At 71.6% G+C, this 106,198-nt stretch carries 88 protein-coding genes and 2 pseudogenes (1 of these 90 only partly in view); 37 read left to right on the top strand and 53 right to left on the bottom strand.

What is annotated here, in order from left to right:
- Positions 1-188 precede the first annotated feature (188 nt).
- Entirely contained in the window at positions 189-935 is a 747-nt protein-coding gene (locus AMK18_RS11730; RefSeq protein ID WP_026171254.1) for a SigE family RNA polymerase sigma factor, read from the bottom strand.
- A gap of 212 nt (positions 936-1,147) precedes the next feature.
- Between AMK18_RS11730 and afsQ1 the strand changes: the two genes are divergently transcribed.
- The 5 genes from afsQ1 (at position 1,148) to AMK18_RS11705 (ending at position 4,907) form a co-directional block, all read left to right on the top strand.
- Positions 1,148-1,825 carry a two-component system response regulator AfsQ1 gene (gene afsQ1, locus AMK18_RS11725; protein ID WP_026171255.1) on the top strand — a complete coding sequence of 226 codons (678 nt, stop codon included), beginning with the start codon at positions 1,148-1,150 and terminating at the stop codon, positions 1,823-1,825.
- Positions 1,822-3,363 (top strand): sensor histidine kinase, encoded by a 1,542-nt coding sequence (locus AMK18_RS11720; protein ID WP_073862729.1) that lies wholly within the window; start codon positions 1,822-1,824, stop codon positions 3,361-3,363. The genes afsQ1 and AMK18_RS11720 overlap by 4 nt, the downstream gene beginning before the upstream one ends.
- Positions 3,360-3,971, top strand: coding sequence for a hypothetical protein (locus AMK18_RS11715; protein ID WP_018101050.1), 612 nt, complete (start codon positions 3,360-3,362; stop codon positions 3,969-3,971). The genes AMK18_RS11720 and AMK18_RS11715 overlap by 4 nt, the downstream gene beginning before the upstream one ends.
- A gap of 90 nt (positions 3,972-4,061) precedes the next feature.
- Positions 4,062-4,613: a VanZ family protein gene (locus AMK18_RS11710; RefSeq protein ID WP_018101051.1), complete on the top strand. Its 552-nt coding sequence runs from the start codon at positions 4,062-4,064 to the stop codon at positions 4,611-4,613.
- A 90-nt stretch (positions 4,614-4,703) separates the two neighbouring features.
- Positions 4,704-4,907 (top strand): PspC domain-containing protein, encoded by a 204-nt coding sequence (locus AMK18_RS11705; protein WP_026171257.1) that lies wholly within the window; start codon positions 4,704-4,706, stop codon positions 4,905-4,907.
- 73 nt (positions 4,908-4,980) lie between these two features.
- On the opposite strand, the gene AMK18_RS11700 is transcribed toward AMK18_RS11705, so the two are convergent.
- Together AMK18_RS11700 and AMK18_RS11695 are read right to left on the bottom strand one after the other, a co-directional pair.
- A complete protein-coding gene (locus AMK18_RS11700) occupies positions 4,981-5,295 on the bottom strand; it encodes a hypothetical protein (RefSeq protein WP_018101053.1) in 315 nt (104 codons plus the stop codon).
- Between the two features lie 134 nt (positions 5,296-5,429).
- The gene (locus AMK18_RS11695) at positions 5,430-6,584 is read right to left on the bottom strand and encodes an adenosine deaminase (RefSeq protein WP_073862728.1); all 1,155 of its coding nucleotides are present in this window, start codon (positions 6,582-6,584) and stop codon (positions 5,430-5,432) included.
- Between the two features lie 222 nt (positions 6,585-6,806).
- On the opposite strand from AMK18_RS11695, the gene AMK18_RS11690 reads away from it, so the two are divergent.
- Positions 6,807-7,487 carry an alpha/beta hydrolase gene (locus AMK18_RS11690; RefSeq protein WP_018101055.1) on the top strand — a complete coding sequence of 227 codons (681 nt, stop codon included), beginning with the start codon at positions 6,807-6,809 and terminating at the stop codon, positions 7,485-7,487.
- Here the strand turns inward: AMK18_RS11690 and AMK18_RS35495 are convergent.
- Entirely contained in the window at positions 7,480-10,803 is a 3,324-nt protein-coding gene (locus tag AMK18_RS35495) for a hypothetical protein (RefSeq protein ID WP_274535277.1), read from the bottom strand. The two genes, AMK18_RS11690 and AMK18_RS35495, sit on opposite strands and share 8 nt — an antisense overlap.
- A gap of 531 nt (positions 10,804-11,334) precedes the next feature.
- Here AMK18_RS35495 and AMK18_RS11680 point away from each other — a divergent pair.
- Positions 11,335-11,517: a hypothetical protein gene (locus AMK18_RS11680; RefSeq protein WP_073862727.1), complete on the top strand. Its 183-nt coding sequence runs from the start codon at positions 11,335-11,337 to the stop codon at positions 11,515-11,517.
- A 139-nt stretch (positions 11,518-11,656) separates the two neighbouring features.
- On the opposite strand, the gene AMK18_RS11675 is transcribed toward AMK18_RS11680, so the two are convergent.
- The 6 genes from AMK18_RS11675 to AMK18_RS11650 form a co-directional block, all read right to left on the bottom strand.
- The gene (locus AMK18_RS11675) at positions 11,657-12,379 is read right to left on the bottom strand and encodes a type I-E CRISPR-associated protein Cas6/Cse3/CasE (protein ID WP_073862726.1); all 723 of its coding nucleotides are present in this window, start codon (positions 12,377-12,379) and stop codon (positions 11,657-11,659) included.
- Positions 12,376-13,227 (bottom strand): type I-E CRISPR-associated protein Cas5/CasD, encoded by an 852-nt coding sequence (gene cas5e / locus AMK18_RS11670; RefSeq protein ID WP_073862725.1) that lies wholly within the window; start codon positions 13,225-13,227, stop codon positions 12,376-12,378. The genes AMK18_RS11675 and cas5e overlap by 4 nt, the downstream gene beginning before the upstream one ends.
- On the bottom strand, positions 13,224-14,576 hold the full coding sequence (locus AMK18_RS11665; protein ID WP_073862724.1) for a type I-E CRISPR-associated protein Cas7/Cse4/CasC: 1,353 nt from the start codon (positions 14,574-14,576) through the stop codon (positions 13,224-13,226). Before AMK18_RS11665 ends, cas5e begins: the two co-directional genes overlap by 4 nt.
- Entirely contained in the window at positions 14,573-15,142 is a 570-nt protein-coding gene (gene casB / locus AMK18_RS11660; RefSeq protein ID WP_073862723.1) for a type I-E CRISPR-associated protein Cse2/CasB, read from the bottom strand. Before casB ends, AMK18_RS11665 begins: the two co-directional genes overlap by 4 nt.
- Positions 15,139-16,758, bottom strand: coding sequence for a type I-E CRISPR-associated protein Cse1/CasA (locus AMK18_RS11655; RefSeq protein WP_443333220.1), 1,620 nt, complete (start codon positions 16,756-16,758; stop codon positions 15,139-15,141). The genes casB and AMK18_RS11655 overlap by 4 nt, the downstream gene beginning before the upstream one ends.
- A gap of 283 nt (positions 16,759-17,041) precedes the next feature.
- Complete coding sequence (locus AMK18_RS11650) at positions 17,042-17,995, bottom strand: LysR family transcriptional regulator (protein WP_018101065.1); 954 nt, start codon at positions 17,993-17,995, stop codon at positions 17,042-17,044.
- Between the two features lie 63 nt (positions 17,996-18,058).
- On the opposite strand from AMK18_RS11650, the gene AMK18_RS11645 reads away from it, so the two are divergent.
- The 3 genes from AMK18_RS11645 to AMK18_RS11635 all read left to right on the top strand — a co-directional run bounded on the left by AMK18_RS11645 (position 18,059) and on the right by AMK18_RS11635 (position 21,280).
- Positions 18,059-19,357, top strand: coding sequence for an MFS transporter (locus tag AMK18_RS11645; protein ID WP_073862722.1), 1,299 nt, complete (start codon positions 18,059-18,061; stop codon positions 19,355-19,357).
- 130 nt (positions 19,358-19,487) lie between these two features.
- A complete protein-coding gene (locus AMK18_RS11640) occupies positions 19,488-20,171 on the top strand; it encodes a L,D-transpeptidase family protein (RefSeq protein WP_107422335.1) in 684 nt (227 codons plus the stop codon).
- 98 nt (positions 20,172-20,269) lie between these two features.
- A complete protein-coding gene (locus tag AMK18_RS11635) occupies positions 20,270-21,280 on the top strand; it encodes a sigma-70 family RNA polymerase sigma factor (protein ID WP_073862720.1) in 1,011 nt (336 codons plus the stop codon).
- 105 nt (positions 21,281-21,385) lie between these two features.
- Here the strand turns inward: AMK18_RS11635 and AMK18_RS35590 are convergent.
- Together AMK18_RS35590 and AMK18_RS11630 are read right to left on the bottom strand one after the other, a co-directional pair.
- Positions 21,386-21,547 (bottom strand): annotated as a pseudogene (locus AMK18_RS35590) (NF041680 family putative transposase); the annotation flags it as partial.
- 12 nt (positions 21,548-21,559) lie between these two features.
- Entirely contained in the window at positions 21,560-21,727 is a 168-nt protein-coding gene (locus tag AMK18_RS11630; RefSeq protein WP_198956980.1) for a hypothetical protein, read from the bottom strand.
- Positions 21,728-21,771: 44 nt separating this feature from the next.
- Between AMK18_RS11630 and AMK18_RS11625 the strand changes: the two are divergent.
- Positions 21,772-22,106, top strand: a pseudogene (locus tag AMK18_RS11625) (tyrosine-type recombinase/integrase); the annotation flags it as partial.
- 592 nt (positions 22,107-22,698) lie between these two features.
- Here the strand turns inward: AMK18_RS11625 and AMK18_RS11620 are convergent.
- The 15 genes from AMK18_RS11620 to AMK18_RS11550 form a co-directional block, all read right to left on the bottom strand.
- Positions 22,699-29,514, bottom strand: a complete 6,816-nt coding sequence (locus tag AMK18_RS11620; RefSeq protein WP_079199269.1) for a polymorphic toxin-type HINT domain-containing protein — start codon at positions 29,512-29,514, stop codon at positions 22,699-22,701.
- A gap of 91 nt (positions 29,515-29,605) precedes the next feature.
- On the bottom strand, positions 29,606-33,049 hold the full coding sequence (locus AMK18_RS11615) for a LamG-like jellyroll fold domain-containing protein (protein ID WP_241836544.1): 3,444 nt from the start codon (positions 33,047-33,049) through the stop codon (positions 29,606-29,608).
- A gap of 241 nt (positions 33,050-33,290) precedes the next feature.
- A complete protein-coding gene (locus AMK18_RS11610; RefSeq protein WP_241836543.1) occupies positions 33,291-34,841 on the bottom strand; it encodes an FG-GAP repeat protein in 1,551 nt (516 codons plus the stop codon).
- 536 nt (positions 34,842-35,377) lie between these two features.
- A complete protein-coding gene (locus tag AMK18_RS11605) occupies positions 35,378-35,668 on the bottom strand; it encodes an STAS domain-containing protein (RefSeq protein ID WP_073862719.1) in 291 nt (96 codons plus the stop codon).
- A gap of 44 nt (positions 35,669-35,712) precedes the next feature.
- Positions 35,713-36,990, bottom strand: a complete 1,278-nt coding sequence (locus AMK18_RS11600; protein ID WP_073862718.1) for a thymidine phosphorylase — start codon at positions 36,988-36,990, stop codon at positions 35,713-35,715.
- A gap of 118 nt (positions 36,991-37,108) precedes the next feature.
- Positions 37,109-37,510 (bottom strand): cytidine deaminase, encoded by a 402-nt coding sequence (locus AMK18_RS11595; protein WP_018101070.1) that lies wholly within the window; start codon positions 37,508-37,510, stop codon positions 37,109-37,111.
- Entirely contained in the window at positions 37,507-38,796 is a 1,290-nt protein-coding gene (locus AMK18_RS11590) for an ABC transporter permease (protein ID WP_018101071.1), read from the bottom strand. Before AMK18_RS11590 ends, AMK18_RS11595 begins: the two co-directional genes overlap by 4 nt.
- Positions 38,793-39,908, bottom strand: a complete 1,116-nt coding sequence (locus AMK18_RS11585) for an ABC transporter permease (RefSeq protein WP_018101072.1) — start codon at positions 39,906-39,908, stop codon at positions 38,793-38,795. Before AMK18_RS11585 ends, AMK18_RS11590 begins: the two co-directional genes overlap by 4 nt.
- On the bottom strand, positions 39,905-41,494 hold the full coding sequence (locus AMK18_RS11580) for an ABC transporter ATP-binding protein (protein ID WP_018101073.1): 1,590 nt from the start codon (positions 41,492-41,494) through the stop codon (positions 39,905-39,907). The genes AMK18_RS11585 and AMK18_RS11580 overlap by 4 nt, the downstream gene beginning before the upstream one ends.
- A gap of 251 nt (positions 41,495-41,745) precedes the next feature.
- On the bottom strand, positions 41,746-42,786 hold the full coding sequence (locus AMK18_RS11575; protein ID WP_018101074.1) for a BMP family lipoprotein: 1,041 nt from the start codon (positions 42,784-42,786) through the stop codon (positions 41,746-41,748).
- Between the two features lie 149 nt (positions 42,787-42,935).
- Positions 42,936-44,165, bottom strand: coding sequence for an amidohydrolase (locus tag AMK18_RS11570; RefSeq protein WP_018101075.1), 1,230 nt, complete (start codon positions 44,163-44,165; stop codon positions 42,936-42,938).
- 193 nt (positions 44,166-44,358) lie between these two features.
- Entirely contained in the window at positions 44,359-45,417 is a 1,059-nt protein-coding gene (locus AMK18_RS11565; RefSeq protein ID WP_018101076.1) for a hypothetical protein, read from the bottom strand.
- Positions 45,418-45,428: 11 nt separating this feature from the next.
- Positions 45,429-46,364 (bottom strand): N-acetylneuraminate synthase family protein, encoded by a 936-nt coding sequence (locus AMK18_RS11560; RefSeq protein ID WP_018101077.1) that lies wholly within the window; start codon positions 46,362-46,364, stop codon positions 45,429-45,431.
- Between the two features lie 11 nt (positions 46,365-46,375).
- Entirely contained in the window at positions 46,376-47,608 is a 1,233-nt protein-coding gene (locus AMK18_RS11555; protein WP_073862717.1) for an acylneuraminate cytidylyltransferase, read from the bottom strand.
- A 29-nt stretch (positions 47,609-47,637) separates the two neighbouring features.
- Positions 47,638-48,987 (bottom strand): DUF6716 putative glycosyltransferase, encoded by a 1,350-nt coding sequence (locus tag AMK18_RS11550; protein ID WP_026171260.1) that lies wholly within the window; start codon positions 48,985-48,987, stop codon positions 47,638-47,640.
- Positions 48,988-49,196: 209 nt separating this feature from the next.
- Here AMK18_RS11550 and AMK18_RS11545 point away from each other — a divergent pair, with 209 nt between their 5' ends.
- The 4 genes from AMK18_RS11545 to AMK18_RS11530 all read left to right on the top strand — a co-directional run bounded on the left by AMK18_RS11545 (position 49,197) and on the right by AMK18_RS11530 (position 55,016).
- Positions 49,197-50,174, top strand: coding sequence for a glycosyltransferase family 2 protein (locus tag AMK18_RS11545; protein ID WP_026171261.1), 978 nt, complete (start codon positions 49,197-49,199; stop codon positions 50,172-50,174).
- Positions 50,174-51,523 carry a polysialyltransferase family glycosyltransferase gene (locus AMK18_RS11540; protein WP_073862716.1) on the top strand — a complete coding sequence of 450 codons (1,350 nt, stop codon included), beginning with the start codon at positions 50,174-50,176 and terminating at the stop codon, positions 51,521-51,523. Before AMK18_RS11545 ends, AMK18_RS11540 begins: the two co-directional genes overlap by 1 nt.
- A 2-nt stretch (positions 51,524-51,525) precedes the next feature.
- Positions 51,526-54,009, top strand: coding sequence for a YfhO family protein (locus AMK18_RS11535; protein ID WP_073862715.1), 2,484 nt, complete (start codon positions 51,526-51,528; stop codon positions 54,007-54,009).
- A gap of 80 nt (positions 54,010-54,089) precedes the next feature.
- Positions 54,090-55,016: a class I SAM-dependent methyltransferase gene (locus AMK18_RS11530; RefSeq protein WP_073862714.1), complete on the top strand. Its 927-nt coding sequence runs from the start codon at positions 54,090-54,092 to the stop codon at positions 55,014-55,016.
- Between the two features lie 27 nt (positions 55,017-55,043).
- Here the strand turns inward: AMK18_RS11530 and leuE are convergent, their stop codons facing one another.
- Positions 55,044-55,712, bottom strand: coding sequence for a leucine efflux protein LeuE (gene leuE, locus AMK18_RS11525; protein WP_018101084.1), 669 nt, complete (start codon positions 55,710-55,712; stop codon positions 55,044-55,046).
- A gap of 60 nt (positions 55,713-55,772) precedes the next feature.
- Positions 55,773-56,384 (bottom strand): Uma2 family endonuclease, encoded by a 612-nt coding sequence (locus tag AMK18_RS11520; RefSeq protein WP_073862713.1) that lies wholly within the window; start codon positions 56,382-56,384, stop codon positions 55,773-55,775.
- A 222-nt stretch (positions 56,385-56,606) separates the two neighbouring features.
- Between AMK18_RS11520 and AMK18_RS11515 the strand changes: the two genes are divergently transcribed.
- Positions 56,607-57,518 (top strand): L,D-transpeptidase family protein, encoded by a 912-nt coding sequence (locus AMK18_RS11515; RefSeq protein WP_073862712.1) that lies wholly within the window; start codon positions 56,607-56,609, stop codon positions 57,516-57,518.
- 177 nt (positions 57,519-57,695) lie between these two features.
- Here AMK18_RS11515 and AMK18_RS11510 read toward each other — a convergent pair whose 3' ends face one another.
- Both AMK18_RS11510 and AMK18_RS11505 read right to left on the bottom strand, forming a co-directional pair.
- The gene (locus tag AMK18_RS11510) at positions 57,696-58,808 is read right to left on the bottom strand and encodes a hypothetical protein (protein ID WP_073862711.1); all 1,113 of its coding nucleotides are present in this window, start codon (positions 58,806-58,808) and stop codon (positions 57,696-57,698) included.
- Positions 58,808-59,632 carry an RNA polymerase sigma factor gene (locus AMK18_RS11505; protein WP_026171263.1) on the bottom strand — a complete coding sequence of 275 codons (825 nt, stop codon included), beginning with the start codon at positions 59,630-59,632 and terminating at the stop codon, positions 58,808-58,810. Before AMK18_RS11505 ends, AMK18_RS11510 begins: the two co-directional genes overlap by 1 nt.
- A 295-nt stretch (positions 59,633-59,927) precedes the next feature.
- On the opposite strand from AMK18_RS11505, the gene AMK18_RS11500 reads away from it, so the two are divergent.
- Positions 59,928-60,428 carry an NUDIX domain-containing protein gene (locus AMK18_RS11500; RefSeq protein ID WP_241836542.1) on the top strand — a complete coding sequence of 167 codons (501 nt, stop codon included), beginning with the start codon at positions 59,928-59,930 and terminating at the stop codon, positions 60,426-60,428.
- An 11-nt stretch (positions 60,429-60,439) separates the two neighbouring features.
- Here AMK18_RS11500 and AMK18_RS11495 read toward each other — a convergent pair whose 3' ends face one another.
- The 3 genes from AMK18_RS11495 to AMK18_RS11485 all read right to left on the bottom strand — a co-directional run bounded on the left by AMK18_RS11495 (position 60,440) and on the right by AMK18_RS11485 (position 63,701).
- The gene (locus tag AMK18_RS11495) at positions 60,440-61,012 is read right to left on the bottom strand and encodes a hypothetical protein (RefSeq protein WP_073862709.1); all 573 of its coding nucleotides are present in this window, start codon (positions 61,010-61,012) and stop codon (positions 60,440-60,442) included.
- Positions 61,013-61,151: 139 nt separating this feature from the next.
- Positions 61,152-61,919 (bottom strand): DUF4328 domain-containing protein, encoded by a 768-nt coding sequence (locus AMK18_RS11490; protein ID WP_241836541.1) that lies wholly within the window; start codon positions 61,917-61,919, stop codon positions 61,152-61,154.
- 186 nt (positions 61,920-62,105) lie between these two features.
- Complete coding sequence (locus AMK18_RS11485) at positions 62,106-63,701, bottom strand: beta-N-acetylhexosaminidase (RefSeq protein ID WP_073862708.1); 1,596 nt, start codon at positions 63,699-63,701, stop codon at positions 62,106-62,108.
- A gap of 355 nt (positions 63,702-64,056) precedes the next feature.
- On the opposite strand from AMK18_RS11485, the gene AMK18_RS11480 reads away from it, so the two are divergent.
- The 7 genes from AMK18_RS11480 to AMK18_RS11450 all read left to right on the top strand — a co-directional run bounded on the left by AMK18_RS11480 (position 64,057) and on the right by AMK18_RS11450 (position 69,761).
- Positions 64,057-64,566 (top strand): 2-oxo-4-hydroxy-4-carboxy-5-ureidoimidazoline decarboxylase, encoded by a 510-nt coding sequence (locus tag AMK18_RS11480; protein WP_018101092.1) that lies wholly within the window; start codon positions 64,057-64,059, stop codon positions 64,564-64,566.
- Between the two features lie 243 nt (positions 64,567-64,809).
- A complete protein-coding gene (gene sdhC, locus AMK18_RS11475) occupies positions 64,810-65,190 on the top strand; it encodes a succinate dehydrogenase, cytochrome b556 subunit (RefSeq protein WP_026171265.1) in 381 nt (126 codons plus the stop codon).
- A gap of 5 nt (positions 65,191-65,195) precedes the next feature.
- Positions 65,196-65,669: a succinate dehydrogenase hydrophobic membrane anchor subunit gene (locus AMK18_RS11470; RefSeq protein WP_018101094.1), complete on the top strand. Its 474-nt coding sequence runs from the start codon at positions 65,196-65,198 to the stop codon at positions 65,667-65,669.
- A gap of 30 nt (positions 65,670-65,699) precedes the next feature.
- On the top strand, positions 65,700-67,454 hold the full coding sequence (sdhA, locus tag AMK18_RS11465; protein WP_073862707.1) for a succinate dehydrogenase flavoprotein subunit: 1,755 nt from the start codon (positions 65,700-65,702) through the stop codon (positions 67,452-67,454).
- Positions 67,454-68,230: a succinate dehydrogenase iron-sulfur subunit gene (locus tag AMK18_RS11460; protein WP_018101096.1), complete on the top strand. Its 777-nt coding sequence runs from the start codon at positions 67,454-67,456 to the stop codon at positions 68,228-68,230. Before sdhA ends, AMK18_RS11460 begins: the two co-directional genes overlap by 1 nt.
- Before the next feature lie 153 nt (positions 68,231-68,383).
- Positions 68,384-68,974, top strand: a complete 591-nt coding sequence (locus tag AMK18_RS11455) for a hypothetical protein (RefSeq protein WP_073862706.1) — start codon at positions 68,384-68,386, stop codon at positions 68,972-68,974.
- A gap of 13 nt (positions 68,975-68,987) precedes the next feature.
- Complete coding sequence (locus AMK18_RS11450) at positions 68,988-69,761, top strand: hypothetical protein (RefSeq protein ID WP_073862705.1); 774 nt, start codon at positions 68,988-68,990, stop codon at positions 69,759-69,761.
- Between the two features lies 1 nt (position 69,762).
- Here AMK18_RS11450 and AMK18_RS11445 read toward each other — a convergent pair whose 3' ends face one another.
- On the bottom strand, positions 69,763-70,272 hold the full coding sequence (locus AMK18_RS11445; protein ID WP_073862704.1) for a MarR family winged helix-turn-helix transcriptional regulator: 510 nt from the start codon (positions 70,270-70,272) through the stop codon (positions 69,763-69,765).
- Between the two features lie 147 nt (positions 70,273-70,419).
- Here AMK18_RS11445 and AMK18_RS11440 point away from each other — a divergent pair, with 147 nt between their 5' ends.
- A complete protein-coding gene (locus tag AMK18_RS11440) occupies positions 70,420-71,691 on the top strand; it encodes an MFS transporter (RefSeq protein ID WP_073862703.1) in 1,272 nt (423 codons plus the stop codon).
- A gap of 28 nt (positions 71,692-71,719) precedes the next feature.
- Positions 71,720-72,445, top strand: a complete 726-nt coding sequence (locus AMK18_RS11435; protein WP_073862702.1) for a TetR/AcrR family transcriptional regulator — start codon at positions 71,720-71,722, stop codon at positions 72,443-72,445.
- Between the two features lie 25 nt (positions 72,446-72,470).
- On the opposite strand, the gene AMK18_RS11430 is transcribed toward AMK18_RS11435, so the two are convergent.
- The 3 genes from AMK18_RS11430 to AMK18_RS34870 form a co-directional block, all read right to left on the bottom strand.
- A complete protein-coding gene (locus AMK18_RS11430; RefSeq protein ID WP_026171266.1) occupies positions 72,471-74,024 on the bottom strand; it encodes an ABC transporter substrate-binding protein in 1,554 nt (517 codons plus the stop codon).
- 220 nt (positions 74,025-74,244) lie between these two features.
- Positions 74,245-75,525 carry a metallophosphoesterase gene (locus tag AMK18_RS11425; RefSeq protein WP_073862701.1) on the bottom strand — a complete coding sequence of 427 codons (1,281 nt, stop codon included), beginning with the start codon at positions 75,523-75,525 and terminating at the stop codon, positions 74,245-74,247.
- 65 nt (positions 75,526-75,590) lie between these two features.
- Complete coding sequence (locus AMK18_RS34870) at positions 75,591-75,836, bottom strand: SCO4848 family membrane protein (RefSeq protein ID WP_018101105.1); 246 nt, start codon at positions 75,834-75,836, stop codon at positions 75,591-75,593.
- A gap of 121 nt (positions 75,837-75,957) precedes the next feature.
- Between AMK18_RS34870 and AMK18_RS11415 the strand changes: the two genes are divergently transcribed.
- Entirely contained in the window at positions 75,958-77,223 is a 1,266-nt protein-coding gene (locus AMK18_RS11415; protein WP_026171267.1) for a D-alanyl-D-alanine carboxypeptidase family protein, read from the top strand.
- Here AMK18_RS11415 and AMK18_RS11410 read toward each other — a convergent pair.
- The gene (locus AMK18_RS11410) at positions 77,171-78,139 is read right to left on the bottom strand and encodes a YihY/virulence factor BrkB family protein (RefSeq protein WP_018101107.1); all 969 of its coding nucleotides are present in this window, start codon (positions 78,137-78,139) and stop codon (positions 77,171-77,173) included. The genes AMK18_RS11415 and AMK18_RS11410 overlap by 53 nt on opposite strands.
- Before the next feature lie 140 nt (positions 78,140-78,279).
- Here AMK18_RS11410 and AMK18_RS11405 point away from each other — a divergent pair, with 140 nt between their 5' ends.
- Entirely contained in the window at positions 78,280-79,620 is a 1,341-nt protein-coding gene (locus AMK18_RS11405) for an FAD-binding oxidoreductase (protein ID WP_073862700.1), read from the top strand.
- Positions 79,621-79,655: 35 nt separating this feature from the next.
- Positions 79,656-80,444, top strand: coding sequence for a decaprenylphospho-beta-D-erythro-pentofuranosid-2-ulose 2-reductase (locus tag AMK18_RS11400; RefSeq protein WP_018101109.1), 789 nt, complete (start codon positions 79,656-79,658; stop codon positions 80,442-80,444).
- Positions 80,445-80,449: 5 nt separating this feature from the next.
- On the opposite strand, the gene AMK18_RS11395 is transcribed toward AMK18_RS11400, so the two are convergent.
- Together AMK18_RS11395 and trpS are read right to left on the bottom strand one after the other, a co-directional pair.
- Positions 80,450-81,043, bottom strand: a complete 594-nt coding sequence (locus tag AMK18_RS11395; protein ID WP_018101110.1) for a 2'-5' RNA ligase family protein — start codon at positions 81,041-81,043, stop codon at positions 80,450-80,452.
- A gap of 106 nt (positions 81,044-81,149) precedes the next feature.
- Complete coding sequence (gene trpS, locus AMK18_RS11390) at positions 81,150-82,163, bottom strand: tryptophan--tRNA ligase (protein ID WP_026171268.1); 1,014 nt, start codon at positions 82,161-82,163, stop codon at positions 81,150-81,152.
- A gap of 179 nt (positions 82,164-82,342) precedes the next feature.
- On the opposite strand from trpS, the gene rocD reads away from it, so the two are divergent.
- Entirely contained in the window at positions 82,343-83,548 is a 1,206-nt protein-coding gene (gene rocD / locus AMK18_RS11385; protein WP_018101112.1) for an ornithine--oxo-acid transaminase, read from the top strand.
- 40 nt (positions 83,549-83,588) lie between these two features.
- Here the strand turns inward: rocD and pdxR are convergent, their stop codons facing one another.
- Positions 83,589-84,995, bottom strand: a complete 1,407-nt coding sequence (gene pdxR / locus AMK18_RS11380; RefSeq protein ID WP_073862699.1) for a MocR-like pyridoxine biosynthesis transcription factor PdxR — start codon at positions 84,993-84,995, stop codon at positions 83,589-83,591.
- A gap of 47 nt (positions 84,996-85,042) precedes the next feature.
- Between pdxR and AMK18_RS11375 the strand changes: the two genes are divergently transcribed.
- Both AMK18_RS11375 and AMK18_RS11370 read left to right on the top strand, forming a co-directional pair.
- A complete protein-coding gene (locus AMK18_RS11375; protein ID WP_018101114.1) occupies positions 85,043-85,552 on the top strand; it encodes a carboxymuconolactone decarboxylase family protein in 510 nt (169 codons plus the stop codon).
- 8 nt (positions 85,553-85,560) lie between these two features.
- A complete protein-coding gene (locus AMK18_RS11370; protein WP_073862698.1) occupies positions 85,561-86,283 on the top strand; it encodes an isocitrate lyase/PEP mutase family protein in 723 nt (240 codons plus the stop codon).
- A gap of 70 nt (positions 86,284-86,353) precedes the next feature.
- Here AMK18_RS11370 and AMK18_RS11365 read toward each other — a convergent pair whose 3' ends face one another.
- The 3 genes from AMK18_RS11365 to AMK18_RS11355 all read right to left on the bottom strand — a co-directional run bounded on the left by AMK18_RS11365 (position 86,354) and on the right by AMK18_RS11355 (position 89,049).
- Positions 86,354-87,343: a malate dehydrogenase gene (locus tag AMK18_RS11365; RefSeq protein WP_073862697.1), complete on the bottom strand. Its 990-nt coding sequence runs from the start codon at positions 87,341-87,343 to the stop codon at positions 86,354-86,356.
- A gap of 358 nt (positions 87,344-87,701) precedes the next feature.
- Positions 87,702-88,199 carry a DUF3017 domain-containing protein gene (locus AMK18_RS11360; RefSeq protein WP_202533738.1) on the bottom strand — a complete coding sequence of 166 codons (498 nt, stop codon included), beginning with the start codon at positions 88,197-88,199 and terminating at the stop codon, positions 87,702-87,704.
- Positions 88,180-89,049, bottom strand: a complete 870-nt coding sequence (locus AMK18_RS11355; protein ID WP_073862696.1) for a bifunctional methylenetetrahydrofolate dehydrogenase/methenyltetrahydrofolate cyclohydrolase — start codon at positions 89,047-89,049, stop codon at positions 88,180-88,182. The genes AMK18_RS11360 and AMK18_RS11355 overlap by 20 nt, the downstream gene beginning before the upstream one ends.
- Before the next feature lie 226 nt (positions 89,050-89,275).
- Between AMK18_RS11355 and AMK18_RS11350 the strand changes: the two genes are divergently transcribed.
- Positions 89,276-89,860, top strand: coding sequence for an RDD family protein (locus AMK18_RS11350; protein WP_073862695.1), 585 nt, complete (start codon positions 89,276-89,278; stop codon positions 89,858-89,860).
- 84 nt (positions 89,861-89,944) lie between these two features.
- On the opposite strand, the gene purH is transcribed toward AMK18_RS11350, so the two are convergent.
- Entirely contained in the window at positions 89,945-91,498 is a 1,554-nt protein-coding gene (purH, locus tag AMK18_RS11345) for a bifunctional phosphoribosylaminoimidazolecarboxamide formyltransferase/IMP cyclohydrolase (RefSeq protein WP_073862694.1), read from the bottom strand.
- Positions 91,485-92,141, bottom strand: a complete 657-nt coding sequence (purN, locus tag AMK18_RS11340) for a phosphoribosylglycinamide formyltransferase (RefSeq protein ID WP_018101121.1) — start codon at positions 92,139-92,141, stop codon at positions 91,485-91,487. The genes purH and purN overlap by 14 nt, the downstream gene beginning before the upstream one ends.
- A gap of 296 nt (positions 92,142-92,437) precedes the next feature.
- Between purN and AMK18_RS11335 the strand changes: the two genes are divergently transcribed.
- Positions 92,438-93,250: a hypothetical protein gene (locus AMK18_RS11335; protein WP_018101122.1), complete on the top strand. Its 813-nt coding sequence runs from the start codon at positions 92,438-92,440 to the stop codon at positions 93,248-93,250.
- On the opposite strand, the gene AMK18_RS11330 is transcribed toward AMK18_RS11335, so the two are convergent.
- Positions 93,240-94,796, bottom strand: coding sequence for a cell division protein PerM (locus tag AMK18_RS11330; protein ID WP_198957011.1), 1,557 nt, complete (start codon positions 94,794-94,796; stop codon positions 93,240-93,242). The two genes, AMK18_RS11335 and AMK18_RS11330, sit on opposite strands and share 11 nt — an antisense overlap.
- Positions 94,797-94,921: 125 nt before the next feature.
- Between AMK18_RS11330 and AMK18_RS11325 the strand changes: the two genes are divergently transcribed.
- Positions 94,922-96,169 carry a helix-turn-helix domain-containing protein gene (locus AMK18_RS11325; RefSeq protein ID WP_198956978.1) on the top strand — a complete coding sequence of 416 codons (1,248 nt, stop codon included), beginning with the start codon at positions 94,922-94,924 and terminating at the stop codon, positions 96,167-96,169.
- A gap of 104 nt (positions 96,170-96,273) precedes the next feature.
- Here AMK18_RS11325 and sucD read toward each other — a convergent pair whose 3' ends face one another.
- From sucD to AMK18_RS11300, 5 genes are all read right to left on the bottom strand, one after another.
- Entirely contained in the window at positions 96,274-97,158 is an 885-nt protein-coding gene (gene sucD / locus AMK18_RS11320; RefSeq protein WP_073862691.1) for a succinate--CoA ligase subunit alpha, read from the bottom strand.
- Between the two features lie 21 nt (positions 97,159-97,179).
- On the bottom strand, positions 97,180-98,361 hold the full coding sequence (gene sucC / locus AMK18_RS11315) for an ADP-forming succinate--CoA ligase subunit beta (RefSeq protein WP_073862690.1): 1,182 nt from the start codon (positions 98,359-98,361) through the stop codon (positions 97,180-97,182).
- Between the two features lie 189 nt (positions 98,362-98,550).
- Positions 98,551-99,756, bottom strand: a complete 1,206-nt coding sequence (locus tag AMK18_RS11310) for a vWA domain-containing protein (RefSeq protein ID WP_018101127.1) — start codon at positions 99,754-99,756, stop codon at positions 98,551-98,553.
- On the bottom strand, positions 99,753-102,113 hold the full coding sequence (locus tag AMK18_RS11305; protein WP_073862689.1) for a DUF5682 family protein: 2,361 nt from the start codon (positions 102,111-102,113) through the stop codon (positions 99,753-99,755). Before AMK18_RS11305 ends, AMK18_RS11310 begins: the two co-directional genes overlap by 4 nt.
- Complete coding sequence (locus tag AMK18_RS11300) at positions 102,110-103,222, bottom strand: ATP-binding protein (RefSeq protein WP_018101129.1); 1,113 nt, start codon at positions 103,220-103,222, stop codon at positions 102,110-102,112. Before AMK18_RS11300 ends, AMK18_RS11305 begins: the two co-directional genes overlap by 4 nt.
- Positions 103,223-103,350: 128 nt before the next feature.
- Here AMK18_RS11300 and AMK18_RS11295 point away from each other — a divergent pair, with 128 nt between their 5' ends.
- Positions 103,351-104,739 (top strand): SWIM zinc finger family protein, encoded by a 1,389-nt coding sequence (locus AMK18_RS11295; RefSeq protein WP_241836540.1) that lies wholly within the window; start codon positions 103,351-103,353, stop codon positions 104,737-104,739.
- 29 nt (positions 104,740-104,768) lie between these two features.
- Positions 104,769-106,198, top strand: partial view of a DUF5691 domain-containing protein gene (locus tag AMK18_RS11290; protein WP_073862687.1) — the 5' portion only. It continues 235 nt past the right edge of the window; only the first 1,430 of its 1,665 coding nucleotides appear in the window; it begins with the start codon at positions 104,769-104,771; its stop codon lies off the right edge, out of view.

Genomic DNA, 106,198 nt, shown 5'->3' with positions numbered 1-106,198 from the left:
GTCCGGGGGCAGCGCCCCCGAAACGCACCGCGGGGCCGGACAAGACCCCCCGGCCCGTCCGACCCCGCAGCTTCCCCGTGTCCCCGTTGTGCCCCGAGATACCCCCGTATCCCTCGGGCCCCCGTTACCTCCCCCGTAACAACACCACCGCGTCCCCCGGCGCGGCAGCGCCCCCGTTCCCCCAGCCTTCAGGCCACCAGCTCGCCGAAGGACTCCTCCTCGTCACGGCCGAAGCTGAGGACCTCGTCCTCGCGCAGCCGGCGGAGCGACCGCCAGATGCTCGACTTCACCGTGCCGACACTGATGTCGAGGATCGACGCGATCTCGGGGTCCGTACGACCCTCGTAGTACCGCAGGACGAGCATCGTGCGCTGCAGCTCGGGAAGGCGCGCCAGCGCCTGCCAGAGCACGGCGCGCAGCTCCGTACCGCGCATCGCGTCCGTGTCGCCCGCCGTCTCCGGCAGCTCCTCGGTCGGGTATTCGTTCAGCTTGCGCCTGCGCCAGGCACTGATGTGCAGATTGGTCATCGTGCGGCGCAGATAACCGCCGACAGCGGCCTTGTCGCTGATGCGGTCCCAGGCCCGGTACGTCGAGAAGAGGGCGCTCTGGAGCAGGTCCTCGGCCTCGAACCGGTCACCGGTCAGGTGGTAGGCGGTCGCGTACAGGGAGGCACGGCGCTCCCGGACGTAGGCCGTGAACGCCGCTTCGGCGTCCCCGGACCGTTCCGGTGCCTTCCGCTCCCCCGAGTCCTCCCCGTACGCGCTTCCCCCGTTGCCCCCCGTGTCAACCACCGTCATGAATGACGTGTGCTGACGCCCGGCGCCACGAACGCACCCCCGTCCGTTCACTGCGGCGCCGGACTTCTCGGTGCTCCGTCCGACATCGTGGAGACGCGTGACAACTGCGCTTGCGTTGATGCTGTGAGTTGCGTTCATCTCGCGCCCCCCATCGGTGGAGTCCGTCCGTTCCTTGTGCCAACGAGCTTGCCGGGGCAGTTTCATGGCGCTGTCCGCCGACTGTCACAGGGCTGTCACAGGGCCCGGCGACGGCACGAATCCGCGCTTCCGGATGCATGACGGACGTATGGGGCACGCATCAGGGGGGACCAACTGTCGAACTGGGGCGCCCCATGGGTCAGAATGACCAAGTGCCTTTCCTGTTGCTGATCGAGGACGACGACGCCATCCGCACGGCCCTCGAACTCTCGCTGTCACGCCAGGGCCACCGTGTGGCCACCGCGGCGACGGGAGAGGACGGCCTCAACCTGCTGCGCGAGCAGCGCCCCGACCTGGTCGTGCTGGATGTGATGCTGCCCGGGATCGACGGTTTCGAGGTGTGCCGTCGCATCCGCCGCACCGACCAGCTGCCGATCATCCTGCTGACCGCCCGCAGCGACGACATCGACGTCGTGGTGGGTCTGGAGTCCGGTGCCGACGACTACGTGGTGAAGCCCGTGCAGGGCCGGGTGCTCGACGCCCGCATCCGCGCGGTACTGCGCCGGGGCGAACGGGAGTCGACCGACTCCGCGACGTTCGGGAACGTGGTGATCGACCGCTCCGCCATGACCGTCACCAAGAACGGGGAGGATCTGCAGCTCACGCCGACCGAGCTGCGCCTCCTCCTCGAACTGAGCCGACGGCCCGGCCAGGCCCTGTCCCGGCAGCAGCTCCTGCGCCTGGTCTGGGAGCACGACTACCTGGGTGACTCCCGGCTGGTCGACGCCTGTGTCCAGCGGCTGCGCGCCAAGGTGGAGGACGTACCGTCCTCGCCGACCCTGATCCGTACGGTCCGGGGCGTGGGTTACCGGCTGGACTCGCCGCAGTGAGCACGGCTGTGCGGCGGGGCCTGCGCGCCGGGCTCCGCTGGACCAGCCTGCGCCTGCGGCTCGTCATCGTCTTCGGCCTGGTCGCGCTGACCGCCGCCGTGTCGGCCTCCGGCATCGCGTACTGGCTCAACCGCGAGGCCGTGCTGACGCGTACGCAGGACGCGGCGCTCGGGGACTTCCGCCAGGAGATGCAGACCCGGGCGGCCTCGCTGCCGCTGCGCCCCTCCAAGGAGGACCTGCAGACGGCCGCGGTGCAGATGGCGAGCAGCAGCCCCGGCTACAGCGTGCTCCTGATCGACGAGCGCGACCCGGGCAAGCCCATCGTCGGCAACAGCGACCTGGACACCTTCACCCGCGACAACGTCCCGCTGTCGTTGCAGGAGCAGGTGGACCGCAAGCAGCCGGTCAAGGCGGGCAACAAGTACGAGTACCACCTGTTCTGGCAGCGCACCTCGATACGCGGCACGCCGTATCTCGTCGCCGGTACGAAGATCATCGGCGGCGGGCCGACCGGCTACATGCTGAAGTCGCTCGACCAGGAGCGGCAGGACCTCAGCTCGCTCGCCTGGTCGCTCGGGATCGCCACGGCGCTCGCCCTGGTCGGCTCGGCGCTGCTCGCGCAGGCGGCGGCGACCACCGTGCTGCGGCCCGTGCAGCGGCTCGGGGACGCGGCCCGCAAGCTCGGCGAGGGCAAGCTCGACACCAGGCTCGTGGTGTCCGGCACCGATGAACTGGCCGACCTGTCACGCACGTTCAACCGGACCGCCAGCTCCCTGGAGAAGAAGGTCGCGGACATGAGCGCCCGCGAGGAGGCCAGCCGCCGCTTCGTCGCCGACATGTCGCACGAGCTGCGTACGCCGCTGACGGCGCTCACCGCGGTCACGGAGGTGCTGGAGGACGAGGCCGACAGCCTCGACCCGATGATCGCGCCCGCGGTGAACCTGGTGGTCAGCGAGACCCGTCGGCTGAACGACCTCGTGGAGAACCTGATGGAGGTGACCCGCTTCGACGCGGGCACCGCCCGCCTCGTCCTGGACTACGTGGACGTCGCGGACCAGGTGACCGCCTGCATCGACGCCCGCGCCTGGCTGGACGCGGTCGAGCTGGACGCCGAGCGCGGCATGATGGTCCGCCTCGACCCGCGCCGGCTCGACGTGATCCTCGCCAACCTGATCGGCAACGCGCTCAAGCACGGCGGTTCGCCGGTCCGGGTCGCGGTGCGCATCGAGGGCGAGGAGCTGGTCATCGAGGTCCGGGACCATGGCCCCGGCATCCCCGAGGACGTCCTGCCACACGTCTTCGACCGGTTCTACAAGGCGAGCGCCTCCAGGCCCCGTTCGGACGGCAGCGGGCTCGGGCTCTCCATCGCCATGGAGAACGCGCACATCCACAACGGTGACATCACCGCCCGCAACTCCCCCGACGGCGACGGCGCGATCTTCGTGCTGCGCCTGCCGCGCGACCCCGGGGCGCCGAGCGGTGCCGCCGGGGATCACGACGCACCGATACCGGACCACCAGGAGGACGACGCGACGTGAGGCGCAGCGAACGCCGGGGACACCGAACCGCCGCCGCCCTGGCAGGTGCCGCACTCTGTGCCGTGCTGGCGGCGGGCTGCGGCATCCGTACGACCTCGGTGCCGGTGGACGCCGGTGCCGCCCCGTCCCGGGTGCCGTGTGCGATGCCCGCCGAGGACGCCGCGTCCCAGGCCGGGCGGGGCATCCCCGTGCAGGTGTATCTGGTCTGCGCCGCGCAGCTGGTGACGGTGGACCGGGCGGTGCAGGTCCAGGAGGCCAAGTCGGACCGGCTGGCGGTCGCCACGGAGCTGCTGGACGAGTTGCGCAGGCAGCCCACGGCGGACGAACGGCAGGCGGGCTTCTCCACCGATGTGCCCGGGACGCTCCGCGTCTTCGCGCCGCGCCTCGGCGACGCGAAGGACGCGCTGCGGCTCAACGAGCAGCCGGAGGACCTGCCGGCCGAGGCCCTGGCCCAGGTCGTCTGCACCTTCGCGGACAGCGAGGCCCTGACTCCCGGTGACACGGTGACGCTGGGCGGCCCGGGCGACTACCCGGCCCGCGGCTACCTGTGCACGGCGGAGACGAAGGCCAGTCCGAAGGCGATGCCGAGCGCGGTGGGGGTGCCGTAGGGGCGCCTCGGGGGGCCGGGGACCCGGCGTGAGGCAGGTCTCCCCAGGTCGGGCGGAACCGATCCTGCCGCCGCCCGCGTCTAGGGCATCGTGCGTCAAGGTACGGACGGCCAGGCCGTCATCCGCTTCCGCGCGTTCGGGGTGTCGCTGCTCCTCGCGCATCTGCTGCTCGTCGGGTGGCTCACTCTGCGTCCGCTGGACGTGCCGTGGATGAACGCCGCCAACCTCTCGCCCTTCGCCGGCATCAGGGCCGATCTGTCGCTCGGTCCCGCCGCCGCGTTCCGCCGGATCGGCGGCGGGCTGCTGCTCCTGGCGCCCCTGGGCGTGCTGCTCCCGATGGCCGGGGGCCGTCTGTACGTGTCCCCGTGGCTCTCGCTGGCCCGTACGGTCGCGGCCGGTTCCCTGATCTCGCTGGCCATCGAGCTGGGGCAGACCGGGGTGCCCGGCCAGGTGGTGGACGTGGACTCGCTGTTCCTGAACACGGCGGGCGTCGCCCTTGCCCATGTCCTGGTGGTGCCCGCGTGCCGGGCGCGCCTGCGGCGGCGCGGCGGAGCGACGCGGACGCATGTGGTGGCGCGCAGGGGGCACGAGGCCCCTCAGGGTTCGACCCCGACGATTTCCGGGGTCGGGATGGCCCCGTAGAGCGACGCTTCGTCCGGTTCGTCGCGGGACCATGGACGTATCGGGAGCACACCGGACTGCTCCCCGCAACGGTTCGCGAAGGAGCTCACCATGGCCGCACTTGCCCGCCCCCGTGACGGACGCATGCTCGGTGGAGTGTGCGCAGCGCTGGCGCGGCGTTTCGGCACGTCGGCGAGGACCATGCGCATCATCTTCGTGGTCTCGTGCCTGCTGCCGGGCCCGCAGTTCCTGCTCTACCTGGCGCTGTGGCTGCTGCTGCCCCAGGAGGGGTCGTCGTCCTCGACGGCCTGGTAGTCGTTCCCGTACACATGCCGGTGGGCGGGCACCCGCTCGGGGTGCCCGCCCACCGGTGTGGTGCTGCTTCGGCTCAGCCGCCGAGCGGCAGACCGTTGGCGGACAGGCCGCTGGTGCTCAGACCACCGGCCGGCATGCCGCCGAGGAGGCCCTTGACGGGGGTGGTGGCGTCGCCGAGGAGCTTGGTCTGGCTGGTGCCGAGGACCTGGTCGGCGGTGTCCTGGACCGGCAGCGTCGAGGTGGCGTCGGCCAGGGCGCCGGCGACGGGCAGCACGCTGGTCGCGGTCTCCAGCGGCAGCGCGGAGGCGGACGCGGTGCCGGCGGCGGCAGCGGCGAAAGCGGCACCGAGAGCGGCGACGCCGAGAGTCCTGGCGGCAGACTGCTTCATATGACATTCATCCTTGGGGAAGGGGATGTGAGCGGCTATGCAACGTAGTCAGCCGCGACCCCGCTCCGCAAACATGCGACACCGCGGAAAACGGCCGGGAAAACCTTTCCCCGGCCGTTTTCCTTATGCCTCCGTCAGCCGGCCAACGAGGAAGACACGCTGGTCGCAGCGGTCTGCTCGAAAAGCCATTCGGACTTCAGCTCGGCGTAGCCGGGCTTGATGACGTCGTTGATCATCGCCAGACGTTCATCGAAAGGAATGAACGCGGACTTCATTCCATTGACGGTGAACCACTGCATGTCATCGAGCGTGTATCCGAAAGCCTCGGTCAGCTTCTCGAATTCCTGACTCATGCTCGTGCCGCTCATCAGCCGGTTGTCGGTATTGACGGTGGCCCGGAAGTGCAGCTTGCGGAGCAGTCCGATGGGGTGCTCGGCGTACGAGGACGCGGCCCCGGTCTGGAGGTTGGACGTCGGGCACATCTCCAGCGGGATGCGCTTGTCCCGTACGTACGAGGCGAGGCGGCCCAGCTTCACAGAGCCGTCCGCCGCGACCTCGATGTCGTCGATGATGCGGACCCCGTGGCCGAGCCGGTCGGCGCCGCACCACTGGATGGCCTGCCAGATCGACGGCAGCCCGAACGCCTCGCCCGCGTGGATCGTGAAGTGGTTGTTCTCGCGCTTGAGGTACTCGAAGGCGTCCAGGTGCCGGGTGGGAGGGAACCCGGCCTCGGCACCCGCGATGTCGAAGCCGACGACACCCTGGTCCCGGTAGCGGTTGGCGAGTTCGGCGATCTCCAGGGAGCGCGCGGCGTGCCGCATGGCGGTGAGCAGGGCGCCGACCCGGATGCGGTTGCCGTCCTGCCGGGCCCGCCGCTCGCCCTCGCGGAAGCCCTCGTTGACGGCCTCGACCACCTCTTCGAGGGTCAGCCCGGCCTCCAGGTGCTGCTCGGGGGCGTACCGCACCTCGGCGTACACGACCCCGTCGGCGGCCAGGTCCTCGGCGCACTCGGCGGCGACCCGGACCAGCGCGTCACGGGTCTGCATGACCGCGCAGGTGTGGGCGAACGTCTCCAGATACCGCTCCAGCGAACCGGAGTCGGCCGCCTCCCGGAACCAGATGCCGAGTTTGTCGGGCTCGTTCTCGGGAAGCGCGTCGTAACCGATCGCCGCAGCGAGATCGACGATCGTTCCGGGGCGCAGACCGCCGTCGAGGTGGTCGTGCAGAAGGACCTTGGGGGCACGCCGGATCTGGTCCGGGCCGGGCACGTTGAGGGTCGGGCTCATCATCCAGGCACTGTAGCGCCTACGCGCGTAGAGCGGGCTTGTCGTTGCATAACGGTACGGTCGAGCCGCCCCGCGCCCCGCTGCGTAACAGACCCCGCGAACAGGGGTGGCGGACGGACGCTCGTCTGACACTGTTACGCCATGGCACAGCGCGCACTCCCCCAGCCCGCGGCACGGCTGGGACGGGCCGTCGGAGCGGCGGCCGGAGCAACAACGGTCGGCGGCGTGGTCCTGCTGCTCCCGGACGGCGAGCCGCACTCGCACCGCCGCCCCTCCTCCCTCTCCCACGCCCGCCTGCTCCCGCTGGCCCGCGCCCTGGCCCACGCGGGCCGCGACGACGGCCTCACCGCCCATGTGGTGCGCTACCGCTGCCGCGGCTGGAACGAGGACGACGCCCACCTCGCGGCGGACGCGGAGTGGGCGGTGGACGAGGCCGTACGCCGCTACGGCGACGTCCCCCTCTGCCTGGCCGGCCACGGCATGGGCGCCCGGGCGGCCCTCCGGGCGGGCGGCCACCCGGCGGTCGGCGCGGTCCTGGCCATGGCCCCCTGGCTCCCCGGCGACCCGGCCGCCGCCCCCGAGCCGGTCAAACACCTGGTCGGCCGCCCGGTCCTGCTGGTCCACGGCACCAACGACACGCGCTGCGCCCCGGACTTGTCCTTCCGCCTGGCCGAACGCGCCAAGAAGGCCAACCGCGACACCTGCCGCTTCGAGGTCCACTCGGACGGCCACGCGCTGCGCCAGCACCGCTCGGAGGTCGCGGCCCTGGCCGCCGACTTCGTACGCGGCACCCTGTTCGGCCACGCGTACGCCCGCCCGGTGACGGACGCGCTGGCGGCCCCGCCGCCGCTGGGGTTGCGGATGCCGTTGGCGGTGGGGTTCGGGGAGTCGTTGGGGGTCAGCTGAGGGTCCAGTCGTTCTCGGTGTCCCGCCGTGTGCCCAGGTGCTTCTCCGTGATGGCTCCGATGGTGGCGATGGCGTCGGGGGCGATGCGGGACAGGGCCGGGATCGTGTGATGCCAGCCGGATGTGGCTAGGGCGGGTCGCAGAGCTCGTGTGGCGGGTCGCGCGGCGGCCGGTGTTGCCCGGGTCGTGTGGAGCGCCAAGTACTGGATGGTGTGCGTGAACGCGTCCGAGCCGACCGGGTCCGGGACGGGGCAGGGGCGGCAGGGTACGCGGGCGAGGTGCGCGGCCACCGCGGACAGCGCCGCGGCCCTGTGGTGGGGTGCGGGAGACATCGCCACGCGGTGCGCGGCGGTGTGGTCGCCGAGGGCCGCGTGCAGCACGGCCAGCGCGGCGGTGGGGGAATGCTCGGCCCCGCGATGGGCCATGCTCTGTGTCAGCCGGTCGAGTTGACGGGTGGGCTCTTCCCCGTCACCGATGAGAAGGAACGCGTGCACGAGGAGTTCTTCGGGACGCCAGGAGTCGGGATTGCTCCGCGCCGCCTGCTCCCGCGCGGCCGCCATGAGCTCGTGGAACAGCTGCTGTTGGTGGGGCGGCAGGTCTGCAACGGCAGGCAGTAGTTCTGCCAGCGAGGGCAGCAGCCCGTGGCTTCGGATCGCATTCCGGGAGGCGTGCAGACGTTCCAGCACCGGACGGACCAGTTCGTACGCTGCTTCGGGGTCGTGTGACGCGAGCTCGGCTGCGACGGCGACCCGGGCCGCCCGATCCGCCATTCGCCAGGCGGCCCGCCCGCCGGGGCTCTGCGGTTTCCGGTGCCCTTCGACGTGGTCGACGGCGGCTGCCACCTCGCCCACGCAAGCCAGCGCCTGCGCGACGTACACCCAACCCCTGCCGGCAGCCCCACGGGCCGCTTCCCGCGCGTGGTGGCGTGCCTCGGCCTGCCGGTCGCAGTCCGCATGGGCCAGGGCCATGGCCGCGTGCACGCGTACCCGCTCGTCCGGGAGCCGCGCGAGGCCGGGCAGCTCCTCGGGATCGACGGCCGCGCCGGTACGGACGAGCGCGCCCGCGAGGTCCGGCAGCCAGACGGGTCCCCGGCCGCCGCGTCCGGCCGGGGGCAGAAGCGCCAGCGCCTGTTGCAGATGGTGCTCGGCGTCGTCCACGTCGCCACGTCCGGCGAGGTGGACGGCCTGCTCGGCGAGCGCGGTGGCTTCGGTGAACGCGTCGTCCTCGGCGGGGTCCTCCTCCGGGTCGTGTGCGGGCTCCCAGGGCACGGCGAGCTGCCCGAGCTCCAGAATGCGGGTGGCTTCCTCCGGTGGTGCCCCCACGTCGGTGAGGGCCCGGGCGAGCACGGCGAGGGTGTGCGGGAAGCCGAATTCCAGGTGGAAGGCGTCCGCCGGCGAGCGCTCCCCGGCGTCGGCGTGCAGCACGTGTTCGAGGTGGTCGCGGGCGGCGGCCGCGAGTTGCCCGGCCCGCGCCGGACGGGTGGGTGCCACGAAGGACGCGGTGGCGGCGAGCCCGGCCACGGCCTCCAGTGAGGGGGCCTCCTGCCACGCCCTCGTCACGCGCTCCAGGGCGAGATCGTGCAGACGGTCGGCGCGGTCCGGGTCCGCGGCCGCCACCGTCTGCCAGAGCTGCACCGCGACGGCCACGCCCTTGCCGCCCATGGGCTCGGCCTGCTGTTCCAGTTCGTCCAGGAGTCGGGCCGCGTCCTGTGGATGGTCGGGTGCCAGCAGGGCGGCGGTCAATGCCCAGGTCTCGCAGCGGGCCGACCCGGTGCCCCGGGTGGAACGGAGCAGGGCGAGGCCGTCCGCGTACTGCTTCTGCTGATCGCGGCCGCCTGCCGTCGTCAGCAGGGCGAGGGCTGCCCGCGCCGCCGCACCCTCGGCCTCATCGGTGACGTACCCGGCCCGGTCCGCCTCCCGCAACGCCGTGCGCGCCCACCGCTCCGCCTCGCGGGCGGTGACGGCGGCCTCCTGTTCGTCCATCGCCCGCACCGTCCCCGCCAGGTCGGCGAGCCGCAGCGCCTTGTCCACGGCACTCCCCGACGCGACCACCAGCGCCCGCCCCCGCCGCGTGTCCCCGAGCCGGGCGACGGCCCGCGCGACGGCCCCCGGGACCGGCCGCACCCGGCCCAGCAGCATCTCCCGGGAAACGGGGGCCGCGGCTGCCCGGTCCAGTGACAGCGCGTCGTCCGCGTGCCGGGGCACGAGCAGGCGCAGATGAGCGAGAGCGACGTCGGCGCCGGAGCGTTCGGCGAGGCGGAGCTGAAAGCACGGATCGAGGACGAGGGCGTCGAGACGCTCGGTGTCGGAGGTCTCCTGGAGGAGCCGAATGTAGCCGGTCAGGAGGTAGTTGGGCGTGTCCTCGGGCCAGCCCTGGTCCCGGTACGCCTGCGCCCAGCGGTGCAGGTCGTCCCTCCGTTCGGCGAGGTCGGACTCCCCCAGCTCCTGACACACCGTCCTGAGGATTACGTCGTGGGCCAGCACGAACGCCTGGCGGTCCTCTTCCGCCTCCGCTCCGGTCCGTACGTCCAGGGCGAGGTGATCGACGCGTGTGGGCGCGAGGGAGCGGCTGACCACGGTGCCGAGCCGGAGCCGCACCTCGCGCGGCCGGACGCGGAGGATCTTGGCCAGATCCGCTCTCGTGAGGGCGCCTCGCGCGGTGGCGAGCAGCCCCAACGCCTGTTGGCCGATGCGGGGGTCGCCCAGGAGCTCGTCCAGCTCCACCAGAGCCATGTCCCGGATGGCCCGTGCGGCCGAAGAGGTGGTGAGCTGCCGGACGATGCCGGGATCCCGCAGGGGGTGATCCGCCGCCAGTTTCAGCGGGACCGGGTGGTTGGCACGGCCGCTGACAATGACGCGCATGCCGTGCGGCGGGACTTTGGGGAGCAGCCCGGCGATGCCCATGCCGTCCCGATCCACGTCGGTGTCCTCGTCAAGCCCGTCAACGATCAGTACGAGCCGACGATTGCGCTGCTCGCATGCTTGGGCCGCTGCTGCGTACGCCAGAGAGAAGTCTTTGAAAGCGGCAGCGGGCAGACGTCGCATGCCCGACGCGGCGGCCAACTGCGGGCCGACCACGCGCGTGAAGTCCTCGCGTCGGTCCGTGCCCAGGCGCCCCGAGATGAAGTGGTGGGCGATGTCGATCCCGGGCAACTGCCGGTAGCGATCGGCGAACCAGGCCAGCAGCGCGGTCTTCCCCGCCCAAGGGCCCGCCTGGTACCACCGGTAGTCCGGCCCGTCCTGGCCTGCCGTCACGAATGCGACCAGCTCTTCGAGCTCGTCCTCCCGGCCCGCGAACTCACGTGGAAGTACGTCCAAGAGGGCCGGGGACGGCCCGGCCAGCAGACGTCCTGGGGACGTCCTGTGCACCCGGGGGCCGGAAGGGCTCTGAACTTTCCTGCGGACCGCTCTGGCCGCGTGGTATCGGGCCTGCCAGGTGGCCTCGGTCGGGGCGACATAGGTCGGTGACCGAGTCTTCGCCTGTTCCTCCAACTCAGGAATCAGTTTCTTCAGTACATAAGCCCTGTGGCGAGGATCGGTTGGAAACGTGTCGCCACGGAGCCACGCGCTCACGCTTGAGATGCCTACCGATGGTTTCCCAAGGTTCGCCAACTTTTGAAGCTTCGGCGCCTCGGCCTTGCCGCCCGCTGCCGCGTACAGCCGCTGAAGGTCGTCGCTGAAGTCGGGCGCTGCGGAAGAGTGCTCTGGAATATTCTTCATCCGTCCCTGACCTGCATGTTTAGGGCGCGTACGGCTTCCCGAACGTTTCTGGAATCCGGACGCACGGTGGATACCTGAGGCACGCCGCCCGGCGGAGAAGCCCCGGGCGACCGCCTTGAGGAGACCCGCATGTCCGGCCTGCCGCCCGTCCTCGAGTCCGTCCTGCAAGGAGCCGCCGCCACCGGCCTCGCCTACGTCGGGGCCGTCGTCACCGTCGCCACCTCCTCCGTGCTCTTCCGCAGCCCGGAGCGCCGGCGCGACGCGCGGGCGACGCTGACGATCCTGCTGCGGCGCGGCGGTGGGAAGCGGTGATGTCTGCGGGGCTGGTCGAGGCGGGGTCCGAGGGCCTACTCTCGGCCCTTGCCGGAGGTTCCCCGCACGCGCGGGGATGGCCCCCGTTAGGAGCAGATCCTGCTCGGCCCCCCGCGTGCGCGGGGATGCCCTCCGTCGGTCAACGCGCCAGTATCAGCCCGCAGCTGTACGCCCGCGCATGCCCCAGGCCGTTCGAGAGGGACGTCACCAGGGGCTCCGGGTCCGTGACCGTCAGGGTGCCGCGGATTTCGGCGCGGCCGATGCGGACGGGTTTGGCGCGGTGGGCGCTGGACACCGTCGGCAGCATGCGGATGCCCAGGGTCTCCGGGTCCGCGGTGGCGCCGATGCGGGTGACGCCGTCCTCGGCGACCGGGGGCTCGCCGGCGGCCTGGAGGCGGCGTGCGAACCAGCGCTTCACGTGTTCCGGGGTGGTGTGGGCGGTGCGGGTACCGCGCACCTTCTCCGCGGGCGGGCGGCCCGACGGTCTGCTGCGTGTGGGGTTCACGACCGCGCGGAAGGCGAAGACCTCGCCCCGCTCGAAGGTGCGGTCGACGGTGATGATGTGCGGGGCCGTCGTCAACGCCTCGCGGGGGATGCGCGACCAGTCGCCCGGGACCCTGGACTGGACGACCAGGACGAGGGCCCCCGCCTTCAGGTCGACCGACCAGGTGGACAGGACGCCCATCTGGGCGCGCGCCTCGGGTTCCCCGTCCTCGACCCAGCCCCGGAAGCCGCTCATCACCGTGCGGTGCATCTCCTGGGCGTCGACCAGGGACTTGGCGACCAGGGGGTGGCGGGCGTTCAGCGTGAGGACGGAGTGCGTGGCGACGAAGCGGGCCGTCGAGGCCCGGGTGCTCTTCACGGGATGATGTCCCATCCGGTTGCGGTCGGTGCGATGGTGATGCGCGTACGGGTCTCCCAGCGGGTGACATGGGCCCGCCGGCCCGGGTCGAAGCTGACCGGCTCGTCGTTGACCTGGAGCGCGCCCCGGGTGCCCGGCGGCGCCTGGATCCACGCCCAGGGGCGCCGCCCCGAGGTGTCGGGCCCCTCCGGCCCGGGAAGCAGCAGCTTGCCCGTGAAGGCGTCGGCGAGCGTGCCGGGCAGGATCTCCGCGGCCAGGGTCCCGGAGGGCGGGCAGGACTTCCGGCCGAGCCACAGCAGCCGCTTCGGGTGTTCGAGGGCGTGCGCGACCTCCTCCAGGAGCGCCCGGTCCTGATGCTGGAGTCCGACGACGAAAGCGGCGTCCGACAGGTACCAGCGCTCGGTGATCAGGGCCGTACGCGACAGCTCGGCCGAGACGAGCGCCCCGGAGACGGGGTCGGCGGTGATCTTCTTCGGCGCCCCGTACCAGCCGGCCAGCTCGTGGTGTCCGAAGCCCTCGCCGTCGGCCGCCTCCATGCTCGCGGCGACGGCAGCGGCCCGCCGGTGGTCGGTGATGACGTCCCGGGGCCGCAGGGGGAACCGCCCGGCGCCGACCGTGTGGTAGTCGCGCACCGGGGTCCCGGGGTGGTCGGCGCGGACCCCGAAGGCGAGCGTGGCCAGGTCGTCCACGGGGTCGGTGCGTTCCCGGCCGAGGGCCGCCGCGCACATGCCGATGACCGCCGACTTGGTGGGGCGGGCATGCGTGTCGCGGTGCGAGAACCGGGACGCCACTCCCCAGGACTGGAGCGGCGCGGCAAGCCGTACGAGCAGGACGTGCTGCGGGGTCACGCCGTCAGCTCCTCGGCCGAGGCGACGGCCAGGGCGCCGGTGTCCTCAAGGGTGCCGAGGAGTTCCTCGATACGCGGGTCGTAGGTGAGGACGCGGCCGGTCCTGATGTCGGGGCGCCGGCGGCTGACGAACGCGTGGTGCTTCAGCAGCCGCCGGACCGCGGCCGGTCCCGCGGGGCCCTCGCCGTCCTTGTCCACGGGGTTCTCGTCAATGGGGGCCTGGAAGGCGGCCGCGTAGTTGTAGGGGCGCTCGCCCTCGAAAGCGAGGACGAGCGCGGGCAGCGATCCGGTGGAGGCGGTCGAGTTCTTCTTCGCCTCCGGGAAGGCGTCGACGAAGGCCGTGACGAACTCGGCCTCGGCCGCGACGGACGCCTCCTCCGCCTCCTCCGCGGTCATCCCGGCGGCGCGGAGGTTGTTGCGCAGCTTCACGCGGTCGAGGACGGCGTGCCGGTAGAAGGTGCCGGTGATCAGGGACTGGTAGCCGGTCATGCCCGCTCCGGCGTCGTCCGCCGCGTCGAGGAAGTCCAGCGCGTTGGCCTTCCGGTCCAGCTTCGCGTCGTCGGCCGCCGCGTAGAAGTCGTCCACCTGCTCCGCCTCGTGCACCGTGAAGGCGTGGCTGCTCTGTACCGCGCCGTCGACGTTCGGGGAGTCCGCGATCTCGGCGAGGAAGCGTCCGTACAGGGCGATGTCGACGGCGTCGCGCGGGGCGAGCGCGGTGAGGACCGCCGCCCGCGTCTCGCCCGGCAGCGGGGGCAGCTTGACGTCGGCCGCCGGGGTGTCCGCGCCCTCGACCGGCGCGTCCGGGGCGGCCCCCTTGCGGGCGCCCTTCTTGGCCTTGGCCTTGGCCGCCTGGGTCTGCGCCTCCACGTACTCCTCGGTCCAGGGCCGGAGCGTCGCGGCGTGCTCCTCGATGTGGGCGGCAATGCGTGTGCCCGCGTCCTCGGGGGCGAACAGCAGCACCTTGGTCAGGTTGGCGACGGTCTTCTTGGCGGGGTCCCCGAACTTCAGCCCGGTGGCCTCGATGACGGCGCGGGCGGTACGGATGGCCTCGTCCCACTCCCAGCCATGCGCGGAATCAAGGGCGCGCGCGGTAGTGAGCGCCCACTCACGGGTCCGGACACCGGTGCGGTGGCCGGCCAGGGCACCGACGCCCGCGTTGGCCCGGTTGCGGGTGTGGACGCGTTCGGCCCTGCGCCGCGCCTGACTCGTGATCATGTGACGTTCGTAGCCGCCGTACACGATCGACTTGGGCGCCCCGTTCTCGTCGCGTACGGGCAGGACGGCCACCAGGGTCTCCAGCAGGTGCAGGGAGAGGAACTGGCTGCCGGAGGATGCGGCGTTGCTGGTCATGCGGGGGAGCCCTTCTCGGGGTCGGCGGCGGCAGTCGGCGGGGCGGTCCGGGCGGGCGGCATGTGGAAGGCCGCGCCCCACTCGTACGAGATGCGGGCCTTGCGGTCGTGCCACAGGCAGAGGTCGTCCACGAGCCGCGCCCAGGACGGCGGATGCCGGTCGCAGGAGCGCAGCCGTGCGACGGCGTGCTGCAGATGGCGCCACGGAATACGGCGGCTGGACACGATGCGGTCCACCAGACGGGCCGCGCCGGGATCGTCGGGCCCGTGCAGGGCTCCGCCGCCGATACGGCGGGCCGCTTCGCCGAGACTGCCGTACCCGAAGTCGGGCTTCGACCGCCCCTGGTGGTAGACCGCGAACAGGAAGGCGACCTGGCCGTAGATCTCTCGCTGGGCCTCGGTCGGGCTGTACCACAGGGCCCGGAAGTGGGGCTCACGCTGGACGCGAGGGCGCCGCAGCTCGGCGAGGCTCGCGTAGTTGTTGTTGTGGACCAGGCTGGCGAGCCAGGCCGTGAGCGCGGCGCTGCTCTCGCTGGTGCGGGCGTCGGCGCCCGTGCGGGTGGTCATGAAGTGGTTCCCCCTCGGATTTCGGCCGGGGCCTTCGGTGCGCTCATCTCGGCGTCGAACCTCCTCAGCGCGGCTGCCCGGGTCTTCGCCCCCTGCGCGTTCCTGGGCAGCGCGTCGAGGCGTTCGGCGAGGAACCGGCGGGCGGCGGCGGTGACGGTGGCCGCGTACTCGTACAGGGAGGCGTGGACGTCCTCGCCGAGCGTCGTTTCCTCCATCAGCAGGTCGAACGGCTCCAGGGTCGCCGCCCAGTGCTGGGCGCGGGCGTCGAAGCGGTCGATCTGGGCGGCCTTGTCGGCCGGCTTGGGGTTCGGGTACGCGATGGTCCAGGCCGCGTACGCCGCCTTGGACAGGGCGGACGCCACGTACTCGGCGATCTCCGAACCCCCTCGGGAGGCCGTGTACAGACTGGCTTCGAGGCCGGGGGCGAACGGGAAGACGCCGTCGACCCAGGCGATGGCCGTGGTCTGCCTGGCCACCAGCCCGACCGCCCAGAGGTCGATGCGCCGGGCGGGCTGCTGCCCGGGCTCGGGGGCGACGTCCTGGGCCGGGAAGAGCGCGAGCCGCCGGTACAGGGTGCCCCCGTCGTTGCCGCCCGCCGGGTGCGACCGCGCTTCGGCCACGGCGGCGTAGAGGGCGTGCGCCTCCCGCCAGACGGCCCGGGTGGCGGAGGCCCACAGCGGTTTCCTGACGCCGTCCGCCCTCTTCGCGTATACGGCGTCCTGCCGGTGCTCGTCGCCCAGTGCGAGCAGTTCGCCGGCGCCGAGGAGCACCCGGTCCACGTGGTCCCCGGTGCGGGTCGGGCGCAGCAGGACCGACCGGCCGAGGGAGCTGTGCAGGTCGGCCGGACCGGTGACCGCCCGGCCGCTCGGCTTGGCCGTGAACCCTCGCCGCTCCTTGCCTGCGGTCCACGTGCGGTTCAGTTCGCCGGGCGGACCGGGGACCGGGGCGAGGTTGAGGCGCAGCGTCTCGCCGAGGGTGTCCCCCAGCGCGATCACGCGGATGCGGCTGGCCAGACGGGTGGCGGCGAGGTTGGTGAGGGTGGCCCCGAGCGTCTCCTTGCCGGAGATCCGGGCGCGCCCGGCCGGACCGTACACGTGCTGGGTGAGCATGGCCCGGAACGCCTCGGCGGCCGGGAGCGGATCCGGGTGCTCCAGGTGGTGGTGGTCGAAGAACTGGTTGTAGTCGCCCACCCGCTCGATCACCAGCTGGGCGGGACCCGCCCCGTGCTCATCGATGAACGGGGCCAGCAGGGCGTTCTGTCCCAGGGGCTCCTCGGGGTGGAACAGATCCCAGACCTCGTCCTCCGGGCGCTGGGCGAGCCAGTCGGCGGCGGGCCGGAGCGCGTCCGTCCGGTCCACCCAGGCGGGCCACTGCGCGGCCGACTCCGGATACGTACCGGAGGCGTAGCAGATGGCCAGCAGGTACTCGATGACGGCGACCCGCTCCCCCGGCGTGCCGCCTTCCACACTCCGCAGGCCGTCGGCATCGTGGAACAGCTCCACCAGATTCAGCTCCACGAGCCGGCCGTCCAGGGTCAGGACCCGGACGCAGGGGGATTCCCGGGGGTCCCATCGGGGCCGTAAGCCTTTACCGGCCAGGGCATTTGATCCAGCCACGCTCCACCGTTTCTCGTTGCTCTTAACGGTTGCCTGCTCGAACGGGACAGGACGCTAGCAGCCGGACGTCTGCGGGGCGGCGGCATTGGCACATCTCCAACGAGCTTGCGCAAAGAGCCAGTTGGCGACGGAGCGCGGCTGTACGATGCCGTGGCCGAGATGGCCCGTACGGGACGAGAAACCCGTTCCCCGCGGTGCTCGACCCCCGCGTGCGCGGGGATGTCCCGAAGGCCGAAGACCTGCTGGACACGTTCAACGACCGCTCCCCGCACACGCGGGGCCCTCACCCCGGCAGCAAGCTCCCCCGCCTCCCCAGCAGGAACTTCTTGAACGCCGCCACCGGAGGGGTGTCCGGGTGACCGTCCAGCCACGCCACCCCGATCTCGCGCACCGCTCTCGGCGCCGTCACCGTCAGCTCCACCACCCCCGGGCGGGCCACCGCGGGCGGAGGCAGCAGGGCCACGCCCAGGCCCGCCGCGACCAGGCCGCGCAGGGTTTCCGCCTCCTCGCCCTCGAAGGCGACGCGGGGGACGAAGCCCGCCGCGGTGCAGAGGTCGTCCGTGATGCGGCGGAGGCCGTAGCCGGGTTCGAGGGTGACGAACGTTTCGTCGGCGGCTTCGGCGAGGCGGATGCGGCGGCGGGTGGCGAGGGGGTGGTCGTCGGGGACGACCAGGCGGAGGCGTTGTTCGTCCAGGCGGCGAGTGACCAGGTCGGGGGCGTCCGGGACCGGGGAGGTGAGGCAGAGGTCGAGGCCGCCGGCGCGGAGGCGTTCGATCATGGCCTCGCCGTAGTTCTGGACGAGCTGGAAGCGGACCCGGGGGTGGTCGGCCCGGAAGGCGCGGATGAGGGCGGGGACGGTTTCGGAGCCCATCGTGTGGAGGAAGCCGAAGGCCACCTTGCCCGCGGTGGGGTCGGCGTCGGCGCGTACCGAGTCGGCGGCCTTCTCCACCTCGGCGAGGGCGCGCTCGGCCGAGCCGAGGAAGGTGCGGCCGGCCGGGGTCAGCGACACCGTGCGGCCCTTGCGCGCGAACAGGGCGACGCCGAGGTCGTCCTCCAGCCGCACCATCGCGCGCGAGAGCGTGGACTGCGGGACGCCCAGCTCCTGCGCGGCGCGCGTGACGTGCTCGTGGCGGGCGACCGCCTCGAAGTACGCGAGACGCGGCGCGAGGACCGCGCGAATGTCTTCTTCGTAACTGCTCGGTGACAGCCGGGGCTGTGAGCTGCGTTGATGCACCATGGGATTGATTATTCGCTGTTTGTGCATTGGACGCATGAATCGGACCCGGCCTACCTTCATGGCATGCCTCCCGCCAGTACCGGGGCGTCCACTCTCGTCGTGGCCGCCTCGACCCAGTCGTCCCCCGTCACCGACACCACCGACCGGCTCGCGCCCGGGCGCCCCGGCTACCGCCGGATGAGCTTCGCCCTCTTCGCCGCCGGTGTCGCGACCTTCGCGCTCCTCTACTCCACGCAGGCGCTGCTGCCCGCCGTCTCCGCGTCCTTCGGCGCGACGGCCGGGCAGGCGAGCTGGACGGTGTCCGCCGCGACGGGCGCGCTGGCGCTGTGCGTACTGCCGATGAGCGCGCTGTCCGAGCGGTTCGGGCGGCGGCAGATGATGACCGCCTCGCTGGTGATCGCGGTGACGGTCGGCCTGTTCGTGCCGTTCGCCCCCTCGCTGGGCTGGCTGATCGCGCTGCGCGCGGTCCAGGGCGCCGCGCTCGCCGGACTGCCCGCCTCCGCGATGGCGTACCTGGCGGAGGAGGTGCGACCCAAGGCGCTCGTCGCCGCGATCGGGCTGTTCGTGGCCGGGAACAGCATCGGCGGGATGAGCGGCCGCATCCTCACCGGCTGGGTCGCGCAGCTGTGGGGCTGGCGGGCGGCGCTCGGCGCGGTCGGGCTGCTGGCCGTGGCCTGCGCGGTGGTCTTCCACTTCATGATCCCGCGCGCCCGGCACTTCACCCCGGGCACGCTGAACCCGAAGGCGCTCGCGCGTACGGTCGGTTCGCACCTCGCCAACCCACTGCTGCGGCGGCTGTACGCGATCGGCGCGCTGTTCATGACGGTGTTCGGCGCCGTGTACACGGTCATCGGATACCGGCTGGTCGAAGCCCCCTTCAACCTGCCGCAGGGCGTCGTCGGTTCGATCTTCCTCGTGTACCTGGTCGGTACGGTCTCCTCCGCCGCCGCCGGACGCCTGGTCGCCCGGCTGGGGCGGCGGGGCGCGCTGTACCTCGCCGTCTCCACGACGGCCGCGGGTCTGCTGCTCTCGCTGGGGGACCAGCTGGCCGCCGTGCTCCTCGGCCTGGTGCTGATCACGGCCGGCTTCTTCGCCGGGCACGCGGTCGCCTCCTCCTCGGTGAGCCGTACGGCGACGACCGGCCGGGCCCAGGCGTCGGCGCTGTACCAGTCGGCGTACTACCTCGGCTCCAGCGCGGGCGGCACGCTCGGCGCGGTGGCCTTCCACACCGGCGGCTGGGCGGGCACGGTCGCGCTGGGACTGCTCGCGGTCCTCGGAGTCGTATCCATCACGCTGTACGGGACGCGGGCCGCCCGCGCCGAACGGCTGCGGCCCGCCGCCGCGGTGCCCGTACAGAACTGAGACATTCGGCGCACAACCAGTCGCTCCCCTTCGCGCATCTAGCAGGCGGAATCACCGCAGTGCGCGCGAAGGGGAGTTGGCGTACATGGGAGTCAGGAAGAACATGCGTGACATACGGGGCATTACGGGCATGAGGCGAGGGCTCGTCCTGTCCGTCGCCGGTCTGACCGCGATACCGGCGTTCGTCCTCGGTACGGGCACCGCCGCGCAGGCGGCGTCCTGCACGACGTCCACGGGCCCGAACCAGAAGCAGGTCGAGAAGTACCTGCACCTGAAGGTGGACGGGAAGCAGTCGGCGGCCGACTGCAAGAAGATCCGGTCGTTCCAGAGCACCTACGGGGTCACCCCGACCATCGGCTACGCAGGACCGGTCACCTGGCGCACGATGCAGACGCTCACCGCGCAGAAGGCGGCCGGCAAGAACCCGAACAAGGCCGGGAAGTGCCCGACCAACAAGGGGCGCATCGCCTGCGTCGACCTGACGCGGCAGATCAGCTGGATCCAGGACGGCAAGAAGCTGAAGTTCGGGCCGGTGCCGGTGCGGACGGGGCGGGACAAGTACGAGACGCGGACGGGCGCCAAGAAGATCTACTGGCGCCACAAGAACCACGTGTCGTCCCTCTACCACGTGGCCATGCCGTACTCGCAGTTCTTCGACGGCGGCCAGGCGTTCCACGCGGTCGGCGTGAAGATGTGGAACCCGCCGGGGTCGCACGGCTGCGTCAACATGCGCACCGCGGACGCGAAGTCATACTGGAATTTGTTGAAGAACGGCGACGACGTCTACGTGTACGGCCGCAAGCCGGGGACCTGACGGCTGCCGCTCGCCCGCCCCGTTGTCAGTGCCCCGCTGTAGCTTCCGAAGTACTGGACGAAGCGAGCGGTCGCACGGCACGACAGGGTGGATCGGCGATGAGTGAACGGACAGCGGCGGCAGCGGGGCCCGGCGCGCCCGGCGACATCAACAGCCGCCTGGAAGGGCACCGGGTCGAGCTGACCGGCTACTGCTACCGGATGCTCGGCTCGGCGTTCGAGGCGGAGGACGCGGTCCAGGACACGCTGGTACGGGCCTGGCGCAGCTTCGACAAGTTCGAGGGCCGGTCCTCGCTGCGGTCCTGGCTGTACCGCATCGCGACCAACGTCTGCCTCGACATGCTGAGCGCGGGCAAGCGGCGGGCCCGCCCGGTCGATCTGACCGGGCCGACGCCGCTCGCCCAGGCCGCGCTGAACCCGCTGCCGGAGAACACCTGGCTGGAGCCGATGCCGGACGGCCGGATCATCCCGACGACCGACGACCCGGCGGAGGCGGCGGTGGCGCGCGAGTCGGTGCGCCTCGCGTTCGTCGCGGCGCTCCAGCACCTGCCGCCGAAGCAGCGCGCGGTGCTCATCCTGCGCGAGGTGCTGGCGTGGAAGGCCGCGGAGGTCGCGGAGCTGCTGGGCACCTCGGTCGCATCGGTCAACAGCGCCCTCCAGCGGGCCCGGGCGACCCTGACCGACCACGAGTCCGTGGCGGCCGACGCGGCGGACCCGCTGGACGCGGAGCAGAGCGCCCTGCTCGAACGGTACGTGGCGGCCTTCGAGGGCTACGACATGAAGGCCCTGACCGCCCTCCTCCACGAGGACGCGGTGATGACGATGCCGCCGTTCGACCTGTGGCTCCGGGGCCACGACGACATCACCGGCTTCATGACGTCCCTGGGCGCGGGCTGCGCCGGCTCCCGCCTCCTCGCGACCACCGCCAACGGCACCCCGGCCTTCGCCCACTACAAACCCGACCCGGCGGGCCCGGGCTTCCTCCCCTGGGCGGTCCAGGTCATCGACATCAAGGACGGCACGATCACGGGCCTGCACTGCTTCCTGGACGCGGACCGCTGGTTCCCGCTGTTCGGCTTCCCGGACCGTCTGGAGGCGGATGCAGGGTGAGACGGGGGCGCGGTACGAAAGAGGGCCGACCAAAGAAGGATGGGCCCTTCATGGCGGGGTGCCAGCCCCTCACGCCGGACTCGCGCGACGGGACGGTGCGTCGCACTGTCCGGCCGTGACCATCCGCTCGACGACCTCGCACATATGCCGAGCGGTGACAGTGGCGGCGTCATCGTCAGGTGCTAGACGCAGCGAATCCAGCGGCGCCGTCCAAGAACTGCGGCCCATCTCCAGCGCACAGATCGCCGAGCACGGCCAGCCAGGAATCCACTGGTCGTGCTACGGCAGGAGTGTCAGCGCAGGGACGTGGGCGGGCTTGACGACGCTGAAGTGCCGCCGGTCGAGGGTGACCACCCGGTCCACGCCGAAGCGCTCGGCCACCGCGATGACCGAGGCGTCGACCCCGCCGAGCTGGAAGTCGGCGTACTGGAGGACTAGCTCACCCATACGTGTCAGGTCCGAACGCACCGCCTGGCGAATCGGCCGACCGGCAGCACAGCGGGCACGTGTTCACCACCGCGCAGGGCAGATCGGTCGACCGGACCAACCTCACCCGCGCCTTCACCACGCTCCTCCGCAAGGTCGGCCTCCGCCGCATCCGCTTCACTGTCTCCGCCACTCGACCGCCGCGCTGCTCCTGGAACAGGGCGTCGAACTCGTCGTCATCAAGGAACTCCTCGGCCACGCCCACATCGGCGTCACCGCTGGCGTCTACGCCCACGTCCGACTCCGCCTCCAACGCCAAGCCATCGACACCCTCGGCAACGCCCTCGCTGCCCAGGACGACGACCCTGACGACCCGCCCGCAGCAGCCGTCGTCCGCTGACGTTGCCGTCACCGTTGCCGTCAGACGCCCAAGAAGCCCCGCCGGAACGAAATCCGGCGGGGCTTCTTACGCTCCGAGAGGGGTCGATTCACCGCTATGCCAAGACGAAAGGCGTCACACAGAGATGAGAACTTATCGTGCCGTCCGACTTGCCGGACAGATCCCCTCCGTCAGAGGCTGTGGATCACCACGACTCATCGCCCGTCAGAACGATGATTACCTCATCAGGCTCATCGGTTCCGTCTCCGTAGATGTCGACCCGACTATCTACATTCGGAACGGGAATCAGCAGTCTCACCGATTCATTCGGATCCGAAATTTCGAGGGACGCCTTGGGGAGAGTCAGATTCCCTGAGTACACAAGGACCTTTCCACTCGGCTGGTAAGGACCCTGCACACATTGGACTGACACCGGACCACTGGCGGCTTGCTGCACCGCGATGAACAAGGAGTCCGGACCACCGTGCACTACATCAGCAGCCGCGTCCCAGCCTGCATGGTTGTCCACACTCTCAGGCGCGGCAGCAACAACCAGACCGTGGGCGAATCTTGTCGTGCACGAGGCGAAGAGCATCATTAAATCCACCTACAATCATGGTTTCCACACCGGGAAGTCATAGTACTCCTTGAGTAGCGTGCGCACGATCCCGCCCTGCTGTTTGGAACATGCCTTGCAGTGCGGATACAGAGTCCACGGACCGTTGGGCGCGAGCTTATTCGGCGGATTGTGGTCACCAGTCCAGTGACCGTCTTTGTATCCCGATTCGGTCGCCCCGCATGAAGCGCAGCCATTTCGGTCACCGAACTCGTTCATCATCCGCTGCTCGTGAGCCAGGACAGTGTCACCGCGTTCAGCGGTCACTCCTTCGGCTTTCTGGCCCTTTATTGCCGGCCCAAGAGTCACATTGCAGAGCGAACCTTCGTTGACGTTGTGCACGAGTACTGGCGTCTCACCCGCCAGCACATAGTACGTGTGCAAGTCGCTGACAGTAAGGTTGTGGACCGTGGCTGCCCGGGTCCAGCGATCGAGGCCGTCAATCTGCACCAGCCCGCCGGTACTCGTGCTGAGTTGCTCACCTACCTTGAGGTCCGTAGCGGCGATCCAGGCGTGCAGTTCGGGTACCCAGAATGGGTGGCCGTCCGTGGCGGTGACGGAAGCCGCGTCGTCGCCCTTGTCGCCGTCCGTGTCGATCGTGACCTTGACCAGGTGCTTGAGGCCCTGGCCCTTGATCTCGGCCGTGACCTCTCGGGCCTTTGTCTCTCCTGATTCAGGGTCCGTCGCGAGAACCTTGTCACCAATCTTGACCTTTTCGATCGTTTTTGTGGTTCCGTCTGCCATCAAAACTTCGGTGCCTGGCACGAAACTGTTGCAGCTGCTCCTCATCAGCTTGCTGGCGAGTTTCGACTTGCTGAGCCAGTTCTTGACTCCGCTGATCAGCTTGTCGCCGAGGTTCCAGAGGCGCTTGCCAAGCTCCGCCGCCTTCTTCCACTTCCAGGGCACGCCGTACTTCTTGGCGAGCTTGCCGACGATCCCGCCGACCGCGCTGGAGATGATGTTGACCGCGGTCGCGCCGCACGCGCCGAGTGCGCCCGTCGTGAAGCAGTCCAGGGCGTCTGTGATGCCCAGTTCGTCAGCGGCGATCTTGGCCAGTTCCTTGGCCGCGGCTATCGCGCGCTGCTTGGCGATGTCCGCGTCCGTCTGAGCCTGGCGGGCCTTGTAATCCGACGGCGTCTCGGTGGGCGCCTGTACCCCGTAGTAGGTGTAGTACTGCCCTGTGGGCTTGACATCCCAGCCGCCGTTGCCGGTCGGCTTGCAGGTGACGCCGACCAAGGCGCAGTCGTCCGGCGCCAGCCCGCCCGGGTCCGAGAACGTGACCGGGTTGTTGAGGCTGTACGCGTAGCCGTTGATCTGCTGCGGGTCGGTGTAGTCGATGATCGGGTCGGCGGAGATGAACCGGCCCGTCGAGTCGTCGTACTCCCGCGCTCCGAGGGTCGTGAGGCCCGTGACCTTCTGGACCGTGCCGCCCACGAAGCCCTTGTCGTCGACCCAGTCCGTCGCGGACCCCTCGCGTTCCGCTCCGAAGGGGTCCATGCGGCGGCGCTGGGTAGCGCCAGTGGCCGCGTTCACTGCGAGCTGCGCCGTGCCGTGGTGGTCGGAAGCGAGGAAGGTGACGCCGCCGTTGTCCCTGACCGCCACCGTCTGACCGGCGAGACTGTAGTAACGCGCGCCCGTCACCGCACCCGTGGACTTCTTCAGGTGCAGCTCCATGCCGGGCAGGTAGAACGTCGTCTCCTCGGCCGTCTTGCTGAGCAGTCGGTCGCCTGACGCGTCGTAGACGTAGTCCGTGGTGGCGCCGTCCGCGTTGGTGACCTTGGTCAGCTCACCCTGCTTGTCCCAGGTCAGCTTCTGTGTGTCGCCGTTGAGAACGCGCTGCTCGGTGTTGCCGGTCACGTCATAGGAGTACGTGTTGGCCAGCTTGACCGCGGGAGTGCTCGACGTGGCCGTGGTGTCCACGACCTCGGTGGTGAGCTGGTGGGGGCCCTCCCCGTTCTCGCCGTACGCGTACGACTTCGTCGACGTGGCCGCGCCGTTCAGACCGTGGTCGGTTGCCGACGTCCGGTTGCCCAGCGTGTCGAATCCGTACGTGGACCAGTAGGGCGCAGTCCCGCCCACGGTCGCGGCCGAGGGCGCCGACGCGCAGGCCGTCTCCGTCGCTCCGGTGCCCACCGCCTTGTTCGGGGTGGCATTCGACGTCCAGGCGTCCGTCATCTGCCGCAGGCCGTCGTACCGGAAGCACTGCACGTCCCGGGTGCCGCCGTCGGGTGCGTCGGTGATGGACCGGACGTTACCGCCGTCGTCGTAGGTGTAACGGGCGTCGTACGCCACCGAGGCGGCGCCCTGTACGTCGACCCGGGCGTTGATGAGACGTGAGGTGCCCTGCTCGTAGGAGTAGGACAGCCAGGTCTTCTTGGCGCCCGTCTCGCCGGTGGTCAGCTCCAGCTGCTCCAGCTTGTTCGTGGGCGAGTACGCCACCCCGGAGACGTAGCTCATTCCGCCGAGCGAGGTGTTCATCGCTACCGGACGCTGGAGGCCGTCGTACTGGTAGGACAGGGCCTCCGCGGGCAGACCGCCTGCGGCCGGGAAGTTCTGCCCGGCGACCGTGCCGTCCTTGTTGTACTGGGTGTCGAACTGGTAGGTGCCGCCCAGTTCGGGTTCGGCGGTCTTGGACAGGTAGTACTTGGTGGTGGTCGGTTCGAGGTCGTCGTCCAGCGCCGGATAGGTCACCGACGACAGGACGGCGCCGTCCTTGTACGTGTACGTGCCGTACAGCTCGCCCTTGGCCACCGTGTCGTACTTGGAGACGGACAGCTTGGTACCGGTGCCGGCCGCTCCCTGCCACGTTTCGGTGGTGCGGCCGATCTTGTCGTACACCGTCGTCGTGGTGTTGGAGCGGGAATCAGTGGTGGAGACGAGCCGGTCGAGGTCGTCGTACTCGTAGGTCGAGGACCCCGTGTCCGGGTCGGTCGCGGTGTGCTTACGGCCGCGCTGGTCGTATGTGTACGACCAGGTGTTGCCCTTGTTGTCGGTGACCTTGGACAGCTGTCCGGCCGGGGTGTAGGCGTACTTGGTCGAGACGTAGTCGTTCGCCGTCCCCGGGAGGAGCGGCTTGTCGCCCTTGTACTGGCGCAGTTCGACCGTGTGGTCCCGGGCGTCCGAGATGGCCGTGGTCGGAATCTGACCGTTCGGCGGGTCTGTGTGGACCCTGTCGCCGCCGTACGTGAGGGTGGTGCGGCTCTTCTCGATGCCCGCGACCTTCAGAACGGTCGCGGTGGTCCGGCCGGCACCGTCGAACTCGGTCACCGTCTGTGCGTCGATGTCCTCGTTGCGCGGGACGAACAGAGTGGCCGCAGGAGCGCCGGCGGCGTAGTAGGTGTCGTTCGTCTTCACCACACGGCCGGAGCCGTCGTAGTAGGTGTCCGCCAGCAGGCGTCCGCCGCCCTGCGCCTCCGTCTGGACCTGGCGGGGCCGGAGCAGGCCGTCGTACAGGGTGTACTCGTGGCCGTAAGACGCGCCGTCCTTCTCGATCTTCTGCGTGTGCAGGTAGTTCGGTCCAGTCTTCCGGATGCCGTAGTCGTACTTGATGCTGGGAGTGAAGCTCGCCTTGGGCCGGTCGGGCATCCACACCGAGACGACGCGGCCGAGACCGTCGTACGCCAGGTCGGTGCGCTTGCCGTTCATGTCGGTCTGCGCGGAGAGCGTGCCCCACTCGGGCGCGTACTCGGTGGTCGTGGACCAGCCGAGCACGTTCGTCTCGGTCTTGGACACGGCCAGGCCGTAGGCGTTGTCCGTGTACGCCGTGGTGGTGGGTGTCTTCGCCGCGTCCGTGACAACCAGCGGGCGGCCGTACTGGTCGAACGTGGAGGTGGACACTTCCTGATACGTGCCGGTGGTGCCGTTGTGCGAGGCCAGCCGCTTCACCAGCGTCGGCTCACCCTTGGACGGCGCCGCACCGCGTGTGGTCGAACCGTCGTAGTACGTCAGCTCGTCGGAGACGACGACCTTGGACCGGTCCGGGGCGGTCGTGCTGCAGTCGACGGCCAGGGTCTCGACGCGTGAGACATAGCTGTAAAGGTGCTTGGAGGCGTTGTCCGCGTACTCCGTGCGGGTGCACTGGTTGTCCGCTACGTCCAGCTCGCCGTAATCAGCGACCTGAACCGGCCGGCCCTTGTCGTCGTACGACGTGGTGGAGGCCGTTTGCCCCCAGCCCCCGCCCTCCAGCGCCTCGTAGGTGTCGGAACGGCCCTCGCGCACGAACCGGGCGTAGGAGGTGCCCCAGTCCTTGACGCGGGTCGCGGTGGTCTTCGTCCAAGGCGTGTTGACCGACTTGGAGACGATCTCGTCGCCGTTGTAGGTCGTCGTCTCGAGCTCTGTACCGGACTTCCAGTCGGAGTCGTCGTAGGAGGTGCCGTTGCTGTCCTTCACGCTGACGGAACGGGTGCCGCCGCCCGGTTGGGCGTCGCCGTCGAGTCCGCGGAAGAAGACGTGCTCGGTCTTCGTGTTGGACGGTTTGATGCTGCCGTCGGAGGTTTCGACCAAGACCTTGCCGTACCCGCGCCAGTCGCTCCACGTCAGTCTGTCGGTTTTGGAGAGACCGTCGGGCTTGGCCTTCCGCCAGCCCGCGTCACCGAGGTAGGTGTACGTCGTCATCTGGTCGGGGCTCTCCCCCACCAGGTCACCCTCGATCACCGACGTGACCACGTACTTGTTGAACCAGTCCGTGATCGGGTCCTTGACACCCGGCGGGTTCCACTTGACCGGGTAGCAACGCACCGTCGACTCGCCCACCTTGGGCAAGGTGGTGGATGTGCATTCCGGCTCGGAGTAGTTGGCGGACAGCGCGCTGCCCGACTCGCTCGCGACGCCGGCCAGCCGGAACCGGTTGAACTCCTGGATGTTGTCGTTCGGGACATCGACGCGGTTGGGGAGTTGGATGCCCTGGAGCTCGACCGAGGGCACCGACTTGTCGTCGCCCACCAGTCCGGTGTGGTCGATGTTCTTCAGCCAGAGTGACTTCGACCCGTCGCCGTTGTCCACGTACGAGTGGCCGAGCTTCCACCGGTCGACGTCCTCGTAGGTGGTCGCGCCGTTCCGGATCTGGGTGGTGATCTCGGTGAGCTGCTTACGCGTCCAGAAGGTGGGCGAGTTCTGGCCGGCGCACTTGGTGTCCGCCTTGCAGTTCCGGTCCCACGGCACGTCGGGCCAGTCGGCCGCTGTGTCGTCCTTCAGCGCGCCGGGCGAGCAGTCGGTGAGATCCCCGACGCAGCGCTCGTCGGTGGTGAACACCACGCGCGCGGCGGGCTTGGTCGAGTAGGTCTTGTCCTCGCGCTGCCCGTAGTCGATGCGCTTGAGGTACCCGCCACGGACGTATGCCTTGCCGTTTTCCGTGGTCTTCAGGCCCTGGGTGTAGTAGTTGAGCTCCTTGCCGTAGAAGTACGACATGGTGTCGCCGTGGGGGTCTACCACGTAGTCGAGGTTCCAACGCCACGCCTGGTTGCAGAACGCGGTGTCGAAGGTGGACTTGTAGCAGGGCTCTCCGGAGTCGTCGCCGTAGACCGGGACGGTCCAGGCGGAGTTCGTGGCCTCGTTGCCGGATTCGTACCCGGGGAGCTGGTTGCGGCCGAAGAAGTACTGGGTGCCGTTGTTGGACGTGAGCTTCCAGTACTCGCCGTCGTTGTCACCGTTGGTTGTTCCGGTGATCTTCTCGACCTTGGAGAAGTCGTCGGAGGAGACATGCCACTCGCCGGTGGTGTCGTCCTTGATCAGCTCACCCGAGGCGCCGCCGGGCAGCGAGAGAGTGGCGTTGTCGAAGCCCCAGCACTGGTCGCCGATCGTGTCGTCGTGGCCGTCGTCTGCGCAGGCTTTGTACCGGCGCTCGATGAAGCCGGGCTCGTAACTGAAGCCCTCACCGATCCATGAGCCCTGGTTGTTCGTGGCGGCGGTCTGCCCGTCAACGGACTGGGAGCTGTAGGCGAGGTTGACTTCCGGAGCAAGACCACCGGGCACGGGCGGCGCGGTGATGGGGTATGACCAGTTGAAGGCGCCGGAGGAGTTGGAGACGCTCCACTGGGAGGACGCCTTCAGCGAGGTGGCTCCGAAGTCGCCCTGGCTTCCTGCCGCTTCTGCGGTCGCGGCCAGCACGGTGACGCCGGATCCGGACGCCGCCGTCGTGGCGGGCGACGCGGCGGAGACCTTCGCGCTCAGCGTCGTGCTGTCCGTGTCGTTGCGGGTGGCCAGTGGCGTCGCCGTGGCGCATCCCGGCCGGTCGGGCGTGGTGAGGACGCACTCCGGGTACGTCACCAGGCGCAGGCGCGCTCCGTAGTTGCCGCCGTACGCCTCCGCGAAGTCACCGTAGTCGAGGGACACCTCGACCGGTCCGTTCTTGGCTCCGCCGTCAGTGCGGGCCACGGTCATCAGCGGCCCGTCGACACCGGCGGCCGATGCCTTCTTGCGGTCGAGAACGGCCAGCCGGACGGACCGGGGGCTCACGGTGCCCGTGGCCGCGACCTTCAGCGGCAGCCCCTCGGCCTGAGTGCCCTTGGAGCCCTTGGCCGCCACGACCACGTCGTCGGCCGACGCTTGGGGCCACCGGGTGACTGCTGCCTTCGTCACAGCGGCGCGTGCGGCCTGGTCGGCACGCTTCTGCTTCCGGGTTACACCGTTTCTGCCCTCGGCGGGGTCGTCCAGATTGGTCTGGGTATCGGGCCTGGTCACGCCGTCGGCCGCTGCCTGCGGTGCGTATTGGGGCAGCAAGCCGATGGACAGCGCCACAGTCGCTGTCAGTACGACCTTGCGTACCCAACGTGTTGGTATGCGGAAATGGGATCTTCCAAAAGGTGATGCGCGCATGAGAACTCCGTCTGGAGATGGGATCGGTGCTCTGAGGACAGGCTCGGCCGGGGCCGGACCACGTGGTCCGGCCCCGGCCGAGCGCGGGCGATCAGGACAGCGTCGCCTCGACGCTCGTGTCGTCGGGAAGGACCATGACGGTCGCGACGAGACTGGCGTCGAGCGCGCCCTGGAACAGACGGACCTCATCGATCGCGCCGGAGAGGAAGGCGTCGGCCGTGGTGCCGGTTAGCCGGCGGCCCACCTGGAGCGAGGTGGTGGTGAAGTCCCAGCTGTTGGTCCAGGGCACGCGTGCGCTTTCGACGCCGTTGACGTACAACACGACGTCTCCGAAGACAGCCGAGTACACGAGGGCGAGGTGGTCACCCTTGCCGCTGCTGCTGGGCAGGAAGCCCGTCGCCTTGACGGTGGTGCTCGTGGCGGTCGCCGAGTCCGCGTCGGTGGCTGTCAGAATCCATCGGCTGTCGGCGGCCGAGTACCCCACCGTGATGGCATTGCCGTGGGTCCCGTTGAGCGCCATGACCGTCTGGTCCTTCGTGGGCGACACGGAGGACAGTCGGGCGCGGGCGGTCAGGGTGAAGCTGTCCTGCTTCGAGAGCAGCCCGGCGGACCGTGTCGCATAGGCGTCGGTGCCGTTCAGCAGCAGGTGGCCGTCGCCCCACATCGGCTCTTCCGGTGCGGTCTCCACGCAGTCCGGGTCTGTCTCCGGGTCACAACCCGGAGCAGGTTCGTAGATGGACGCGCCGCCGCCGAGCGTGAGGCCGGTGCCGCCGTACGCCTCGGGCGCGGCCCCCGCCGGAGCGGTGTCGACATCCCAGTAGGCGAGCTGCTGGGCCACAATGCCGCCCAGCTCCGCGCTCTCGGGGCCGGTGACGACTCGGTCGTGGACCTGGACGTCGGCGATGCCGCCCTTGAGGTGGGCGGTGTAGCCGTCGAGGGCCAGCCGGCGTCCGATCTGAAGGTTTCCGGCGGCGTTCCACGGCGTGGTCCGCTTCGCGGTGGTTGTGACCGCCGTGCCGTCCACGTAGAGGCGCATGATGCCTGTTACGCCGTCGTAGGAGCCGATGAGGTGCGTCCATGCGTCCGGCACCACCTTGCCTCCGGTGACCTGCCAGCTGCCCAGCGACTCCATGTCGTTGAACGGCATACGGAAGACCCAGGCGCGGGTGTCGCTGTCGTAGCCCAGATCGAAGCCCGGCAGGCCGGTGCCGTCCTGGCTGATCACGGTCTCGTCGTGGTCCGGAATCTCCGGCAGCCGCACCCAGGCGCTGACCGAGAGGCCGGCGTCCGTGTTCACGATGTGCTGACCGGCGTCGAGGTAGGCGTTCTCGGTGCCGTCGAGTGCGGCGTACGTGTCGGCCGCGCCGAGCGGTCCGGGCTTGGCGCCGAAGGTGACTCCGGGGCCAGGTGCGGCAGCCGGGGACGAGCCGGTGCCGGCTGCCGAGGTGGCACCCTTGACGTCACCGAGAGTCCAGCCGCCCACCGGGGCGCGTCCACGGTCGACAAGGAAGGTGTACCCCATCGACGTCTTCTGGGCGTTGCCCGCCGCGTCGACGGCCTTGGCCTCGACGCTCCACGTCCCCTCGCTGGGAGGCATGAACTTCACCGTCGCGGGGCCGCCTGGCGTGGCCGTCGCGACCGTGGACCAGTTACCTCCCTTGAAACGGTACGTGTACTTCGCCACGTCGTTCGACGGGGAGTCGAAGGTGAAGCTGCCGTAGTCTCCGACGCCCGCGTGCCATGCCCCGTCATCGGGGTACCGCGCGGACGTGATCACCGGCGCCTTGGGGGCGGTGGCGTCGTAAATGAACTCACACCGGTACGCTTCGTCACCTGCCGAGCTCCACGGGCCCCACGCGGTTCCGTCCGAGCCCCGCACCTCCCAGCCGATGGCTACGTTGGACGGGATGCTGAAGCCCGCGTCGGAATCCGTGCTGAGGTCCGAGCCGACTGTGTACTTGAACGCGGCGGAGCCCGTCTGTCCCGTACCGGTCGTTGCTTTGAAGGCCGTGGTGGCGTAGTGGTCGACCTGCGTCGAGCCGTTCTTCCAGAACACGTGGAACTGCGCCTTCAGGCGCTCGGACTGGCCGGCGATGTCGTTGTGGTCGTAGTCCTTGATGGTGGCGTTGACGACGGGGGCTTCGGACACGTAGTGCTCGTCCGCGTGACCGTACTCGCACTTGCCTCCGGGTGACATGGTGAGATCTGTCATGGCGGGGGCCAGCGGCGGCCGGTTGTAGGTGACTTCGAGCTGGGCGTTTCCGCAGAACCTCTTCCAGTACGAATACTTGCCCTCGTCCCCGGCGCGCAGACGGAAGGTCGTGGTGTCCCAGCCCTTGTCAGCAGCCAGCTGAACGGTGGACTTGGCGTCGAACCGAACGTTCTGGTTGTCCTTGGTGCAAGAACCTGCGGGGTTTGTCGGCGACTTGCTGTCCACGTCCGCTTGCCAGGAAGGCTGGTTGCTCCAGTTGGTGGAGGATTTTATGGCGCTCGCGCCAGTCGAGTTGACCCTGCTGAGCAAAACGCTCTTGGCGTCGCTGCTGTACGTGTGGACCATCGTCACGGCGAACTCCGCCTTGATGATGTCCTTGCCCTCGAAGGATGCGGTGGGGATGGCGAAGAACTGCCGCTTGGTGTCGCTGGAACTGGCGCACAGGTACGACACATCGGCCGGGCAACGGCCCACACCCTCGTGGTCGTCGAACTTCCAGAATTCGGTGGACGCGTAGTGCGACGAAACCATGGTCCAGGCGCTTCGACTGGCTGTCTTCACCACAGGGTCGATGTAGACCGGATACACCGTGTCCTCACCGGTAAGCAGTCCGTTGTCGGGCGTCAGGGTCAGCTCGTCCCGGCCGACCTCGACGTCCACGTCGGCGACACGGGTGCCGTCCGGCGGAGTCACCGCAAGTTCGCCGTTGTTGGGCTCCACGGCCGTCGGCGACGGATCACCCGGTTCGGGGTCGTCACCTGCCGTGCTGTCCCACATCAAGGGCGCGGGGGCTTCGAACACGGTCCCTCCGGCCGTGTCCGTCGCGGTCAGGCCACCGTCCTCGGACTCCTTCAGGTCGACCGAGGTGGCGCTGACCGGCAGCTGCAACCGGGCCAGATCCGGGTTGTCCGCAGCCTCCGCGTCCTTGACGACGATGAGGTGTGAGAATCCTTCGGCGCTGGCGGTCACCTGCAGGTCTACGCCCGGCATCACCTCGGGGTAAGTCGCTGTCGAACCTTCGACCGTCGGCTCGGGCAGTTTGTCCGGCCAGTCCAGCGACAGCGCCCGGCCGTCCTTCTGGATCGTGCCGAACGTGGTCGTTCCGCCGCCGGAGAAGGACATGGCGGTCACGGCGGCCTTCGGCGCGTACGAGCCGTCCTTCTGCCGTACGAGTGTGGTGTCGATGTCCGTCCACTCGCCGTTCTTACGGGCGCGCACGGGCTGGACGGCCGTCGTGGTGGTGAAGGTGCCGTCCGGATTGGCCACGGTGGAACTGCGCTCGTCTCGCAGACTCAGTACCTCGACCGGTTCGTCGGATGCCACCGCTGCTTCCTGGGCCGCTTCCGTTCCGGCAGCGGTGCGCTCCTCGGAGGGCACCGCTGAGGCCGACGAAAGGCCGCCCGACAGGGGCGTGATGCCGATTCCGGCCGCCAGAAGCGCCGTCAGTGTGACGGCAACGAGAGGGCGTCGGCCGCGCCCGCGTCTCGTGATGGTGTTGCTCTTCACTTGGTCGTCCGCTCTCTCTCGCTCCTGTGGCTCTGCCGTCGTTCGCGTTCCACGCCGGTCATCCGACGGTCGCGAAGGCAGTGCCGATGTCCGAGAGGCCGCCGGCGCCTGGCTGGAAGGTCTTGGTGCCGACGTTCGACGTGCCGTCGATGTCGGTCCACGGCATCGTGTAGAGCACACCCTTGGAGGTCGCGGGGTCCTTGCTGTAGGGGATGCCTATGTACAGGACGCTTGTGCCGGAGCGGAGCGCGATGCCGGTGAAGTCACGGGCGTGAGGGGTGCCGGGCAGCACTCCGGAGCCCCGCTTGATGATCTTGTCCGTACTTCCCGGGTCGGTGTCGAGGGGCTTGAACACGTGCACCACTCCGGCGTCCGCGAGCCCGTCCACGTCGCGCCCGGGGACGCCCACGGCGAGTCGGATGGTGGACGTGCTGGTCACCACGCTGGTGTCGGTGTTTGTGATGGCTACCCGTTGTCCGAAGGAGTCTCCCGCGCCGGGCTCGCCTTCCACGTTCGCGATACCGGCGTCCAGCGCCTTGATCTCGGTGAACGTGCCCGAGGGTTCGATGCGCACCACCGTGGTGCTGCCCGCGCCGGGAACGGTTCCGATCGCTTCGCCCGGGGTGCCGATGGCGAGCAGGGCATCCGTGTTGTAGGTCTGGTTCGACGGGCGGTAGTTGGTCATCGACAGCGCGGCCCCGAAGCGGTCACCGGGCTCGATGGCGCCGGTGAGTCCTTCGCCCTGGTCGATCCATGTGAGCGGGGTGGGCATGCCGTCCTTGAGTGTGTGGCTGAAGACGGTGACTCCGCCAGCGGCCGCGGCATTTTCCAGGGTCTCCCCCGGTTCTCCGACGGCGAAGTAGCGGTTGGTCCCCGCCAGCGCGGCTCCGAACTGATCGCCGCTCTCGACGTCACCGAAGACTCCCGGGCTGTCCTGGGTGATCGCGCCTCTTGTGTTGCCCTCCGCATAGCTGACGGAACCGGCGTCAGGAACGCTGACGCCATCGACCAGAACATCTTCACCGGGGGACCCGACGACGAGATACGGCTCGCCGGAGGCAGCGGTACCGGCCTGCAGCGCGTAGCCGAACAGGTCACCGGCCTCGTTCGCTCCCGGCCCGAACGAGGCCTGGCCGTAGAGAGTGGCCGGATCGCCGGCGCCGAGACCTGCGGGCGAACCGTAGATGATGTGGATGATGCCGGCGTCCCTCATGACCTCGGCACCCGAGCCGAGGTCTTCGTTCGGAGTGCCGACGACGAGATCGGTACAACCGTCACCGTTGAAGTCGGACCAAGCTATGGCTGATCCGAAGCGGTCACCCTGCTCGGGCGCCACGGATCCCATGTTCGGCGACGCCTGCGAAATCTCCGCAGCGGGCACGTCTCCCGCGTAGATGACCCGGATCAGTCCGGCTTCCTTGACTCCGGACACCGTCGCCTGCGGGTCCGTGACTACGTTGTCGATCAGCCCGTCACCGTTGTAGTCCGAGCCGACACCCGCGCACGCCGCAGCGGCAGCCGGCACGGCATCCGCGAACACCAAGCCCGAGGCTGCTACGAGCAATCCAGCCGCAGCGACGATTCCGGGCATGCGGAATTTCAGTTTCACAACCCCACCCCTATGAGAGAAACCTGCGCGCCAACACCCCCCGGTGCCTCATTCCTCCGCGCACAGCAGAGCGAATCAAATACTGCACTTCCTGCGCATGTCAATGTATGGCCGGATCGCCTCGTGACAGGCCGGCAACAACAGTCGATCAAGCGCACGCGGGCTAGAGGCAAAGCCGACCTTCGACTTCTTCACCTCCATACTTTCTGGTTACACACAGTAGTTTTGATCTTTCCCGCCGAAAGAAAGTCCCCTGACTGAAAGATGATGGATAGCTGGACCGGCAACGCATCAAAACCGGACCGTGAGGCGATCACCAGGAATCCATAACTCTTCGCAAACCAAGAACAGTTGTAGGTCGAACCCCTTGCATCGCCACCTGCAACCGGCAGATCTTTCGCAGCGATCGCCACCCGTGCAAGGGCGACTGGCGACCTCAGCTCGCCCAGGGCATGGCTGGTTACACTCCAGGGCCCCACCATCGGACGCGAGATTCGCAACTGTGCGTAATGTGTAGACCATCACGGAGGCCGACCTCAGGTAAGGGTCTTCCCCAGCCCCACCAGATCCAGCAACGCTCGTAGTTCCGGCGGGGTGTTGCACAGGCGCAGGCCCGGCGCGCCCATTCTGCGGGCCGTCAGGGAGAGGCGGGCGATCGCCTCGATCGTCGTCAGGTCCGGGTGGGCGACGGCGCTCGTGTCGCAGGACGCCTCCGCGGTCGGGGACGCCGTCAGGGCCGCCGCCAGTTCGGCGCAGAGGCGGGGGACATCGGCCCGGGTGAGGGGGTCCGGGAGAACGACGACGGCCGTCGGCTGCTCGGGGTTCATGTCCAGGCAGACCGGCGGCGCGCCGGGAATTCATCGCATCGAGGTCAGGCGATACGTTCCCGCACCACCGGGGTCGCCGTGAACGCCGTGCCCGCGGGGGCGATGTCGTACGCGTCCGGGAGCGCCTTCAGGGCGTAGTCGAACTTCTCCGGGGTGTCCGTGTGCAGCGTCAGCAGCGGCTGGCCGTCGGTGATCACGTCGCCGGGCTTGGCGTGGATCTCGATGCCGGCCCCGGCCTGGACCGGGTCCTCCTTGCGGGCGCGGCCCGCGCCGAGGCGCCAGGCGGCGACGCCGATGTCGTAGGCGTCCAGGCGGGTCAGGACGCCGGAGGCGGACGCCTTGATGACGTGCTGCTCGCGGGCGACCGGGAGCGCGGCGTCGGGGTCGCCGCCCTGGGCGGAGATCATGCGGCGCCAGACGTCCATCGCGGAGCCGTCCTGGAGGGCCTTCTCCGGGTCGGCGTCCTTGAGGCCCGCCGCGTCCAGCATCTCGCGGGCGAGGGCCAGCGTGAGGTCGATGACGTCCTTCGGGCCGCCACCGGCCAGGACCTCGACGGACTCGCGGACCTCCAGGGCGTTGCCCGCGGTGAGGCCCAGCGGAGTGGACATGTCGGTGAGCAGGGCGACCGTGCGGACGCCGCTGTCGGTGCCGAGGGCGACCATCGTGGAGGCCAGCTCGCGGGCGTCGTCCAGGGTCTTCATGAAGGCGCCGGAGCCGACCTTGACGTCCAGGACCAGGGCGCCGGTGCCCTCGGCGATCTTCTTGGACATGATCGAGCTGGCGATGAGCGGGATCGCCTCGACGGTGCCGGTGACGTCGCGCAGCGCGTACAGCTTCTTGTCGGCCGGGGCGAGGCCGTCGCCCGCCGCGCAGATGACCGCGCCGGTGGTGTCGAGGACGTCCAGCATCTCGGCGTTGGAGAGGTGGGCGCGCCAGCCGGGGATGGACTCCAGCTTGTCGAGGGTGCCGCCGGTGTGGCCGAGGCCCCGGCCGCTGAGCTGGGGGACGGCCGCGCCGCAGGCGGCGACGAGCGGGGCGAGCGGCAGGGTGATCTTGTCGCCGACGCCACCGGTGGAGTGCTTGTCCGTGGTGGGGCGGGAGAGGCTGTCGAAGTTCATCCGCTCACCGGAGGCGATCATCGCGGCGGTCCAGCGGGCGATCTCCGTACGGTTCATGCCGTTCAGCAGGATCGCCATGGCCAGCGCGGACATCTGCTCGTCGGCGACCTCGCCGCGGGTGTACGCGTCGATGACCCAGTCGATCTGCTCGGGGGTCAGCTCGCCTCGGTCCCGCTTGGTGCGGATGACGGAGATGGCGTCCATGGTCTGGCGTCCTTCCGGCCGGTACGTACAAACGCGTGGGTCCCGTTGACTCTACGCGCATAGAGAGCAAAAGAGCCGCCGGGTGGGCCCGTTGTGCGGGCCCACCCGGCGGAAGGCGTCAGCCGAGGTGCGACGGGCCGAACGCCTGGGGCAGCATCTCGTCCAGGGTGCGGAAGCCGTCCGGGGTCTCCAGGATCAGCTCCGGTCCGCCGAACTCGTACAGCAGCTGCCGGCACCGGCCGCACGGGACCAGGCTCTCGCCCGCCCCGTCCACGCAGGTGAAGTGGGTCAGCCGGCCGCCGCCCGTGGCGTGCAGCTGGGAGACCAGGCCGCACTCGGCGCACAGCCCGATCCCGTACGAGGCGTTCTCGACGTTGCAGCCGGTGATCGTACGGCCGTCGTCCACCCGGGCGGCGACGCCGACCGGGTAGCCGGAGTACGGGGCGTACGCCCGGGACATGGCGTCCCGGGCCGCGGCTCGCAGGGCTTCCCAGTCGGCCTCGGTGAAGGGCGGCGTCACTTGCCCTGGCCCTTGCGGTAGCGCATGCCGTCCGCCTTCGGCATCCGCAGCCGCTGCGCGGAGAGCGAGAGGACGAGCAGCGTGACGATGTACGGCGTGGCGCTCACGAACTCCGTGGGCACGCTGTCCGTACCGAGGTACCAGACCAGGACGACCGCCGCGATGACCGCGCTGACGACGCCCTGCACCCAGCTCTTGCGGTAGAGCTTCCACCCGGCGATGCCGACGAGCACCACGCACAGCAGCAGGAGCAGCGCGTGGACGGACTCGCCGCCGTTGCGCAGCTGGAGCGCGTCGGCGAAGCCGAACAGGCCCGCGCCCATGGCGAGTCCGCCGGGGCGCCAGTTGCCGAAGATCATCGCGGCGAGACCGATGTAACCGCGTCCGCCGGTCTGGCCCTCGTTGTAGATGTGCGAGGTGACCAGGGAGAGGAAGGCACCGCCGAGCCCGGCGAGCCCGCCGGAGACGATCACCGCGATGTACTTGTACGTGTAGACGTTGACGCCCAGCGATTCGGCGGCGACCGGGTTCTCGCCGCAGGAGCGCAGCCGCAGGCCGAACGCGCTCTTCCACAGGACGAAGAAGGTCCCGATGAAGAGGACGACGGCGAGGATCGTCAGCAGCGAGAGGTTGGTGACGAGGCCGCCGAGGATGCCGGCCAGGTCGGAGACGAAGAACCAGTGGTGCTTCTCGATGGAGTGCAGTCCGTCGGAGAGGCCGGGGATCGTCACCGAGGTGATCTCGTCGGCCGGCGGGGACTGCTTCGGGGAGCCGCCCTTGGCCGCCGCCTCGCCGGTGTTGAACCACAGCTTGGCGAAGTAGGTGGTGAAGCCGAGCGCCAGGATGTTGATCGCGATGCCGGAGATGATGTGGTCGACGCCGAAGGTGATGGTCGCGACCGCGTGCAGCAGGCCGCCGAGCATGCCGCCGATGACCCCGGCGAGGACGCCGAGCCAGGGGCTGGTCTGCCAGCCGGCCCAGGCACCGAAGAAGGTGCCGAGGATCATCATGCCTTCGAGGCCGATGTTGACCACACCGGCGCGTTCGGACCAGAGGCCGCCGAGACCGGCGAGGCCGATCGGCACGGCCATGGCGAGCGCCGCACTGATCTGGCCCGCCGAGGTGACGTCCTGGGCGCCGGTGATGGCGCGCACGGCGGACAGCGCGAGCAGGACGCCCGCGACGATCAGCAGGATGACGGGGAACGAGAGGCGGGAGCGCCCGCTCTTGCCGCCGGAGACCTTGGGGGCCGCCGGGGGCGGGGTGGAAGTCGCCGTGACGGTCACGCCGACACCTCCTGCTGGTCGGAGTTACGGGCGGCCTGTGCGGCGAGTTCCGCGCCGACCTTGCTCTGCTGGCGCTTGAGTCCGTAGCGGCGGACGACTTCGTACGCGATGACGACGCACAGGACGATGACGCCCTGGATCACGCCGACGATCTCCTTGTCGTATCCCTCGAACTCCAGCTTTCCGGTGCCGCGCTCCAGGAAGCCCCAGAGCAGCGCGCCGAGCGCGATGCCGACGGGGTGGTTGCGGCCGAGGAGGGCGATGGCGATACCCGTGAAGCCGATGCCGACCGGGAAGTCGCCGCTGAACTCGTGGCTGTCGTTGAGCAGCGTCGGCATGCCGATGAGACCGGCGACGGCGCCCGAGATGAGCATCGAGGTGATGACCATGCGGCGGACGTTGACCCCGCTGGCCTCGGCGGCGGAGCCGGACTGGCCGACCGTGCGCAGGTCGAAGCCGAAGCGCGTACGGGAGAGCGTGAACCAGTACGCGATGCCGGCGGCGACGGCGACGACGATGAAGCCCCAGATCGGCGTCGGCGTCGTCGGGAACTCGAAGAAGTGCGAGGACTCCGGGAGCGGCTTGGTGGAGATCTTGGTGCCGGCCTCGTCCAGGTGGCCGAGGCGGTTCTGCTGGAGCAGATAGCCGATGATCGCGGTCGCGATGGAGTTCAGCATGATGGTCGAGACGACCTCGCTGACGCCCCGGGTGACCTTGAGCAGACCGGCGATACCGGCCCACATGGCGCCGACGATCATCGCGGTGAGGATGATCAGCGGGATCTGGAGGGCGCCGGGCAGGGTCAGCGCGCCGCCGAGCGCGGCGGCGAAGAAGGCGGCCAGGCGGTACTGCCCGTCGACGCCGATGTTGAAGAGGTTCATCCGGAAGCCGACGGCCACCGCGAGACCCGCGAGGTAGTACGTCGTCGCCTTGTTGAGGATGTAGACCTGGCTGTCCGACTTCAGGCCGTAGTCGAACATGATGCCGAAGGCGTTGAACGGCTCCTTGCCGGTGGCGGCGAGCACGAGTGCCGTCACCAGGAAGGCGACCACGATCGCGAGTACGGGGGCCGCGATCCCCAGGAGCAGCCGCTCCTTGTCGATCTTCTTCATCGGTCCTCTCCCCCTTCGCGGGGGTCGGTGTCGTCGTCCGTGGCGGGCGCGGCGGGCGCCTCGCCCTCCTCCGGCGCTTCCAGGTGGCCGCTGGCCGCGCCGGTCATCGCCGAGCCCAGCTCCTCGGGGGTGATGGCCGCCGGGTCGGCGTCCGCGACCAGGCGGCCGCGGTACATGACGCGCAGGGTGTCGGAGAGCCCGATCAGCTCGTCCAGGTCGGCGGAGATCAGCAGGACCGCCAGGCCCTCGCTCCGTGCCTCGCGGATCTGGTCCCAGATCTGGGCCTGGGCGCCGACGTCGACGCCCCGGGTGGGGTGCGCGGCGATCAGGAGCTTGGGCGCGTGGCTCATCTCGCGGCCGACGATCAGCTTCTGCTGGTTGCCGCCGGAGAGGGAGGCCGCGGTGACGTCGATCCCGGGGGTGCGGACGTCGTACTCGCGGACGATGCGCTCGGTGTCGGTGCGGGCGGCCTTGATGTCGAGGAAGGCGCCCCGGCTGTTGGGCCGCTCGGTGACGTGGCCGAGGATGCGGTTCTCCCAGAGCGGGGCCTCCAGGAGGAGGCCGTGCCGGTGGCGGTCCTCGGGGATGACGGCCATGCCGCCCTCGCGGCGCTTGCGGGTCGGGGTACGGGAGATGTCCGCGCCGTCCAGCGTGAGGACGCCCGCGTCCGGGGAGCGCATGCCCATGATCGCGTCGACCAGTTCGGACTGGCCGTTGCCCTCCACGCCGGCGATGCCCAGGACCTCGCCCTTGTGGATGGTGAAGGTGATGCCGTCGAGCACGGCGCGCACGGCGCCGTCCGGGTCGGTCGCGGTGAGCCGCAGGCCGTCCACGGTGAGCATGGGCGTGTCGGTGACCGTGGACTCGCGGGTCTCCGGGGAGGGGAGCTCGCTGCCGACCATGAGCTCGGCGAGCTGCTTGGTCGTGGTGTTCCGGGGGTCGGCGGTGCCCACGGTGGTGCCGCGCCGGATGACCGTGATCTCGTCGGCGACCGACAGGACCTCGCCCAGCTTGTGCGAGATGAAGATGACGGTCAGGCCCTCGGCCTTGAGCTCCCGCAGGTTGTCGAAGAGCGCGTCGACCTCCTGGGGCACGAGGACCGCGGTCGGCTCGTCCAGGATCAGGGTGCGGGCGCCCCGGTAGAGGACCTTGAGGATCTCCACGCGCTGCCGGTCGGCGACCCCGAGGTCCTCGACCATGGCGTCCGGGCGGACGCCGAGACCGTACGCGTCGGAGATCTCCCGGATCTTGGCGCGGGCCCGGTCGCCGATGCCGTAGAGCTTCTCGGAGCCCAGGACGACGTTCTCCAGGACGGTGAGGTAGTCGGCGAGCATGAAGTGCTGGTGCACCATGCCGATGCCGCGGTCGATGGCGTCGCCCGGGTTGGAGAACACGGCCTGTTCGCCGTCGATCGCGATGGTGCCCTCGTCCGGCTTCTGCATGCCGTAAAGGATCTTCATCAGAGTGGACTTGCCGGCGCCGTTCTCGCCGACGAGGGCGTGGACGGTGCCGCGGCGCACGGTGATGTCGATGTCGTGGTTGGCCACGACCCCGGGGAACCGCTTGGTGATACCGCGGAGCTCCACGGCGTGGGGACTGCTGGACGCGTTGATGGCGCACTCTCCTTGGCAGGAGCGGAGGGCGGGGGCGGTGAGGACGGGAGGCGGGGGTGGAAAACGTATCGCGCCCGGCCGGTTCCAGTCCCGACGCTACGCGCGTAGCGTCGCCGAATCGTTGGCCACCTGATCACAGGTGGCCTCCACCCCGCCGGGGGTACGTGAATCGGGGCCCGGAACGAGCGGCCGAAGCCGCTCGCCGGGCCCCGATCGACGGTGGATCAGGTCGTGGTCTTGACCGTGATGGTGCCGTCGACGATCTTCTTCTTCGCCTCGTCGAGCTGGGTCTGGATGTCCTTGAGGTGGTCACCCGTGGGGGTCAGGCTGACGCCGCCCTTGGCCAGCGAGTAGGTCTGCGTACCGGTCAGCGGCTTGCCGTCCTTGACCGACTTGACCAGGTCGAAGACGCCGGAGTCGACGTTCTTGACGACCGAGGTCAGGATCGTGTCGGCGTACTTCGACAGGGCCGGGTCCTTGGCCTGGTCGGAGTCGACGCCGATGGACCAGGCGCCCTTCTTGCCGGCGACGGCCTCGATCGAACCGGCGCCCGAGCCGCCCGCGGCGGCGAAGATGACGTCGATGCCCTTGTCGAGCATGCCCTTGGCGGCGGCCTTGCCCTTGTCGGGGCTGCCGAAGCCGGAGAGGTCCGAGCCGGTGGACAGGTACTGGATCTGCACCGTGGCCTTCGGCTTGGTGTCCAGGACGCCCTGGCGGAAGCCGGCCGCGAACTTCTTGATCAGCGGGAGGTCGACGCCGCCGATGAAGCCGATCTTGTCGTCCTTGGACTTCAGCGCCGCCGCGACACCGGCGAGGTACGAGCCCTGCTCCTCGGTGAAGACGATGTTGGCGACGTTCTTCGCGTCGGAGACCGAGTCGACCAGGCCGAAGCTGACCTTCGGGTACTTGGGCGCGATCTTGTCGACCGCGTCCTTGTACGCGAAGCCGATCGCGATGACCGGGTTGTAGCCGCCCTCGGCGAGCGACTGGAGGCGCTGGTCACGGTCGGCCGAGCTCTCACCGGTCTTGGCGGTGAGCTCCTTCGTCTCGGCGCCGAACTCGGCCTTGGCCTTGTCCAGGCCGCGCGCGGCGGAGTCGTTGAACGAGTTGTCGCCACGGCCGCCGACGTCGTAGGCCATGCCGATCTTCATCTTGCCGTCGCCCGAGCCGCTGCTCTCGTCGGACGACTCGCCGCACGCGGTGGCGGTGAGAGCGAGGGCCGCGGTGACGGCGATCGCGGCGCTGAACTTGGATACCCGGCGCAAGGGAAGGCTCCTTCAAACCTGACCGAAGCGCCTCTTCCGGCGCTGGTTTCGCCGCGATCGTAACGCGCGTAGATGTCAGATAAAGCCCTGTACGGAAGCCGTTATCGGATCGTCGCGAACGCACGCCGAACGCGGGGCGACGCGTCCGGTTACAGGTGGTTGACGTGGAGCAACGCGGAGGCGGTGAAGAGTTCCACGCCGACCGTGATCGCTTCCTCGTCGGCATCGAAATTGCCCCGGTGCAGGTCGAGCCCGCGCGTGTCGCCGGGGGTGCGGACGCCCAGGCGCGCCATGGCCCCCGGGACGTGCTCCAGGTACCAGGAGAAGTCCTCGCCGCCGAGGCTCTGCTCGGTGTCCTCGATCGCATACGATCCGCGGCGCGCGGCCATCGCGCCGGCCAGCAGATCGGTCGTCGCGACCTCGTTGACGACGGGCGGGACGCCCCGGACGTAGTTGATCACCGTCTTGGCCCGGTGCATTCCGGCCACCTCGTCGATCGCGGCGTGCACCAGGTCCGGCGCCTCGCGCCACGCCTTGAGGTCCAGGCAGCGGACCGTGCCGGAGAGCTCCGCGTGCTGCGGGATGACATTGCAGGCGTGGCCCGTCTCCAGGCGCCCCCAGGTCAGGGCGAGCCCGGCCCGCGCGTCGACCCGGCGGGCCAGCAGGGCGGGCACCTCGGTGGCGACCTTGGCGGCGGCGGTGACCAGGTCCGTGGTCAGGTGCGGGCGGGCGGTGTGGCCGCCGGGGCCGTCCAGGGAGAGTTCGAGGCGGTCGCAGGCGGAGGTGATCGCGCCGACCCGGAGCCCGATCCGGCCGACGTCCACCTTCGGGTCGCAGTGGACGCCGATGATCCGGCCGACGCCTTCGAGGACCCCGGACTCGATCGCGTCGGGTGCCCCGCCGGGCAGCACCTCCTCGGCCGGCTGGAAGATCAGCCGCACCGGGTTGGGCAGCAGCCCCTGCCGGTCCAGCTCGGCGAGCACGAGGCCGGCGCCGAGCACGGTGGTGGTGTGGACGTCGTGCCCGCAGGCGTGCGCCCGGTCGGGCACGGTGGAGCGGTAGGGCACGCCGCTCTTGGTGTCCGGGATGGGCAGCGCGTCGATGTCGGCCCGGAGCGCGAGCATCGGCCGGGTGTCCTCCCCGCGCGTCCCGACGTCGCACATGAGCCCGGTCCCGGAGGCGAGCACCTTCGGCGCGAGCCCGGCCTGCTCCAGCCGGGCCTTGATCGCCGCGGTGGTGCGGAACTCCTGATTGCCCAGCTCAGGGTGCATGTGGAGATCCCTGCGGAAGGCGATCAGCTCGGCGCGCAGGGCGTCGGGCAGCGTGCCGGGCAGGCTCTCGCCCTGGGAGGGGCCGGCTTCGGACTCGGGGCAGATCAACTGGCTCACCTTTTGAAGGGTAAGCCTGTTCCCTCCTCAACTGACCATGAAACAAGAAAACTTCAGCCACACAGGCGAATGTTTGGCCGCGTCCCGGCGTGTGGGACGCGCGCGGGATGGGTACACTCCGGCGCTCGCCGCGCGGTGGAGCGGCGGTCGGGCGGGGCAGCCGCGCACGGGCCCCTGCGCTCTCCTACGCCTCCCCCGTCACCGCCGTGACCCGCCAGGGCGCGAGGCGGTGGACGTCCCGGGCGGTCTCCGTGACACCGCTCAGGAAGCCCTGGGCGCGGGGCGAGGCCGTTTCGTGGAGCCATTCCGGGGCGATGTCGCAGACCGCGACCTTCACCTCGGTGCCGGCCAGGGCCAGGGGCAGGGTGTGCACCACCGTGGACGGGAAGCTCAGGACCGTGCGGCCGATCGGGCCGCGCCGGGCGATGAGCTCCAGGGGGAGGTCGGGCCGGACGATCTCCAGGCCGGTGACCGCTTCCAGGGCGTGCAGCTTCTCGGTGGACTCGCGGCGGTGCGCGAAGTAGCGGGTGGCGCCGTGCGTACGGGCGAGGGCGCCGACCGCCTCCAGATAGCGGTCCCGGTCCACCACGCCCGTCTCGACCAGCGAGGTGCCGACCAGGTCCGCGCCCTTGGTGAGCGAGGGCGGGCCGAAGCGGGACCGGGTCCAGGAGAAGGTGTTCGGGATGAGGGTGACGCCCGGCGGCGGGATCACGGGCATGGCGGTGAACAGCTCGACCTCGCGCGCCGCCGACGGGGTGAACCTGCGCCGCGCGGTGGACGTCACCGGGGCGAGGGCCAGGCCGCGCGGGTCGAAGCCGCCGCGCCGGTGCCAGCGCACCAGCCGCTCGCCCCGGGTGAGCTGGGCGACGAACTCCATGGTGGCGGTGCCGTCGTCCACCACGGTGAGGCGGCGGGGGCGTACGAGCGACAGCAGCAGCTGCACGTAGCGCGAGAACGGGTCGCCGATGACGATGTGGTCGGCGTTGCGGACGAGCCGGGTGAGGGCGCGCAGCGACTTCAGGGGGGTGCCCGAGTCGCCGCGCGCCTCCTGCCAGCGCACGGTCATGCCCTCGTCGCGGGCCAGCTCCGCCATCCGGCGCAGCTGACCGCGCGACATCGGGTCGACCGGGGGGAGGACGACGACGGTGACGTCCGTGAGGACGCGCCCGCCGCCTCCCTCGGTGACGGCCCACTCCAGGACGTTCAGGAGCTGGACCGGGCTCTCGACGAAGGCGAGGTTCACCGGCCGGCCCGTCAGACCGCGACCGGCTCGGCGGCCGGGGCCGCCGCGTCGCTCTCCGCCACGACGCCCGGGACCCGGCGGAGCTTCTTCATCGGGCCGAGCTCGGACTCGTACACCTTCTTGACGCCGTCGCCGAGGCTCGCCTCGATGGTGCGGATGTCGCGGACCAGGCGGGACAGGCCCTGAGGCTCGACGGACGCGGCCTGGTCGGAGCCCCACATGGCGCGGTCCAGGGTGATGTGGCGCTCCACGAACGCGGCGCCGAGGGCGACGGCGGCGAGGGTGGTCTGGAGGCCCGTCTCGTGGCCGCTGTAGCCGATCGGGACGTTGGGGTACTCCTGCTGGAGGGTGTTGATGACCCGCAGGTTCAGCTCCTCGGCCTTCGCCGGGTACGTGGAGGTGGCGTGGCAGAGCAGGATGTTGTCGGAGCCCAGCACCTCGACGGCGTGCCGGATCTGGCGCGGGGTCGACATGCCGGTGGAGAGGATCACCGTGCGGCCGGTGGCGCGCAGGGTGCGCAGCAGCTCGTCGTCGGTGAGCGAGGCGGAGGCCACCTTGTGGGCGGGGACGTCGAACTTCTCGAGGAAGGCGACGGCCTCGGTGTCCCACGGCGAGGCGAACCAGTCGATGCCGCGCTCCGCGCAGTGCTCGGAGATGGCCCGGTACTCGTCCTCGCCGAACTCGACGCGGTGGCGGTAGTCGATGTACGTCATGCGGCCCCAGGGGGTGTCGCGCTCGATGTCCCACTGGTCGCGCGGGGTGCAGATCTCCGGGGTGCGCTTCTGGAACTTGACGGCGTCGCAGCCGGCTTCGGCGGCCACGTCGATCAGCGCGAGGGCGTTGCCGAGGTCGCCGTTGTGGTTGATGCCGATCTCGCCGGTGATGTAGACGGGGTTGCCCGGTCCGGCGGTGCGGTTGCCGAGGGTGCGCAGGCGGGAGGTGCTCATGAGGGTGTTCCTTACTCGGTGGGGGCTGAGGTGGGGGCTGTGGTGAGGGTGGGGCCCAGGAGCCAGGCCGCGATCTCGCGGATGGCGCCGGAGCCGCCGGGGGTGGTCGTCACGGCGCGCGCCGCTGCGCGCACCGAGTCGTGGGCGCTCGCGACGGCCACGGGCCAGCCGGCGAGCGCGAAGCAGGGGAGGTCGTTGACGTCGTTGCCGACGTACATGACGCGTTCGGGTGCGAGGGACTGCTCGTCGCACCACTGCTTGAGCGCGAGGTCCTTGCGGTCGATGCCGTGCAGGACCGGCACCCGCAGCTTGTGGGCGCGGGCGGCGACGACGGGGTTCTGTTCGGTGGACAGGATCAGCAGCGGTACGCCCGCCTTGCGGAGGGCGGCGATGCCGAGCCCGTCGCCCCGGTGCACGGCGACGGTCTCGCGGCCGTCGGAGTCCACGAGGACCCGGTCGTCGGTCTGGGTGCCGTCGAAGTCGAGGACCACGGCGTCGATGTCGTCCAGGGTCGGCAGCGGGGCCGGGTCCAGGAGCGGGGCGAGCGCGCGGGCGCGGGCCAGGTCGTGCGGGTCGTCGATCTCCAGGACGCGCGCCGGGTCGGTGCGGACCAGCGCGGTGTGGCCGAAGAAGCGGTGCCGGTGGGTGCGGAAACCGGCCGCGTCCATGGCGTAGGCGGCGCCCGTCTCCAGCAGGTCCTCGGGGCGGTCCTGGCGGCGCGGGCGGACCCGCTTGTCGTGGTTGACGCCGTAGTTGTGGTCCTCGACCGCGGTGCCGTCGCGCCACAGGAAGCCGTGGAAAGGGGCGACGGTGACGGCGGTGTCGGCGCCCTCGCGGGCGACGGCGGCGGCGACCCCGTCGATGTCCTCGCGGGTGACGAAGGGGCTGGTGCACTGGACGAGCAGGACGACGTCGGCGGTACGTCCCCGCAGCGCCTCGTAGGCGTCGAGGGCGTGCAGCACGGCGGCCTCGCTGGTCGCGGTGTCGCCGGCGATCTCCTCGGGGCGCTGTACGCAGTGCAGCCGGGCGCTCTCGCCGAGGGCTTCGGCCGCCGCGCGGGCGGCCTCGGCGACGGCGGGCGCGTCGGTCGTCACCACGACGTCGGTGACCTCGCCGGAGGCCAGGCAGGCGTTGACGGCGCGGGCGACGAGCGGGACGCCGCCGACCCGGGCGAGGTTCTTGGCGGGTACGCCCTTGGAGCCGCCGCGTGCGGGGATGACGGCGAGCACAGTGGGTCGGTTCATCGGTGCTCCAGTAGGTGGCTTGTCGGTGTTCACAGCTCCCCCATCCGCCGGACGACCGGGGCGACGCGCTGGACGCCGTGCCGGTACGCGCCCCGGGCCGCGTCCCGGACCGCCTCGCGCACCGCCGTCCTGACCCGCCCGGCCTCCCGGGGCGCGGCGGCGCCGGGCAGCGGGTGGCCGTCGGGGGCCAGGTGGTGGCGGGCGAGGATGCCGGGGAGGTAGCCGGGGGCGGAGGCGGGCGTGTAGTAGGGCGCCGGGTCGGGCAGTCGGTCCCGGTCCAGCAGTGCGGTGACCCGGGCCCGGGCGGTGTCGTAGGCCGTGGGGTAGCTGCCGTCGGCGGCGACGCCCTGGCCGGCCAGCCAGTCCGGGTCGGGTTCCGGGTGCCCGCCGCCGTCCAGGTGGTCGAAGGAGGTGAGCAGTCCGGAGCCGGTGAAGTGGTGGTTGCCGAGGGCTTCGCGCACCCCGAGGTCGGTGAGGACGGCGGTCGGGATGCGGCGGTGCAGGGACTCCAGGGCGGCCGTGGAGGAGACGGTGACGAGGAGGTCGGTGCGGTCCAGGACCTCGCCCATGTGCCCGTACACCAGGCGGAAGTTGGGCGGGAGTCCGCCGGGCAGCCGCTCGGCGAGCCGCTGGTAGGGGTGCTCCTCGATGTGCGTGGTGTGCTCGCCGGGCTTGGAGCGCAGCTTCAGCAGCACCTCGCGGCCGGGGTGCAGCCGGGCGTGCTCGACGAGGCGCCGCAGCAGGTACGCCCGGTCGGCGCGGCTCTCCGGTACGGAGGGCTGGGCGGCGAACACCAGGGTGTCGCGGCCGGGTTCGGGTCGGTACGGCTCGCCGCCGAGGAACGGGAGGGCGGCCTCGGTGACGGCCGAGGCGTCGGCGCCCACTCCCTCGTACACCGTACGGAAACGCTGCGCGTCGTGGCGGGAGTTGGCGAGGACGACGTCGGCGCCGTGGCGCAGCAGGAGCCCGTCGGTGAGCTTCTCGTAGACGACGCCGACGTAGCCGGTGACGAGGACGGGCCTCGTGGGCAGCCGGAGCGCGGCGATGCCGTGCAGCATGGCCTGGACGGCGCCGCCGACGAGGGCGAGGACGACGACGTCGTATCCCTCGTCCCGTACGGCGTGCAGGAATTCGACGGCGGTGACCTCGCGCACCCGGTCGGCGGGGATCCCCACGTCGCCGACCTCGGCGAGCTGGCGGGGGGTCGGGGTCGCCCGGCCGCGCAGCAGCAGTCCGCTGATCTCCACCCGCTGCGCGGGCTCCCCGGACACGGGGGCGGTGAGGCGGTGCGCGGTGAGCGCGCCCCATTTCCACCGGGTGTCGGAGTCGGCGATCACGGCTGCCCTGAGGGCGGTCGTCTTTTCGGTACGTCGTGGCACGTCTTCGAATTTAGGAAGGCATTCGGATTCGCGGCCCAACGTGACGGCAACAGCGGGTTAACAGCCCGCCGACACCCGGAGAATCAGCTGATGGAAAGGGCGTTCCGGGGCGGGCAATCGGGCCGGTTCATGGTCCCGACATTCTTCGTTCACCTGGTGTACCCGTCGGGTCCAGGGTAAATGCCGGACCGGCGCCTAGCGTGGTCCGCGTGGTCAAGCTCTCCGTCATCGTGCCGTTCTACAACGTTCGGGCCTACGCCCCCGACACCCTGAGAAGTCTGCGGGCCAATGCCCGCGAGGGGGTCGAATTCATCCTCGTCGACGACTGTTCGTCCGACGGGACCCTGGACATCCTCCGGCGCGCCGAGCGCGAGCTGCCGGGTGCCGTCCTGGTCCCGCACGAGCGGAACGGGGGCCTGGCCACCGCGCGCAACACGGGGATCGACGCGGCGCGCGGCGAGTACCTCACGTTCCTGGACGGCGACGACTGGGCGGCGCCCGGGCACTACGAGCGGCTGCTCGCCGCGATCACGGCCCTGGGCTGCGATTTCGTCCGTACGGACCATGTGCAGTTCACCGACCGGGTGCGCACGGTCCACCGCGTCCCGTTCGGGCTGCGGAACACCGTGGTCAGCCCGCGCGAGGTGATCCTGCCGGCCGACCGGTCGACGCCGGTGGACTACGCGTACGCCTGGGCCGGGGCCTATCACCGCCGGCTCGCGGACTCGGGGCTGCTACGGTTCCGGGACGGGCTGCGCACGGCGGAGGACCGGCCGTGGATCTGGCGGCTGCACCGGGAGGCGGAGTCCTTCGCGGCGGTCGGGCTGCCCGGGATCTTCTACCGGCGCGGGGTCGCCTCCTCGCTGACCCAGATCGGCGATGTGCGCCAGCTGGACTTCATTCGCGCGTTCGATCAGGTGCTGGAGGAAACGGCCCTGGATCCGGACGCGGACCGGCTGATGCCGAAGGCCGTGCGTACGTACTGCGCGGTCATGGCGCACCATTTGGAATCCATCGAAAGGTTCGAACCAGCAGTGGCCAGGAAATTGCGCTCGATGAGTGCGGCTTCGCTGCGGCGCATGCCCCAGGACATTCTCGCGGAAACGCTGAATTCACTGGGTGAGCGCCGTGCGGACCGGCTGCGCCGGGTGCGCCGCCGCTCGGTGTCGCGGGAGGTCGCGGCCTGATGCCCGCCACCATCCAGATCTTCTCGGCGTGCACGCAGTACGCCGCCGCGACGCTCGTCGCGGCCCTGCGCTCGGGCATGTTCGGGCCGCGCTCCGCGCACCGGCGCATCCTCGTCGTGAGCGACACCTCGCCCGCCCCGGAGCTCGGCACGCCGCTCCACGAGCGGCCCGGATTCGAGGCGCTGGCCGCCGAGTTCGACGCGGTGCGGTCCTGGAACGACTTCATCAGCCCGTTCCACCCGGGCGGCTGGGCCCCCCGGGAGCAGGACGCCCCGCTGTGGGAGCGGGCGGTGCGCGCGGCCTGGGACCTCGGGGACGGACCGGTCGAGCTGGCCTGCGAGTCCATCCAGGCGAACCCCGCCCAGGCGCTGGCGACGGTCTTCGGGGACAGCCCGCTGCATGTGTACGCGGACGGGCTGATGAGCTACGGACCGACCCGCAGCCGGCTCGACCAGCTGATCGGCACCCGCATCCGCCGGCTGCTCCACCTGGACCTGGTGCCGGGCCTGAAGCCCTTGCTGCTCACGGAGTTCGGGGTGGAGCCGGAGGTCGTCCCGACGGACGTGTTCCTCAAGGTGCTGGGCGAGCTGGCCGACCCGGTCGCCGCACCGGAGGCCCCGGGCCCCGCGCTGGTTCTCGGGCAGTACCTGTCCACGCTGGGCATCCTGACGCCCCGCCAGGAGGAGGAGCTGCACGCGGGGATGGTGCGCGGCGCGGTCGCCCTCGGCCACACCCGTATCGTCTTCAAACCGCATCCCAGCGCGCCCGCCCACTGGACGCGCGCCCTGGAGGAGGAGGCGGTACGGCTCGGTGCGGTGCTCACCGTGGCGGACAGCCCGGTCCTGGCGGAGACGCTGTTCGAGTCGATGCGCCCCGCCCTCGTCGTCGGCTGCTTCTCCACCGCGCTGCTGACCGCCGCCTCGTTCTACGGACTGCCGGTCGCCCGCCTGGGCACGGGCCCGCTGCTGCAACAGCTCAGCCCGTACCAGAACAGCAACCGCATCCCCGTGACCATCGTGGACGCGCTGCTCCCCGACCTGGACGACCCGGCGGCGGTGACCGGCTGGTCGATGCCCTCGCCCGAGGAGATCGCGCGCGGGGCCGCCGGGCTGGTCGGCGCGGTCGGCTACGCGATGCAGCCGCAGCTCCAGGCCCCCCTGCGCCCCGCCGCCGAGCGCTATCTGAGCGGCCACCGGGAAGCCGTGCGGCGGTACTTCAAGCGGCGGCGGCTGACCGCGCTCGGGCTGCCGGGGGCGATTCCGGCGCAGCTCACGTTCATCCCACGCAACGCGACGGTCCGCCGCCTCGCGCGCCGGGCCCGCACCCTGAAGCGGGCCGCGGCCGGCTGAGCATGAGGAAACTCCCGATACTCCGGTCGCCGCGCGGCCGGGCCGCCGCCCTGGCCGCCGTGCTCGCCGCCCTCACCGTCTGCGCCGGGGACGCGGTGGCCCGCAGCTACCCCTTCGGCCCGCTCACCCGCAGCGTCAACGACCTGGGCAACCAGTTCGTCCCGTTCCACGCCCGCCTCTGGGACCTGCTGCACGGCCGCGCCGACGGCGGGCTGCTGCTGAACTGGCAGTCCGGCTACGGCACGGGCTTCCTGCCGGACTTCGGTACGTATCTGAGCAGCCCGTTCGCCCTGCTCGTCGGGGTCTTTCCCCGGGACCGCATCGATCTGGCGGTGTACGCGGTCACGCTGGTGAAGACCGGGGCGGCGGCGGCCGCGATGACGTGGCTGCTGACGGCGCTGCGTCGCGGCCGGGGCCGGGAGTGGGCGGCCGTGGTGCTCGGGGCCTCGTACGCGCTGTGCGGGTGGTCGGTGATCGAGGCCGCGTACAACCCGATGTGGCTGGACGGGCTGATCGCGTTCCCGCTGCTGTGCCTGGCCGCCGAGTGGGCCCGCACGGGCCGTCGGCCGGTCCTGGGCACGCTGCTGGTGACGCTGGCCTGGGTGTCGAACTTCTACACCGCGTACATGGCGACGCTCGGTGCGGCGCTGGTGCTGGTGGTGCGGCTGCTGGTGGAGGACGGGACGCGCCGGGAGCGGGTACGGGGGCTGGGGAGGGCGGTACGGACGGTCGCGCTGGGCGTGGGGCTCGCCGCGCCCGTCCTGGTGCCGGTGTATCTCGGGACGCGGCACGCCTACCCGGGCTGGACGCGTGAGTTCGCCCCGGCGGCCTGGCCCGATGTCGCGGCCCGGTTGCTCCCGGCGACGTACGGCTTCTTCAGCCCGGCGCTCTTCCTCGGCACCGGCGCCCTGCTCCTCGCGGGCGCCCTGGCCTTCCACCGGGCCGTCCCGCGCACCGAACGCCTGGTGTGGGCGGGGCTTGTGGCGGGGGTCGCGCTGTCGTTGCAGTGGGGGCCGACGCATTTGCTGTGGCACGCCTTCGCCACGCCCAACGGCAGCCCGTACCGCCAGACGTTCGTGCTGTCCGGGCTCCTGGTGATCGCCGCCTGGCTGTCGGTCGCCTCCGCCTGGCCGGACCGGCGGGCGCTCCTCGGCGGCGCCGGGGTGGTCGCGCTGATCGCCGCCGGGGCCGCGTCCAGCGCCCTGGTCACCGCCTGGACGTACCCGCTGTCCGTGGCGGGCCTGGTGGCCGTGGCGGGCGCCCTGGTGCTGGCCCGGCGCGGCCGGTACGCCGTACTGGCGGCGCTCCTCCTGGTCGGGGCGCAGGCCGGGCAGGCCGCCGCGACGACCGCGTACGCCGACCGGCAGCGGCTGGGGCGGTTGGACGACTACGCCCCCTGGGGCGAGCGCCAGCGCCTCCAGGCCGCGGCGGTCGCCGAGGCGGACGGCTGGCCGCGCTACCGGACCGATCCGGGCCTGGAACAGAGCACGGCGAACGATCCGCTGCTGACCGGCGGCCAGGGCGGGGCCTACTACAGCAGCCACACCCCGGACGTGCTGACCCGCACCTTCCTCGCCGTGGGCGCCGGGTGGACGTCCAACGGCCGCGCCCTGCACGACCCGGACAGCCCGGTGACCGACGCGGTGTTCTCCGTGGGCGCCCGGGTGCACATGCCGCGCGACCCGCACCAGGGCTGGAACCGCCCGGACGACCGCCCGGTCACAGTGACGCACGAGGACGTGCCGCCGCTGGTGACCGTGCGGTCCACCAACAAGCGTGCGCGCTACGGGCGTTCGCCCTTCCGCAACCAGGAGAAGCTGCTCGGCGCGTCCGTCTACACGGTGCCGGAGACCGCCCTGCGCACAGCGGACGGGAGCGGTACGGCGGACGCGGACGCGTACGACTACGCGGTGCGGCCCGGCACGTACACCCTCCGCGCCGCCTGTCCGGCGGGCAGCGAGGTGTATCTGTGGGCGCCGGACCTGTTCGGCCGCGCGCGGCTGGGGGCGTCCGAAGAGGCCGACTTCCGGGGCGAGTTGCCGGGGCGCCGGGCCGAGCTGCGGAAGCTGGGCGACGGGGGCGGGGCGCTCGACGTGGCGTTGCGGGTGGCCCGGCCGGGGACCGTCCCGCATCAGGCCGTCGGCTGCCTGGACCGGGACCGGCTGGCCCGCGCGGTGGCCGGGCTGAAGCGGACGGGGGCGACGCGGGTGACGGTCACCGGGAGCGGTGTGCGCGCCGAACTCCCCCGGGGGACAAAGGGCTTGGCGGTGCTCGCCGCGCCCCGGATCGCCGGATGGAGCTGCGGGGGCCGCCCGGCGGGCTCGTACCTCGGGCTGGTCGCGGCCCCGGTGAGCGGCGACCGGCCGGTGCTGGACTGCGCGTACCGGCCGCCGGGGCTGAAGGCGGGGAGCCTCGCCGGGGGCCTGGCGCTGCTGGGGCTGGTGGCGGTGGGGCTGCTCGGACGGCGGCGCAGGGCGGCACCGTAAACCCATACCCCCGCGACGACACCGAGACTTCATCTCCGCGTGGTGGGAGCGGCCCGGCGCTCGCGCGTACGTTCCCAGCCATGGTCTCCCTTCTGAACAACCGCCTGGCCCGGCGCGCCCTGCGCCCCGCCGCCGCCCTGGTCGACCGCCGCATCCAGCAGCGCGTGGAGCGCGCCGCCGGACCGTTGCGCGGCGAACTCGCCACCCTGCGCAGGGAGTACGAGGAGGAGCGGCGCGGCCGGTACGCGGTGGAGCTGCTGCTCGACGGGACCGGGCGCGGTGCCCACCGCATGCCCCCGGCCCATGAGGTGGACCGGCTGGTCCGCGAGGTGGGGGCGCTGGCCGGGAACCAGGCGGCGGCGCGGCGCAGTGTGGTGTCCGCCTACCGCACGGTGGTCGCGCTTGAGGCGCTGGGCGTCGGGCGGCTCGCGGGCTCGACGTCCAATGTGTGCGGCAAGCTGGCGACCGTACCGCTGCTGGCCCCGCCGAACGGGCGCATCCTGGAGATCGGCACGCTGTACGGGCTGTTCGCCGCCGCGCTGACCCGGATGACGCACCGGGCGGGGGTGGAGCCGGAGCTGACGATCGTGGACCCGTTGGCCGGTTCCCAGCTCCAGCCGGGCACCTCGCAGCCCGCCGACCCCACGGGCACCCCCGTCCGCGAGGACGTGGTGCGGGCCAACCTGGCGCTGACCGGGGGCGGCACGACGCACCACCCCCGGATCGTGCGGGGCTTCTCCAGCGCCCCGGAGGTGCGGGCGGAGGCGGGCGACCGGGAGTACGGGGTGATCGTGGTGGACGGCGACCACTCCATGGCGGGGGTGGCCGCCGACCTGGAATGGGTCGAGGAGATCGTGTCCCCCGGCGGGATCGTGGTCCTCGACGACTACGGGGACGCGGCGTGGCCGGGCGTCCAGGAGGCCCTGGACAAGCATCTGGCGGACGGGGCCTCGCGGCTGCGGCTGCTGGGGCGCGTGGCGACGTCGGCGTACCTGCGGGCGGAGTGAGGCGTACGCCCCCGGGCCCCGGGCCGGTCAGACGCTGCTGAGCGACAGCTTCGCGGCGAAGCCGAGGAACAGCACCCCGGCCGCCGAGGTGGCCCCGGCCGAGAGCCGTCGGCGCCTGCGGAAGGCGGCGGAGAGCCGGGTGCCGCCGAAGATCAGCGCCGACAGGTACAGGAAGCTGGCGAGCTGGAGCAGGGTGCCGAGGACCAGGAACGACAGGGCCGGGTAGGCGTATCCGGGGTCCACGAACTGCACGAAGAACGAGATCAGGAAGAGGATCGCCTTCGGGTTGAACAGGCTGACCACCAGCGCCCGCCGGTACGGCCGTTCCATCGCCCCCGGGGCCTGCGCCTCGGCCCGCTCCTCGTCGGTGATCTCGGCGACCCGCCGGTGCCGCTCGCGCCACATCGACACGGCCGCGCGCAGCATCCCGATCGCCATCCAGGTCAGATAGCCGGCGCCCGCGTACTTGACGATGGCGAACAGCACGGGCGTCGTCTGCAGCAGCGACGAGGCGCCCAGCGCGGACAGCGTCATCAGCACGGTGTCCCCGGTCCACACCCCGGCCGCCGCCACATACCCGGTCCGCACCCCGCGCCGCGCGGCGACGGAGAGCACGTACAGCGAATTCGGGCCCGGCAGCAGAACGATCAGCACGAGGCCGGCGAGATAGGTCGGAAGGTCGGTGACACCCAGCATGAGACGGAGTCTCGCACGCGCCCACGACACTCCGGAATCGGGGGTTCCGCGACGGTCCCGTCAGTCCTCGTCGCCGTCGAGCAGGCGGTCGACCGAGAGCTCCATCTCGACACCGACCTCGTCGGGCACGAGGAACGACGTCCCTCGCTTGTGGTGCGTCTTGTTCTTGTACTCGCCACTGCGGGGGTCGGTGCACAGCAGCACCAGGTCGTGCTTCCGGTCGGCCACCACGTAGACCGGAATGCCCGCCTGCGCGTAGTCCTCGACCTTGGGCCCGAGGTCGTCCGCCCAGTTGGTCGAGGTCACCTCCACGACCATGCGGAAGACGTGGGGGGCGTAGCAGTTCTTCATGGCGTGCGCGGCACGGAAGTCGGCCTCGACCACCGACAGGTCGGGAATCGCGTAGTCGTCAGGGCCAGTGGGCAACCACAACCCGACACCTTGAACCAGCCTGAGGCCCGTTTTACGAGCGCGGGCACCGAATTCCTCGCCGAGCCAGGACAACGCCAGCGCATGCGTGCCGTCCGCCGGTGGTGTCACAGTGAGCCTCCCCTGGAGAATCTCCACGCGATGCCCAGGCAGCGAGTGTGCGAGCTGTTCTGCTGCCTCGCCGAGCGTCAGCTCCGGCTGCTCCTGCACGTGCACCTGCTCCTCGTGCTGTATGACGGCCACGGCATCCTCCTTTCGGGGATCACTCTTCACGAGCTTATCCAGCCTTGCGGACAAACGGCGAGGATTCGCCCCCAGGTGTGTGCTACCTCCTCGGGACGCGTCGGTGGTCACGCTTTTCTCACATCCGCAGGATTCGGCAACCGGGTGGAGCGGGAACCCGTCCCATGAGATACGCGAGTGCGCGGGCCGAAGACGCCGGGGCCGAGGATGCAGGGGGCTGGGATGATACGCACGGGCAGGACCGGGCGCGGTTACGCGCTCCGAGGGGCCGCCGTCGTCGCCGTGGTGGCGATGGCCGGGGTCACCGCCGGGTGCAAGGAGCAGCCCGCGACCAGTGCCTCGGCCGCGCCCTCCGCACCGGCGGGCAGCAGCTCCCCCGCCGACGACGCGAAGCCGGGCGACGGCTACGCGAGCCCGTCGGCGAGCGCGAAGCCGAAGGAGCCGGTCAAGGCGTCGCCGAAGCCGAGCGCGACCCGCACCACGCCCGCGCCCGACCCGCAGGGCACGGTGCTGATGGCGAGCGGGGCCGAGGGCAAGCAGGTGCGCGAACTCCAGGCGCGGCTGCGGCAGATCGGGCATTTCGACCGCAACCCCACGGGCTACTACGGGACGGTCACCGTGGCCGCCGTGCAGTCCTTCCAGGGCAAGCGCGGTCTGGCCAGGACCGGGAAGACCGACACCGTCACCTGGCAGAAGCTGCTCGGCATGACGCACGAGCCGACGGCCACCGAGCTGAACCCGCCGACCACCCGGCCGGTCGCCAAGCCGGACAAGCGGTGTCTGACGGGGCGGGTCATCTGCATCAGCAAGAACAGCCGCACGCTGTCCTGGATGATCGACGGCAAGGTCGTCTCGTCCATGGACGTGCGGTTCGGCTCGCAGTACACGCCGACCCGCGAGGGCACGTTCTCCGTGTACTGGAAGTCGCGCCACCACGTGTCCACGATCTACCACACGGCCATGCCGTACGCGATGTTCTTCAGCGGCGGCCAGGCGGTGCACTACTCCTCGGACTTCGCGGCCCGCGGCTACAACGGGGCCTCGCACGGATGCGTGAACGTCCGGGACGAGGGGAAGATCGCGGCCCTGTTCGCCGCCGTCCGCACCGGGGACAAGGTCGTCGTCTACAAGTGAGGCGGCGGGAGGAATGAGGGGCGCGGACGGGACCGGGGGAACGTGTCCCGCCCGCGCCATGTGCGCCGAGCCGCAGGTACGGGGGGAACCCCGGCTCCGGGCGCTGCCGATGACCAGTCGGCTCATTCCGTACAGCGTCGGCAGGCCGGAAAACGTCACACCGACCGGTACGGACGCTCAGCGGGCCGCCGCGGAGGCCGCCGGCCGGGGGTCCTCGGAGGCGAAATCCGTCGCCCCCGGGTCCGGCGCGACGGCCGCCGTCGAGGGGCCGGGCGACTCGGTGAACCGGATGGCGGGGAGCGGCGCGGAGGCGTCGCCGCCCTGCTCGGCGTCGCCCGAGCCGCTGCCGTGCTTGCCGTCCTCGGCGTCGAGGAGCCGGTCGCAGAACCGGTCGAGGTTGCGGGCGCCCTTGGCCAGGGCTTCGAGGCGGGTGCGGCGGTCGGCGTCGAGCGTGCCGTCCCGGTAGTCGCGGCACGCCTGGAGGGTCTTGGCGTACCAGGAGCCGGAGGGGTCGTCGCCGGAGTGGCCGTTCCCCTTGCCGGTGTCCTCGTCGTCGTCGCCGTCGTCGTGGGAGGCGCCGTCGCCGGGGGCCGTGGCGCCGCCGGTGCGGCTGCCGCCCGTCCGGTCGGTGCCGGTGCCGTCGTCCTTGCCGCTCCGGTCGTCGTGGGACGCGCCGTCGCCGGGGCGCGCGGTGTCCTCGTCGTCGGCGTCGGGACGGTCGCCGGGGGGCGGGGCGTCCGGGGTGGGGGTGCCGGGCGGCGGGGGCGCGGAGGTCTCCTCGTCGGGGACCACGTCGGTGCCCAGTTCCTCGGGGGACTCGGCGGCCGAGACCGAGGTCGCCGGTGAGGGGGTGTGCCGTCCGAAGGGGCCGGGCAGCATCCCGGACCCGGCGGCCACGGCCACCCCTCCTATGGCACAGCAGGCCAGCGAGGCGACGAGTCCGAAGCGCAGGGGGCGGCTCCAGCGGAACGGGCGGTCGGTGCGCTTCGGACTCGTCGCCCGGCCTATGTGGACCGGGGCGAGCGTCGCCGTCTCGGCCTCGTCCTCGTGCGCGGCCGTGATCCCGGCGGTACGGGGGCTGCGGGGGGCGGCGCGGAAGGCGGCGAGCGCGGCGGCCTCGCCGGGGAGTTCACCGGTGGCGGGACGGGCGGTGCGGGCGACGGCGTCGAGGGCGGCGGCCAGGCGTTCGGCGTCCTGGCGGGGACGGCCTTCGGCAGGGTCGACCGGTTCGCCGCGGAGCAATTTCTCCGCCGCTTCCTTGTCAAGCCATGCGTACTGCTCGTCGGCCATCACATGTCCTTCTGCGTCCACAGACGCGAATGCGTCACACCGGCGGGAGCCACCAGGCCGGTGCGTGGGGGGCGTTGTACGGGTACGGCACCGAGCTCCCCGGTCCGTCCCGGCGCGTCCCCCGCATTCTTCCGGAAGGCCGCCGAGGACGCCTCGGGACCCTCCGGCTCCGCCCGGCGCCGCCGGGTGCCGTCCGCCTGACCGGGGAGCTTGGCCGGGCCGGGGCCGGGCTGTCCGCCCTCGCCGCCCGGGCGCTGGGCCGCGGTGCCCGCCGCGTCCGCCCCGAGCAGTTCGGCGAGCCGCTTCAGTCCGCGGTGGGCGGCGGTGCGGACCGCGCCGGGCCGCTTGCCTAGGGTCTCCGCTGCGCTCTTCGCGTCGAGGCCGACCACCACGCGGAGCACCACCGCCTCGGCCTGGTCCTGCGGCAGCTGGGCGATGAGCGACAGGGTGCGCCCGGTCGCCAGGGACTCGATCGCCTCGTCGGCCGTGTCGGAACCGGCCGGCTTGTCGGAGAGCTCCGTCTCGTCGCCGCCGATGGCGGGGCGCCTGCCGCGCATCCGGATGTGGTCCAGCGCCCGGTTGCGGGCTATGCGCGCGGCCCAGCCCCGGAAGCGGTCGGCGTCCCCGCTGAAACGGTCGAGGTCACGGGCTATCTGAAGCCATGACTCGGACGCCACGTCCTCGGCGTCCGGCTCCCCCACCAGTGTCCTTATGTAGCCAAGCAGCCGCGGCTGCACAGCGCGGTACACAGTACGGAAGGCGTCCTCGTCCCCGCGCTGTGCCGCGAGCACCGCGGCAGTAAGCCCCGCGTCGTCCCCCAGCACTACCTCAACCCTGCCCTGCTGTCCGAATCGCAGCTGGTCACCACTGCCGCGCCACCCTGCGCGACTCCGCACGCTACGTCCTTGGCGTGCACCGCGTCCATGACTTGTACAACCCGCAACATTCCATCGCCCCACCCCGGTGTGACAGAAAACGCACCCACGGCGCAGAGATGAGTACGGGGTCGCCCTGCGGCCCCGCGGAAGACGACCGGGGCCTCTCCTGTGGGGGGTGGCGGCCCCGGTCGTCCTCGTTCTTCCCGCCACGCGGCGGCTGTTCACGTACGAGGATGACTCCGTGACGACCACCGAAGGCGTTCCCGCCGTCCCCGTCCGCGTGTGCGCGGTCCTCGTCGAAGGCGGCGAGCTCTGCCTCATCCGGCGGGAGCGGCCCGCCGGGGCCCAGTACTCGCTGCCCGGCGGGCTGTTGCACGCGGACGAGCAGGTGCCCGCCGGGCTGGCCCGGGAGCTGCGCGAGGAGCTGGGCCTCGATGTCGCGGCGCTGCCCGAACCGCCCCGGCTGCTCCGGGTGCAGGACCAGGTCACGACGCGGCCCGGCCGCCCCGGCACGTTCCGCCGGCTCCATCTCATCCATCTGGTGACCGTGCCGCGCGAGATGCGCGCGGCCTTCCCGGCCGCCGAGCTGGACGCCGAGGACGGGACGCGGGTGGTCTGGGTGCCCCTCGCGGAGGCCGCCGGGCTGCACCTCTACCCGGCGGCCGGACCGGTGCTGCTGGAGGCGGCCGGGGCCGACGTGCTGCTGCCCCCGCTCACCGACCTGACGTACGCCTGGCGGTAGGGGCCGAGGGCTCAGGACCGCACCCGTCCCCGTCGGGCAGCCGCCGCGCGGAGTATCCGGCCGCCCTCCGTGGAGACGTCGCGGATCTGGCGCAGGCCCGCCGTGGCGGGGGCGTCCTCGTCCAGGGCGGCCAGCATCTCCAGGATCGCGGTCTGGCGGGCCGCCTCACCGGCCAGCAGCGGGCCCGCGCCCGAGGGGTCGCCCGCCCGGCAGCGGGCCACCGGGTCCGGGGTCGCGGGGGCGGTCATGTCGTGGCCGAGGTGGACCTCCAGGGCCAGCACCGAGCAGGCGTCCGCCCAGGCGCGCAACGCTTCGCCCGCCCGGTCGCCGGGGGCGGCGGCGAGCAGGTCCCGGACGCGGGCGGCCGGTTCGCCGGGGTGCGCGAGGGCGTCCAGGGCGGTGCGGGCCTCGGCGAGGCGGGCGGGCCAGAGGCGGGGCTCGGCGCAGGCCGCCCAGAGAGGGCGCAGCGGCTCGGGGCCGGTGGCGCCCGGGGCGGGCTGGGGCAGACAGCGTTCGAGGCAGGCGACCGCTGAGGCGGCGAGCCCGCGTTCGTCGGCGGCGGCGATCAGGTCGAGCAGGCTCATCGGCGTCTCCTGTCAGCCCTCCCGTGAGTGCCCCATGCCGGGACACAGGGGGGCGCAGCGCTTCCTGTTATCGCATTCAGCGCCGAATGGCCGAAAAGCGTCACTGCTGCTGGCCGATTACCGCCGCCGGGGCCCCGTCTCAGTGCGCCTGGAGCGGACGCGGCACCGCGGGGACCGGGCCGATCTCCACGCGCCGGGACTGCATCGCCGTCACCCTGCGGACGACCAGGATGGCCAGGACCGCCGCGCCGAGGTCCAGCGCGTCGGTGGCCGCGAGCATGTCGAGCCCGCGCACCATCTCGTCCCCGCTCTCCGCGTTGGCGTAATAGCGGGTGACACCACGGCTCACGAGCTGGTCCACGACCAGCGCCGCCCACCATGCGTTCAGCAGGCCGCGCGGCACGAAGGACCGGTGTCCGAGGCCGTCGAGCGGGGCACTGGCGGACCACACACCGCTCATCACCCGGTACGGCAGCCACAGGTTGCCGACGGGTACGAACCAGCCGCCGATCGCCCAGCCGGGCCGCAGCGAGTGGGCGGACGGGTCGAACACCTCCGCGTTGCGCCGGACCCGGTGCAGCCACACGAGGAAGACCACGGCCGTCGCCACGAAGGTGAGCATCTGGAGGACACCCGCGGTCCCGGTCATGTTGTCGGCGAGGGTCAGCTCGTGGTCGTCCACCGCCAGGAAACCGTCGTCCAGCCCGTCCGCGAGCAACATACGGGAGTGGATCTCGGCGGCGATCGACAGCACGTCCGCGACGGCCGCCGCGCCGAGCAGCACGCACACCGCCTTGGCCAGGCCGGCCGGTGAGCGCAGCTGGTCCGGCCCGAGCGGCTCCGGCGCCCAGCCGGGGCTGCCGGCCCAGGACTGGCCCCGGGCGGCATCCGCCGCAGTGGTGCACACGGCGCACCGCGCACCGGCCGAGCCGACCGGTCTCGTACCGCAGAGTGAACAGAGCATGGAAACGGAACCCCCCAGGATTCAGACGTCGACGCGAGAAGCGCGCGCGTCCCTCCCCGGACGAGCGCGGCCACCGGAACGTAATGCCCGGTGGCCGCATTGTCCATGGTCAGAGGCGTTTCCGGCGGCTCAGCCCGCGTCGATCTCCTTCGCCAGGGACTGGAACTTCGCGTAGCTCAGCTTCGGTTTGCCCGGGACCCACAGCTTCTGGGCCGTCGCCCGCAGCGGCATCCGGATGCCCGCGGCGACCTGCTCGGCGGTCTGGGCGTTCGGGAAGTCGCCCCAGACCGCGAACCGGCCGCCGAGGATCTGGTCCGAGTAGCGCGCCGGGACCGGGGTGGTGCCGCGCAGCACGAGCGGGGTCCACTGCTCGTAGATCCGCTTGCCGGTCGGGTAGACGAAGGCGTTGGGCTGGCCGAGCACGTAGTACATGAACTCGTCGTTGAGGTTGAGGACCTTGCGGCCCTCGCTCAGATACTCCTCCGGCGAGCGGGCCCCGTACTCCTTGCCCGTCCAGTACTCGACCTCGATGTCTTTGTCGGCGCGCACCTCGCTGTCGCGGAACTGGCCGTCGTTCCACGCCTTCGGCCGCATGCCGTGCTTGCGGACCACCTTCGCCCGGTCGTTGAGCCAGCCGGTGGCGAGGTCGGAGATACCGGCCCCGGAGCCGTACTTCGCGACCGCCGCGCGCTGGAGCTGCGGGTAGGAGGCGGCCGGGTTGCTCGCCATCAGCGCCCGGTACTCGTCGCCGCCCAGGTGCCAGTACGCACCGCCGAACAGCTCCGCGTACTCGCCGAGCAGCTCGTCGATCAGCTTGGCCGCGCCCGGCTTGGAGATGTCCAGCGACCCGGTCGAGGCGACGCCCGAGACGTTGTGCAGCTGGAGGTCGGGGTGGGCGCGCAGCACCGCGCCGAGGTGGCCCGGCGAGTCGATCTCCGGGACGACCTGGATGTGCAGCCGGCCGGCCAGGGCGACGATGTGCCGGACCTGCTTCTTCGTCAGGTGGTCCGGCGAGACCACCTCGGGGTGCGTGTCCGACTCGATGCGGAACGCCTGGTCGTCGGAGAAGTGCAGGCCGAGCTGGTTGAGCTTGAGGTCGGCCATCTCGTGCATCCGGTCCTCGATCCAGGACGCGGTGTAGTGCTTGCGGGCGATGTCGAGGTTGAGGCCGCGCTGCGGCTTGTCGGGCCGGTCGCGCACCTCGCCCTCGGGCATCGAGCCGTCGGCGCGCACGGACTGCTTGAGGGTGCGTGTCCCGTAGAAGACGCCCGCCTCGCCCGGCCCGCTGATCCGCACCCGCCCGTCGGCGGTGCGCAGGGTGTACGACTCGGACCCGCCGGACGCCTTCGGGGTGAGGGCCAGCTCGACGTCACCGGCGCGGGCGGCCGCCTCGCCCCGGTAGTGGATCTTCAGCTCGCCGGCCAGCAGCTTGCCCTCGTCGGCGAGCTTGCCGCTGCCCTTCGCGAGGACGACCCCGCTGTCCTTGCCGGGCTTCCAGCCGGGCCCGTGGGCGGGGGTGTGCTCGCGTACGGCGGGGATGGTGCGGGGCGTTTTGGAGAGCGGGTAGCTCCGGGTCGGCGACGGCGTGGGGGAAGGCGACGACGCCGCACGGGACGTCTCGGGGCCGTTGCCGTGCTCGGTTCCGGAGCCGCCGCAGCCGACGAGCACGACGCTCGCCGCGGCCGCCGCCGTCACGGCCAGGAGGGCGCCGCGTGAGGATGCCATCAGTCAGAAACCTCCGGTTCGGAGAAACGTGGGGGGAGAAAAGTCAGAGGCGGGTCGGGGGAAAGTCAGGGGCGGGTCGGAGTAAAGGGAGCAGAACCGCAAGGAAAAGGGGCAGATGAAGGGAGGTAACCGGGCATTCTCCTCACACATCCGCTCGCCAGGCATCGCGAAACTCTCCCGTCCGGGTGAAATTCGCGCATCCTTCGCCCACCCTTATCTCCTCCTCGCTAGCGTTGAGTCTCCTCACAACCGAGTCCCCCTTCATCTCTCCATTCGGGAGCTCCCGCTGTCCAGGTCCAGCGAGTCCCACGCCGGCCTTCCCGAGCAGCCGCCCCGGCCCGCCCGGCGCACCGCCGTGCCCGTACAGAGCCGCAGCGGCGCCCCCGCCCGGTCCGCCCCGCACGCCTGGGGCCTGCCCCGGTTCAACGGCGCGCCCGCCCCCGAGGCGGAGGCGGCCCTCCTGGAGTGCTTCGGCAGCGCGGCCTGGGCGCGCCGGCTCGCCGACCACCGCCCCTACCCGGACACGGACGCGCTGCTCGCCGCGGCCGACGAGGCGGCCTACGACCTGACCCCCGCCGATCATGCCGAGGCGCTGGCGGCCGAGGAGTCACCGGGGCTGCGGCCGGACGCGCCCCGCTCCGCCCATCTCGCACTGTCCGCCGCCCACGCCGAGTACGAACGCAGGTTCGGCCACGCCTTCGTGATCTGCCTGGACGGCTACCCGCCCGCCGAGCACCCGGACCAGGTCCTGGCCGGCATCCGGGCCCGGCTGGGGCACGAGGAGGACCGGGAGCGGGCGGTCGCGGCGGACGAGATGCGGCGACTCGCCCGGGGCCGTCTGGCCGCGTTGGTATCGAGTCGATAACGGGTTGCGGGCGGGCCGGGCGGGCCGGATTCCCCCGCACGGAGGGGCCGAGCAGGGTCGCGGAGGGCTGTCCATAGCCCGTCCGTGCCTGTTTCGTTGCCACTTTGATCACACCGGAGGGCCCCGCGCGATCGAACCGACAAACCGTCGCTACGATGGCCGGGGCCGGTGGACCGTACCCGGCCGGGTCAGACCGACAGTCAAGCCGGCCGACCCCAATCCCCGCTCCCGGAGGGTTCTTCCGTGCCGGCTGGAACGCTGTACCGCGGCCGGGAAGGCATGTGGTCCTGGGTGGCTCATCGAGTCACCGGTGTCCTCATTTTCTTCTTCCTGTTCGTTCATGTCCTGGACACCGCCCTCGTCCGCGTCTCCCCCGAGGCCTACGACGACGTCGTGTCCACGTACAAGACGCCGATCGTCGCGCTGCTCGAATACGGCCTGGTGGCCGCGATTCTCTTCCACGCGCTGAACGGTCTGCGCATCGTCGCCGTGGACTTCTGGGCCAAGGGCCCGCGCGTTCAGAAGCAGATGCTCTGGGTCGTGCTGGGCATCTGGATCGTGCTGATGCTGGGTGCCCTGTACCCCGTGCTCGGCCACGCCGTACGCGAACTCTTCGGGAGCTGAGGCCCATGTCCACCGAGACTTCCGCGATCGGCGCCGTCGAAGGCGTCTCCCTGTACGACGTCGACAACCCGGCCCCCGTCATCGAGCCGCCGCGCAAGCGGACCGGCAAGACCCCCAAGGGCTCGCGCACCAACTTCGAGATGTACGCCTGGCTCTTCATGCGCCTGTCGGGCATCGTGCTGGTCGTCCTGGTCCTCGGCCACCTGCTGATCCAGCTGGTGCTGGACGGCGGCGTGTCCAAGATCGGCTTCGCCTTCGTGGCGGGCCGCTGGGCCTCGCCGTTCTGGCAGGTCTGGGACCTGGCGATGCTGTGGCTCGCCATGCTGCACGGCGCCAACGGTCTGCGTACGGTCATCAACGACTACGCCGAACGGGACAACACCCGCTTCTGGCTGAAGATGCTGCTGTACACCGCCACGGTGTTCACCGTCCTGCTGGGCACGCTGGTGATCTTCACCTTCGACCCGAACATCCGCTAGGCGCCGGGCCCGAAGGACCAGAGGTAAACCATGCAGATCCACACGTACGACACCGTCATCGTCGGCGCCGGCGGCGCCGGCATGCGCGCGGCCATCGAGTCGACCAAGCGCAGCCGCACCGCCGTGCTGACCAAGCTCTACCCCACCCGCTCCCACACGGGCGCCGCGCAGGGCGGCATGGCCGCCGCGCTGGCCAACGTGGAGGAGGACAACTGGGAGTGGCACACCTTCGACACGATCAAGGGCGGTGACTACCTGGTCGACCAGGACGCCGCCGAGATCCTGGCGAAGGAGGCCATCGACGCCGTTCTCGACCTGGAGAAGATGGGCCTGCCGTTCGGCCGCACGCCCCAGGGCAAGATCGACCAGCGCCGCTTCGGCGGTCACTCCCGCAACCACGGCGAGGCCCCGGTCCGCCGCGCCTGCTACTCGGGCGACCGCACCGGCCACATGATCCTCCAGACGCTCTACCAGAACTGCGTCAAGGAGGGCGTGGAGTTCTTCAACGAGTTCTACGTCCTGGACCAGCTGGTGGTCGAGGAGGACGGCGTCAAGAAGTCCGCCGGCGTCGTCGCCTACGAGCTGGCCACCGGCGAGATCCACGTCTTCCGCGCGAAGGCGGTCATCTACGCCTCCGGCGGCACCGGCAAGTTCTTCAAGGTGACGTCGAACGCGCACACCCTGACCGGTGACGGCCAGGCCGCCTGCTACCGCCGGGGTCTGCCGCTGGAGGACATGGAGTTCTTCCAGTTCCACCCGACCGGCATCTGGCGCATGGGCATCCTGCTGACGGAGGGCGCCCGCGGTGAGGGCGGCATCCTCCGCAACAAGGACGGCGAGCGCTTCATGGAGAAGTACGCGCCCGTCATGAAGGACCTCGCGTCCCGTGACGTCGTGTCCCGCTCCATCTACACGGAGATCCGCGAGGGCCGCGGCTGCGGTCCCGAGGGCGACCACGTCTACCTCGACCTGACGCACCTCCCGCCGGAGCAGCTGGACGCCAAGCTCCCGGACATCACCGAGTTCGCGCGTACGTACCTCGGCATCGAGCCCTACACGGACCCGATCCCGATCCAGCCGACCGCGCACTACGCCATGGGCGGCATCCCGACCAACGTCGAGGGCGAGGTGCTGGCCGACAACACCACCGTCGTCCCGGGCCTGTACGCCGCCGGCGAGGTCGCCTGTGTGTCGGTGCACGGCGCCAACCGCCTCGGCACCAACTCGCTGCTCGACATCAACGTCTTCGGACGCCGCGCGGGCATCGCCGCCGCCGAGTACTCCGCGAAGAGCGAACTCCCCGAGCTCCCCGAGGACCCGGCGCAGCAGGTCATCGACCAGGTCGAGCGGCTGCGCAACTCCACGGGCACCGAGCGGGTCGCGACGATCCGCCAGGAGCTCCAGGAGTGCATGGACGCCAACGTGATGGTGTTCCGCACCGAGCAGACGATCAAGACCGCGGTCGACAAGATCGCGGAGCTGCGCAAGCGCTACCTGGACGTCTCCGTCCAGGACAAGGGCAAGCGGTTCAACACCGACCTGCTGGAGGCCATCGAGCTGGGCAACCTGCTCGACCTGGCCGAGGTCATGGCGACGTCGGCGCTGGCGCGCAAGGAGTCCCGCGGCGGTCACTACCGCGAGGACTACCCGAACCGCGACGACGTCAACTTCATGCGCCACACCATGGCGTACCGCGAGGTCGCCGAGGACGGCACCGAGTCGATCCGGCTGGACTACAAGCCGGTCGTCACGACCCGCTACCAGCCGATGGAGCGTAAGTACTGATGGCTACACCCACCCTGGACAAGGCCGACAAGGCTCCCGAGCCCGAGGCCGGCTTCGCCGACTCGCCGTACATCACGGCCACGTTCCGCATCCGGCGGTTCAACCCGGAGGTCTCCGACGAGGCCCAGTGGCAGGACTTCCAGATCGAGATCGACCCGAAGGAGCGTGTCCTCGACGCCCTTCACAAGATCAAGTGGGACCAGGACGGGACGCTCACGTTCCGCCGGTCCTGCGCGCACGGCATCTGCGGTTCGGACGCCATGCGGATCAACGGCAAGAACAGGCTCGCCTGCAAGACGCTGATCAAGGACCTGAGTCCGGAGAAGCCGATCACGATCGAGGCCATCAAGGGCCTCACGGTCCTCAAGGACCTCGTGGTCGACATGGACCCGTTCTTCCAGGCGTACCGCGACGTCATGCCCTTCCTCATCACCAAGGGGAACGAGCCGACCCGCGAGCGTCTGCAGTCCCCCGAGGACCGCGAGCGCTTCGACGACACCACCAAGTGCATCCTGTGCGCCGCGTGCACGTCCTCGTGCCCGGTGTTCTGGAACGACGGCCAGTACTTCGGCCCGGCGGCGATCGTCAACGCGCACCGCTTCATCTTCGACTCGCGCGACGAGGGCGGCGAGCAGCGCCTGGAGATCCTCAACGACCGTGACGGTGTGTGGCGTTGCCGCACCACCTTCAACTGCACGGACGCCTGCCCGCGTGGCATCGAGGTCACCAAGGCGATCCAGGAGGTCAAGCGCGCGCTGATCACGCGTCGCTTCTGATCCCCCCGCGCAGCTGAAGAGGCCCGGTCCCCCTCGGGGGTCCGGGCCTCTTGCTGCGTCCCGGCGGCCCGGACGGTACGGTCGTGCGGAACCGGTGGTCGGTTCACCCACCGCCGCCACGGGGTTGCGCGGGGAGAGCGAGAGCGGGGAACGTTGAGCGATCCGAATCCGTACGCGGACGACTCATCCAAGTGGGGGCCCTCCCAGCCGCCCGGAACACCTCCCGGGCCTCCGCCCGGCGTCCCGAACGGCCAGGGCTACGGCTACCCGTCGGCCGGCAATCCGGTCTACGGCTACCCGCAGCCGCTCTCCGGCCCGCCGTCGCAGCCGCCGGGCTACGGGTATCCGTCGCAGCAGGCCCCGGGATACGGGTATCCGGGCGCGGCTCCGACGGGCGGCGGGGCGCCGGTGCTGTCCATCGGGGACATCACGGTGATGAGCGATTCGATCGTGACGCCGTCCGGGACGATGCCCCTGCGGGGCGCGGTGTGGACGGCGACGGACATGTCGCGGACCGAGGAGAAGATCCCGCCGGTCGCGATCGTGCTGGCGATCATCTTCGCCCTGTTCTGCCTGATCGGCCTGTTGTTCCTGCTGATGAAGCAGAAGCGGACGACCGGCTTCGTCCAGGTGACGGTGACCAGTGCGGGCCGCCACCACTCCACGATGATCCCGGCCTACGCGCCGGAGACCTTCCCGATGGTGATGTCCCAGGTCAACACCGCCCGCTCGATGAGCGTCTGAGGGCGGACACCCGATGGCCGTCCTGCGGCACTCCGTCACCGTCCTGGCCGTGGAGCGCGCCCTCGTCGCCGAACTCGCCCCGCTCCTCTGGGACCTGGCCGAGTCGACCCGGGCCGAGGGCACGACTGTCGTCACGCCGGACGGCCAACCCGTCGATGACCTACGGCTGCTGAAGGGGCGTCACCTCCGGGCCGGGGCGCTGTACGAGATCGGCCGGGCGGACGACGGCGAGCGGATGGCGGTACGCATACGGGAGTGGCGGCGCACCTCCGCGGTCGAGGTGGAGCAGCGGCTGAGCGCCCCGGACCTGAACGCCAAGGTGTCCCTGCGGCTGACCGCGCCCGACCGGCCCCGGCTCGTCGAGGGGCGGGGCCGGATGTGGGGACCGGACGGCTCGGGTGTGCTGCGGCGCGGGTCGGGGCGGGCGCGGGCCGACCTGGCCGCGTGGTGGGACGCGGCGGCGCTGCCGCCCGGTGCGCCGCCCGCCGCGCGCGCCCCGGTGACCGTGCGGCTGAAGCACCTGCTGGGTGAGGCGCGGCTGCAGCTGCGGCCCCGGCGCGCGGAGGACGGGCGCTGGGCGGTCGAGGCGGTGGCCACGGTGCGCGGGCGGTGGCTGCTGCGCCCGGTCGCCGCGGTGGCGCTGCTGCTGGCCGGGGGGCCGTTGCGGCGGGGCTTCCGGGACGCGGTGGAGCAGGCGGCGGAGAGGTGGAACGAGGCGGTGGCCCGGCTGCTGGAACTCGGGCCGGACGGGGTGCGGGAGGAGCTGGGCCGCACGGCGGAGGACTGAGTCAGTCCCAGGCCGCCCCGCCCCGGTCCTCCGCGACGACCATGATGCGCCGCAGCATGTCGTTGAGCAGTGCCCGCTCGTCCGCGTCCAGGACGCCGAGCAGCCGCTCCTCCTCGTGCCCGAGGAAGGCCATCGCGCCGAGCCAGGTCGAGCGGCCCTCGTCCGTCAGCACCACGTCGACGCGGCGCCGGTCCGTGGTGGACGGGGTGCGCCGGACGAAGCCGCGGCGCTCGACCGCGTCCAGCCGGCCGGTGACGGACGCTGGGGCGAGGTCGAGGTCGGCGGCCAGTTCGGACGGGGCCGCCGTGCCGCCGCGACCGGCCAGCTTGTGCAGGGTGTCGAACTCCTGCCGGTCCAGGTCGAAGTCGATGAGGGACTGCTCGCGCACCCGGCGCAGATGGACGGAGAGCTTCTTCATCCGGGTCACCGCGCCCTCGACATCCGCGTCGAGCTCGGGAAGCACGGGTCTCCAGCGCTCCACGTGGCCGTCGGTCCAGTCGCGTTGCTCCATGACGCTCAGCCTACGCGGACGCCTCCGGCGGCCGGGGTCCTCCGGCGGCCGGGCACCTTCGACGGGCGGGGTCCTCCGGCAGACCAGATCCTTCGGAACCGTAATTCTCGTTGACGGATACTTCGGTACCGAAATAGATTGCCGCCCATGGTCAATCCCGCGCCGCCCACGGCGCATCCCTTAAGGACACGCTCGTTCCGGCTGCTCTTCATCGGACGCTCGCTCTCGATGCTGGGCGACTCCGCGATCCCCGCCGCGCTCACCCTCGCCGTCTATCTGGCCACCGGCTCGACCGGCGCTCTCGCCCTGGTACTGGGGTGCGCGATGGTGCCCAAGCTGCTGCTGCTCCCGCTGGGCGGGGTCGTCGGCGACCGCTTCAACGCCCGCACGGTGGCCCTGACCACCGACCTCGTGCGGTGCGCGACCCAGCTCTTCGTCGGCGCCGAACTCCTCTCCGGCACCCCGGCCCTCTGGCAGATCGCCCTCGCCGAGGCGGTCGGCGGCGCGGCCGGGGCCTTCGCGATGCCGACCTCGTCGCCGCTGGTCCGGGGCACCGTGGACGAGTCGGGGCTGCTGCGCGCCAACTCGCTGATGGCGGTGGCCTCCGGGACCGCGCGGATCGGCGGGCCCGCCGTCGCGGGGGCCTTGATCCTCACCGCCGGACCGGGCTGGGCCTTCGTGCTGGACGGCGCCAGCTTCGCGGTGAGCGCCGCCCTGCTGTACGCGATCCGGGTCCGCCATGTCCCCATCCCCCGCCGCTCGCTGCTCGGCGACCTCAAGGGTGGCTGGACCGAGGTCCGCAGCCGCGACTGGTACTGGACGAGCCTGATCGCGCACGCCGTCTGGAACGGGGCGGCGGCCGTGCTGACCACGCTCGGCCCGGCCCTCTTCCTGCACGGCCCGGGCGGCAAGGGGAGCTGGGTCGTCCTGCTCCAGACCGGTGCGGTGGGCCTGCTCGTCGGCTCGCTGGTGGCCGGCCGCGTCCGGCCACGCCGGGCGGTCCTGGCCGCCAATCTCGCCGGTGCGCTGTACGTGCTGCCGCTCTGCCTGCTGGCCGCGCACGCCCCGGTGGCCGTCTCGCTCACCGCGTACGGGATCGCCATGGCCGGTCTCGGCTTCCTCAACCCGGTCTGGGAGACCGCCGTCCAGTCCGCGGTGCCCCCGCAGGCCCTGGCCCGCGTGACCTCGTACGACTGGCTGCTCTCGCTGGCCGCGATGCCGCTCGGCTACACCCTCGCCCCGCTCGCCGCCTCCGCCTGGAACACGGAGGCCCCGCTCGCCGCGGCCGGGCTGCTGGCCGGTGCCGCCTGCGCGGCCACCGTGCTGGTGCCGGGCGTACGGCGTTTCGGGGCGCCCGCCGCCGGTGGCGTCGCCCGGGAGGCCGGGGCGCCCGCGGGGACGACGCCCGCGGCGGGGTAGCGGGCGCGGCCCGGATACGCTCGGGGCCGTGGTGAAGGAAGAGAAGGACGTAAAGGCCGGCAAGGCCCCCCGGAGCGAGCAGACCCGTGCACTGATCCTCGAAACCGCGCTCCGGCTCTTCCAGGAGAGAGGCTACGACCGGACGACGATGCGGGCCATCGCCCAGGAGGCGGGCGTCTCCGTGGGGAACGCCTACTACTACTTCTCGTCCAAGGAGCACCTGGTCCAGGGCTTCTACGACCGGCTGGCCGCCGAGCACGCGGAGGCGGTGCGGCCGGTCCTGGACGGCGAGAAGGATCTCGCGGCGCGGCTGCGCGGGGTGCTGCTGGCCTGGCTGGACGTGGCGGAGCCGTACCGCCCCTTCGCCACGCAGTTCTTCAAGAACGCGGCCGATCCGGAGAGCCCGCTCAGCCCGTTCTCGCCGGAGTCGGTCACCGCGCGCGAGGCGGTCATCGCCATCCACGAACGCTGCCTGACCGGCTCCACCACCCGGACGGACCCGGAACTGACCCCGCTGCTGCCGCAGTTGATGTGGCTCGCGCATATGGGCCTGGTGCTGTTCTGGGTGTACGACCGGACGGACGGCGCCGCCCGCAGCCGCCGCCTGGTCACGCGTACGGTCCCGATCGCGGCCCGCGCCCTGGCCCTGTCCCGGTTCCGGGTGGTGCGGCCGCTGGTGCGCCAAGTGGCCGAGGTGCTGGAGGAGTTCCTGCCGGAAACGACGGCGCGGGCGGCCGGACCGGTGAAGTCCTAGCCACCCGCGACGATCTGAGCCGGAATCAGATCCAGCCGAGCTCCCACAGGCGCCACACGCCCGTGCCGTCGGAGAGGTACTGCGAGCCGGCGACGTCCGCCTTGGCGATGACGTAGTCCTTCTTCTGCCACAGCGGCACCAGCGGCACGTCCTCGCCGACCAGCTTCTGGAGCTCCTTGAAGTCGTTCGAGGCCCGGCTGCGGTCGCTGTACTGCAGCGTGGCGCTGATCAGCTCGTCCATCTTCTTGCTGGTGTAGCCGTTGTGGAGGCTGCTGTCGCGGCCGACGAGCGGCTGGCTGAAGGTGTCGGGGTCCGGGTAGTCCGGGAGCCAGCCGACGGTGTACATGTCGTACTCGCCCTTCGCGTAGCCCTTCTGGAAGCGGGTCCACTCGACGGCCTTGATGGTGACCTTGAAGAGCCCGGTGGCGTTCAGCTGACGCTGGATCTCCTTGGTCTCGTCGGTGTACTGGTCGCCCTCGCGGTAGGCGAAGGTGACGGCCAGCGGCGTCTGGACGCCGGCCTCCTCCATGAGCGCCTTCGCGCGCTTGGCGTCCGGCGAGGGGTAGGCGTCGAAGAACGGGGTGCTGTGCCCGATGGTGCCCTGCGGGATCAGCGAGTAGAGCGGTTCGACGGTGCCCTTGTAGACCTTGCTCACCAGCGGGCCGCGGTCGATGACCGCCGCGATGGCCTGGCGGACCTTGCGGTCGGCGAGCGGGGCGCCCTTGCGGACGTTGAAGACGAGGTTGCGGATCTCGGCGCTGTCCGCCTCGGTGACGCGCTGGTCGCTGTCGCCCGGGTTCAGCGAGGCGAGCGTGGACGGCGGCAGCTGGCGGTGCGTGACGTCGACCTGGCCGGACTTCCAGGCCGAGAGGAGGTCTTCGGACTCCTTGTAGTACCGCACGGTGATCGGGCCGCCGGTCTTGGTGACCGCGCCCTTGTACCGCGAGTTCGGCACGAGTTCGGCCTTCACACCGGCTTCGTAGGACTTCAGGACGTACGGCCCCGAGCCCGTCACCTGGCCGTCGTTGCGCAGCTTGTGCTCCGCGTAGGCGTCCTTCTCCACGATGGAGCCGGCGCCCGTGGCGATCTTCTGCGGGAAGGTCGCGTCACGCGAGGAGAGGTTGAAGGTGATGAGCCGGCCCTCGGTGACCACGTTCTTCAGGCTGGGGAAGAGGACCGACGGACCGACGTCCGTCTTGATCTCCAGCATCCGGTCGAACGAGTACTTGACGTCCTCGGGGGTGACCTTGTCGCCGTTGGAGAACGTCAGGTCGTCGCGGAGCTTGCACTGGTACGTCTGCAGCTTGGCGCCGATGAACTGGCAGTTCTCGGCCGCGTCCGGCTCGGGGACGATGCCCCCGGACTTGAACGTCATCAGGGACTGGTAGACGTTGCTGTACATCGCCCAGGAACCGGCGTCATAGGCGCCCGCCGGGTCGAGCGAGGTCACCGCGTCGGTCGTGCCGACGACGACCGGATCGGAGTTCCCCTCGTCCGAGGGAAGCAGTTGCCAGGCGACCACGCCTGCGATGACCAATACCGCGAAAATCGCGAGAATCCGTAGCCGGATCGACCGCATTGACGTGCTCTCCCTTAACTGCCCCACCTCGGTGTCGCGCTCAGATACGCAGATCACCGCACGTTCGCGCCAAGCAAATCACACGATTTTCACATCTGGAAGGGGAGATCAGAGGCTCATAGCCAATTGTTTGTCAGTCGAAACCTTTGACGCTTACGCCGAATACAGAGGGTTCCCGGACGGTCACCCGTTCCGCCATTTCGCGTGCGTACGAGGGTGATTACGCCTGCCGTGAGGCGAGCTCGACCACGGTGATGTCGGACGGCGCGCCGACCCGCACGGGCGGCCCCCAGGCTCCGGCGCCCCGGGTGACGTAGAGCTGCGTGTCGCCATAGCGTTCGAGCCCGGCGACAGTCGGGTTGGACAGCTCCGCAATGTAGTTGCCCGGCCACAGCTGGCCGCCGTGGGTGTGCCCGGACAGTTGCAGGTCCACGCCGTGCTCGACGGCCTCGTCGACGACCACGGGCTGGTGCGCCATGAGCACGACCGCCCGGGCCGGGTCGCGGTCCCCGAGGGCGCGGGCGAAATCCGGGCCCTGCCCTTCGCTCTCGCCGCCGATGTCATTGACCCCGGCCAGATCGAAACCACCGGTCTCCACCCGGGCGTTCTCCAGCGGGTGCAGCCCCAATTCCCTTACATGATCAACCCATTGGGCCGCGCCGGAGTAGTACTCGTGATTGCCGGTGACAAAGAACGCGCCGTGCCGGGCGCGGAGCCCGGCGAGCGGTTCGGCGGCCGGGCCGAGATCGGCGACCGATCCGTCGACCAGATCACCGACGACCGCGATGAGATCGGGCTGGGTCCGGTTGACCGTGTCCACGATCCGTTGCGTATGGGAACGGCCCAGGATCGGGCCCAGGTGAATATCGCTGACGACGGCGATGCGGAACCCGTGCGCGGACCGCGGCAGCCGGGCGAGCGGCACGGTGACCCGCTTCACCCGCGGCCCGCGCAGCACGCCGTACGTCCCGTAGCCCACGGTCCCGAGCCCGGCGACGGCGGCGGCGCCGCCGACCGCCCGCGCCACGAACAGCCGCCGCGACGGGGCGGGCAGGGACGGCGCGGCGGGTTCCGCTTCGGGCCCGGGCCCGGCCTCCGGCGCCGAAGCCGGTACGGGGACGGGCGCGGGTTCACGTACCGGCGCGGGTTCCGCTACGGGCACCGCACCGGCCGCCGCCCGGCGCGCGAGCCACCGGCGCAGCAGGGGGCGTACGGCCTCGCCGACGAGCAGGGCGAGCGTCAGATAGAGCAGCGCGGCGAGCCAGAGGTAGCCCGGCCAGGCCAGCACCCGCTGGACCGCGAAGGGCGCGCCCGCGGGCCCGGCGACCAGGGCGCCGACGCTGAGCAGCGGCAGCGCGTACGCGGCGATCGTGCCGGCCCTGCGCCACGGGCTGCCCTGGCGCGTCGTGTCACCGACGAGCCGGCGCCACACATAGCGGTGCACGGCCACGAGCAGGGCGAGCACCACCAGCACCGCCAGCACGGCTCCCACGACCCGCATGCCCGCTCCCCTGCCTCGTCCGTCCCGGTAACGCCCGATTCAGGCCCCGGCCGGGACCCGTGGTTTCAAGCCTTTTCGGTGCGCAGGGCCCTGACGCCCCGGAACCCGATCCACCCGACGGCCGTCCCCAGAAGAAAGGACGTGATGGCGAGCAGCAGATGCACCCAGAAGTACGCGGTCGGGTCACCGGCGTCGTCGAAGGCGAGGCCGCTGCCGTCCTTCCACAAATTCTTGGCGAAGGTGACCCAGATGATCCACGACCACACCCCGAAGGCGAGCAGGAACCAGGAGACAGGGCGGCTGAGCTTCATGGATTCAGTATCGCCGCCGCGCTCCGGGCGGCTCGGGCGGGGTGGTCCGTCCCGGCGGTCCGCCCGGCGGGTCACGCGGCCAGTACATATATTCACATCAACTGCATGTACGTTTTCGACCGTGCCAGCTCTCAAGAAGGCCGCGTTGGCGGTCACCTCTGCCGCCCTGCTGTCCGCTTTTGTCGTCACGCCCGCCTCGGCGGCCGACGGGGACGACGACGCTCCCAAGCCTCCGGCGACCATGTCGCAGATCGGTGGCGCGCAGCTGGGGCGGTCCGGCACCCAGGTCAACCTCGGACCCGGCGCGCCGGTGCTGCCCAAGAAGCTGACGGGCCGGTCGTGGATGGTCTCGGACGCGGAGACCGGCGAGGTGCTCGCCGCCCACAACGCGCACTGGCGGCTCCCCCCGGCGTCCACGCTGAAGATGCTCTTCGCGGACACGCTCCTCGCTGATCCGGCGCTCCTGCCGAAGACGCGGGAGTACACGGTGAAGGACGAGGACCTCGCCGGCATGGGCGAGGGCAGCAGCCTGGTCGGCATCAAGGAGGACCTCAGCTACACGGTGCACGACCTGTGGCTCGGGGTCTTCCTGCGGTCGGGGAACGACGCGGTGCACGTGCTGTCCTCGATGTACGGCGGGGTGCCGAAGACCGTCCAGGCCATGCAGGACCGCGCGGAGGAGCTCCAGGCGATCGACACGCACGTGGTGTCGCCCGACGGGTACGACGCGCCCGAGCAGGTCTCCAGCGCGTACGACCTCTCGCTCTTCGCCCGCGACGGGCTCCAGAACGCGGACTTCCGGGAGTACTGCTCGACCGCCGAGGCCCAGTTCCCCGGCGAGAAGAAGAAGGGCAAGAAGCGCGAGACCTTCGGCATCCAGAACACCAACCGGCTGCTCACCGGGGCCGACGGCGTGGACGCGTACAAGGGCATCGCGGGCGTCAAGAACGGCTACACCACGCACGCCGGCAACACCTTCACCGGTGTCGCCGAGCAGGGCGGCAAGGTCCTCCTCGTCACCGTCATGCACCCGGACGACGACGAGACGCACGCGGTGTACAAGGAGGCGGCCCGGCTCCTGGACTGGGGGTTCGCCGCGACCGGCAAGGTGACCCCGGTCGGCGAGCTGGTCCCGCCGAAGTCCGCGGTCACCGGCAACGGCACGGACACCGAGGGCGCGGGCAAGGGCGCCGAGGCGGACAAGGCCCAGGGCGGACACGGACCGGACAAGGCGGCCCGTGCGGCGGCCGCCACCGACGGCTCCGGCGGGGTCGGGATCGCGCTGGGCATCGTCGGCGGGGTGCTGGTGCTGCTGGCCGGCGGGGTGTTCCTGGTCAACCGGCGCTGGCCGCTGCCGGACCTGATGCGTCGCCGTCCTCGCCCGTGACGCGCCGGGCGGCGAGCGTGGAGCCCCCCTCCTCGTCCGCCGCCCGCTCCGTCTCCTCGTCCTCCTCCTTGCTCGGCGTCGCCGTCCAGGCGGCGCAGAACAGCAGCAGCTTCGCCGAGAAGTTGATCCACAGCAGCAGCGCGATCGGCACCCCGAAGGCGCCGTACATGCTCTTGGACGCGACGCCCTTCATATAGCTGCCGAGCAGCAGCTTGAGCAGTTCGAACCCGACCGCGCCGACCAGCGCGGCCACCACCAGCCGGCGGCGCGGCGGTTCGACGCCGGGCAGCAGGGTCAGCAGATAGAGCAGCAGCAGGAAGTCGGCCGCCACGCCCACCAGCAGGGCGGCGATCCGCAGCAGCACCCCGCCCGCCCCGTTCTCGGGGATGTTGAGCAGGTCGGCGACCCGGCCCACGGCCACCGAGCCGACCGAGGAGATCGCGAAGGTCACCAGCGCCGCGCCGCCCAGACCGAACAGCACCCCGGCGTCCTTGAGCTTGCGCAGGACCGGATTGCCCTCGTCCAGGTCGTCCATGTCCCAGACCGCGCGCAGGCAGTCCCGCATCGAGCCGATCCAGCCGATACCGGTGAAGAGCAGCAGCGCACCGGCCACCAGACCGATCGTCCCCGCGTGGGCGACCAGACCGTCGATGCCGAGCTGGTCGGAGATGCCGGGCACCTGCTCGGCGAGCTTGTCCTCGATCTTGTCCAGCTGCTTGTCGGTGAGCAGCGCGGCGCCGATCGCCGCGCCGACCGCGATCAGCGGGAAGAGCGCGAGGAAGCTGATGAACGTGATGGCCGCGGCCAGCCGGGCCCAGTGGACCCGCACCAGCGTCTCGTAACTGCGCCACGCGTGCGTCTCCATCAGCCGGGAGACGAGTGGCCCGATGACGGGGAGATTTTTCAGCCAGTCCATGAACCACTGCTACCCCTCCGGCGCGTGAAAACCGAAGCCCGGTGCGAGGTGGAGGAGATGACGGACCCTCAATCACCCATTTCGGTGAGTGTTGTAACAAATCCCTCAAAGGTGTTATCCCGGGCGATACGGTCACCCTCATGTCTGTCGACACCGTGTCCCTGACCGGCTGGGGCCGCACCGCCCCGACGACCGCGCTGCGTTTCCGTCCCCGTAGTTACGAGGAGGTCGCCGCGACCGTGCTGGGCCGCGGGCCGCGCGGCTCGATCGCCCGGGGCCTGGGCCGGACGCACGGCGACGCCGCGCAGAACGCCGGGGGTTCGGTCCTCGACATGACGGCGCTGGACCGCGTCCGGACCATCGACGCGGCGGCCGGCCTGGTGGTCTGCGACGCGGGCACGACGCTGCACCGGCTGCGCGAGGTGATGCTTCCGCTCGGCTGGTTCCCGCCGGTGGTGCCCGGCGGGCGTTACGTCACGGTGGGCGGCGCGATCGGCTCGGACGCGCACGGCGACAACCACCGCGCGGCCGGCTCCTTCTCCCGCCACGTCACGGAGTTCACGCTGCTCACCGCCGACGGCGAGGTGCGTACGGTGCGCCCGGGCACCCCGCTCTTCGACGCGACCGCGGGCGGCCTCGGCCTGACCGGGGTCATCCTCTCGGCCACGCTCCGGTTCCGGCCCGTGACCACGGCGCTGATGTCCGTCGACACCGAGCGGGCGGCCGGGCTCGACGACCTGCTGGGCCGGATGGCCCGCGGCCACCGCCCCTACGAGTACGCCCGGATCGACCTCACCGCCCGGGGCCGGGCCACCGGCCGCGGCGTCCTGGTGCGCGCGGACCACGTCCCGGTGCAGGCGCTCCCGGGACACGCCCGGCACACCGCGCTCGCCCTCGGCCCGGCGCGCCGCCCCGCCGCGCTGCCGCTGCTGCCCCGCCTGTTCGGCCGGCTGTCCGCCACCGCGCTCAACGAGCTCGGCTACCGCGCCGCGCCCCGGTCCCGCACCGGCGAACTCCAGCCGCTCGGCGCCTTCTTCCGCGCCCTGGACGCCCGGCCGCACAGCAACCGCGTATCGCCCACCGGCGGCCGGATCCACTACGCGTTCCTGGTCGGGCACGGGCAGGAGGAGACGCTGCGCCGGATCGTCGGGCGCATCGCGCGCAGCCGCTGCCCCTCCTTCCGGGCGGTGCTCAGGCGGTGCGGCGCGGGCGGTCCGGGCTGGCTGTCCTTCCCGGCGCCCGGCTGGCACCTCTCCCTCGACCTGCCGGCCGGTCTGCCGGGGCTCGCCCGCTTCCTCGACTCGCTGGACGAGGAGGTGGCGGCGGCGGGCGGCCGGGTCTCCCTGACCGAGGACGCCCGGCTGCGCCCCGGTGCGCTCGCCGCGATGTACCCGCGGCTGCCCGACTTCCGGGCGCTGCGGGCCGAACTGGACCCGAACGGGGCGTTCCGCTCGGACCTGTCCCGCCGGCTGTCGCTGTAGATCCCCTCTTCTCTTCCCCTGCAAGGAGCGTTCCCGTGAAGGATGCCTTCGGTGCCCCGCAGTCCCTGCTCGTCCTCGGCGGCACGTCGGAGATCGGGCTCGCCACCGCACGCCGCCTGATCGCCCACCGCACCCGCACGGTCTGGCTGGCCGGCCGCCCCTCGCCCGCCCTGGAGGCGGCGGCGGAGGACCTGCGCCACCGGGGGGCGTACGTCCAGACCGTGGCGTTCGACGCGCTGGACACCGAGTCCCACGAGACGGTCCTCGGCAAGGTCTTCGCCGAGGGCGACATCGACATGGTGCTGCTCGCCTTCGGCATCCCGGGCGACCAGGGGCGCGACGAGGAGGAACCGCTCGCGGCGGTCCGGGTGGCGCAGACGAACTACACCGGCGCGGTCTCCGCCGGGCTGGTGTGCGCGGGCGCGCTCCAGGCGCAGGGGCACGGTTCGCTGGTGGTGCTGTCCTCGGTGGCCGGTGAGCGGGCCCGCCGGGCGGACTTCATCTACGGGTCGAGCAAGGCGGGCCTGGACGTCTTCACGCAGGGCCTCGGCGACGCGCTGCACGGCACGGGGGTGCACGTGATGGTGGTGCGGCCGGGGCTCGTGGTGCCGGACGCGGCGGGGGTGCGGGAGGCCGGGGGTCCGCTGGCGACGATCCCGTTCACCCGGACGCCGCTGGTGACGACGCCGGGTGCGGTGGCGGACGCGATCGTGACCGGGCTGCGGAGGCGCCAGGAGACGGTGTGGGTGCCGGGGGCGCTGCGCGCGGTGATGTCCGCGCTGCGGCACGTGCCCCGGCCGCTGTTCCGGCGGCTGCCGGTCTGACCCTGTTACGGGTGCAGCGAGGGGGTGTCCAGGGTGCTGCCGCTCTGCGCGGGGACGGCGGGACCCGCGCCCCCGGCGCCGAACGGGAACTCGTTGATCTTGCGCCAGACCCGGTCCAGGCGGCCCTGCTCGTACAGCGCGAAGGAGCCGCAGATCCAGGACGCCTCGTAGTCGGCGAGCTCCTCGTACGCCCGGTCCATCGCCGCTTCGGGGATGTCGTGGGCGACGGTCACATGCGGGTGGTACGGGAACTGGAGCTCGCGCACCAGGGGCCCGGAGGCGTCCCGTACCCGCTTCTGGAGCCAGGAGCAGGCCGAGGCGCCCTCGACCACCTGGACGAAGACGACCGGCGAGAGCGGGCGGAAGGTGCCCGTGCCGGACAGCCGCATCGGGAAGGGGCGGCCGCCGGTCGCGATCGAGGCGAGGTGCGCCTCGATCGCGGGCAGGTCGGCCGCCAGGGCCTCGGTCGGCGGCAGGAGGGTGACGTGGGTGGGAATGCCGTGTGCGGCAGGGTCCCCGAAGCTCGCGCGGCGCTCCTGGAGCAGGCTGCCGTAGGGCTCCGGGACCGCGATCGAAACGCCGAGCGTTACGGTCCCCACGTCGTTCTCCTCAATCCTCGGTGGTCTGTTTTCAGCCACTGACGGCCGCAAGCATCACGCCGCAAGTGTGCCGCCTGCGGGCCCTGTGCCGCCAGGGTCCTTGGACTCAGTGCTTGGCGGGCAGAAGGCCCATCCGGTCGTAGGTGAGCGCCAGGGTCTCCGCCGCCACGGCCCGCGCCTTCTCGGCGCCGGCGGCCAGGATGGAGTCCAGCGTCTCCGGGTCGTCCAGATATTCCTGCGTCTTCGTCCGGAACGGTGTGACGAAGTCGACCATGACCTCGGCCAGGTCCGTCTTCAGCGCGCCGTAGCCCTTGCCCTCGTACTTCTGCTCCAGCTCCGGCACCGTGGCGCCGGTGAGCGTCGAGTAGATGGTCAGCAGGTTGCTGACGCCGGGCTTCTCGGCGCGGTCGAAGCGGATCACCGTGTCGGTGTCGGTGACGGCGCTCTTCACCTTCTTGGCGGTGGTCTTCGGCTCGTCCAGGAGGTTGATCAGACCCTTCGGGTTCGCCGTCGACTTGCTCATCTTCGAGGACGGGTCCTGGAGGTCGTAGATCTTCGCCGTCTCCTTGAGGATGTACGGGTCCGGGATCGTGAAGGTGTCGCCGTAGGTGCTGTTGAACCGCTCGGCGAGATTACGGGTCAGCTCCAGGTGCTGGCGCTGGTCCTCGCCCACCGGGACCTGGTCGGCCTGGTAGAGCAGGATGTCGGCGACCATCAGCATCGGGTAGGTGAACAGGCCGACCGTGGTGCGGTCGGCGCCGTGCCGGGCGGACTTGTCCTTGAACTGCGTCATGCGGGACGCCTCGCCGAACCCGGCCAGGCAGTTCATGACCCAGCCCAGCTGGGCGTGCTCGGGCACATGGCTCTGGATGAACAGCGTGCAGCGCTCGGGGTCGAGCCCGGCGGCCAGCAGCTGGGCGACGGCGAACCGGGTGTTCTCCCGCAGCTGCGCCGGGTCCTGCGCGACGGTGATGGCGTGCAGGTCGACCACCATGTAGAAGGCGTCGTGGGACTCCTGCAGGGCCACCCACTGGCGGACCGCGCCGAGGTAGTTGCCGAGGTGGAACGAGCCTGAGGTGGGCTGGATTCCGGAGAGCACGCGGGGACGTTCAGAGGCCATGCGCTCATTGTCTCAGGTGTGCGGCCCTTCCCGGGCGCCCGGTGGAGGAATCGCCCGCAGGGCCCGCGCGGCGGAAGAATCAGCCGCGCCGTGAACCGAAGGTTTCCCCGCGGAGGAACCGACCGACGATACAAAGTGGGCCCAACCTCAGCCCACGCCGCACGACGATCGGAGATCCCGTGTCGACCACGGAAAACGCCATCGCCTCCGCCGAGGCGCACAGCGCGCACAACTACCACCCGTTGCCCGTCGTCGTCGCCACGGCGGACGGGGCCTGGATGACCGATGTCGAGGGCCGCCGCTACCTCGACATGCTCGCCGGATACTCGGCGCTCAATTTCGGCCACGGCAACCGCCGCCTGATCGACGCGGCACGGGCGCAGCTGGAACGGGTGACGCTCACCTCCCGGGCCTTCCACCACGACCGGTTCGCCGACTTCTGTACGCGCCTCGCGGAGCTGTGCGGCATGGAGATGGTGCTCCCGATGAACACCGGGGCGGAGGCCGTCGAGACGGCGGTGAAGACCGCCCGCAAGTGGGGCTACCGGGTCAAGGGCGTCCCGGACGGCATGGCGAAGATCATCGTGGCCGCCGACAACTTCCACGGCCGCACGACCACGGTGATCAGCTTCTCCACGGACCCGGAGGCCCGCGCCGACTTCGGCCCGTACACCCCCGGTTTCGAGATCGTGCCGTACGGGGATCTCACCGCGATGCGCGCCGCCATGACGGAGAACACCGTGGCCGTGCTGATCGAGCCGATCCAGGGCGAGGCGGGCGTGCTGGTGCCGCCGCCCGGCTATCTCGCCGGGGTGCGGGAGCTGACCCGGGAGCGGGACGTGCTGTTCATCGCGGACGAGATCCAGTCCGGTCTGGGCCGGACCGGGAAGACCTTCGCCTGCGAGCACGAGGGCGTCGTCCCCGACATGTACCTCCTGGGCAAGGCGCTCGGCGGCGGTGTGGTGCCGGTGTCGGCCGTGGTGTCGTCGGCGGCGGTGCTCGGCGTGTACCGCCCCGGGGAGCACGGCTCGACGTTCGGCGGCAACCCGCTGGCCTGCGCGGTGGCGCTGGAGGTCATCGCCATGCTGAACACCGGCGAGTACCAGCAGCGCGCGGCCGAGCTGGGCGACCACCTCCACCACGAGCTGGGCCTCCTGGCGGGCGGGGGCTCGGTGCAGGCCGTCCGGGGACGCGGGCTGTGGGCGGGCGTGGACATCGAGCCGGAGCTGGGCACGGGCCGGGAGATCTCCGAGAAGCTGATGGAGCGCCGGGTCCTGGTGAAGGACACCCACGGCTCCACGATCCGGATCGCGCCGCCGCTGGTCATCGGCAAGGAGGACCTGGACTGGGGCCTTGAGCAGCTGCGGGAGGTCCTGCGGGGCTGAGGTGTCGCGGGGCTGAGGTCCTGCGGGGCTGAGGGACGGTCTACGTGAGCACCCGCAGCAGCGCCTCCAGCGCCCCCGTCCACGCGCTGTCCGTCGGGGTGCCGTAGCCGATGACCAGCGCCTCGCGCTTCAGGTCGGCGTCCGGGTGGCGGTAGAAGGCCAGGCCCTCCAGGGCGAGGCCCTGCCAGGCCGCCGCCCGGATCACCTCGGCCTCCTTGCCCTCCGGGAGTTCGAGGAGGGCGTGCAGCCCGGCGGCGATCCCGCTGACCCGGATCTCCGGGGCGCGCTCGGCCAGGGCGGCGACGAGTTGGTCGCGGCGGTTGCGGTAGCGCAGCCGCATGGACCGCACGTGCCGGTCGTACGCCCCCGAGGCCATGAACTCCGCCAGCGTCAGCTGGTCCAGCGCGCCCGGCGCCCAGTCGCTCGCCCCCTTCGCCTCGGCGATCTCGGCGGCCAGGGCGCGCGGCACCACCATCCAGCCGAGCCGCAGCCCCGGTGCCAGGGACTTGCTGGCGGTGCCCAGGTAGACGACGCGTTCCGGGTCCAGGCCCTGGAGGGCGCCGACCGGCTGGCGGTCGTACCGGAACTCGCCGTCGTAGTCGTCCTCCAGGATCAGCCCGCCGGTGGACCGGGCCCAGTCGACGGCCGCCGCCCGCCGGTCCGGATGGAGCGGGACGCCCGTGGGGAACTGGTGCGCCGGGGTCAGCAGGACCGCGCCCGCGTGGCGCAGGGTGGGCAGCTCACCGGTCCGGGTGCCCAGCTCGTCGACCGGCAGGCAGGGGATGCGCAGCCCGGCCTCGGTGAGCAGGCGGGTGTGGATGCCGAGGCAGTACGACTCCACGGCCACCTCCCGCACCCGGCGCCGGCGCAGCACCTTGCCGAGCAGCATCAGGCCGTGCACGAAGCCGGAGCAGACGATGATCCGGTCCGGGTCGGCGTACACCCCGCGTGCCCGGGCCAGGTACTCGGCGAGGACGGTGCGCAGCTCGATCCGGCCGCGCGGGTCGCCGTAGCCGAAGGCGTCGTTCGGCGCGGCGGACAGGGCGCGCCGGGCGGCCTTCAGCCACTCGGCGCGCGGGAAGGTGGCCAGGTCGGGGGTGCCCGACTTCAGGCTGTACGCGGGTGCGCTGCGCGGCGGTCTGGCGCGCGGGGCCTCGGGCGCCGCCGGGGGCCGGGGGTCGGCGCGGCGGGCCACCCGGGTGCCGGAGCCCTGGCGGGCGGTGAGCCAGCCCTCGGCGACGAGCTCCGCGTAGGCGTCGGCGACGGTGTTGCGGGCGATGCCGAGGTCGGCGGCGAGGGTGCGGGAGGACGGCAGGCGGGTGCCGGGGGTCAGCCGGCCGGTGCGGACGGCCTCGCGCAGGGCGTCCATCAGGCCGGCCCGCAGCCCGGTCGAGCCGGTCGGGTCGATATGGAGGTCGGCGCCGAAAGTGGCCCAGGCATCTGTCATGGAAATGGACCATACCGCTGCGCCACTCTCCCCGTAGCGTTGAGGGCATGACGACGAACGAGAACAGCAACAGCACCTCCGGCCACTGCCCCGAGCACACCCCGCGCCTGGCCTGGGCGCAGCACGCTCCCGACGTCTACAAGGCGATGGCCCGCCTGGACGCCGCCGCCCGCAGGGGCATCGACCCGGTGATCGGCGAGCTGGTGAAGATCCGCGCCTCGCAGATCAACCACTGCGCGTTCTGCCTGGACATGCACACCAAGGACGCGCTCGCGGCGGGCGAGTCGCTGGAGCGGATCGTCCAGCTCAGCGCGTGGGAGGAGTCGCAGCACTTCTACACGCCGAAGGAGATCGCCGCGATCGAGCTGACCGAGGCGGTGACCGTGCTGACCGACGGCTTCGTGCCGGACGAGGTCTACGCGCGGGCCGCGAAGCACTTCGGCGAGGAGGAGCTGGCCCACCTCATCAGCGCGATCATCACGATCAACGCCTGGAACCGGTTCGCCGTGACCACCCGCATGGTGCCGGGCCACTACACGCCCGGCGACCACCGCTGAGCGGCCCGGTGACCGCGTCGGGCCTGCGGGCCCTGCACCACGGCCGCGCCCCCGGCGACCCGCTGGTCCTCCCGGGCCCGTGGGACGCCGGGAGCGCCCGCGCCTTCGCGGACGCCGGCTTCCCCGCGCTCGCCACGCCGAGCGCGGGGGTCGCCGCGTCGCTGGGTTACGAGGACGGCTCGACGCCCGCCGACGAGATGTTCGCGGCGGTGGCCCGGATCGCCCGGGCCGTCTCCGTACCGGTCTCCGCCGATGTCGAGGCCGGGTACGGGCTGCCGCCCGGCGAGCTGGTCGAGCGGCTGCTCGCGGCCGGGGCGGCCGGCTGCAATCTGGAGGACACGGTGGACGGGGTCCTGCTGGACGCCGGACGGCAGGCGGACCGGCTGGCGGAGGTACGGGCTGCGGCCGGGGATTCGTTGTTCGTGAACGCCCGGATCGACACGTACGTCACGGGCGTCGCGGACGGGGTGGACCCGGCGGCGGAGACCCTGCGCCGGGCGGAGCTCTACGCGGCGGCGGGCGCGGACGGCGTCTATCCGATCCTGGCCCCGCCCGAGGTGTTCGGGCCGCTGGCCTGTGCGCTGCCCGGGCTGCCGCTGAACGCGCTGGCCCGGCCGGACGGGCCGGGGCCGCGCCGCCTCGGTGAGCTGGGGGCGACCCGGATCACCTTCGGGCCGGGGCTCCAGCGCCGGGCCATGGCCGCGGTGCGGGAGATCGCGGCCGGACTCTGACCGCGTAGCGAACACCACGCCCCCGGCAGCGCTGCGGCTGCCGGGGGCGTGGTGTGTGGTGCGTGGTGGATCAGATGAGGCCGAGCTCGCGGACCGCGTCGCGCTCCTCGGTGAGCTCCTTCACCGAGGCGTCGATGCGCGCACGGGAGAAGTCGTTGATGTCCAGGCCCTGGACGATCTCGTACTTGCCGTCCTTCGTGGTGACCGGGAAGGACGAGATGATGCCCTCGGGCACGCCGTAGGAGCCGTCCGACGGGATGCCCATCGAGGTCCAGTCGCCCTCGGCGGTGCCGTTGACCCAGGTGTACACGTGGTCGATGGCGGCGTTGGCGGCGGAGGCGGCGGAGGACGCGCCACGGGCCTCGATGATCGCGGCGCCGCGCTTGGCGACGGTCGGGATGAAGGTGTCGGCGAGCCACGCCTCGTCGTTGACGAGCTCGGCAGCGTTCTTGCCGGCGACCTCGGCGTGGAAGATGTCCGGGTACTGGGTGGCCGAGTGGTTGCCCCAGATCGTCAGCTTCTTGATGTCGGAGACAGCGGCACCGGTCTTGGCGGCCAGCTGCGAGATCGCGCGGTTGTGGTCCAGGCGGGTCATCGCGGTGAAGCGCTCGGCCGGGACGTCCGGGGCGGCGGCCTGCGCGATGAGCGCGTTGGTGTTGGCCGGGTTGCCGACGACGAGGACCTTGATGTCGTCCGCGGCGTTGTCGTTGATCGCCTTGCCCTGCGGCTTGAAGATGCCGCCGTTGGCGGAGAGCAGGTCGCCGCGCTCCATGCCCTTGGTGCGGGGGCGGGCGCCGACGAGCAGGGCGACGTTCGCACCGGCGAAGCCGACGTTCGCGTCGTCGGTGATCTCGATGTTGCGCAGCAGCGGGAAGGCGCAGTCGTCGAGCTCCATCGCGGTGCCCTCGGCGGCCTTCAGCCCCTGGGGGATCTCCAGGAGACGCAGGTTGACCGGCACGTCCGGGCCGAGCAGGTGGCCGGAGGCGATGCGGAAGAGCAGCGCGTAGCCGATCTGGCCGGCTGCGCCGGTCACGGTGACATTCACGGGAGTGCGGGTCATGGCGATCTCCGTTAGACAGCTGGCGGTCCGGGCTCCTGGCCCCTGGTGCGGGACATCTCCCTGAATCTTGATGTGAAGAGATATCCGTCGGCCAGGCTATCCGACCCGGAACCCCACGGCCGCCCGGCCCCCGTTGCCTGTCGATCACACGGTGGCGGAATGGTCACTTCCGTGCCACAGGGAACAGCCATCCCTTGAACGGGTGAGGGCCGTCAACAAGGCTGGACGCAGGACGGGGCAAGGCCGCTCAACCGCCGCTTCGGGAGCTTCGCGCTCCGAGGTTGCCCCGGACTCCGGTGTCCGTCCCTTCTCGGGGGAGGGGACGGCCACCGGTTCTTCCGCTCTTCGGAGCGCGGGTTCAGCGGACCGTGAAGTGGACCGCGTCCTCCAGGAACGGGATGTCGAGCCACGGCTCCGGCTGCGCGACCAGCGCGAGCAGCACGATGAGGACGCCGAGCAGGCCGTACGTCACCAGATCGGTGAAGCGGGACCGCACCGCGAGCATGCCCACCGACCGGACGGTCACGCGCAGGACCGCGCCCAGGACGAGGGCGATGCCGATCAGTATCGTGCCGACGCGGAAGGCCTGCTCGAACGGATCGGCCGCCACGATCAGCAGTCCGGCGCCGGCCGTGCAGAGCACCGCGAGCAGCGGCCACTGCCGGGCCGGGGCCGGGGCGTCCCCGCCCGCGGCCCGCCCGCCGCCCTCGGGCCGCGCGGTGTCCCGGGTCAGCGAGAACCGCCGGGCCCGCCGCGTCGCGGCGGGGGCGTCGGGGGCCGCCGCCGCACCGGCCTCCGTGGAGCCGGTGTCCGGACTCGTACCAGCAGCCACGGGGTCAGCCGGCGGAGACGGCAGCCGCGTCGCGCTCGGCGGCCTCGACCACGTTGACGAGCAGCTGGGCGCGGGTCATCGGGCCGACACCGCCCGGGTTCGGCGAGATCCAGGCGGCGACCTCGGCCACACCGGGGTGGACGTCGCCGACGATCTTGCCGTTCTCGTCGCGGCTGACGCCGACGTCCAGGACGGCCGCGCCCGGCTTCACGTGCTCGGGCTTGATGATGTGCGGCACGCCCGCGGCGGCGACGATGATGTCGGCCTGCTTCAGGTGGGCGCCCAGGTCCCGGGTGCCGGTGTGGCACTGGGTCACCGTGGCGTTCTCCGACTTGCGGGTGAGCAGCAGCGGGATGGACCGCCCGATGGTGACACCGCGTCCGACGACCACGACGTGGGCGCCGTTGATCTCGACGCCGTGGTGGCGCAGGAGCTGGACGACGCCCTGCGGGGTGCACGGCAGCGGTCCGGTCTCGTTGAGCACCAGACGGCCGAGGTTCATCGGGTGCAGGCCGTCCGCGTCCTTGGCCGGATCCATCAGTTCCAGGACGCGATTGGTGTCGATGCCCTTGGGGAGGGGAAGCTGCACGATGTAACCCGTGCAGACGGGGTCCGCGTTGAGCTCGCGGACGACGGCCTCGATCTCCTCCTGCGTGGCGGTGTCGGGGAGTTCGCGCTGGATGGACCCGATGCCGACCTGGGCGCAGTCCTTGTGCTTGCCGTTCACGTACCACCTGCTGCCCGGGTCGTCCCCGACCAGCAGGGTTCCCAGGCCGGGCGTGACGCCCCGGGCCTTGAGGGCCGCCACGCGGGCGGTCAGATCGGACTTGATCGCGGCTGCGGTGGCCTTGCCATCGAGAATCTGGGCAGTCATGGTCCCCATACTCCCGGATGACCCCGCCCTCGGACCAATCAGGTACCAGGCATGGACGCAAGGTTGCACTTGGACAACTTCTTGCGCCGCGGCTGGACAAACGTACTAACGGCTTATAACGATGAGGGCCGCTGTGCCGCAGCAGTAACCGGGGGGCTGGACCGCTGACGTTTTCTTTTCCTCCGTGCGGCCGCACCGTCCCCGTACGTCTGTTGGAGGAACGCCCATGAGCTTCGGCGACCCGAACCCGAACAACCCCTACGGGCAGCAGCCCGGTCAGCCGCAGCAGCCGGGCTACGGCTACCCGCAGGCCCCGCAGGGGGTGCCGCAGCAGGGCTACGGCTACCCGACGGCCCCGCCGGTGCCCGGCGGCGACTACGGCCAGCAGCCCGGTTACGGCGCGCGCCCGCCGCTGTCCGGCTGGTGGCGCCGCGTCGGCGCGATCGTGATCGACGGCATCGTCATCGGCATCCCCTACGGCATCCTCCTGGGCATCGGCGGCAGCGTGGGCGGTGGCGCGGGCACCGCGATCGTGTTCCTCGGCATCATCGTGGGCATCGGCGGCGGCCTGTTCAAGCTCTACAAGGAGGGCACGACGGGCCAGTTCATCGGCAAGAAGGCCCTCGGCATCAGCCTGCTGCGCGAGGCCGACGGCCGGCCGCTCGGCTTCGGCATGGCCTTCGTCCGCTACATCGCCCACTTCCTGGACAGCCTCGCCTGCTACATCGGCTGGCTGTGGCCGCTGTGGGACGACAAGAACCAGACGTTCGCGGACAAGATCTGCTCCAGCGTCGTCGTCCGCGTCGGCTGACCGGCCGTCCGACAGGCCCGAGGGCCGTAACCGCACGCGCGTCGCGTGGGGTTACGGCCCTCGGTCGTACGGGGACGAACCGGCTCAGTGGAAGAAGTGCCGGGTGCCCGTGAGGTACATCGTGACGCCGGCCTTCTTCGCGGCCTCGACCACCAGCTCGTCGCGGACCGAACCGCCCGGCTGGACCACGGCCTTGACGCCCGCGGCGGTCAGGATCTCCAGCCCGTCCGGGAAGGGAAAGAAGGCGTCGGACGCCGCGTAGGAACCGGCGGCCCGCTCCTCGCCCGCGCGCTCGACGGCCAGCTTCGCGGAGTCGACCCGGTTGACCTGGCCCATGCCGACGCCGACCGAGGCGCCGCCCTTGGCGAGCAGGATGGCGTTGGACTTGACCGCCCGGCACGCCTTCCACGCGAAGGCGAGCTCCTTCAGCTCGTCGGCGGAGAGCGCGTCGCCCGTGGCGAGCGTCCAGTTGGCCGGGTCGTCGCCCTCGGCCTGGAGGCGGTCGGTGACCTGGAGCAGCGCACCGCCGTCGATCGGCTTGACCTCGACCTCGGCGGACGGGGCCTCGGGACAGCGCAGCACGCGGATGTTCTTCTTGCGCGCCAGGATCTCGACCGCGCCGTCCTCGTACGCCGGGGCGACGATGACCTCGGTGAAGATCTCCGCGACCTGCTCGGCCAGGGCGACGGTCACCGGACGGTTGACGGCGATGACACCGCCGTACGCCGACAGCGGGTCGCAGGCGTGCGCGTTGCGGTGCGCCTCGGCGATGTCGTCGGCGATGGCGATCCCGCACGGGTTGGCGTGCTTGATGATCGCGACGCACGGCTCGGCGTGGTCGTACGCGGCACGCCGGGCGGCGTCGGTGTCCGTGTAGTTGTTGTACGACATGGCCTTGCCGTGCAGCTGCTCGGCGCCGGCCAGGCCGCCGGTGCCGGAGGTGTAGAGCGCGGCGGGCTGGTGCGGGTTCTCGCCGTAGCGCAGGACGTCCTGGCGCTCGTACGTCGTACCGAAGAAGTCCGGGAAGCCGGAGTCGTCGGCGGCGGCGTAGTCGGCGGCGAACCAGCCGGCGACGGCCACGTCGTAGGCGGCGGTGTGCTGGAACGCCTCGGCGGCGAGCCGCTTGCGGGCGGTCAGGTCGAAGCCGCCCGCCTTGACCGCGGCGAGCACGTCGGCGTAACGCTCCGGGCTGGTGACGACGGCCACGGAGGGGTGGTTCTTGGCGGCGGCGCGGACCATCGAGGGGCCGCCGATGTCGATCTGCTCGACGCACTCGTCGGCGGTGGCGCCGGAGGCGACGGTCTCCTTGAACGGGTACAGGTTGACGACGACCAGGTCGAACGGCTCGACGCCCAGCTCGGCCAGCTGCGCGCGGTGCGCGTCGAGGCGCAGGTCGGCGAGGATGCCGGCGTGGACGCGGGGGTGCAGCGTCTTGACGCGGCCGTCGAGGCACTCGGGGAAGCCGGTCAGCTCCTCGACCTTGGTGACCGGGACACCGGCGGCGGCGATCTTTCCGGCGGTGGACCCGGTGGAGACCAGTTCGACACCCGCCTCGTGCAGACCGCGGGCGAGGTCTTCGAGGCCCGTCTTGTCGTAGACGCTGACCAGGGCGCGGCGGATGGGCTTATTCTCCGACATGACCGAGATGAACCTTTCGTCCCTCAATGCGATAGCCGTCGCGGGCGAGCCGCCCCACGGCCTCGGCGAGCAGCTTGCGCTCGACTTCCTTGATGCGTTCGTGGAGGGCCGCTTCACCCTCCGGGGTGTCCTCTTCGGTCACCTCGACCACGCCCTGCGCGATGATCGGACCGGTGTCGACGCCGTCGTCGACGAAGTGGACGGTGCACCCGGTGACCTTCACGCCGTACGCGAGCGCGTCACGCACGCCGTGGGCACCGGGAAAGCTGGGGAGCAGGGCGGGGTGGGTGTTGATGAACCGGCCGCCGAACCGGGCCAGGAACTCCTTGCCCACGATCTTCATGAACCCGGCGGACACCACGAGATCCGGCCGGTGCGCGGCGGTGGCCTCGGCGAGCGCGGCGTCCCACTCCTCGCGGGTGGCGTGGTCCTTGACGCGGCACGTGAAGGTGGGGAGCCCGGCGCGCTCGGCCCGCTCCAGGCCGGCGATGCCGTCGCGGTCGGCGCCGACCGCGACGATCCGGGCGCCGAAGCCCTCGGGATCGTCACCGATCACGTCGAGCAGGGCCTGAAGGTTCGTACCGGAACCGGAGACCAGGACGACCACACGGGCCGGGGCGGCGGAGGGAAGCGGGGAGGCCACGGCTGGGCCCTTTCTCGCGTGCGAGCGGTTCGAAGCGGCCGGCCCGCCACCACGGCACCGGGGCGGCGGCCTGCGATTTGTACGGTCGTACGAAAGGAGCGCACTCCCCCATACGGGGAACTCTACGAACGGGCCGACCGTCAGCAACGATACCGGCACCTCGCCGCACCCCTGCCTGACGGGGGTGACGGACCCCCGCGCTCCCCGCTTTCGGCCCCTCCTCGCCGGAAGGTAGCGTCAGGGGCAGCGAACCGTCCGCCGGGCGGAAACGACGAGATGGGGAAGACGTTCACCACATGCCGGACCGACGCCGCACCGCCTTCCGCCAGCCGCTGCCCGAGCGGGCCGCCGTGCTGATGCGCGAGCGCTCCTCCTCGTCCTCTCCCTCCGGCTCCTCCGGTTCCTCCGGGAGCCCGAACGACGACAACCCCTTCGCCCCGCCGCCCGAGGGCCGCCCCGACCAGCCCTGGCAGCCGCGCCACCCGTCCGGCGGGGGCGACGACGACAACGGGTCCGACGGGCAGCCGTCGGACGACCGGCCCGTGTGGGGCAGCCAGTGGAGCAGTCAGCAGCCCGGCCGCCAGAACGGCTCCTTCGGCGGGCGGCCCTCCGGCCCCGGCGGTACGGAGCGGCCCCCGGCCGGTCCGCGCTGGGACCCGACCGACCCCATCCAGCGGCGCGCCCGCTACGCGCTGCTCTCCGGCATGTGGGCCTTCTTCTTCGCGATCTTCGACTTCTCGGAGATCGCCCTGCTGCTCGGCGCGCTCGCCACGTACTGGGCGGTCAGCGCGCTGCGCGCCAAGCCGAAGCCGCCGGTGCCCGGCGCCGCCGCGCCCGGCGGCGCGGAGAACCGCGAGGCGGACGGGGCCGCTCCCGCGCCGGACACGCTCGCCGCGCAGCGCGGGGGCCGGCAGCAGACCACGGCCGCGGTGAGCGGTCTGGTGACGGGCGTGGTCGCGCTGGCGATCGTCGCGACGACGTTCACGGTGCAGATGGTCTACCGCGACTACTACACCTGTGTGAACGACGCCCTGACCAAGTCGGGCCAGCTGACCTGCAACGACCTGCTCCCGAAGCCGCTGGAGCCGTTCTTCGGCGTCAAGCGCTAGCGGCCGGCGGGCCGGGGGGCGCGTCGGTCTCCCGCTCGGTCTCCCGGGCGTGCCAGGGGTCGGTGGGCAGGAAGTCGTACGCGTCGAGGTCGTCCTCGTCGTCGCCTTCGTCCTGGCCCTGGCCTTGGCCTTCGTCCTCGTCCTTCGCGTTCTTGGCGTCCTTCGCGCCCTTCCCGTCCTTCGCTGATACGGGCGGCTGGGGGACGGCGGGCGCGGGGGCTCTGGGGGTCTCGGGGGCCTTGGCCGTGCTCACCGGCTCCGCCGGTTCGGCGTCCTCCTTCTTGCGTCCGCGCAGCCGCCAGGCCCGTAGCAGCAGGGCCGCCGGGACGCCGATGAGCGTCGTCCACGCCAGGGCCGCCGCCCCGGTGAGCCACCACACCGGTCCGAAGTCCGCGAGGGCGTGGGTGCCGAGCGGCCCCCCGGCGGCCGCCGCCAGCAGCGCGGCGCCGAGCCCGCAGCCCGCCGCCCCCAGTGCGGTGGTGAGCGCGGTCTCCCCCAGGCCCCACGCCTCTTCCCCTGCGCCCTGGTCCGGCACCGCTCTCCGTACGGTGAACCAGGCCACGGTCAGCGCCGCCGCCACCGGGACCGCCGCGGCCGCCCAGTTCAGCGGGGCGCCCGGGCCGGGCGCGGGCATCGCGGCCAGCAGCGGGAAGTCGGGGACGGCCGGGGGCCCGGTGAAGGCCAGCGGGGTGACCGTGGACGCCGTGCCGAGGGCGAACCCGGGGCCGAGCCCGTACGCCGCGCCCCACACCGCCGCATTCGGCACGAGCCCCAGCGCCAGCAGGAGCACGGCGACGCGGCCGCCCCAGTCGCCGGAGAGCCGGAGGAACGATTCCTGGACCGGAGCGCCGTGCCACACCAGGGCCGACGCGACGACCAGCGCGCCGCCGCCCAGCAGCACCGCGGTCCCGGCCAGCGCCGACCGGCCCACCGCGTCGGCCCGCCGCAGGAACCGGCTGCGCGCCATCGCCTCGTGCAGCCGCACCGGCGCCCAGGAGGGCGGCGGGCCGAGCGGTCGCCCGCAGGCCGTCCACACCCCGGCCGCCGCCGCGCCCGCCACCACGAGGGCGCCGGGAAAGAGCAGGGAGAGCGGCCGCGCGGACAGCGACGCGCCGCGCGCGTAGAGGGCGACCGCCCCGCCGACCAGTAGATATCCGCCCGTCACCAGGGCGAACGCGCCCCCGGGCGACGGGGCGCCGCGCCCCTCCTCCGGCTCCAGCACGTCCCTGGCCGCCCGGTGCACGAGCCACACCGGCAGCACGGAGAGCAGCAGCGGGACGACCCCCATCGGTGCCGGGGCCCCGGTCAGCGTCTCGGTCCTGACCAGTTCGGCACCGTGCGCGAGGAGCCAGAGCCCGGCCGCCGCGTGGAACGCCTCGCCCGGACCGCTGTCCGGGGCCGGTGAGCTGATCCAGAGCGCGGCGACGAGGACGACGAGGGAGCCCAGGCCGAGCCCGGCCGCGACGGCCCCGCGCAGCACCGCGGAGACCAGTACGACGGGCCGTACCCGCTCGTCCTGCGACAACAAGGGGCTGCGTTCGGTCACTTGGGTCACGCGGTCATGCTGCCAACGACACGCGCTTATTTCGTGTAACGGGCGAACAGCCGGGGTGTCGATCAATATACGTTTATGTACTTTTTCACCCGGTGCAGGCCGTGTGGGCGGCCCTCATGACGCAGAGCACGTCCGAGAAGGCCGCCGCCCCTCCGCTGCCCTCGCCGAAGGAGCGGCGCAGGCTGCGGGAGGCGCTGTCGCTGACGGAGGACCAGGTCGCGTCGGCCGTCGGCGTCACCCGGGCGACGGTGCGGGCCTGGGAGACGGGCCGCAGCAGCCCGCGCGGCCGCAAGCGCGAGGCGTACGCCCGGCTGATCGGGGCGGTCGCGGACTCCCCCGCGCCCCCGGCGCCCCCTCCGCCGGTTCCTGTCGAAGCCCCCGGGAGCGTAGCCATGGCCGCCACCGAACCGGACGAGGCCGTCGAGCCGGAAGCCGCTGAGCCGGACGGAGCCGTTGAGCCCGAGGCGGCTGTTGCGCCCGAGGTGACTGAGATGCCTGAGGCGCCCGAGGAGCCTCCTGGCGATCCGGACCCCGGCCACGCGCCCGACGCGCCCGCTGCCGCGTTCGACGCGTTGTACCAGTACGCCGCCTCGGCCCTCTTCCAGCAGACCTATCTGCTGACCGGGCAGCGCGCCCTGTCCCGCGCGGCCGTGACCAAGGCGTTCGAACTGGCCTGGGAGCGGTGGCCGGAGGTCGCGGTGGACCGGGACCCGGTCGGCTGGGTGCGGGCCGCCGCGTACGAGTACGCGATGTCCCCGTGGCGCCGCCTCAACCGGGAGCACCGCCGCCTCGACCCGCCGCCCGAGGCCCCGGCCTCGCGGGCGCTGCTGGACGCGCTCCTGGCCCTGCCCCCCTCGTACCGCCGCACGCTGGTGCTGCACGACGGGGTGGGGCTCGGGCTGCCGGAGACCGCGGCGGAGACCGAGGCGAGCACCCGGGCGGCGGCCGGGCGGCTGGTGACGGCGCGGGCGGCGGTAGCCGAGCGGTTGCCCGAGATCGCGGAGCCGGACGCACCGGCCGGGCAGTCCGCGCTGATCCACGAGCACCTGGGCACCCTCGCCCGCAGCCGCCCCGTCGCCGCGCTGCCGGTCCCGGAGCTGATCCGTACCGGCAGCGAACGCAAGGCGCAGCTGTGGGCCCGGACGGCCATCGCGTTCACCGTGCTGATCGTGGGGCTCACGCTGATCACCCTGGCGACGGCTCCCCGGAAGTACGAGACGCCCCCGGCGCCCGCCCAGAAGGTCGGCGGGGTGCCGCCGGTCGGGGGCCCGCAGAAGCTGACCCCGCAGGACGTCAAGCTGCGGAAGAAGCTCGGCGACGAGGTCTTCCACGGCCCGGCCCGGCTGGTGCCCAAGACCGGCTGAACCGGTCCGGCGCACACGACGACGCGGGCCCGTCCCCCGGGTGAGGGGGACGGGCCCGCGTCGTGCGTACGGTGACACCCGGCCGCGCGAGCGCGGCGGCGGGGTCAGGCGCCGAGGATCTCGCGCGCCAGCTTGGCGGTCTCGGTCGGCGTCTTGCCGACCTTCACGCCGGCGGCCTCGAGGGCCTCCTTCTTCGCCTGGGCGGTGCCGGAGGAGCCGGAGACGATGGCGCCCGCGTGGCCCATGGTCTTGCCCTCGGGGGCGGTGAAGCCCGCGACGTAACCGACGACCGGCTTGGTGACGTTCTTCGCGATGAAGTCCGCCGCACGCTCCTCGGCGTCGCCGCCGATCTCGCCGATCATGACGATGAGGTCGGTCTCGGGGTCCGCCTCGAACGCCGCGAGGGCGTCGATGTGCGTCGTGCCGATGACCGGGTCGCCACCGATGCCGACGGCGGACGAGAAGCCGATGTCGCGGAGCTCGTACATCATCTGGTAGGTCAGCGTGCCGGACTTGGACACGAGACCGATGCGGCCGGGCTTGGTGATGTCGCCCGGGATGATGCCGGCGTTGGACTGGCCGGGGGTGATCAGGCCGGGGCAGTTCGGACCGATGATCCGGGTCTTGTTGCCCTTCGAGCCGGCGTACGCCCAGAAGGCGGCCGAGTCATGGACGGCGATGCCCTCGGTGATCACGACGGCGAGCGGGATCTCGGCGTCGATCGCCTCGATGACGGCGGCCTTCGAGAAGGCTGGCGGCACGAAGAGGACGGACACGTTCGCGCCGGTCTTCTCCATCGCCTCGGCGACGGAGCCGAAGACGGGGACCTCGGTGCCCTCGAAGTCGACGGTCGTGCCGGCCTTGCGCGGGTTCACGCCGCCGACGATGTTGGTGCCGTCGGCGAGCATGAGCTTGGTGTGCTTCATGCCCGTGGCGCCGGTCATCCCCTGGACGATGACCTTGCTGTCCTTGGTGAGGAAGATAGCCATGGTGGTCTGAGTCCCTCTTCCTTACTTCGCAGCCGCGGCGAGCTCGGCGGCCTTGTCGGCCGCGCCGTCCATGGTGTCCACGCGCTGGACCAGCGGGTGGTTGGCGTCGGAGAGGATCTTGCGACCCAGCTCCGCGTTGTTGCCGTCGAGACGCACGACGAGGGGCTTGGTGACGGCCTCGCCCTTCGACTTGAGCAGCTCCAGGGCCTGGACGATGCCGTTGGCGACCTCGTCGCAGGCGGTGATGCCACCGAAGACGTTGACGAAGACGGACTTGACGTCCGGGTCGCCGAGGATGATCTCCAGGCCGTTCGCCATGACCTCGGCGGAGGCGCCGCCACCGATGTCGAGGAAGTTGGCGGGCTTCACGTTGCCGTGGTTCTCACCGGCGTACGCGACGACGTCCAGGGTCGACATGACCAGACCGGCGCCGTTGCCGATGATGCCGACCTCGCCGTCGAGCTTGACGTAGTTGAGGTTCTTGGCCTTGGCGGCGGCCTCGAGCGGGTTGGCCGCGGCCTTGTCCTCGAGAGCCTCGTGCTCCGGCTGGCGGAAGTCGGCGTTCTCGTCCAGCGAGACCTTGCCGTCCAGGGCCAGGATGCGGCCGTCCTTGGTCTTCACCAGCGGGTTGACCTCGACGAGGAGCGCGTCCTCGGCGACGAAGGTCTCCCACAGGGTGACCAGGGCCTCGGCGACGCCCTCGGCCACGTCGGCCGGGAACTTCGCCTGGGCCACGATCTCGCGGGCCTTGGCGATGTCGACACCGTCGACGGCGTTGACCGGGACCTTCGCGAGGGCCTCGGGGGTCTTCTCCGCGACCTCCTCGATGTCCATGCCACCCTGCACCGAGGCCATGGCCAGGAAGGTGCGGTTGGTGCGGTCGAGCAGGTACGAGACGTAGTACTCCGCCTCGATCTCCGGCGACAGCTCGGCGATCATCACCTTGTGGACCGTGTGGCCCTTGATGTCCATGCCGAGGATGTCGGTCGCGCGGGCGACCGCCTCGTCGGCGTTCGCCGCCAGCTTGACGCCGCCGGCCTTGCCGCGGCCGCCGACCTTCACCTGCGCCTTGACGACGGACTTGCCGCCCAGCCGCTCGGTCGCCTCGCGGGCTGCCTCAGGCGTGTCGATGACTTCACCGGCCAGCACCGGTACACCGTGCTTGGCGAAGAGGTCCCTCGCCTGGTACTCGAACAGGTCCACGCGCGTCCGTCCCTTATCAATGGTCTCGCGGTTGGTTTTCTGCGTGGGCGTGCCGCGAGGGGCAACGTGACTGCGGTGTCACTAGGAAGGCGCACACGGTGACCGGATACGCGGCATGTCCATCTCGCAGGTTATCCCCGAGGCCGGTGTGACCCTAAATCGCAGATCACACCTGGGCGGTGATTACGGTCACAGATTCCCACTGGTGGGGGCGTTCTCCGGGTCCGGTATCGGCAGCGGGCGCTTCTCGATCGCGGCGGCCATGACGTCCGGGAAGAGGTCCGGCGTACAGGCGAAGGCAGGGGCGCCGAGGGCGGACAGCGCCGCCGCGTGGTCGCGGTCGTAGGCCGGGGCGCCCTCGTCGGAGAGCGCGAGCAGCGTCACGAACTGCACCCCCGACGCCTTCATCGCGGCGACCCGCTTCAGCATCTCGTTGCGGATGCCGCCCTCGTACAGGTCGCTGATGAGCACGACGACGGTGTCGGCCGGCCGGGTGATCCGGGACTGGCAGTAGGCGAGGGCGCGGTTGATGTCGGTGCCGCCGCCGAGCTGGGTGCCGAACAGGACGTCCACGGGGTCGTCCAGCTGGTCGGTGAGGTCGACCACCGCCGTGTCGAAGACGACCAGCCGGGTCTGGAGGGAGCGCATCGAGGCGAGCACCGCGCCGAACACCGACGCGTAGACCACGGAGGCGGCCATCGAGCCCGACTGGTCGATGCAGAGGATGACGTCCTTCTTCACGGACTGGGCGGCCCGGCCGTAGCCGATGAGCCGTTCGGGCACGATCGTCCCGGCGCCGTCCCGGCCGGGCAGCTCCAGGTAGTTCTTGAGGTTGGCCCGGATGGTGCGGTTCCAGTCGATGTCGTGGTGGCGGGGCCGGGTGACCTTCGCCGACCGGTCGAGCGCGCCGGTGAGCGTGGCCCGGGTGCGGGTGGTGAGCCGCTTCTCCAACTGCTCGACCACCTTGCGGACCACGGCCCGGGCGGTCTCCTTCGTCGTCTCGGGCATGGCCTTGTTGAGCGAGAGCAGCGTGCCGACGAGGTGGACGTCGGCCTCGACGGCCTCCAGCATCTCCGGTTCGAGCAGGAGCGCGGAGAGCCCGAGGCGGTCGATCGCGTCGCGCTGCATGACCTGGACGACGGAGCTGGGGAAGTACGTCCGGATGTCACCGAGCCAGCGGGCCACGGAGGGCGCGGAGGCGCCGAGTCCGGCCGAGCGCCCGCCGCCGCCCCGGCCGCCGGGCCGTCCCCCGCTCTCGTAGAGCGCGGTGAGCGCCTGGTCCATCGCGGCGTCGCGGCCGGTGAGCGCGCGGCCGGTGCTCTCCTCGCTGTCGGCGCCCAGCACCAGGCGCCAGCGCCGCAGCCGTTCGTCGTGGGCGGTGTCCTTGACCGTCATGCCGTTTCCCCCAGGGGTGTGTCGTCGTGGTGCGCGGGGGCCGTCGCGGGGCGCTCGTCCAGGCCGAGGAGCAGGCGCAGGACCGGGACCACCGCGTCCGCGCGGGCCGCGTCCAGGACCGGCCCGAAGCCCGGGGCCGTCGCGCCCGCCCCCGACGGGGAGCCGGCCCCGGTCGCCCCGGCGGGGGCCGGGCCGCGCCGGACGAGGTCGCCCAGGGTGCGCCGGACGCCCGGTTCGTACGCGGAGAAGGTGCGCCGCAGCAGGGGCAGCACGTCGGTGAACGTGTCGGCGGGGACCGCGGTGAGCCAGGAGTCCACCAGGGCGAGCAGCCGTTCGTCGTGGACGAGGAGCATCCCGCCGCCCGCCGCCCCGCCGACGAAGCCCTCGATCCAGGCGGCCGCGTCGGGCGGCGGGGTGCCCGGGGAGAGGGCGAGGCCCATCAGCCGGGCGGCGGCCTCCTGGTCGAGGTGGCCGTCGTCCAGGAGCAGGCGGGCGGCCCGGCCCCGGATGACGCCCGCGACGGTGTCCCGGACGGTGAGCTTGTGCAGCACCGCGCGCCACCGCGTCCGCAGGCCGTCCGCGCTCGAAGGGACGGCTCCCGCGAGCAGCCCGATCGCGGTGTGGACGCCGTCCACCTGGCGGCGCAGCGCCTCCGCGCCCTCGGCGTCGAGCCCGGTGCAGGCGGGGGGCAGGCCGACGCAGATCCGCTCCGCGAGGCCCGCCGCGACCTCGCCGAGGGCGGTGGTGTCCGTGGCGCGGACGTCTCCGTAGCGCAGGGTGCGGGCCAGGGCCGGGAGGGCGTCCGCGAGGTGTCCGACGTCGGAGTCGAGCGCGGCGCGGTCGGCGAGGGCCCGCATCACGACCGGCAGGGCGTCCGGCAGGTCGGCGAGCAGGCAGTGCTCGGCCAGCGCGGTGACCTCGGCGAGCGCGGTGGCGGTCAGGGCGTCGGACTCGGCGCGGGCGGTGGCGGCGGAGAGCACGGTGGTGCCCCAGACGCCCGCCTCGGCGACGCGCACATACAGCTCGGGCTCCCAGCGCAGCCGCCAGCTCTCCCGGAAGGTGCCGGTGCTCCCCCGGCCCGTTGCCGGTTCGCCCCAGGCGATGCCGAGGAGGCGGAGCCGGTGCAGCAGGCGGCTGCGGGCGGCGTCGGTGTCCTTGCGCAGGTCGAGCTCGATCTCCCGCTCGTCGGCCTCCGGCTTGAGCCGCAGGGTGCGCTGCTGCCGGGTCAGGTCGCGCTGGAGGGGGACGGCGGGGGCGGTGTCGGGGACCTCGCCGAGCGTGGTGCCGACGACGAGGCGATCGTGGACGAGCGCGAGGGGCACGTCGGAGCCCTCGCACATGACGGCCCGGATCGCGTCAGTCGTCTCGCTGAGCCCGGCGAGCGGGCGGCCGCGCATCGCGGCGAGCGTCTCGGCGAGCCGGACGGCCTCGATGGCGTGGGCGGACGAGACGAACCGGTCCTCGTCGCGCAGGAGTCCGGCGACCTTCGTCATCCACCGTTCGATGGGGCGGTCCGGGGCGGCGAAGAGGTGCTCGTACCAGCCGGGCGACTCGATGCCCGCGCCGTATCCGCTGTGCCGGGCGAGCCTGCGGTGGGTCCAGGGCACCCAGGTCAGTTCGGCCTTGGCCTTGGGCAGGCCCTTGAGCAGCGCCCGGTCGGCGGTGAGCGTCGTCCGCGTAAGGAGTGCGGGGACGTGCCAGGCGCCGCAGACCACGGCGAAGTCGTCGCCGAACTCCTTCTTCGCCGTACGGATCTGGATACGCATGTACGCCTCTCGCACCGCGTCCCGGGGATGACCGCCGTCCCCGTACGCCTCGCGGAGCGCGGTCATCGCCTCGCCGAGCGCGGCGAACGCGGCGAGCGGTCCGGCCGCCTCGCCGCTGCCGGGGACGCGGTGCTCGACCACGTCCTCCCACCAGCGCTCGGGGTCGTCGTACCCGGCGGTCTCGGCGAGCACCCGGATCGGGTCGACGGGGACGGGTCGTTCGTCGGGCTCCTCCTGGGAGGCGTCGTCGGCTTCCATGGCGAGCGAGTGCGCGGCGGGCAGGTCGATGAAGCGGACGGGCACCTCCCGGGCGAGGGCCCAGCGGATCGCGACCCACTCGGGAGAGAACTCGGCGAACGGCCAGAAGGCGGCCCGGCCGGGGTCGTCCACCGCGTGGGCGAGCAGGGCGACCGGGGGCCGCATCTCCTCGTCGGCCGCGAGCGGCAGCAGCGCGTCGCCCTCGGGCGGGCCCTCGATGAGGACCGCCCGGGGGTTCGCCGTGTCGAGGGCGGCGCGGACGGCGCGGGCCGAGCCGGGGCCGTGGTGCCGCACCCCCAGCAGCAGCGGCCCCGCGGCGCGGGTGCCGGTCATGCGGACGCCTCCCGGCAGGCGCGGTAGAAGTCCTTCCAGCCGTCCCGCTCGCGGACCACGGTCTCCAGGTACTCCTGCCAGATCACCCGGTCCGCCGCCGGGTCGCGGACGACCGCGCCGAGGATGCCGGCCGCGACGTCCCCGGGGCGGAGCACGCCGTCCCCGAAGTGGGCGGCGAGGGCGAGGCCGTTGGTGACGACGGAGATGGCCTCGGCCGTGGAGAGCGTGCCCGAGGGGGACTTGAGCTTGGTGCGGCCGTCGGTGGTGACGCCGTCGCGCAGTTCGCGGAAGACCGTGACGACGCGGCGGATCTCGGCGAGGCCGTCGGGCGCGGGCGGCAGATCGAGCGAGCGGCCGACCTGGTCGACGCGGCGGGAGACGATGTCGACCTCCGCCTCCGGGGTCGCGGGCAGCGGCAGGACCACGGTGTTGAACCGTCGGCGCAGCGCGCTGGACAGCTCGTTGACGCCCCGGTCGCGGTCGTTGGCGGTCGCGATGACGTTGAACCCGCGCACCGCCTGGACCTCCTGGCCCAGCTCGGGCAGGGGCAGGGTCTTCTCGGACAGGATCGTGATCAGCGAGTCCTGCACATCGGCGGGGATGCGGGTCAGTTCCTCGATGCGGGCGGTCATGCCCTGGGCCATGGCACGCATCAGCGGGCTGGGCACGAGCGCGTCGCGGCTGGGGCCGTTGGCGAGCAGCTGCGCGTAGTTCCACCCGTAGCGGACGGCCTCCTCCGGGGTGCCCGCCGTGCCCTGGACGAGCAGCGTCGAGTCACCGCTGACGGCGGCGGCCAGGTGCTCGGAGACCCAGGTCTTGGCGGTGCCGGGGACGCCGAGGAGCAGCAGTGCCCGGTCGGTGGCGAGCGTGGTGACGGCGACCTCGACGAGGCGGCGCGGGCCCACGTACTTGGGTGTGATGACGGTGCCGTCGGGCAGGGTGCCGCCGAGCAGATACGTCGCGACGGCCCAGGGCGACAGGCGCCAACGCTCGGGCCTGGGGCGGTCGTCGGCCGCCGCGAGCGCCTTCAGCTCGTCGGCGAAGGCGTCCTCGGCATGCGGGCGCAGGGCCTCGCCAGTGCTTGCTTCGGTGGTTTCGGACACGGTCATGGATCCCCCTCCGGATCGGTCGCCAGGTCGGTCGGCCGGATGTGGTTCCACCGTGCACCATGGCACTGACAATTCGGCCTTTGCACAGGTCAGGGCGATTGTCAGTGGGGCGGCCTAACGTCGTTGGCATGCTGCTGACTGACGGGGGAGAACCCTTGGGCGCCGCTGCCTCGGCCGCGCGCTGGACGGTGGAGCAGGTACTGGCCCTGGCTCCTGACGACGCCTCACGCAAGGCGGGGAACAAGCTCGGTGCGGCCAGCTCCTGGTCGGACACCGGGTGGGACGGGACGGGTGCGGTCTGGGGGCTGTGCAAGGGCAGCGGAAGCAAGCCGTACCGGACGGTGGTCGACACCACCGGTCCCGCGTACAAGTGCAGTTGCCCCAGCCGGAAGTTCCCGTGCAAACACGCGCTGGGGCTGCTGCTGCTCCGCGCCGCCGACGATGCGGCGGTGCCCGCCGGGTCGCCGCCGGACTGGGCGCGGGAGTGGCTGGACGGCCGCCGCGCCCGTGCCGAGGCGAAGGCGCGGCCCGCCGGGGGTGAGGGGGCGGGGCCCGCCGATCCGGAGGCCGCGCGCAAGCGGGCGAAGAAGCGCGCCGAGCGGATCGGGGGCGGCGCGCGGGAGTTGGAGCAGCGGCTCACCGACCTGCTGCGGGGCGGTCTCGCGGCGGCCGAGCAGTCGGGTTACGGGCTGTGGGAGGAGACGGCGGCCCGCATGGTCGACGCGCAGGCGCCCGGTCTCGCGGGCCGGGTGCGGGAGCTGGGCGCCGTCCCGGCGTCCGGTCCGGGCTGGCCGGTGCGGCTCCTGGAGGAGTGCGCGCTGCTCCATCTGCTGGACTCGGCCTGGCTGGGCCGCGACCGACTGCCGCCCGCGCTGGCGGCCACGGTCCGCACCCGGGTGGGGCTGCCGGCCTCCCCGGAGGGCCCGCCGGTCCGCGACCGCTGGCTGGTCCTCGCCCAGTACGACACACCCGAGGGCAAGATCGTCACCCGCCGCATCTGGCTGTACGGGGAGGAGTCGGGGCGCACCGCGCTGCTGCTGTCCTTCGGGGCGGCGGGCCGCTCCCCTGCTCAGGCACTGCCCGTGGGCGTCACGATCGACGCCGGGCTGACGCCCCATCCGGGGTCCGGGCAGCTCCGGGCCGAGCTGGGCGAGCGCTTCGGCGTCCCCGAGCCCGCCGTGACGCCTCCGCCGGGTGTCACGGTCGCCGAGGCGATCGCCGCGTACGGACGGGCCCTGGGCGAGGACCCGTGGGCGGAGTCCTGGCCGGTGACCCTGCGCGACGTCATACCGGTGCCGTCCCCGGACGGCTGGCAACTGGTGGACGCGGAGGGCCGGGAGGCCCTGCCCGTGACCCCCGCCGCGCTGAACCGCCCGTCGCTCTGGAAGCTCGTCGCGGTCTCGGGCGGCGCCCCGCTCACGGTCTTCGGCGAGTGCGGCCACCGGGGCTTCGACCCGCTGGCGGCGTGGCCCGCGGGCGGGACGGGTGCCCCCGTCGAGACCGTCACGCTCATCTGACCCCGTAGTCCGGCTCCGAAGGAGGGGCGATGTCCCGTACGACCACACCAGCCGCCACCCCGACAGCGGGCGCGGCCACCGCGTCCGACGCGCTCGCCTCCGTGCCGTGGGAGGAGCTGGTCACCTCGGCCCTGCTCGGCACGGACCGGCGGCCGCCCGGGGGCGCGTCCGGCACCGGCCCGGACGGCACGGCCGCCGCACTGCTGGACGCCGCCGCGCTGCACACCGTGCGGCGGCGAGCGGGACTGCTGCCCGCCGCCGCGTCCCCGCGCCCCGCCGTGGCGCCCGACGACCCCCGGCCGCCCCTGCCGGAAGCGGCCCGGGGCCGGCTGGCCCAGCTCCTGGCGGACCGGGCGGCGGGTTCCGGCGGCAGGCGGGGCGCGGCCCCGGACCTGACGGAGCTGATCCCGCAGTGGCTGGCCACCGCCAACGTGCACGGCTACCGGGCACCGGACTCCGCGCTGCCCGCCCTGCTGGACGCGGCCCGGGCCCGCACCGATCTGCGCCCGCAGACCCTGGAGTTCGCCGGGCCGCGCGGCCTGTGGCTGGCCGGTCTCAACCCGGAGTGGAAGTTCGCGCTGCGCGGCGCGTCCGGCAGCGCCCTGCTGCCCTCGCCGGACGACGCGGAGGCGGTGCAACGGCTTTGGGAGGAGGGCCTGTTCGCGGAACGGATCGCGCTGCTCGGGGCCGTACGGGCGCATGACGCGGAGGCGGCCCGCGCCCTGCTGGCCACCACGTGGAAGACGGAACGGGCCGAGGACCGGCTGATGTTCGTGGACTCGCTGCGCACCGGGCTGTCCGCCGCCGACGAGGAGTTCCTCGAGCGGGCGCTCGCGGACCGCAGCCGCAATGTCCGGGCGACGGCGGCCGAGTTGCTGTCCGCGCTGCCCGGTTCGGCGCTGGCCCGGCGGATGGCGGACCGGGCGCTGTCCTGCGTGAGCCCGGGGCTCACCGGGGACGCGCCGTTCGTCGCGGTGGAGGCGCCGCACGAGTGCGACGAGGCGATGCAGCGCGACGGGGTGGTGCCGCTCCCGCCCTCCGGCCGGGGCGAACGGTCCTGGTGGCTGGGGCAGTTGGTCGAGGCGACCCCGCTCTCCGTCTGGTCCGCGCGGTTCGGCGGACGCGACGCGGCGGAGATCGTGGGCCTGCCCGTGGCGGACGGCTGGGGCGAGGAGCTGCACGCGGCCTGGTGCCGGGCCGCCGTGCGGCAGCGGGATTCCGCGTGGGCGCGGGCGTTGCTGGGTCCGCCGTCGACGCCCCCGTCGAACGGCCCCGGTACGGCGTCGCTCGCCGAGCGGGCGAAGCTCCTGGCGGTGCTGCCTCCGGCGGAACGGGCCGTCTGGGTGGCGGATTTCGTCGCCGCGCACGGTTTGTCGGAGGCGTTCCAGCTGCTGGGGGTGTGCCCGGTCCCGTGGGCGCCGCCGCTCGGCCGGGCCGTGGTCGACGCGCTCGACATCGC

Origin of the sequence: Streptomyces sp. CB01249, assembly GCF_001905735.1 — a bacterium.
GTDB lineage: Bacteria > Actinomycetota > Actinomycetes > Streptomycetales > Streptomycetaceae > Streptomyces.
Note: the sequence above shows the minus strand (reverse complement) of the source record. Positions and strands in the feature narration are given on the sequence as shown.

What these genes read in the sequence shown, in the direction of transcription:
- AMK18_RS11730 (WP_026171254.1), bottom strand. Translation starts at nt 935, where the DNA reads ATGAACGCAACTCACAGCATCAACGCAAGCGCAGTTGTCACGCGTCTC.
- AMK18_RS11705 (WP_026171257.1), top strand. Translation starts at nt 4,704, where the DNA reads ATGGCCGCACTTGCCCGCCCCCGTGACGGACGCATGCTCGGTGGAGTG.
- AMK18_RS11700 (WP_018101053.1), bottom strand. Translation starts at nt 5,295, where the DNA reads ATGAAGCAGTCTGCCGCCAGGACTCTCGGCGTCGCCGCTCTCGGTGCC.
- AMK18_RS11695 (WP_073862728.1), bottom strand. Translation starts at nt 6,584, where the DNA reads ATGATGAGCCCGACCCTCAACGTGCCCGGCCCGGACCAGATCCGGCGT.
- AMK18_RS11680 (WP_073862727.1), top strand. Translation starts at nt 11,335, where the DNA reads ATGTCCGGCCTGCCGCCCGTCCTCGAGTCCGTCCTGCAAGGAGCCGCC.
- AMK18_RS11665 (WP_073862724.1), bottom strand. Translation starts at nt 14,576, where the DNA reads ATGACCAGCAACGCCGCATCCTCCGGCAGCCAGTTCCTCTCCCTGCAC.
- casB (WP_073862723.1), bottom strand. Translation starts at nt 15,142, where the DNA reads ATGACCACCCGCACGGGCGCCGACGCCCGCACCAGCGAGAGCAGCGCC.
- AMK18_RS11650 (WP_018101065.1), bottom strand. Translation starts at nt 17,995, where the DNA reads ATGGTGCATCAACGCAGCTCACAGCCCCGGCTGTCACCGAGCAGTTAC.
- AMK18_RS11645 (WP_073862722.1), top strand. Translation starts at nt 18,059, where the DNA reads ATGCCTCCCGCCAGTACCGGGGCGTCCACTCTCGTCGTGGCCGCCTCG.
- AMK18_RS11640 (WP_107422335.1), top strand. Translation starts at nt 19,488, where the DNA reads ATGAGGCGAGGGCTCGTCCTGTCCGTCGCCGGTCTGACCGCGATACCG.
- AMK18_RS11635 (WP_073862720.1), top strand. Translation starts at nt 20,270, where the DNA reads ATGAGTGAACGGACAGCGGCGGCAGCGGGGCCCGGCGCGCCCGGCGAC.
- AMK18_RS11630 (WP_198956980.1), bottom strand. Translation starts at nt 21,727, where the DNA reads ATGGGTGAGCTAGTCCTCCAGTACGCCGACTTCCAGCTCGGCGGGGTC.
- AMK18_RS11620 (WP_079199269.1), bottom strand. Translation starts at nt 29,514, where the DNA reads ATGCGCGCATCACCTTTTGGAAGATCCCATTTCCGCATACCAACACGT.
- AMK18_RS11605 (WP_073862719.1), bottom strand. Translation starts at nt 35,668, where the DNA reads ATGAACCCCGAGCAGCCGACGGCCGTCGTCGTTCTCCCGGACCCCCTC.
- AMK18_RS11600 (WP_073862718.1), bottom strand. Translation starts at nt 36,990, where the DNA reads ATGGACGCCATCTCCGTCATCCGCACCAAGCGGGACCGAGGCGAGCTG.
- AMK18_RS11585 (WP_018101072.1), bottom strand. Translation starts at nt 39,908, where the DNA reads ATGAAGAAGATCGACAAGGAGCGGCTGCTCCTGGGGATCGCGGCCCCC.
- AMK18_RS11560 (WP_018101077.1), bottom strand. Translation starts at nt 46,364, where the DNA reads ATGAGCACCTCCCGCCTGCGCACCCTCGGCAACCGCACCGCCGGACCG.
- AMK18_RS11555 (WP_073862717.1), bottom strand. Translation starts at nt 47,608, where the DNA reads ATGAACCGACCCACTGTGCTCGCCGTCATCCCCGCACGCGGCGGCTCC.
- AMK18_RS11540 (WP_073862716.1), top strand. Translation starts at nt 50,174, where the DNA reads ATGCCCGCCACCATCCAGATCTTCTCGGCGTGCACGCAGTACGCCGCC.
- AMK18_RS11535 (WP_073862715.1), top strand. Translation starts at nt 51,526, where the DNA reads ATGAGGAAACTCCCGATACTCCGGTCGCCGCGCGGCCGGGCCGCCGCC.
- AMK18_RS11530 (WP_073862714.1), top strand. Translation starts at nt 54,090, where the DNA reads ATGGTCTCCCTTCTGAACAACCGCCTGGCCCGGCGCGCCCTGCGCCCC.
- leuE (WP_018101084.1), bottom strand. Translation starts at nt 55,712, where the DNA reads ATGCTGGGTGTCACCGACCTTCCGACCTATCTCGCCGGCCTCGTGCTG.
- AMK18_RS11515 (WP_073862712.1), top strand. Translation starts at nt 56,607, where the DNA reads ATGATACGCACGGGCAGGACCGGGCGCGGTTACGCGCTCCGAGGGGCC.
- AMK18_RS11510 (WP_073862711.1), bottom strand. Translation starts at nt 58,808, where the DNA reads ATGGCCGACGAGCAGTACGCATGGCTTGACAAGGAAGCGGCGGAGAAA.
- AMK18_RS11495 (WP_073862709.1), bottom strand. Translation starts at nt 61,012, where the DNA reads ATGAGCCTGCTCGACCTGATCGCCGCCGCCGACGAACGCGGGCTCGCC.
- AMK18_RS11485 (WP_073862708.1), bottom strand. Translation starts at nt 63,701, where the DNA reads ATGGCATCCTCACGCGGCGCCCTCCTGGCCGTGACGGCGGCGGCCGCG.
- AMK18_RS11470 (WP_018101094.1), top strand. Translation starts at nt 65,196, where the DNA reads ATGTCCACCGAGACTTCCGCGATCGGCGCCGTCGAAGGCGTCTCCCTG.
- sdhA (WP_073862707.1), top strand. Translation starts at nt 65,700, where the DNA reads ATGCAGATCCACACGTACGACACCGTCATCGTCGGCGCCGGCGGCGCC.
- AMK18_RS11460 (WP_018101096.1), top strand. Translation starts at nt 67,454, where the DNA reads ATGGCTACACCCACCCTGGACAAGGCCGACAAGGCTCCCGAGCCCGAG.
- AMK18_RS11450 (WP_073862705.1), top strand. Translation starts at nt 68,988, where the DNA reads ATGGCCGTCCTGCGGCACTCCGTCACCGTCCTGGCCGTGGAGCGCGCC.
- AMK18_RS11445 (WP_073862704.1), bottom strand. Translation starts at nt 70,272, where the DNA reads ATGGAGCAACGCGACTGGACCGACGGCCACGTGGAGCGCTGGAGACCC.
- AMK18_RS11440 (WP_073862703.1), top strand. Translation starts at nt 70,420, where the DNA reads ATGGTCAATCCCGCGCCGCCCACGGCGCATCCCTTAAGGACACGCTCG.
- AMK18_RS11430 (WP_026171266.1), bottom strand. Translation starts at nt 74,024, where the DNA reads ATGCGGTCGATCCGGCTACGGATTCTCGCGATTTTCGCGGTATTGGTC.
- AMK18_RS11425 (WP_073862701.1), bottom strand. Translation starts at nt 75,525, where the DNA reads ATGCGGGTCGTGGGAGCCGTGCTGGCGGTGCTGGTGGTGCTCGCCCTG.
- AMK18_RS34870 (WP_018101105.1), bottom strand. Translation starts at nt 75,836, where the DNA reads ATGAAGCTCAGCCGCCCTGTCTCCTGGTTCCTGCTCGCCTTCGGGGTG.
- AMK18_RS11410 (WP_018101107.1), bottom strand. Translation starts at nt 78,139, where the DNA reads ATGGACTGGCTGAAAAATCTCCCCGTCATCGGGCCACTCGTCTCCCGG.
- AMK18_RS11405 (WP_073862700.1), top strand. Translation starts at nt 78,280, where the DNA reads ATGTCTGTCGACACCGTGTCCCTGACCGGCTGGGGCCGCACCGCCCCG.
- trpS (WP_026171268.1), bottom strand. Translation starts at nt 82,163, where the DNA reads ATGGCCTCTGAACGTCCCCGCGTGCTCTCCGGAATCCAGCCCACCTCA.
- pdxR (WP_073862699.1), bottom strand. Translation starts at nt 84,995, where the DNA reads ATGACAGATGCCTGGGCCACTTTCGGCGCCGACCTCCATATCGACCCG.
- AMK18_RS11375 (WP_018101114.1), top strand. Translation starts at nt 85,043, where the DNA reads ATGACGACGAACGAGAACAGCAACAGCACCTCCGGCCACTGCCCCGAG.
- AMK18_RS11365 (WP_073862697.1), bottom strand. Translation starts at nt 87,343, where the DNA reads ATGACCCGCACTCCCGTGAATGTCACCGTGACCGGCGCAGCCGGCCAG.
- AMK18_RS11355 (WP_073862696.1), bottom strand. Translation starts at nt 89,049, where the DNA reads ATGACTGCCCAGATTCTCGATGGCAAGGCCACCGCAGCCGCGATCAAG.
- AMK18_RS11350 (WP_073862695.1), top strand. Translation starts at nt 89,276, where the DNA reads ATGAGCTTCGGCGACCCGAACCCGAACAACCCCTACGGGCAGCAGCCC.
- purH (WP_073862694.1), bottom strand. Translation starts at nt 91,498, where the DNA reads ATGTCGGAGAATAAGCCCATCCGCCGCGCCCTGGTCAGCGTCTACGAC.
- AMK18_RS11335 (WP_018101122.1), top strand. Translation starts at nt 92,438, where the DNA reads ATGCCGGACCGACGCCGCACCGCCTTCCGCCAGCCGCTGCCCGAGCGG.
- AMK18_RS11325 (WP_198956978.1), top strand. Translation starts at nt 94,922, where the DNA reads ATGACGCAGAGCACGTCCGAGAAGGCCGCCGCCCCTCCGCTGCCCTCG.
- sucD (WP_073862691.1), bottom strand. Translation starts at nt 97,158, where the DNA reads ATGGCTATCTTCCTCACCAAGGACAGCAAGGTCATCGTCCAGGGGATG.
- AMK18_RS11310 (WP_018101127.1), bottom strand. Translation starts at nt 99,756, where the DNA reads ATGACGGTCAAGGACACCGCCCACGACGAACGGCTGCGGCGCTGGCGC.
- AMK18_RS11305 (WP_073862689.1), bottom strand. Translation starts at nt 102,113, where the DNA reads ATGACCGGCACCCGCGCCGCGGGGCCGCTGCTGCTGGGGGTGCGGCAC.
- AMK18_RS11300 (WP_018101129.1), bottom strand. Translation starts at nt 103,222, where the DNA reads ATGACCGTGTCCGAAACCACCGAAGCAAGCACTGGCGAGGCCCTGCGC.
- AMK18_RS11295 (WP_241836540.1), top strand. Translation starts at nt 103,351, where the DNA reads ATGCTGCTGACTGACGGGGGAGAACCCTTGGGCGCCGCTGCCTCGGCC.